The 113647-nt window shown below is 61.2% G+C and carries 110 protein-coding genes and 10 pseudogenes (2 of these 120 cut by a window edge); 55 read left to right on the top strand and 65 right to left on the bottom strand.

Annotation, left to right across the window (positions count from 1 at the left end; all coding sequences use genetic code 11):
* Both FJ964_RS19335 and FJ964_RS19340 read right to left on the bottom strand, forming a co-directional pair.
* Window positions 1-495, bottom strand: the start of a protein-coding gene (locus FJ964_RS19335) for an ABC transporter permease (protein WP_140551875.1). It extends 519 nt beyond the left edge of the window; only the first 495 of its 1014 coding nucleotides appear in the window; it begins with the start codon at window positions 493-495; its stop codon lies off the left edge, out of view.
* Window positions 496-568: 73 nt separating this feature from the next.
* A complete protein-coding gene (locus FJ964_RS19340; RefSeq protein WP_140551876.1) occupies window positions 569-2242 on the bottom strand; it encodes an ABC transporter substrate-binding protein in 1674 nt (557 codons plus the stop codon).
* A gap of 497 nt (window positions 2243-2739) precedes the next feature.
* Here FJ964_RS19340 and FJ964_RS19345 point away from each other — a divergent pair, with 497 nt between their 5' ends.
* From FJ964_RS19345 to hydA, 3 genes are all read left to right on the top strand, one after another.
* Window positions 2740-5160, top strand: a complete 2421-nt coding sequence (locus FJ964_RS19345; protein WP_140551877.1) for an FAD-dependent oxidoreductase — start codon at window positions 2740-2742, stop codon at window positions 5158-5160.
* Window positions 5161-5229: 69 nt separating this feature from the next.
* Window positions 5230-6900, top strand: coding sequence for an ABC transporter substrate-binding protein (locus FJ964_RS19350; protein ID WP_140551878.1), 1671 nt, complete (start codon window positions 5230-5232; stop codon window positions 6898-6900).
* A gap of 137 nt (window positions 6901-7037) precedes the next feature.
* Complete coding sequence (gene hydA / locus FJ964_RS19355) at window positions 7038-8399, top strand: dihydropyrimidinase (RefSeq protein WP_140551879.1); 1362 nt, start codon at window positions 7038-7040, stop codon at window positions 8397-8399.
* A 91-nt stretch (window positions 8400-8490) separates the two neighbouring features.
* Here hydA and FJ964_RS31685 read toward each other — a convergent pair whose 3' ends face one another.
* The 3 genes from FJ964_RS31685 to FJ964_RS19365 form a co-directional block, all read right to left on the bottom strand.
* The gene (locus FJ964_RS31685) at window positions 8491-8976 is read right to left on the bottom strand and encodes an IS5 family transposase (protein WP_281408265.1); all 486 of its coding nucleotides are present in this window, start codon (window positions 8974-8976) and stop codon (window positions 8491-8493) included.
* A 12-nt stretch (window positions 8977-8988) separates the two neighbouring features.
* Window positions 8989-9243, bottom strand: coding sequence for a transposase (locus FJ964_RS31690; protein ID WP_263493258.1), 255 nt, complete (start codon window positions 9241-9243; stop codon window positions 8989-8991).
* A gap of 81 nt (window positions 9244-9324) precedes the next feature.
* Window positions 9325-9852 carry an amino acid synthesis family protein gene (locus tag FJ964_RS19365; protein ID WP_140551880.1) on the bottom strand — a complete coding sequence of 176 codons (528 nt, stop codon included), beginning with the start codon at window positions 9850-9852 and terminating at the stop codon, window positions 9325-9327.
* 125 nt (window positions 9853-9977) lie between these two features.
* Here FJ964_RS19365 and FJ964_RS19370 point away from each other — a divergent pair, with 125 nt between their 5' ends.
* Complete coding sequence (locus FJ964_RS19370; RefSeq protein WP_140551881.1) at window positions 9978-10517, top strand: isochorismatase family cysteine hydrolase; 540 nt, start codon at window positions 9978-9980, stop codon at window positions 10515-10517.
* 462 nt (window positions 10518-10979) lie between these two features.
* On the opposite strand, the gene FJ964_RS19380 is transcribed toward FJ964_RS19370, so the two are convergent.
* The 9 genes and pseudogenes from FJ964_RS19380 to FJ964_RS31025 form a co-directional block, all read right to left on the bottom strand.
* Window positions 10980-11969: an acetamidase/formamidase family protein gene (locus tag FJ964_RS19380; protein ID WP_140551882.1), complete on the bottom strand. Its 990-nt coding sequence runs from the start codon at window positions 11967-11969 to the stop codon at window positions 10980-10982.
* Between the two features lie 24 nt (window positions 11970-11993).
* Entirely contained in the window at window positions 11994-12704 is a 711-nt protein-coding gene (gene urtE / locus FJ964_RS19385; RefSeq protein ID WP_140551883.1) for an urea ABC transporter ATP-binding subunit UrtE, read from the bottom strand.
* Entirely contained in the window at window positions 12697-13413 is a 717-nt protein-coding gene (locus FJ964_RS19390) for an ABC transporter ATP-binding protein (RefSeq protein ID WP_140551884.1), read from the bottom strand. Before FJ964_RS19390 ends, urtE begins: the two co-directional genes overlap by 8 nt.
* A 2-nt stretch (window positions 13414-13415) precedes the next feature.
* Window positions 13416-14474, bottom strand: a complete 1059-nt coding sequence (locus FJ964_RS19395; RefSeq protein WP_140551885.1) for a branched-chain amino acid ABC transporter permease — start codon at window positions 14472-14474, stop codon at window positions 13416-13418.
* Between the two features lie 5 nt (window positions 14475-14479).
* Window positions 14480-15343 carry a branched-chain amino acid ABC transporter permease gene (locus tag FJ964_RS19400; RefSeq protein ID WP_140551984.1) on the bottom strand — a complete coding sequence of 288 codons (864 nt, stop codon included), beginning with the start codon at window positions 15341-15343 and terminating at the stop codon, window positions 14480-14482.
* A gap of 80 nt (window positions 15344-15423) precedes the next feature.
* Window positions 15424-16653 (bottom strand): urea ABC transporter substrate-binding protein, encoded by a 1230-nt coding sequence (locus FJ964_RS19405; RefSeq protein WP_140551886.1) that lies wholly within the window; start codon window positions 16651-16653, stop codon window positions 15424-15426.
* A 17-nt stretch (window positions 16654-16670) separates the two neighbouring features.
* A complete protein-coding gene (locus tag FJ964_RS19410) occupies window positions 16671-17315 on the bottom strand; it encodes an ANTAR domain-containing protein (protein ID WP_140551887.1) in 645 nt (214 codons plus the stop codon).
* A complete protein-coding gene (locus FJ964_RS19415) occupies window positions 17312-18472 on the bottom strand; it encodes a transporter substrate-binding domain-containing protein (RefSeq protein WP_140551888.1) in 1161 nt (386 codons plus the stop codon). Before FJ964_RS19415 ends, FJ964_RS19410 begins: the two co-directional genes overlap by 4 nt.
* Before the next feature lie 238 nt (window positions 18473-18710).
* Window positions 18711-19250: pseudogene (locus tag FJ964_RS31025) on the bottom strand (ABC transporter ATP-binding protein); the annotation flags it as partial.
* A 30-nt stretch (window positions 19251-19280) separates the two neighbouring features.
* On the opposite strand from FJ964_RS31025, the pseudogene FJ964_RS31370 reads away from it, so the two are divergent.
* Window positions 19281-19391: pseudogene (locus FJ964_RS31370) on the top strand (tyrosine-type recombinase/integrase); the annotation flags it as partial.
* Between the two features lie 158 nt (window positions 19392-19549).
* Here the strand turns inward: FJ964_RS31370 and FJ964_RS31030 are convergent.
* Complete coding sequence (locus FJ964_RS31030) at window positions 19550-20233, bottom strand: hypothetical protein (protein ID WP_181172532.1); 684 nt, start codon at window positions 20231-20233, stop codon at window positions 19550-19552.
* Window positions 20234-20615: 382 nt separating this feature from the next.
* On the opposite strand from FJ964_RS31030, the gene FJ964_RS31785 reads away from it, so the two are divergent.
* A complete protein-coding gene (locus tag FJ964_RS31785) occupies window positions 20616-21263 on the top strand; it encodes an SMC-Scp complex subunit ScpB (protein WP_348642865.1) in 648 nt (215 codons plus the stop codon).
* Between the two features lie 37 nt (window positions 21264-21300).
* Here FJ964_RS31785 and FJ964_RS19450 read toward each other — a convergent pair whose 3' ends face one another.
* Both FJ964_RS19450 and FJ964_RS19455 read right to left on the bottom strand, forming a co-directional pair.
* Window positions 21301-21825, bottom strand: a complete 525-nt coding sequence (locus tag FJ964_RS19450; RefSeq protein ID WP_140551891.1) for an RES domain-containing protein — start codon at window positions 21823-21825, stop codon at window positions 21301-21303.
* Window positions 21822-22208, bottom strand: a complete 387-nt coding sequence (locus tag FJ964_RS19455) for a hypothetical protein (protein ID WP_095204923.1) — start codon at window positions 22206-22208, stop codon at window positions 21822-21824. Before FJ964_RS19455 ends, FJ964_RS19450 begins: the two co-directional genes overlap by 4 nt.
* A gap of 650 nt (window positions 22209-22858) precedes the next feature.
* Between FJ964_RS19455 and FJ964_RS19460 the strand changes: the two genes are divergently transcribed.
* Window positions 22859-26740: an autotransporter domain-containing protein gene (locus FJ964_RS19460; RefSeq protein WP_140551892.1), complete on the top strand. Its 3882-nt coding sequence runs from the start codon at window positions 22859-22861 to the stop codon at window positions 26738-26740.
* A 217-nt stretch (window positions 26741-26957) separates the two neighbouring features.
* Here the strand turns inward: FJ964_RS19460 and FJ964_RS19465 are convergent, their stop codons facing one another.
* A complete protein-coding gene (locus FJ964_RS19465) occupies window positions 26958-27437 on the bottom strand; it encodes a cupin domain-containing protein (protein WP_140551893.1) in 480 nt (159 codons plus the stop codon).
* Between the two features lie 66 nt (window positions 27438-27503).
* Here FJ964_RS19465 and FJ964_RS19470 point away from each other — a divergent pair, with 66 nt between their 5' ends.
* On the top strand, window positions 27504-27965 hold the full coding sequence (locus tag FJ964_RS19470; protein WP_224626897.1) for a MarR family winged helix-turn-helix transcriptional regulator: 462 nt from the start codon (window positions 27504-27506) through the stop codon (window positions 27963-27965).
* 410 nt (window positions 27966-28375) lie between these two features.
* Here the strand turns inward: FJ964_RS19470 and FJ964_RS19475 are convergent, their stop codons facing one another.
* The 4 genes from FJ964_RS19475 to FJ964_RS19490 all read right to left on the bottom strand — a co-directional run bounded on the left by FJ964_RS19475 (window position 28376) and on the right by FJ964_RS19490 (window position 30603).
* Complete coding sequence (locus tag FJ964_RS19475) at window positions 28376-28759, bottom strand: nuclear transport factor 2 family protein (RefSeq protein ID WP_140551894.1); 384 nt, start codon at window positions 28757-28759, stop codon at window positions 28376-28378.
* A gap of 10 nt (window positions 28760-28769) precedes the next feature.
* Window positions 28770-29990 carry an epoxide hydrolase gene (locus tag FJ964_RS19480; protein WP_224713249.1) on the bottom strand — a complete coding sequence of 407 codons (1221 nt, stop codon included), beginning with the start codon at window positions 29988-29990 and terminating at the stop codon, window positions 28770-28772.
* A gap of 124 nt (window positions 29991-30114) precedes the next feature.
* Window positions 30115-30372 carry an antibiotic biosynthesis monooxygenase gene (locus tag FJ964_RS19485; RefSeq protein WP_140551895.1) on the bottom strand — a complete coding sequence of 86 codons (258 nt, stop codon included), beginning with the start codon at window positions 30370-30372 and terminating at the stop codon, window positions 30115-30117.
* Between the two features lie 69 nt (window positions 30373-30441).
* Window positions 30442-30603 (bottom strand): SRPBCC domain-containing protein, encoded by a 162-nt coding sequence (locus tag FJ964_RS19490; RefSeq protein ID WP_140551896.1) that lies wholly within the window; start codon window positions 30601-30603, stop codon window positions 30442-30444.
* Between the two features lie 41 nt (window positions 30604-30644).
* On the opposite strand from FJ964_RS19490, the pseudogene FJ964_RS19495 reads away from it, so the two are divergent.
* The 6 genes and pseudogenes from FJ964_RS19495 to FJ964_RS19520 form a co-directional block, all read left to right on the top strand.
* Window positions 30645-30983: pseudogene (locus tag FJ964_RS19495) on the top strand (AraC family transcriptional regulator); the annotation flags it as partial.
* A 130-nt stretch (window positions 30984-31113) separates the two neighbouring features.
* Window positions 31114-31854 (top strand): nitroreductase family protein, encoded by a 741-nt coding sequence (locus FJ964_RS19500; RefSeq protein ID WP_224626915.1) that lies wholly within the window; start codon window positions 31114-31116, stop codon window positions 31852-31854.
* A gap of 34 nt (window positions 31855-31888) precedes the next feature.
* On the top strand, window positions 31889-32434 hold the full coding sequence (locus FJ964_RS19505; protein WP_140551897.1) for a peroxidase-related enzyme: 546 nt from the start codon (window positions 31889-31891) through the stop codon (window positions 32432-32434).
* Window positions 32435-32477: 43 nt separating this feature from the next.
* Window positions 32478-33188, top strand: coding sequence for an NAD(P)H-dependent oxidoreductase (locus FJ964_RS19510; RefSeq protein ID WP_140551898.1), 711 nt, complete (start codon window positions 32478-32480; stop codon window positions 33186-33188).
* A 71-nt stretch (window positions 33189-33259) separates the two neighbouring features.
* Window positions 33260-33727, top strand: a complete 468-nt coding sequence (locus FJ964_RS19515) for a DUF3788 domain-containing protein (RefSeq protein WP_140551899.1) — start codon at window positions 33260-33262, stop codon at window positions 33725-33727.
* 30 nt (window positions 33728-33757) lie between these two features.
* A pseudogene (locus FJ964_RS19520) lies at window positions 33758-34276 on the top strand (alcohol dehydrogenase catalytic domain-containing protein); the annotation flags it as partial.
* A 290-nt stretch (window positions 34277-34566) separates the two neighbouring features.
* On the opposite strand, the gene FJ964_RS19525 reads toward FJ964_RS19520, so the two are convergent.
* The 5 genes from FJ964_RS19525 to FJ964_RS19545 are packed head-to-tail and all read right to left on the bottom strand — an operon-like array spanning window position 34567 to window position 39279.
* Complete coding sequence (locus FJ964_RS19525; RefSeq protein WP_224626917.1) at window positions 34567-35517, bottom strand: DUF72 domain-containing protein; 951 nt, start codon at window positions 35515-35517, stop codon at window positions 34567-34569.
* Window positions 35518-35570: 53 nt separating this feature from the next.
* Window positions 35571-36575 carry an ATP-dependent DNA ligase gene (locus tag FJ964_RS19530; RefSeq protein ID WP_140551900.1) on the bottom strand — a complete coding sequence of 335 codons (1005 nt, stop codon included), beginning with the start codon at window positions 36573-36575 and terminating at the stop codon, window positions 35571-35573.
* 13 nt (window positions 36576-36588) lie between these two features.
* A complete protein-coding gene (locus FJ964_RS19535; protein WP_140551901.1) occupies window positions 36589-37194 on the bottom strand; it encodes a cupin in 606 nt (201 codons plus the stop codon).
* Window positions 37194-38747: an FAD-dependent oxidoreductase gene (locus tag FJ964_RS19540; protein ID WP_140551902.1), complete on the bottom strand. Its 1554-nt coding sequence runs from the start codon at window positions 38745-38747 to the stop codon at window positions 37194-37196. Before FJ964_RS19540 ends, FJ964_RS19535 begins: the two co-directional genes overlap by 1 nt.
* A 25-nt stretch (window positions 38748-38772) precedes the next feature.
* Window positions 38773-39279 (bottom strand): ferritin-like domain-containing protein, encoded by a 507-nt coding sequence (locus FJ964_RS19545; protein WP_140551903.1) that lies wholly within the window; start codon window positions 39277-39279, stop codon window positions 38773-38775.
* Between the two features lie 170 nt (window positions 39280-39449).
* On the opposite strand from FJ964_RS19545, the pseudogene FJ964_RS19550 reads away from it, so the two are divergent.
* From FJ964_RS19550 to FJ964_RS19560, 3 genes and pseudogenes are all read left to right on the top strand, one after another.
* A pseudogene (locus FJ964_RS19550) lies at window positions 39450-40231 on the top strand (SDR family oxidoreductase).
* A 24-nt stretch (window positions 40232-40255) separates the two neighbouring features.
* A complete protein-coding gene (locus FJ964_RS31695) occupies window positions 40256-40657 on the top strand; it encodes a tyrosine-type recombinase/integrase (RefSeq protein WP_140551904.1) in 402 nt (133 codons plus the stop codon).
* A gap of 13 nt (window positions 40658-40670) precedes the next feature.
* A pseudogene (locus FJ964_RS19560) lies at window positions 40671-41015 on the top strand (transposase zinc-binding domain-containing protein); the annotation flags it as partial.
* Between the two features lie 119 nt (window positions 41016-41134).
* On the opposite strand, the pseudogene FJ964_RS31380 reads toward FJ964_RS19560, so the two are convergent.
* Window positions 41135-41272: pseudogene (locus FJ964_RS31380) on the bottom strand (IS91 family transposase); the annotation flags it as partial.
* Between the two features lie 273 nt (window positions 41273-41545).
* Between FJ964_RS31380 and FJ964_RS19570 the strand changes: the two are divergent.
* The 6 genes from FJ964_RS19570 to FJ964_RS31035 all read left to right on the top strand — a co-directional run bounded on the left by FJ964_RS19570 (window position 41546) and on the right by FJ964_RS31035 (window position 45369).
* Window positions 41546-41755 (top strand): cold-shock protein, encoded by a 210-nt coding sequence (locus tag FJ964_RS19570; protein WP_027145347.1) that lies wholly within the window; start codon window positions 41546-41548, stop codon window positions 41753-41755.
* Between the two features lie 170 nt (window positions 41756-41925).
* Window positions 41926-42201 carry a hypothetical protein gene (locus FJ964_RS19575; RefSeq protein WP_140551905.1) on the top strand — a complete coding sequence of 92 codons (276 nt, stop codon included), beginning with the start codon at window positions 41926-41928 and terminating at the stop codon, window positions 42199-42201.
* Window positions 42202-42676: 475 nt separating this feature from the next.
* Entirely contained in the window at window positions 42677-43162 is a 486-nt protein-coding gene (locus FJ964_RS19580; protein WP_224626935.1) for a cold shock domain-containing protein, read from the top strand.
* A 119-nt stretch (window positions 43163-43281) separates the two neighbouring features.
* Entirely contained in the window at window positions 43282-43527 is a 246-nt protein-coding gene (locus tag FJ964_RS19585) for a hypothetical protein (RefSeq protein ID WP_140551907.1), read from the top strand.
* Between the two features lie 431 nt (window positions 43528-43958).
* On the top strand, window positions 43959-44843 hold the full coding sequence (locus FJ964_RS19590; RefSeq protein ID WP_140551908.1) for an HWE histidine kinase domain-containing protein: 885 nt from the start codon (window positions 43959-43961) through the stop codon (window positions 44841-44843).
* A gap of 190 nt (window positions 44844-45033) precedes the next feature.
* Window positions 45034-45369, top strand: a complete 336-nt coding sequence (locus FJ964_RS31035; protein ID WP_181172534.1) for a hypothetical protein — start codon at window positions 45034-45036, stop codon at window positions 45367-45369.
* A gap of 344 nt (window positions 45370-45713) precedes the next feature.
* On the opposite strand, the gene FJ964_RS19600 is transcribed toward FJ964_RS31035, so the two are convergent.
* The 4 genes from FJ964_RS19600 to FJ964_RS19615 form a co-directional block, all read right to left on the bottom strand.
* Window positions 45714-46550, bottom strand: a complete 837-nt coding sequence (locus FJ964_RS19600; RefSeq protein ID WP_140551909.1) for an N-acyl homoserine lactonase family protein — start codon at window positions 46548-46550, stop codon at window positions 45714-45716.
* A gap of 10 nt (window positions 46551-46560) precedes the next feature.
* Window positions 46561-47556: an ABC transporter permease gene (locus FJ964_RS19605; RefSeq protein ID WP_140551910.1), complete on the bottom strand. Its 996-nt coding sequence runs from the start codon at window positions 47554-47556 to the stop codon at window positions 46561-46563.
* Window positions 47553-49085, bottom strand: a complete 1533-nt coding sequence (locus FJ964_RS19610) for a sugar ABC transporter ATP-binding protein (protein ID WP_224626950.1) — start codon at window positions 49083-49085, stop codon at window positions 47553-47555. The genes FJ964_RS19605 and FJ964_RS19610 overlap by 4 nt, the downstream gene beginning before the upstream one ends.
* A gap of 61 nt (window positions 49086-49146) precedes the next feature.
* Window positions 49147-50088 (bottom strand): sugar ABC transporter substrate-binding protein, encoded by a 942-nt coding sequence (locus FJ964_RS19615; RefSeq protein ID WP_140551912.1) that lies wholly within the window; start codon window positions 50086-50088, stop codon window positions 49147-49149.
* 178 nt (window positions 50089-50266) lie between these two features.
* On the opposite strand from FJ964_RS19615, the gene FJ964_RS19620 reads away from it, so the two are divergent.
* Window positions 50267-51298: a LacI family DNA-binding transcriptional regulator gene (locus tag FJ964_RS19620; RefSeq protein WP_140551913.1), complete on the top strand. Its 1032-nt coding sequence runs from the start codon at window positions 50267-50269 to the stop codon at window positions 51296-51298.
* Window positions 51299-51598: 300 nt separating this feature from the next.
* Here the strand turns inward: FJ964_RS19620 and FJ964_RS19625 are convergent, their stop codons facing one another.
* The 6 genes from FJ964_RS19625 to FJ964_RS19650 all read right to left on the bottom strand — a co-directional run bounded on the left by FJ964_RS19625 (window position 51599) and on the right by FJ964_RS19650 (window position 56503).
* Window positions 51599-52549 (bottom strand): threonine/serine dehydratase, encoded by a 951-nt coding sequence (locus FJ964_RS19625; protein ID WP_140551914.1) that lies wholly within the window; start codon window positions 52547-52549, stop codon window positions 51599-51601.
* A complete protein-coding gene (locus FJ964_RS19630; RefSeq protein ID WP_140551915.1) occupies window positions 52546-53562 on the bottom strand; it encodes a succinylglutamate desuccinylase/aspartoacylase family protein in 1017 nt (338 codons plus the stop codon). Before FJ964_RS19630 ends, FJ964_RS19625 begins: the two co-directional genes overlap by 4 nt.
* Window positions 53563-53642: 80 nt before the next feature.
* Window positions 53643-54431 (bottom strand): transporter substrate-binding domain-containing protein, encoded by a 789-nt coding sequence (locus FJ964_RS19635; protein WP_140551916.1) that lies wholly within the window; start codon window positions 54429-54431, stop codon window positions 53643-53645.
* 35 nt (window positions 54432-54466) lie between these two features.
* Window positions 54467-55198, bottom strand: coding sequence for an amino acid ABC transporter ATP-binding protein (locus tag FJ964_RS19640; protein WP_140551917.1), 732 nt, complete (start codon window positions 55196-55198; stop codon window positions 54467-54469).
* Complete coding sequence (locus FJ964_RS19645; RefSeq protein ID WP_140551918.1) at window positions 55185-55835, bottom strand: amino acid ABC transporter permease; 651 nt, start codon at window positions 55833-55835, stop codon at window positions 55185-55187. Before FJ964_RS19645 ends, FJ964_RS19640 begins: the two co-directional genes overlap by 14 nt.
* Complete coding sequence (locus FJ964_RS19650; RefSeq protein ID WP_140551919.1) at window positions 55832-56503, bottom strand: amino acid ABC transporter permease; 672 nt, start codon at window positions 56501-56503, stop codon at window positions 55832-55834. Before FJ964_RS19650 ends, FJ964_RS19645 begins: the two co-directional genes overlap by 4 nt.
* A gap of 122 nt (window positions 56504-56625) precedes the next feature.
* Between FJ964_RS19650 and FJ964_RS19655 the strand changes: the two genes are divergently transcribed.
* A complete protein-coding gene (locus tag FJ964_RS19655; protein ID WP_181172535.1) occupies window positions 56626-57387 on the top strand; it encodes an IclR family transcriptional regulator in 762 nt (253 codons plus the stop codon).
* Between the two features lie 6 nt (window positions 57388-57393).
* Here FJ964_RS19655 and FJ964_RS19660 read toward each other — a convergent pair whose 3' ends face one another.
* Complete coding sequence (locus FJ964_RS19660) at window positions 57394-58551, bottom strand: Xaa-Pro peptidase family protein (protein ID WP_140551921.1); 1158 nt, start codon at window positions 58549-58551, stop codon at window positions 57394-57396.
* The gene (locus FJ964_RS19665) at window positions 58551-59750 is read right to left on the bottom strand and encodes a RidA family protein (RefSeq protein WP_224626952.1); all 1200 of its coding nucleotides are present in this window, start codon (window positions 59748-59750) and stop codon (window positions 58551-58553) included. Before FJ964_RS19665 ends, FJ964_RS19660 begins: the two co-directional genes overlap by 1 nt.
* 123 nt (window positions 59751-59873) lie before the next feature.
* Here FJ964_RS19665 and FJ964_RS19670 point away from each other — a divergent pair, with 123 nt between their 5' ends.
* The gene (locus tag FJ964_RS19670) at window positions 59874-60491 is read left to right on the top strand and encodes a TetR/AcrR family transcriptional regulator (RefSeq protein WP_140551923.1); all 618 of its coding nucleotides are present in this window, start codon (window positions 59874-59876) and stop codon (window positions 60489-60491) included.
* 590 nt (window positions 60492-61081) lie between these two features.
* Here the strand turns inward: FJ964_RS19670 and FJ964_RS19675 are convergent.
* The 6 genes from FJ964_RS19675 to FJ964_RS19700 form a co-directional block, all read right to left on the bottom strand.
* Window positions 61082-62026 carry a polysaccharide deacetylase family protein gene (locus FJ964_RS19675; RefSeq protein WP_140551924.1) on the bottom strand — a complete coding sequence of 315 codons (945 nt, stop codon included), beginning with the start codon at window positions 62024-62026 and terminating at the stop codon, window positions 61082-61084.
* 225 nt (window positions 62027-62251) lie between these two features.
* The gene (locus tag FJ964_RS19680; RefSeq protein WP_140551925.1) at window positions 62252-63010 is read right to left on the bottom strand and encodes an SDR family NAD(P)-dependent oxidoreductase; all 759 of its coding nucleotides are present in this window, start codon (window positions 63008-63010) and stop codon (window positions 62252-62254) included.
* A 52-nt stretch (window positions 63011-63062) separates the two neighbouring features.
* A complete protein-coding gene (locus FJ964_RS19685; protein ID WP_140551926.1) occupies window positions 63063-64037 on the bottom strand; it encodes an ABC transporter permease in 975 nt (324 codons plus the stop codon).
* A gap of 36 nt (window positions 64038-64073) precedes the next feature.
* A complete protein-coding gene (locus FJ964_RS19690; protein WP_181172536.1) occupies window positions 64074-65573 on the bottom strand; it encodes a sugar ABC transporter ATP-binding protein in 1500 nt (499 codons plus the stop codon).
* A 138-nt stretch (window positions 65574-65711) separates the two neighbouring features.
* The gene (locus FJ964_RS19695) at window positions 65712-66749 is read right to left on the bottom strand and encodes a substrate-binding domain-containing protein (RefSeq protein WP_140551928.1); all 1038 of its coding nucleotides are present in this window, start codon (window positions 66747-66749) and stop codon (window positions 65712-65714) included.
* A 182-nt stretch (window positions 66750-66931) separates the two neighbouring features.
* Window positions 66932-67846, bottom strand: a complete 915-nt coding sequence (locus tag FJ964_RS19700) for a LysR family transcriptional regulator (RefSeq protein ID WP_140551929.1) — start codon at window positions 67844-67846, stop codon at window positions 66932-66934.
* Between the two features lie 192 nt (window positions 67847-68038).
* On the opposite strand from FJ964_RS19700, the gene FJ964_RS19705 reads away from it, so the two are divergent.
* Window positions 68039-69121 carry a tartrate dehydrogenase gene (locus FJ964_RS19705; RefSeq protein WP_140551930.1) on the top strand — a complete coding sequence of 361 codons (1083 nt, stop codon included), beginning with the start codon at window positions 68039-68041 and terminating at the stop codon, window positions 69119-69121.
* A 32-nt stretch (window positions 69122-69153) separates the two neighbouring features.
* Here FJ964_RS19705 and FJ964_RS19710 read toward each other — a convergent pair whose 3' ends face one another.
* From FJ964_RS19710 to FJ964_RS19720, 3 genes are all read right to left on the bottom strand, one after another.
* Window positions 69154-70323, bottom strand: a complete 1170-nt coding sequence (locus FJ964_RS19710) for a mandelate racemase/muconate lactonizing enzyme family protein (protein ID WP_140551931.1) — start codon at window positions 70321-70323, stop codon at window positions 69154-69156.
* Window positions 70324-70331: 8 nt separating this feature from the next.
* Window positions 70332-71408 carry a tartrate dehydrogenase gene (locus FJ964_RS19715; protein WP_140551932.1) on the bottom strand — a complete coding sequence of 359 codons (1077 nt, stop codon included), beginning with the start codon at window positions 71406-71408 and terminating at the stop codon, window positions 70332-70334.
* 79 nt (window positions 71409-71487) lie between these two features.
* The gene (locus tag FJ964_RS19720) at window positions 71488-72465 is read right to left on the bottom strand and encodes an asparaginase (RefSeq protein WP_140551933.1); all 978 of its coding nucleotides are present in this window, start codon (window positions 72463-72465) and stop codon (window positions 71488-71490) included.
* 212 nt (window positions 72466-72677) lie between these two features.
* Here FJ964_RS19720 and FJ964_RS19725 point away from each other — a divergent pair, with 212 nt between their 5' ends.
* The 16 genes from FJ964_RS19725 (at window position 72678) to FJ964_RS31040 (ending at window position 88790) form a co-directional block, all read left to right on the top strand.
* Window positions 72678-74339, top strand: a complete 1662-nt coding sequence (locus FJ964_RS19725) for an ABC transporter substrate-binding protein (RefSeq protein WP_181172537.1) — start codon at window positions 72678-72680, stop codon at window positions 74337-74339.
* Between the two features lie 63 nt (window positions 74340-74402).
* Window positions 74403-75326 (top strand): ABC transporter permease, encoded by a 924-nt coding sequence (locus FJ964_RS19730; RefSeq protein WP_140551935.1) that lies wholly within the window; start codon window positions 74403-74405, stop codon window positions 75324-75326.
* Window positions 75326-76336, top strand: coding sequence for an ABC transporter permease (locus tag FJ964_RS19735; protein WP_210243375.1), 1011 nt, complete (start codon window positions 75326-75328; stop codon window positions 76334-76336). The genes FJ964_RS19730 and FJ964_RS19735 overlap by 1 nt, the downstream gene beginning before the upstream one ends.
* Window positions 76337-76349: 13 nt before the next feature.
* Window positions 76350-77369, top strand: a complete 1020-nt coding sequence (locus FJ964_RS19740; RefSeq protein ID WP_181172538.1) for an ABC transporter ATP-binding protein — start codon at window positions 76350-76352, stop codon at window positions 77367-77369.
* Window positions 77366-78421 carry an ABC transporter ATP-binding protein gene (locus FJ964_RS19745; protein WP_140551937.1) on the top strand — a complete coding sequence of 352 codons (1056 nt, stop codon included), beginning with the start codon at window positions 77366-77368 and terminating at the stop codon, window positions 78419-78421. The genes FJ964_RS19740 and FJ964_RS19745 overlap by 4 nt, the downstream gene beginning before the upstream one ends.
* A gap of 30 nt (window positions 78422-78451) precedes the next feature.
* Window positions 78452-79201, top strand: a complete 750-nt coding sequence (fabG, locus tag FJ964_RS19750; RefSeq protein ID WP_140551938.1) for a 3-oxoacyl-ACP reductase FabG — start codon at window positions 78452-78454, stop codon at window positions 79199-79201.
* Window positions 79202-79285: 84 nt separating this feature from the next.
* On the top strand, window positions 79286-80050 hold the full coding sequence (locus FJ964_RS19755; RefSeq protein WP_224626960.1) for a FadR/GntR family transcriptional regulator: 765 nt from the start codon (window positions 79286-79288) through the stop codon (window positions 80048-80050).
* Between the two features lie 41 nt (window positions 80051-80091).
* Window positions 80092-80991: a polysaccharide deacetylase gene (locus FJ964_RS19760; protein ID WP_140551939.1), complete on the top strand. Its 900-nt coding sequence runs from the start codon at window positions 80092-80094 to the stop codon at window positions 80989-80991.
* A 318-nt stretch (window positions 80992-81309) separates the two neighbouring features.
* Complete coding sequence (locus FJ964_RS19765) at window positions 81310-82845, top strand: sugar ABC transporter ATP-binding protein (RefSeq protein WP_140551940.1); 1536 nt, start codon at window positions 81310-81312, stop codon at window positions 82843-82845.
* 2 nt (window positions 82846-82847) lie between these two features.
* Window positions 82848-83822, top strand: a complete 975-nt coding sequence (locus tag FJ964_RS19770) for an ABC transporter permease (RefSeq protein WP_140551941.1) — start codon at window positions 82848-82850, stop codon at window positions 83820-83822.
* On the top strand, window positions 83822-84832 hold the full coding sequence (locus FJ964_RS19775; protein WP_140551942.1) for an ABC transporter permease: 1011 nt from the start codon (window positions 83822-83824) through the stop codon (window positions 84830-84832). Before FJ964_RS19770 ends, FJ964_RS19775 begins: the two co-directional genes overlap by 1 nt.
* A gap of 30 nt (window positions 84833-84862) precedes the next feature.
* On the top strand, window positions 84863-86077 hold the full coding sequence (locus FJ964_RS19780; RefSeq protein ID WP_140551943.1) for a sugar ABC transporter substrate-binding protein: 1215 nt from the start codon (window positions 84863-84865) through the stop codon (window positions 86075-86077).
* A gap of 175 nt (window positions 86078-86252) precedes the next feature.
* Complete coding sequence (locus FJ964_RS19785; RefSeq protein ID WP_140551944.1) at window positions 86253-86585, top strand: hypothetical protein; 333 nt, start codon at window positions 86253-86255, stop codon at window positions 86583-86585.
* A complete protein-coding gene (locus tag FJ964_RS19790; RefSeq protein WP_140551945.1) occupies window positions 86578-87618 on the top strand; it encodes a GTP-binding protein in 1041 nt (346 codons plus the stop codon). Before FJ964_RS19785 ends, FJ964_RS19790 begins: the two co-directional genes overlap by 8 nt.
* An 85-nt stretch (window positions 87619-87703) precedes the next feature.
* Window positions 87704-87964, top strand: a complete 261-nt coding sequence (locus tag FJ964_RS19795) for a hypothetical protein (protein WP_140551946.1) — start codon at window positions 87704-87706, stop codon at window positions 87962-87964.
* A gap of 505 nt (window positions 87965-88469) precedes the next feature.
* A complete protein-coding gene (locus FJ964_RS31040; protein WP_181172539.1) occupies window positions 88470-88790 on the top strand; it encodes a hypothetical protein in 321 nt (106 codons plus the stop codon).
* A 10-nt stretch (window positions 88791-88800) separates the two neighbouring features.
* On the opposite strand, the gene FJ964_RS19800 is transcribed toward FJ964_RS31040, so the two are convergent.
* The 3 genes and pseudogenes from FJ964_RS19800 to FJ964_RS19810 all read right to left on the bottom strand — a co-directional run.
* Window positions 88801-89388: an RES family NAD+ phosphorylase gene (locus FJ964_RS19800; protein ID WP_224626969.1), complete on the bottom strand. Its 588-nt coding sequence runs from the start codon at window positions 89386-89388 to the stop codon at window positions 88801-88803.
* 85 nt (window positions 89389-89473) lie between these two features.
* A complete protein-coding gene (locus FJ964_RS19805) occupies window positions 89474-90154 on the bottom strand; it encodes a hypothetical protein (protein WP_140551948.1) in 681 nt (226 codons plus the stop codon).
* A 202-nt stretch (window positions 90155-90356) separates the two neighbouring features.
* Window positions 90357-90668: pseudogene (locus FJ964_RS19810) on the bottom strand (YhjD/YihY/BrkB family envelope integrity protein); the annotation flags it as partial.
* A 730-nt stretch (window positions 90669-91398) separates the two neighbouring features.
* Here FJ964_RS19810 and FJ964_RS19815 point away from each other — a divergent pair.
* Both FJ964_RS19815 and FJ964_RS19820 read left to right on the top strand, forming a co-directional pair.
* Complete coding sequence (locus FJ964_RS19815; RefSeq protein ID WP_140551949.1) at window positions 91399-91977, top strand: DUF1003 domain-containing protein; 579 nt, start codon at window positions 91399-91401, stop codon at window positions 91975-91977.
* 349 nt (window positions 91978-92326) lie between these two features.
* Window positions 92327-93487 carry a histidine kinase dimerization/phosphoacceptor domain -containing protein gene (locus FJ964_RS19820; protein ID WP_224626972.1) on the top strand — a complete coding sequence of 387 codons (1161 nt, stop codon included), beginning with the start codon at window positions 92327-92329 and terminating at the stop codon, window positions 93485-93487.
* A gap of 321 nt (window positions 93488-93808) precedes the next feature.
* On the opposite strand, the gene FJ964_RS19830 is transcribed toward FJ964_RS19820, so the two are convergent.
* The 7 genes from FJ964_RS19830 to FJ964_RS19860 form a co-directional block, all read right to left on the bottom strand.
* Window positions 93809-94069, bottom strand: a complete 261-nt coding sequence (locus tag FJ964_RS19830) for a LysR substrate-binding domain-containing protein (RefSeq protein ID WP_140551951.1) — start codon at window positions 94067-94069, stop codon at window positions 93809-93811.
* 472 nt (window positions 94070-94541) lie between these two features.
* Window positions 94542-95495 (bottom strand): agmatinase, encoded by a 954-nt coding sequence (gene speB, locus FJ964_RS19835; RefSeq protein ID WP_140551952.1) that lies wholly within the window; start codon window positions 95493-95495, stop codon window positions 94542-94544.
* A gap of 49 nt (window positions 95496-95544) precedes the next feature.
* Window positions 95545-96564 (bottom strand): agmatinase family protein, encoded by a 1020-nt coding sequence (locus tag FJ964_RS19840; protein ID WP_140551953.1) that lies wholly within the window; start codon window positions 96562-96564, stop codon window positions 95545-95547.
* On the bottom strand, window positions 96561-97403 hold the full coding sequence (locus FJ964_RS19845) for an amino acid ABC transporter ATP-binding protein (protein WP_263493257.1): 843 nt from the start codon (window positions 97401-97403) through the stop codon (window positions 96561-96563). The genes FJ964_RS19840 and FJ964_RS19845 overlap by 4 nt, the downstream gene beginning before the upstream one ends.
* 42 nt (window positions 97404-97445) lie before the next feature.
* Window positions 97446-98096, bottom strand: a complete 651-nt coding sequence (locus FJ964_RS19850) for an amino acid ABC transporter permease (RefSeq protein WP_140551954.1) — start codon at window positions 98094-98096, stop codon at window positions 97446-97448.
* Between the two features lie 4 nt (window positions 98097-98100).
* The gene (locus tag FJ964_RS19855; RefSeq protein WP_224626976.1) at window positions 98101-98754 is read right to left on the bottom strand and encodes an amino acid ABC transporter permease; all 654 of its coding nucleotides are present in this window, start codon (window positions 98752-98754) and stop codon (window positions 98101-98103) included.
* 56 nt (window positions 98755-98810) lie between these two features.
* The gene (locus tag FJ964_RS19860; RefSeq protein ID WP_224626978.1) at window positions 98811-99698 is read right to left on the bottom strand and encodes a transporter substrate-binding domain-containing protein; all 888 of its coding nucleotides are present in this window, start codon (window positions 99696-99698) and stop codon (window positions 98811-98813) included.
* Window positions 99699-99926: 228 nt separating this feature from the next.
* Here FJ964_RS19860 and FJ964_RS19865 point away from each other — a divergent pair, with 228 nt between their 5' ends.
* Complete coding sequence (locus tag FJ964_RS19865; protein WP_140551955.1) at window positions 99927-100868, top strand: LysR family transcriptional regulator; 942 nt, start codon at window positions 99927-99929, stop codon at window positions 100866-100868.
* Here the strand turns inward: FJ964_RS19865 and FJ964_RS19870 are convergent.
* The 3 genes from FJ964_RS19870 to FJ964_RS19880 form a co-directional block, all read right to left on the bottom strand.
* Complete coding sequence (locus FJ964_RS19870; RefSeq protein WP_140551956.1) at window positions 100865-101512, bottom strand: urea carboxylase-associated family protein; 648 nt, start codon at window positions 101510-101512, stop codon at window positions 100865-100867. The two genes, FJ964_RS19865 and FJ964_RS19870, sit on opposite strands and share 4 nt — an antisense overlap.
* 15 nt (window positions 101513-101527) lie before the next feature.
* Window positions 101528-102496, bottom strand: coding sequence for an agmatinase (speB, locus tag FJ964_RS19875; protein WP_140551957.1), 969 nt, complete (start codon window positions 102494-102496; stop codon window positions 101528-101530).
* A gap of 401 nt (window positions 102497-102897) precedes the next feature.
* Window positions 102898-103788, bottom strand: a complete 891-nt coding sequence (locus FJ964_RS19880; RefSeq protein ID WP_140551958.1) for a LysR family transcriptional regulator — start codon at window positions 103786-103788, stop codon at window positions 102898-102900.
* 151 nt (window positions 103789-103939) lie between these two features.
* On the opposite strand from FJ964_RS19880, the gene FJ964_RS19885 reads away from it, so the two are divergent.
* The 3 genes and pseudogenes from FJ964_RS19885 to FJ964_RS19895 form a co-directional block, all read left to right on the top strand.
* Window positions 103940-104323, top strand: coding sequence for a DUF1330 domain-containing protein (locus FJ964_RS19885; RefSeq protein ID WP_140551959.1), 384 nt, complete (start codon window positions 103940-103942; stop codon window positions 104321-104323).
* A gap of 101 nt (window positions 104324-104424) precedes the next feature.
* A complete protein-coding gene (locus tag FJ964_RS19890) occupies window positions 104425-105267 on the top strand; it encodes an SDR family oxidoreductase (protein ID WP_140551995.1) in 843 nt (280 codons plus the stop codon).
* A gap of 151 nt (window positions 105268-105418) precedes the next feature.
* Window positions 105419-105661: pseudogene (locus tag FJ964_RS19895) on the top strand (IS5 family transposase); the annotation flags it as partial.
* 278 nt (window positions 105662-105939) lie between these two features.
* Here the strand turns inward: FJ964_RS19895 and FJ964_RS19900 are convergent.
* Entirely contained in the window at window positions 105940-106224 is a 285-nt protein-coding gene (locus FJ964_RS19900; RefSeq protein WP_140551960.1) for an SDR family NAD(P)-dependent oxidoreductase, read from the bottom strand.
* Between the two features lie 284 nt (window positions 106225-106508).
* Between FJ964_RS19900 and FJ964_RS19905 the strand changes: the two genes are divergently transcribed.
* Window positions 106509-106940 (top strand): hypothetical protein, encoded by a 432-nt coding sequence (locus tag FJ964_RS19905; protein ID WP_140551961.1) that lies wholly within the window; start codon window positions 106509-106511, stop codon window positions 106938-106940.
* Window positions 106941-107203: 263 nt separating this feature from the next.
* On the opposite strand, the gene FJ964_RS19910 is transcribed toward FJ964_RS19905, so the two are convergent.
* Window positions 107204-107677: a metallophosphoesterase family protein gene (locus FJ964_RS19910; protein ID WP_140551962.1), complete on the bottom strand. Its 474-nt coding sequence runs from the start codon at window positions 107675-107677 to the stop codon at window positions 107204-107206.
* Between the two features lie 1012 nt (window positions 107678-108689).
* Between FJ964_RS19910 and FJ964_RS19920 the strand changes: the two genes are divergently transcribed.
* From FJ964_RS19920 to FJ964_RS31385, 3 genes and pseudogenes are all read left to right on the top strand, one after another.
* Window positions 108690-108998, top strand: a complete 309-nt coding sequence (locus FJ964_RS19920) for a hypothetical protein (RefSeq protein ID WP_140551963.1) — start codon at window positions 108690-108692, stop codon at window positions 108996-108998.
* Between the two features lie 41 nt (window positions 108999-109039).
* The gene (locus tag FJ964_RS19925) at window positions 109040-109885 is read left to right on the top strand and encodes an SIR2 family protein (RefSeq protein WP_140551964.1); all 846 of its coding nucleotides are present in this window, start codon (window positions 109040-109042) and stop codon (window positions 109883-109885) included.
* Window positions 109886-109934: 49 nt separating this feature from the next.
* Window positions 109935-110093: pseudogene (locus FJ964_RS31385) on the top strand (NADH-quinone oxidoreductase subunit D); the annotation flags it as partial.
* Window positions 110094-110208: 115 nt separating this feature from the next.
* Here FJ964_RS31385 and FJ964_RS19930 read toward each other — a convergent pair.
* Window positions 110209-110718 carry a DUF892 family protein gene (locus FJ964_RS19930; RefSeq protein ID WP_140551965.1) on the bottom strand — a complete coding sequence of 170 codons (510 nt, stop codon included), beginning with the start codon at window positions 110716-110718 and terminating at the stop codon, window positions 110209-110211.
* Between the two features lie 1209 nt (window positions 110719-111927).
* On the opposite strand from FJ964_RS19930, the gene FJ964_RS19945 reads away from it, so the two are divergent.
* Together FJ964_RS19945 and FJ964_RS19950 are read left to right on the top strand one after the other, a co-directional pair.
* Window positions 111928-113325 (top strand): cytochrome B6, encoded by a 1398-nt coding sequence (locus tag FJ964_RS19945; protein WP_140551967.1) that lies wholly within the window; start codon window positions 111928-111930, stop codon window positions 113323-113325.
* A gap of 54 nt (window positions 113326-113379) precedes the next feature.
* Window positions 113380-113647: the beginning of a DUF4142 domain-containing protein gene (locus tag FJ964_RS19950; protein ID WP_140551968.1), read on the top strand. 335 nt of this gene lie beyond the right edge of the window; only the first 268 of its 603 coding nucleotides appear in the window; the start codon lies at window positions 113380-113382; the stop codon falls past the right edge of the window.

Here is a 113647-nt window from a genome sequence, read left to right on the forward strand (position 1 = left end):
CGAGGTGAAGGTGATGCATATGACCGACAATGCCCGGTCGAGCACGCCGCCTTCCTTGAGGCCCGACAGGATGCCGAAGACAATCGACAAGGGCACGATCAACAGGAAGGCCAGTCCGGCCAGGATCGCCGTATTGCCGAGCCGGTCCCAGATCACATCGTTGACGGGCAGCTTGTTGAGCGTCGAATAGCCGAAATTGCCGAAGTACTGGGCGCCTCGCGGGTCCGTGAAATTGAGCCCGGTGCTGGGGTCCTGAAGCGGGTCCGGAATGACGCCGAGCAGTATGCCCGCCCAGCGGCCGTAACGCACCAGCAGCGGATCATCCGCCTTCAGCTTCCTGGTGAGGAAATCGACCTGTTCCTGGGTCGCGAAAGGCCCGAGGGATTTGCGCGCGACGCTGCCCGGCGTGAATTCACAGACGGCAAAAACAAGAAACGAAGCCGCCACCATGGTGAGCAGCATCATCGCCAGTCGTCTCGCAACGAATCTCGCCATCGGCCGGAATGTCCGCTCCTGATGCAATCGGGGTTGAATGACCGGTCGCCTCGAAGGCGGCCGGGCAAATTGGTCAGGCGGCGACGACCGCGTAGTCCTTGGCGAAGATATACTGCGAAGGATGGAGTTCGAAACCCTGCACCTTCTTGTCCATCACGGTCGAGAAGATGCGCCAGAACGGCTGCACGATCGGCCCTTCGTCCTGCATGATCAGCTCGATCTTCTCCATCACCTTGGAACGCTCCTTCGGGTCGAGGATGCCTTCGGCCTGGGTGAGCAGCTTGTCGAACTCGGCATTGGAGAAATGCGACTCGTTCCACGCTCCATTGGTGCGGTAGGCTAGGCCGAGCGTCATGATGGCGAGCGGGCGATGCCCCCATGCCGTCAGGCTGAACGGCGCGCTGGTCCACACTTCCCAATACTGGGCGCTCGGCAGCGACTTGATGTTGGCTTTGATGCCGATGTCCTTCAACTGCTCGGCCATCGCCTGTGTCGTGTTCAGTTCCCAGATCGGATCGGGCCTTGTCACGACGTCGATCTCGAAGCCATCGCCCTGGCCGGCGTCGGCCATCAACTTCTTTGCCTTCTCGATGTCGCGCGGCCATTTCGGCAGCGCGGCGTACTCGGGATGCGACGGCGCCACGTGGTGGTCTTCCGCCGACGTGCCGGCGCCGAGCAGGACCGTCTGGATGATCTTGTCGCGATCGATCGCGTAGCGCATGGCCTGGCGCACGCGCTTGTCCTTGAATTGCTCGACGTCGGGATGCATGCGCATCACGATGGTCTGCGTGGTTTCGACCTTATGGATCGCGACGTGGGGGAAAGCCTTCATCGAATTGATCTGGACCGCGTCGGCTTCCGACAGTCCGTCAACCTGCTTGGAGGCCATTGCCGCGATGCCGGCGCCCGGATTGTCGCCGAGGTCGACGAACTCGAACGTGTCGAGATGCGGCGCGCCGCCCCAATAATCAGCTCGCGCCTTGTATTTCGCGCCCTTGCCGACCGTGTATTCGACGATCTCGAACGCTCCGGTGCCATTGGCGCTCGGACCGAAGGCGCCGTTGTCCTTCGGGTCGAGAATGAACATAGGATAGTGGAACAGGTGTTCGGCGACCGCGATCTGCGGCGACAACAGGTTGAGCCGCACCGTGCTGTCGTCGACCTTCTCGATCGCCTTGTCGGACCACAGCCGGCTCGATTTCTTGGGATTGCCCTTGTCGTCCTTTTCGCCGGTGTCGTATTCCTCGACCAGGTAGCCGGTGAACAGGCCGAGCACGGAGGACCCGACAGCCGGATCGCTGACCCGCTTCAGGTTCCAGACCACGTCGTCGGCGTTCAGCGCTCTGCCGTCGCGCCATTTCACGTCCTTGCGGATGTGCAGCGTCCAAGTCTTCAGGTCGTCGCTGACGTCCCACTTTTCGAGCAGATAGGGATGGGTGATGTTGTTGCGGTCGGTGAAGGTCAGATATTCGCAGACCTGGCGAATGATGTTCGACTTCTCGGCGAAGTCGGCCAGATGCGGGTCCTTGATCTCCATGCAGCGCATGCCGATGCGCAGGTTTCCGCCTTTCGGCAAATCCTGCGCGCGGGCCTGCGTCGACGGGTCGACGAGACCGGCCATGGCATAGGCCGCTCCGGCCGAAAGACCGAGCAGCGTCGACTTGCGCAGGAAGTCCCTGCGGCTGATCGCGCCATCGTTGAGCTGATCGACGAGTGTCGGGATATACGCGTGTGGAGCCTTATCCAAGATCTTGACCTCCGAGTTGTCACAATGCGCTGGTTGGATGGGCGTTTCGGCGCTGCCGTTCGGTCGGCAAGGAACCGAACTCGCTGGCGGACGCGCAACTCCAAGGCCCGTGGTGACAATGCGTGGTCGGCGAAAAGGCTTGCCGGAAAACCGGCCTGTCCCCATGCCGCGGATGCATGTCCATAGCGGTGACTCCCATTCGTGGCGCCGTTGATACAGCTGCTCATTTCCCCACTAGAAGCTACACCGGGCACCCCTGTCCACAAACGAAGATTAATGTGGCTATGACCTCGTTTTTTTTGGCCAAAATCATAGCCGAAACCGGGATTGGCGCCCAATGGCAGGCTTTACAGCCATTTGTCGGGCTTTCTACACTGCCGATACTCGAAAAAGTGAGGGCATGCCGGCGAGCGTAAGCCGAGCCCAGCCCTCAGTCACCATCATGCCAATTGCAAATCTGCCTGCCCTCGGACCTAGAGCCAAAAGGAACACGTGAAATGCGGACCCATGCCCAGGCTGTTGTGATCGGCGGCGGTCTGATCGGATGCTCCATCCTTTATCATCTCGCGAAACATGGCTGGACCGATGTCGTGCTATTCGAGCGCGATGAACTGACCTCGGGCTCGACTTGGCACGCGGCGGCCAACATCCACGGCCTGCACGACTCCACCAACATCAGCCGTCTGCAGCATTACACGATGGCGCTCTACAAGGAGCTGGAGAAGGAGACGGGGCAGGGCTGCGGCGTCTTCCAGCCGGGATCGCTCTACCTTGCCCAGACCGAGGCGCGGGAACATCAGCTCAGGCTGCAGGAGGCCAAGGCCCGCCGCTACAAGATGAATTTCTACCAGGTCGACCGGGCCGAGGCTGAGCGCCTGCACCCGCTGGTGGATTTCGATGGCATACGCTGCATCATGTACGAACCCGAGGGCGGCAACGTCGATCCTTCGGGCGTCACGATGGCCTATGCCGCCGGCGCGCGCCAGCGCGGCGCCGAGATCCACCGTTTTACCCCTGTGACAGGAACGGAGCAGCAGCCGGACGGCAGCTGGATCGTGCGCACCACCAAAGGCGACGTGCACGCGCAATGGGTGGTCAACGCCGCCGGCCTGTGGGGACGCGAGGTCGCCGCCATGGCCGGGCTGGAACTTCCGCTGATCCCCACCGAGCACCAGTATTTCGTGACCGAGACCATCCCGGAAATCGCCAATATGGGCAGGCGCCTGCCTTCGGTCGCCGACCGCGACGGCGAATACTACCTCCGCCAGGAGGGCCTTGGCCTGCTGATCGGCGCCTATGAGCGGGCGATGAAATTCTGGGCGGAGGACGGCACGCCGCTGGATTTCGGCCATGAGCTCTTCCCCGACGATCTGGAGCGCATCGAGGAAAACATGATGCGCGCCATCGCACGCGTGCCGGCGGTTGGCGCCGCGGGCATCAAGAAGGTCATCAACGGGCCGATGATCTGGTCGCCGGATAGCGCGGCGCTGTTCGGGCCCGTTCCGGAGTTGAGGAACTATTTCTGCTGCAACGGCCTCATCCCTGGATTCTCGCAATCCGGCGGACTCGGCAAACTCGCCGCAGAGTGGATGATCGAGGGCGAGCCGACGCTCGACATGTTCGGCTGGGATCTCGCCCGGTTCGGCCACTGGGCAAGCAAGGCCTTCGTCAAGGCGCGGGTGCAGGATCAGTACAGCCACCGTTTCAAGATCCATTTCCCGAATGAGGAGCGCGCGGCAGGGCGGCCGGTGCGGACGCGACCGGCCTATGCCATGCAGAAGGATAAGGGCGCGGTCTTCGGCCTGAATTTCGGCTGGGAGCATCCGCTGTGGTTCTCGACCGACGGCGAGCCTCGAGAAGAGACGATAGGGTTCACCAGGCAGAACTGGTGGCATCCCGTCGGCCGCGAGGCGCGCATGCTGCGCGACCACGTCGGCGTTATCGATGTTTCCAACTTCGCCAAATACGAGGTGAAGGGGCCGGGTGCCGAGGCTTGGCTGAACGCACTCTTCGCCAACAAGATCCCTGCCAAGGTCGGCAAATCCTGCCTGACGCCGCTGATCGGCAAGCGCGGCGGCATTGCCGGCGACTTCACGGTGACCAAGCTCGGCGAAGACGAATATCGCATTTTCGGCTCCGGCATGGCCGAACGCTACCATCAGCGCTTCTTCAAGATGGTGCCGTTGCCTCCAGACACCACGTTCCGCTCGCTGACCGAGGCGATGTGCGGCTTTAATGTTGCCGGACCGAAGTCGCGCGCGGTGCTGCAGCGACTTACCAATGACGATCTGACGACCGAATCCTTCCCCTTCATGGCATCGCGCCGCATCACCGTTGCACGCGTCGATGTCATCGCATTGCGCGTGTCCTTCACCGGAGACCTCGGCTGGGAACTCTACTGCGAAGAGAAGGACCAGACTGCTCTTTACAGCGCGTTGCTCGACGCCGCGCGGCAGGAAGGCGGCGGGCCGGTCGGCTCGCGCGCGCTGATGTCACTCAGGGTCGAGAAAGGCTACGGCAGTTGGGGTCGCGAATATTCACCCGAATACTGGCCGCAGGAGGTCAGGCTCGACCGGCTGGTCAAGATGGACAAGGGCGATTTCCTCAATCGGGGCGCCTATGCTGCGCTGGCGTCCAAGCCGGCGCGCGACGAGTTGATCATGATCTCGATCGAGGCGGAGGATGCCGATGCCACGGGCGGCGAGCCGATCTTCCTGCCGGACGGCACGCCGGTCGGCCAGGTCACGTCCGGCGCCTATGGCTACCATGTCGGCATGTCGCTGGCGCTTGGCTACGTGAAGGCGGGCTCCGTCAAGTCCGGCGAAGCGGTCACGGTCGCGATCCTCGGCCACCCGCATAAGGCCGTGTTGCTCGACCGGCCGCCTTTCGACCCCGATGGCAAGAGACTGCGGGCCTGATTATGAAAATCGTGGCGCGCCAAAGGGTTATCGCATGATCTAGACCTGCGGCAACTGGGAGGTAATACCGTGGAAAAAGCATCGCATCCCTATATTCCTACGCTTCTCGACCAGATGAAGGACGGCCGGATCGGCCGCCGCGACTTTCTCAGGAAGGCAACGCTGCTTGGGCTTTCGGCGACGGCCGCCTATGCCATGGCGGGGCTGCCCGAGCCTATGTCCCAGGCTCGCGCCGAGGATATGCCGAAAGGTGGAAATCTGCGGATCGGCATGCGTTGCCAGGAGATCAAGGATCCCCACACCATCGACTTCTACGAGAAGTCCAACGTCATCCGCCAAGTTTGCGAATTTCTGACCTTCACCGATCGCGATAACATCACCCGTCCTTACCTTCTGGAGAAATGGGATGTCAGCGACGACTTGAAAACCTGGACGCTGCATGTTCGCAAGGGCGTGAAATGGCACGACGGCAGGGACTTCACCGCCGACGACGTCGTATGGAACCTCAAGCGTGTCTGCGATCCCAAGGTCGGCTCTTCGATGCTGGGCCTGATGACGGGTTACCTCGTCGAACAGTACGATACCGGCGAGAAGGACCACAAGGCCAACGCAAAGATGTCGAGCCGCCTGTGGTCCGACAATGCCATCGAGAAGGTCGACGATCATACCGTCAGGCTGAATTGCAAGTCGCCCCAGGTGGCGGTGGCGGAACATTTCTTCCACTACGCGATGCCGATCATCGATCCCAACGACAATGGTGCGTTCGGCGTCGGCACGAACGGAACCGGGCCGTTCGAACTCATCGAATACAACATCGGAAAGAACGCCAAGTTCAAGGCCAGGACGGACTATTGGGGCGGAGGCCCGTACCTCGACACGTTCGCCTTCGTCGATCTTGGTGACGGCGCCGGGGCCGGCATCGCCGCCATGGCCTCGAAACAGGTCGATGGCCTGTCGACTGCGGATCGCGTCGAAATCAACTCGATGAAGAGTTTCCCGCATGTTGCCGTCTACAGCGTCCCGTCGGCCCAGACGACGGTCGCGCGCATGCACCCGGAAGGTCCGTTCGCCGACAAGCGCGTGCGCCAGGCGATGAGGCTCGCCGTGGATCGCAACAAGATCATTCAATTGGCCCTGCTCGGCGGTGGAGCGGAAGGGGAGGATCACCACGTCGCCCCGTCGCATCCGGAATATGCTCCTTTGCCCAAGATCGATCGAGACGTCGAGAAAGCGAAGAAGCTTCTGGCCGACGCCGGATTCCCGGATGGGTTCGAGCACGACATGATCACGCGCTCCGAACCGGCCTATGAGGTCGCCATGGCTCAGACGCTGGTCGAGCAGTTCAAGGACATCGGGGTGAAGATCAACATCAAGACCCTGCCGAATGCCCAATATTGGGACATATGGACCAAGGTTCCGTTCTCCATCACGGGATGGAGCCATCGGCCGCTCGGCATCATGACGCTGGGGTTGGCCTACCGCTCGAACGTGGCATGGAACGAGTCGCATTTCTCCAACGCCGAATTCGACAAACTGCTGACCCAGGCCGAGGGCATCCTCGATCCGAAGGAGCGCTCCAAGGTGATGGAGAAGATCGAGCTGATCCTGCAGGACGAAAGCCCGATCATCCAGCCTTACTGGCGCGACCAGCAGACCGTGATGGACAAGAAGGTGAAGGGCTTCGAGAAGCACCCGTCGGAGTTCATCTTCGCCAAGGATTACGCAGTCGTGAAGGCCTAGACAGCGCCGGCTCGCCGTCGACTGGAAGACGGTTCACGCCCTCCCGAAATCTGGGAGGGCAGGGACCTTGCCCCTATCGGCGTCGCATCACGCGGTGCGCCCCTCTGAATTCTCACCAAGCTGAAGGTGGAAACTCCATGAGCTACGATCTGGTTGTCAAAAACGGCACGGTGATCACCGCCAATGATACGTTTCTTGCCGATGTGGCCATAAACGGCGAACAGATCGCTGCCATTGGGCAGGGGTTGGTCGGGCAGAGGGAAATCGACGCGCGGGGTCGTTATGTGCTTCCCGGAGCCATCGATGCGCATGTGCATCTGACCGACCCGCGCTACGCCCCGCTCTATACGCCGGGTGCGGATTCGTTCGGGGTCGGCAGCAGGGCCGCTGCGATCGGCGGCGTGACGACATTCGTCGATTTCGCGTCGCCCTATTCCGGCGTCAATCTCGTCAAGGAATTGGATGTCCGGCAAAAGGAGGCCGAAGGCGAGGCGGTGATCGACTATGCGTTCAACCTCACGATACGCGACACCGACCCGTCGCGAATTGGAGAATTGCACGACATCTTCGATCGCGGGGTCACCTCCATCAAGATGTTCATGGCCTATGACGGCTACCGGCTGAACGACGCCACCATCTTCAGCGCGATGGAAGTCATCGCCGAACGCGACGGCCTCGCGGTGGTCCACGCCGAAAACGACGACATCATCAGGATGCTGAAGGCCCGTCTGGCGAAGGAAGGCAAGACCGGCACGGAGTGGTATCTGTCGGCACTTCCTTCCGCGACCGAAGGCGAGGCCGTCCATCGCGTGATAGCCTTCGCGGCGCACACCGGCGCCCGCCTGATCCTCTATCACCAGACCTGCGAGGAAGGCGTGCGCGAGATCAGGCACGCCAAAGCACGTGGTCAGAGCGTGTATGGCGAGGTCTGCGTGGCCTATCTGGTTTACACCAGCGACGACTATGAGCGAACCCTGGCCAACGGTTTCTCCATCCAGACCAGCCCGCCGATACGGGAGAAGCGCCATCAAGATGCGCTTTGGCAGGCTCTCGCGGATGGCACTCTCGACATCGTGTCCACCGACCATGGTCCGCGCAAGCGGCCCCCGGGCCAACCCGCCCATGGGATATCGGGTATCGAGGCCCGTCTGGCGCTGATTCATCATTTCGGCGTGAACGCAGGCAGGCTCAGCCGCAACAGGTGGGTCGAGGTGTGCTGCACCAACCCTGCGAAAATCTTCGGCCTCCCCAAAAAGGGTCAGCTCCTGCCCGGCTACGACGCGGATGTGGTGGTGTTCGATCCGAACAAGGAATTCACGTTCTCGGCCGAGACGCTCCATTCCGACATCGATTACAGCTCCTACGACGGCATATCGGTGCGTGGATATCCGCAAATGACGATCAGCCGCGGCGAGGTCCTCGCAGATGGCGGGTCGTTCCTGGGCAAGCCCGGGCGTGGCCGGTTCATCGAACGGGGAACAGGGAAGCGCTCCTCATAGAGGTTGCGCAAATACGCCAGGCTGTCTTCGCCGCGCCAAACGCGCGGCACGCCGCAGCGCGGCGCTTGCCAGAACTAGGCTGTATCGACATTCAGTGCATCCATAGCATGGCTGCGGCGAGGTGGATGAAAGCAAGGAAGTGCAGGACGCGACGATCGAAGCGCGTTGCGAAGCGTCTGAAGTGCTTGAGCTTGTTGAAGCAGCGTTCGATGCGGTTGCGGGTTTTGTAGAGGACGGCGTCGTGCGGGATCTGCACTTTGCGGGATCGCTTGGAGGGAATGATGGCGCGCATGCCGGCGTCGGCGATGATCTGGCGCAAGCCGTTGCTGTCGTAGGCTTTGTCGGCGACTACGGCAGTCCCCTGGATGCCTTCCAGAAGCATCGGGGCAGTGACGATGTCGTGCACCTGCCCGCCGGTGAGCATGAAGCGCAGCGGCCGGCCGAATGCATCGGCAAGCATGTGGATCTTGGTGGTCAGTCCTCCCTGGGAACGCCCCAGAGCCTGGTTCTCGTCCCCCCTTTTCCGCTCGCTGCCTGCTGGTGGGCACGAACCAGGGTGGTGTCGAGCATGAGATATTCGTTGTTGGGATCATCGACGAGGGCTTTGAAGACGCGCTCCCACACACCTTTCTTGGCCCAGCGAGAAGCGGGTGTGGACGCTCTTCCATTTGCCGTATCGCGCCGGCAGGTCGTGCCAGTGGGCGCCGGAGCGCAGCACCCACAGAACGCCGTCGACGAATAGGCGATTGTCGGCGGCGGTGCGGCCCGGATCGCCTGCTTTACCCGGCAACAGCGAGGCAATGTGCTCCCACTGCGCGTTCGTCAGTTCGTATCGCTTGGCCATTCATCGCGCTCCGAATCACAGACTTCGGAACGCCATGAATCAGCACAATGCCGCGTTGAGAATCCTGAATGTAGATTGGACCTAGTCGCTAAGCCTGGGTCTGGGGCGGCCGCCATCCGACAAGGCGACGACAACCACGATCTCGTCCGCCCGTGGCGCGCTGCGCACCGCCACCGTCATTGTGTCGATGTGGTCGAATGACCAGGCTTCGTCCTTGTGGCCGAGCGGCACGTCGATCGAACTTCCCGCCGTGGCGACCTTCTGTGTCGACGAGATCAGCGCCTTGCCGCCGCCAATGAACGCCCGGATAGGCTTGCCCATGCGCGGATGGAGGATCGCTGCGGCATGTTCGATGTCTCCGCCAGGACCGACAATAGCGGCCTTGCCATAGGAGACGACGGGTTTCGAAAGAAGCATCGCCGCCTCGCGCACGAGCAGGTCTCCGAGTTCGGCGCCATAGGAGACAAGCTCCAAAAGGTCTTCGGCAGCCTTGCCTGCCAGCGGGTTCTGGACAACGGCGCAGGCGGCGGCGCGCGTGACCGCGGAGATGCTCAGCATCATCGCCGGCGGAAGCCACTTGTCCTCGCTGGACAGCCCGAAACCGTTCAACGAGCTGCTGCTGAAGTTCCGGGGCGAAGCTTACCGCTGACCCGGGCCAGAAACTTCGGCTGCCTGACATCAGCCGCACCGAAAACAAGAGCCTTTCGCGCGCCGCCACGACCGGAGACATCGACATGCACAAGCGCCAGGAATCTCCATCGATAAGCAATCGGATATTGTCCCGCCGCGGCAAGTTCCGGGTTTTCGACAAGATCGATCCCCAACGAACCGCGCTGGTCTTCATCGACATGCAGAACGGATACATGGAGCCGGGCATGCCGGCCGAAATTCCCGTGGCCCGTGAAATCGCGCCGAACATCAATGCCTTGTCTCAGGCCTTCCGGGCCGCCGGCGCACCAGTCATCTTCACCTTGAATACGATCGATGCGCAGGCGCATGCCGAGTGGTCCAACTCGTCCGAGCTGCCGGATTTCCTGGCCGGGCGGGGGATCGACACCGTGGTGATCGTCGGCACCGCCACCAACATCTGTTGCGAGTGCAGCGCGCGCGACGCCATGATGCAGAACTACAAGGTGATCGTCGTTTCGGACGCCACCGCGACCTACACCGACGAGGAACACAACAGTTCGCTGGATTCCATGCGGCATCTCTTCGCCGACGTGGTGACGACCGACGAAATTCTGGCCGAGATCGGGACACGTGCCGAAAGCTGATCCCGAGTTGTCTACGCTGGGAAACGGTCGTCGCCGGAAGAGAGTCAGATGAAACAGAAAGCCTACTGGACTGCATCCGTGCATGTCGAGGACGCGGAAAAATACAAGCAGTATCTCGACTACGTCCTCGAGCCGTTCGGCAAGTATGGCGGCAGATATCTTGTAAGGGCAGGGCGTTCGAAGGTTGTGGAAGGCCAGGGCGGGACCGTAAGTTTCCGGACTACGACACCGCGCTCGCCTGCTACGAATCCCTGGAATACCGGAAGGCGATTGCCCTTCGGAAAGACGCGTCGATCAACGATATAATTGTTGTCGAGGGCGTGCTCTCGGATCCTTTGCAATGATGGTCGCAGACTGAACGCCGATAGCACTCTGTTGCCTTCGGCGCGCAGGACATGACCGACATTGGCGATGAACCGGCCGCGCCAGTTCAGCACCGAAGATCCGGCTTCGAAAAGATCGTCACGCCAGGTAGTGCTTCAGGATGGAGGCACCCAGCGTGTATTTCGGGTCCACCATGTTGCCCAGCCTGACCCGGCCTACCTGTGTCAGAAGCATATAGGCGTCGAGCTCGGTGAAGCCGTATTCGGCGGCCATCCAGCGGACCAGTTCGCGATAGGCGATGCGGACGGCGTCCTCCATCGGACGCCCGGAACCGATCGTCATGATCGACTTCTCGTTCTCGAGCCGGGCCCATTTGAAGTTCCAGCCCTTGATGAGGTCGATCTGCACGGTCGTCACGGTCGGGTGCTCGATGGCGACGCCGCAAAGCTCGCCGTCACCCTGGTTGGCGTGGCAGTCGCCGAGATAGAGCAGGCCGCCGGCCGCATTGACCGGCAGGTAGATGACGGCGCCGGGTGCGACATCCGGCAGATCCATGTTCCCGCCGTAATAGTCCGGCTGCAGAGAGGAGATCGCCTCGATCTCCGGGGAGGTGCCGATCGTGCCGATGAAGGGCTCGTAGGGGATCGTGATCTTGTCGTTCCAGACCACGCCCTTCTTGGCATCGACATGCAGCTTCTTGACCCGCTCGGGAAGGGGTGCGTTGAGCACGGCCGTATCGCCGGTGCCCACCAGCCCCCCGAATTCGGTAATCAGGCAGGTGGTGCCGCATGGCTGTTCCCCGCGGGGGCGGACCTCCTTAATGTAAACGGCCAGGCAGTCACCCTTTTCCGCGCCGTTGACGAAGATCGGTCCGTTCTGTGGATTGAGATAGGGGAAATTCAGAAGCTTGCTGGGTACGTCCGTTTCCTTCCTGATGACGCCCTCGAACGCGTCATGGGTCTCCACCGACACCTCGGCGCCGGGATCGACCCGCAGCACCGGCTCCACATACGGTCCGTAGACATAGTGGTACTTGCCCTGGTCGGCCTCCGTCATGTTGTGGACGGTCTTGACCTTTCCCTTGGCGACGCCCCGTCTAGCCATGATCGAGTTTTCAAGCCAGGACATTTGTCTCTCTCCTTATGATCCGGCCTAGACGGCCAGGTATTTCCTGATGGTGTCGCGGTCTTCGAGTTCGTGCGGCGTCACATGCGCGACGATCCTGCCCTTGTCGATCACGTAGCAGCGCTGGGCCAAGGCCTTGATCATGTCGAGGTTCTGCTCGACGAACATGATCGTCATGCCGCTGTCCCTGTTTAGTTGCTTGATGATGCGGCCCATGTCCTGCACGATCGACGGCTGGATGCCTTCGGACGGCTCGTCGAGCAGGAGAAGTCGCGGCGATCCGACGAGGACGCGTCCGATGGCGAGCTGCTGCTGCTGGCCGCCGGACATGGTGCCGGCTTGCTGTTTCGATCTTTCCTTCAGTATGGGGAAGAGCTGGTAGATGTGCTCGTAGATGTCGGGCGCGACGCGCCCCTTCATGGATTCCCCGACCTGGAGGTTTTCCCGAACCGACATGCGGGGGAAAACGTCTCGCCCTTGCGGGACGTAGCCTATCCCGAGCCGCGCCCTGCGGAATGGCGTCAGTCCCGTCAGCTCGGTCGAATCCAGCCGGATTGTCCCCGCCATGCTGTCGACCAGCCCGATCAGGGTCTTCATCAGGGTCGATTTGCCGACGCCGTTGCGGCCTATGACGGCCACGATCTCGCCCTTGGCGACCTCGAGGTCGATGCCCTGCAGGACCGGCTTGCCGCCATAGCCGGCGCGAAGGCCTTTGATCCGGAGCAGGGCCTCAGTCATGGTTCTGTCCCAGATAGATGGCCGCGACCCGATCGTCGGCGACGATCTCGTCGATCGTGCCTTCGGCGAACAGCCGCCCGAAATGAAGGACGGAGACCCGCTGGGCGACTTGGCGAACGAACGCCATGTCGTGCTCGACGGCAAGCACCGTCATGCCCTCGGCGTTGAGCTGCTTGACGATCTCGCCGGTCATGAAGGTTTCCTCGGGGGACATCCCCGCGGTTGGCTCGTCCAGAAGCAGCAGCTTGGGTTTGAGGCTGATGGCCATGCCGATCTCCAGCCACTGCTTGAAGCCATGGCTGAGGTTGCCCGCCAGCTGAAGCGCCACCGGCCGCAATTGCAGGAAATCGAGCAGCCGCTCAACTTCCTCGTCGAGCGTCGCTGGCCCGACACGGTGCTGCAGGGCGATTTCGAGGTTCTGGCGGGCGCTCAGCGCGCCGAAAATGCCCGGCACCTGGAATTTCACGCTCATGCCCCGGTTGATGCGCTGGAACGGCTTGAGGTGCGTGATGTCCTCGCCGTCGAACAGGATCGTCCCGCTCGAAGGCTGGTGCTCTCCCAGAAGGAGTTTGAAGAAGGTGCTCTTGCCGGCGCCGTTCGGCCCGATCAGGCAGTGGATCTTGCCGGCCTCCAGCGAGAAGCTGACGTCGGCGGTGACATGAAGGCCGCCGAAGCGTTTGTTGAGTTTTTCCGTCCTGAGCAGCGCCATCGTCACTTGCTCCCGCCCTTGCGCGAAAACAAGGAGGCCAGGAGCAGCCCTGCATTCGCGACAAGGCCCTTGGGGGCCAGCAGGACCGTGCAGACCAGCAACAGGCCCATCACCACCAGCGCGTACTGGCTGCCGTAGATCGTCAACGCCTGGAAGGCGGATAGGACGACGAGCGTGCCGATGAGCGTCGCCGTGAGGTCCGACCGGCCGCCAACCGCCACCCAGATGATCGGCAGCGCCGCCGAGGTGATGCCCATGGAGGAGGGCGTGATGTATTGGCCCCAACTGGTATAGAGCACGCCGCTCAGCCCGGCGAGGGCAGCGCCGAGGATGAAGGCCGCAAGCTGGTATCTGCGCACGTCGTAGCCCAGCATTTCGGCGCGTCCGGGATTTTCCCGGATGGCGACCAGCACGTTGCCGAACTTGGAATTGACCAGCACGCGCAGGCCGAGATAGACGGCGACGACCAGGCCTAGAACCACGTAGTAGAGGCCGATGTCGGGAAAGAGCACCAGTTCGCCGCCGAACCAGGGCAGGGTGAGCGGCGGCATGCCGCTCATGCCGTTGAAGCCGTTGAGCCGCGCCGATCCGACTTTCCATTCCGGACCGGCGGTCTGCGCCATGAAGCGCTCGAGCGCGAGCGTGACCGACAAGGTCACGATGCCGAGGAAGATGCCGCTGATGCGACCAAAGAACAGGAAGTAGCCCAGGATTGCCGCGAACAGCGCCGCGATCGCGACGGCGAGCAGGACAGAAACAAGGCCGAAACCGTAGGCGGTGCCGAAGTTGACCGTTAGGATGCCGTAGCTGTAGCCGGCGATGCCGAAGAACGCGGTCTGGCCGAAGGACAGCGAGCCGCCATATCCCCAGATGACGCTGAGGCCGAGCGCCATGAACGTCCAGTTCAGGAAGTAGATGTTGTTGCCGACATCGTAGCCGTCGGCGGACAGCGGATAGACGAGGGCGGCGACGAGAACCAGCCCGAACAGGCTCCAGAACACAGGCCCGCGGCCCATGGTCTGCGGCCCCTCGAAGCGTTTGAAAATCCGTGACAGCATCATCTTGCCTACGCTCGGTCCTTGAGGATCAAGCCGGTGATGCCCTTGGGCAGCAGGCGGATGACCAGGATGACCGCCAGCAGAAGGCCGATCTGCCCGGCCAATTGGCCTTGCCAGGACGTCAATGAGGCCTTCACGACCGCGAGTAGCGCCGCGGCCGGAGCGGTTCCGATGAAGATGTCGGCTCCGCCCACCACGACCGTCACGAAGGCCTCCATGATGAACGTCGTCCCCATCGTCGGCACCATCGTCATGGTGGGGGCGTAGATGCCTCCGGTCAGGCCGGCTAACGCCGCGCCGATGCCGAAGGTCAGGGCGTAGACGCGGTTCGTGTCGACGCCGAGCGCGCTGGCCATGTGCGGCGCCTGGATGGTCGCCCGCGCAAGCACGCCGAAGCGGGTCTTGTTGAATATGAAATAGAGCAGCAGCAAAACCGCCAGGGCGGTCGCGATAAGAACCAGCCGGTAGTAGGAGAAGGACAGGTTCCCCACCGTGAAGCTGCCGAGCGGCGTGCCGACGCCGCGCATGGTCGGACCGAACAGGATGAGCGTACCCTGCGAAGCGATCAGGCTCACGCCCCATGTGGCGAGGATGGAATCGAGCGGTCTGGCGTAAAGCCTGCGCACGATGAGCCGTTCTATGACGATGCCGACCAGACCCGCGAACAGGCTGCCGCAGATGATCGCAAGGGGCAGCGGTATGCCCCAGCGAACCGCGAAGACGGTCACATAGGCGCCGCACATGATGAATTCGCCATGGGCGAGATTGATGACGCCCATCATGCCGAAGATGACAGCGAGCCCGCAGGCCGACAAGACGAGGAAAGCGAAGGCGTCACCGAACTGGTAGGCCGACGATACGAGTGCTGTCATGAACTGCATGGGCGGCTCCGGTCGAACAGGCGGGCATGCCGCCGGGCGGGCACGACGATGCGCCCGCCCGGCAAGTCGGTCTACTGCTTGGGCGGAGGATTGGACGGCGTGTACTGTTCCATCGGGTCCGACTTCGTCAGGTCGCAGCCGGCTTGGCCCAGCCAGTATGGCTTGATGTCTTCCCAGACTTTCGGGAAGTCGATCGAGTGGTCCTTGTTGACATGGGCGAGAAAGATGGTGTGCGACATGTGCTGGCTCTTCGGATCGAGGCAGACCTTGCCGGACGGGCCGTCGAAACAGACGTCGCCCTGGGCGATCACCTTGCGCAGATCGTCACGCTTGGTCGAACCGTTCGCGCGCTCCACCATCTCCTTGTAGAGATTCATGGCGATGTAGGAGTTCGCGGCTTCCTGGTTCACGTATGGCTCGTTGGGGAACTTCGCATGGAACTTCTCCAGGAAAGCCTTGCTGGCCGGCGTGTCGACTTCCTCGATGTAGTTCGTCGTCACATACATGTTGGCGAGGCTCGGCGGGGTGAAGCGCTTGTGCTCGTAACCCTGGCCGACGTTGACCGATGACGCCATGGGCAGACCGAGATTGGCCGATGACGCCTGTTCGTAGTAGGACGCCTGCGCGGCTCCGACCAGCAGCGTCACGACGAAGGAAGGCTTCGCGTTCTGGATGTTCTGGATGGTCTGCGAGAACTGCGAGACGCCGAGCGGGATGAACTCCTCGCCGACCATCTCGCCACCATTCTCCTTGACGATGTTGCGGACCCATTCGGCAGAGATCTGGCCGAAATTGTAGTCGGCCGCGATCGTGTAGACGCGCTTGCCGTACTTCTCCATCATCCAGGGGATGAGAGTCGAGAACTGCTGTTCCGGCACGGCGCCGGTCACGATCATGTGCGAGTCGCACACGCCGCCTTCGTACTGGTTGTTGTAGAAGGCCAACCCGTCAAGCTGGTCGACGATCGGGCGGTAGGCTTCGCGCGAAGCCGAGGAGAAGCCCGCGAAGACGACATCGACCTTGTCGCGCTGCAGTACGCGGCGCATGAATTCCTGGTATCTGTTGTTGTCCGACTGGGTGTCGTAGATGACCAGCTCGATCTGGCGCCCGGCAATGCCACCCGCCTTGTTGATCTCGTCGGTCGCGAGCTGGATGGCGTGGACCTTGCCGATGGTCGCCGCGGCGAAGTCGCCCGACTGATCCTCGAGAACGCCGATCTTGATCGGGTCCGCGGCGTAGGCCGCTCCCGAGAGGGCAAAGGCGCATGCCAGCGTCCCGGCCCGTAACCACTTTGCAGTCATATCGATTTCTCCTCCGGTTACAGTTTTTTTGCGTAGGGTAAGCCTGTCCCGATGGGCGGCTCGGCTTCATCCAAGTCGGGACCATGTGCCTGGACGAACGATGCACAGAACTCCTCGATGCTTTGCCGCGAGCGCATGCTTTCACGACGTAGATGATCGTAGGCGGCAGCGTGGTCGCTGCCGGTGCGTTGCATGACGATCAACACCGCCCTGACCAGGCTCCTGCGCAGGAGCCGGCGCCGCTCGTATTCCTCGACACGATCGGCGAGATAGCGCCGGCGGCGGAACTCATTGATGCCGACGAACAGCGCCGAATAGACGGTCGCCCGATGGACCGGCTTGCGCAGGGTGGCCGTCGCGCCAAGTTGCATAAGCGAGCGCAGCCGGCTTGGCGCCTCGACGCCGATGATGCCGATGACGGGCAGGCAGCGGCTGGGCTCCGATGCTCCCGTCTCGACGGTGACGTTGAGATCGGAATCGATGAACAGCACGTCCTTGTCGCTGGGATCGATCTGGATCTTGCAGTCATTGATCTCGGCGGCGGCGGAAGAGATGCCAAGCTTCGCCAGCATATCCAGGAGCTGTTCAATGGCCGCGGGCTGCTCCGTGGCGATCGTGGCGCGATAGCCGATGAAATTCTGGATGACCCGCGGCTCGCTCATTTGATTGACCTCAGCTTCGGAACGCTGTTGCGGACCGCGTAGCGTGGGGTGGTCTGAACGAGATACGGATCGGGCTGGACGGGACGGTTTGCCTGCCAAAGGATTTCGAACTGGCCCGAGGCTTTGGATCGGCCGATGCGTGGTGTCAGAAAGGCGTGATTGGTGGGGCCGTCCACGCTGACCGTTCCCTGAGGAGCGTCTATCGAAAGAGTGGGAAGCGTGAGCCGCACGGCTTGGACGTCGTCCGACCCGGCCGCGGCGATAGCGGCTGCGAGCATCTTCACCGCGACATAGGAAGCCTCGGCATCCGCCGATGGCGCGGCATCCTGCCAGCGTCGACGATAGGCGCCGATGAAAAGGCGGTTGGCGGGCGTGTCTATGGAAGAAAAGTACACGCTCGAGCTGATGTGCCCATCCATCGCGCGGTCGCCGATCTCGCCAAGTTCGGGTTCGGAAAGGCTGCAGCCGACGGCAGGCATTTCGGCGGGCTGGTCGATGCCGCGCTCAATGCACGCGGCGCGGAAATCCTGGAAGAAGCGGTAGGCGCTGGTGCCGATCAGCGTGTTGAAGATGAAATCCGGCCTGGCGTCGAGGATCGAGGCGATGGTCTTGGAGAAATCTGTGTCGCCCACCGCGTGGTAGCGTTCGGCGAGGACGGTTCCACCGGCTACCGACAGCCCCTCGCGCAGGATGCGGTTGTTCTCCCAGGCCCAGATATAGTTGGAGCCGATGCAGTATGCCCGCCGGCCCATATGTGTAAGCAGGAACTCGATCAGCGGAATGATGTGCTGGTTGGGCGCCGCACCCGTGTAGACGACGTTGGACGAACTCTCGAACCCCTCGTAATGCGAGGGATACCAGAGCAGCGCGTCATATTTCTCGAAGAGGGGGATAACGTCCTTGCGGCTGGACGAGGTGTAGCAGCCGACGACATGGCGCACGCCGTTCCGGCCGAGAAGCTCTTGGCTCGAAACGGCGTACTGGCCGAAGGAACCTGCCGGATCGGCCACGATCGGCACCAGGTCGAAAGGAAAGTCGGGAGACGCCCTTATCTCATCGAAGGCGAGCATCGCGCCGTTGAACATGGAACGCGAAACCACGCCGTAAGGCCCGCTTTGCGAGAACAGGACGCCAATATGGTACTGCGTTCTTGCCATGACCCCCTCGACGCAAAAAGACGCCCAACAGTCGGCACTGTGGGCGTTCTTGCCATCAATATGTCACGCAATTTTCGCGCTGCATGGGCTCATTTGCCCTGCGCATTGTCATACTTCAATGAAACATTAGCCGTGTCAAGCATCGATGCGGCGGCCTCTGCAAACGCATCGCGGTCCGGCGATCGGGAGAATGCTCAGCCGCCGCCGATCAGCACCGCGTAGGCAGGTTCGACGACTACGGAAACCGCGCTGCCGTCGGCGATCGGCCTCGTCGTATCGGGCGATGACACAAACAGTTCCATGGCGGGATCAACGAGGCCGACGCGGTATTCCATATGGTTTCCGAGATAGGACGATTTCAGCACGGTGCCGGCAAGGCTGTCCGCCGCGGCGGCGAACTTTCAGCCGCGCCGGTCCCGCCTGGACCTCGACATGCTCGCCGTCCGTCGGCCACGGTCACCGGTATGAGGTTGGCATCGCCCATGAAGTCGGCGATGAAGCGGTTGTCCGGCTGGTTGTAGAGTTGGCGCGGCGTGCCGTCCTGCGCGATCTTGCCTGCATTCATGACGATGATGCGGTCGGAGACGGCCAGCGCGTCCTCCTGGTCGTGGGTGACGTAGGCCACGGTCAGCTTCAGCTCCTGCTGGAAATCGCGGATCTCTTCGCGCACGCGCCGGCGCAGCTTGGCGTCGAGGTTCGACAACGGCTCGTCGAACAGCAGGACTTGAGGTTCCAGAACGATGGTGCGGGCGACGGCGACGCGCTGCTGCTGGCCGCCTCCTGTCGGCGCCACGATCGTAGATGGCCCTCCTACGCCGCCGGCCTGCGTGCCTCGGAGACCGTCGGGCTGAAGGCCGGCGACATCGACAGCGGTCGCGGAGTGGTACGTGTCGAGCACGGCAAGGGCGGCAAGGACCGCATAAACGCGGCTATGCCGAGCCCGACAGTTTAATTTATCGGAAATCCCGCGGCTTCGGCATAGTCTTCGGCTTGGGATAAGACGCTTACGGGCACATCGATGAGATTAAGGTGAAGACGCGAGATTTCCGGCTCTCGACCTCATTGCGGCCTTTCTGCCTAATTTGCCGCAACCTGAAGCCCCCCATTCGAACGGTATTTTGCTTTCAGCTCGATGGGGCCGCCAGGGCTGCCACCGCCGGAGCCACCGTTGCCGCCATTGCCGCCCTTGCCTCCTGCTACGGTCCCGCTGCTGGTCAGCGACAGGCCGCTCCCGGTGACCACCGCTCCGTAGCCACCTGCACCGCCGCCACCGCCACCGCCAACGGGGCCGGACCCACCGGGGCCGGGCGGTCCATCTCCGCCGTTTCCGCCGTTTCCGCCGGTGCTGGAAAGCGCGCGGGAGGTCGAAACGACCACGCCATGGGCACCACCACCGCCGCCGCCGCCAGCGGTGCCTGGGTCGATGGCATTGCTGCCATCAACGCCATTGGCGCCCGCCGTGGTGCCACCGCCACCGCCGGCGACAACCGACCCAAAGAAGTATCCACCCCCACCGCTTCCTCCCATCATGCCGGCGCCGCCGCCGCCGCCGCCGGACGCTATGCCCACGTCGTTTATGCCGATGCTACCGTCGCCGCCGGCACCGGTCGCGCTATCCGCGCCACCGGACACGCCCGTTACCCCGCTGCCTCCGGTGCCGCCTCCCCTGCCGCCATCCGCGAACGCGGGCGCTATCAGCGCCAACGACAGAGCCAGCCCGACTGGCGTGGCTGGTGCCGCCGAGCGCGGATCGTGGGGCAAGAAGGCTCGCCTGCGAGCACAGTTTTCCGAGTTGGGCCGAAATGGATGATACTCGTCCTTGGGCCGGAGACCCACAATCAGCTGAATTCTGCAAACGCCCCATGAATTGCCCCCTCGCGGCCAATTCATATGGCCCGGATCGTCCGAAGCTGATTTGCCTGCTAGAAATCCCTAACGTGTCAACTGAGCACGTAAGATTTAAAAATATCAAATAAAAATCGCATCGCTCGACGCTAATCGTCCAAATCCACTCACGCCAGCGCAGTTCCGGCGGCAGGTGCTCAAGCTCGGTGTCGACCAGCATTCGCTGGCCATCACCCTTGCCTCGCGGGCGTTCGGATCGGGCCGCCTCGCTCATCGTTAGAGCCCAAGCAGCCGGAAGGTGGTGCGGCTAGAGAGCGCGCACGACATCGAGTTGCTGCAGCCGTTCGAACAGGCGCCGCGTCGCAAAGCGCGACAGGTTCTTTGTCACGAGCGATCCGGCGACGGCATCTTCATTCAGGAGCAAAAAATCACGTCACCGGCACCCTTGGCGCGCAGTTCGGCGTCACCGCCAAGAGTTTTTCGGCGCGCGCGACAGCTCGGTAGCCAGCCGGCATGCATCGGCCGCCGCTTCAACCAGCGCCAGGCAGACCGCGCGCTCAAAACCTTTTTCACCGGGCCGGATGCGCTTGCGCCGGCCCACTCGTGCTTCCAGCCGATCACCCGTGGCGAGCTATCGTCCTTCTTCGGCAAGGAGGTGTCGCGCGACCTGATCGGCGTGCTGCGGGGGCAGGGGCTGATTGCCTCGGGGCCGCGCTCGCCGCAGTCTGGCGCGCCGTACACCTATGTGACGACCAAAAACTTCCTGTCACAGTTCGGGCTCGACACGCTGCGCCAGCTGCCGGATTTCGAGGCGCTCGAGGACGCAGGGCTGCTGTCGAAGGAGAAGCTGCTGGCCGGGGATATACCGAACGGTCTTGGCCGGGGGGAGGGCGACGGCGAAGAGGGCGAGCCAACGACAGGCGTCGTTGAGGATGAGGCGCTCTGAACCAATCGGAAATCGGTTGCTTACGACAGCTAACAACTCAGGGCCACGATGACTGATCGTGCGGCAGCCGGTGATCGGGATCATGGACCGCGACCTTGTCGCCTTCGACAAGGTTGGCTGAAAAGATCACCAGATTGGTGCCACCGGCGTGGCGCAGCGACGGAAACAGGATACCCCGAAGCCCCGTCGTAATGACTACGTCCGCAAGCTTCCACGATGAAGGTATATTCCTGTCGATGCGAGCGATCTGGCGCCAGGCACAATCCCATTCCTTCCAGGCATTATCCCAGGCATTTGGGTCGAACCCCTGCGAAAGATCGGCGATCTCGGAAAGCGTGAGCTTGTAGGCGGCAAGGGTGGCGGGCGGGGTGATGCTAGCGCCCTGCTTGTATTCCTCCAACGCCGTCTGAGGCGCGCGGGACAGGTAAAGCGCTTCGACGCCGGGTCGATTGAAGCGCCCGCCGTCGATCGCTGCTCCTGCGCCACTCGTGGGCAGGAATGCCCATTTGGGTGTCAGATAGCGATGGAAGATCTCGTCTGGACCGACGCGGGTGATCCTCACCCACGCGCTCCATTCTCGAGATCCCGGATAAAGGCCAGAACCGCCTCGACCTGGCCGTCCGCGACGAGTTCGGCAGCCGTGCGATGGCCATAGTCGGCAATCGGTTCATTGCGGTACCAAAAGATCGCCTTCTTGACGTCGCCGGTGAGTTCCGTCGCGGCCGAAATCACCTTCACCATCTCGCGCATCCGACCCTGCAGTCGCTCCGATGACGGGTTACGGAGCGTGTTGCGGTGGACGCCGGTCAACTGCGCCAGGTTGGCCACCTTCACGCCCAGCGCCTGCGACAGGCGCTTCGGCGAGATATAAGGCGTGCGCGGCTCCTGCAGGCTGTCGACAAAACCTGAAACCACTTTCGATTGTGCGAGCTGTGCGTGGGTCATGACAAATCTCCGACCTCTCTTATACGCACATTATATGCACATTTCTAGGCATAGCAAGTGAACAGAGCGTCTGGCGCCATTCCAGCGCACTGCTTGTCCTTCCCCATCCTCGTAGCGGATGCGGCAGCAATGCGCCCTCAAATCGGTCATTCGGGTGACCCCTGCCGTTCTCCAGAAGCGGACATCACTGGTGTCAACGCCACGGGCGAGATTGCGCCAACCGCCCACATTTGCGCGGGACGCAGCGAGCGTCGCGATCCGCGGGGAAACTGTGCATCGGGTGTCTGTAATCTGTCGCGAAGAACAGCGGTAATAAATGTTCATCGGCCACCATTTCGTTCGCATCCCGCCCTGGCTCCTATCCCGTAGATTCGGGCCTGCAACGATACCCGCGCAGATTGTTGTATTATGGTAACAGGCGCCGAAAAAGCGGCATCATTGTCACGTCATAGACAGCTCATTCGCCACCTCTGCGGGACGACAGCCTTGGGTTGAGTTAACGTGCGCGAACGCGGGTGACGGGCTGGCGCGGGTGGCGACTTTTGGTCGCCTCCGCGCCTCCGCGCCTCCGCCGGGTCTTGGGGACGACAGGCTTTGGGGCCGCCTCATCGGGCTCGGGAATGCCGAAGCCGGCCATCATGGAGGGGCTCATGCCTCGGAACCTGTCCTGGCGCACCGCGCTTGTAAGCTCCACTGCGCTTGTTTGCTTGACCGCAACGCTGGTCGGCCCGCTGGCGTTTTCGGCTCCAGCGCTGGCACAAAGCGGCGGCACGGGTGGTGGCAACTTTAACAACGGGGACAGCGTGGGTGGACCTGGCGGTGCGAGCAATGCCACGACTGCCGGCGTGAATGGCGGGAACGGCCAAACGAACACGGGCGCCGGCGGTGGCGGTGGTGGTGGCACGACCGGCGGCACCGGTGGCACCAGCCAAAATGGCGCTTCTGGCGGCACCGGCGGCGTCTTGGGGATCAACAACGGCAACGGCGTGAGCGGCGCGAATGCCGACGCCTTTCTAACCGTTAACGGCGGCGGTGGTGGCGGTGGCGCGCACGGCCACATGGTGACGACGAATTCCAGCGTGTCCAGCCCAATCGCTGGTGGCAATGGCGGAAATGGCGGCAACGGGCTTGGTAGCGCAGGCGGAGGCGGCGGCGCCGGCGGCTATGGCGTGGTGGTCGAAAATGGCGCGTCTGTCAGCGTCGACGCCTCAATCACCGCTGGCCACGGTGGCAACGGGGGAATTTCTCAAAATCCGTTTGGCGCCAACGGCGGCGATGGAGGTATCGGACTTGCCACGGCGGGCGCCTCGACAATTACCAACGGCTCCACAATTTCCGGCGGCAACGGCGGCAACGGCGGAAACAACGTCGGCTGCTGCTCGACGCAAACGATCCCGGTGCTCGGCGGTCATGGCGGCAATGGAGGCGCCGGCGTTTCGCTTGTCTCCGGAGCCACATTCACCAACCTCGGGACGATCACCGGCGGCAATGGGGGCAGCGGTGGCAACGACAATGCGGTTCCCACCACGGGTGGCAATGGCGGCAATGGCGGGATAGGCGTCACCGGAAGTGGCGCAACAGTTAGCAACAGCGGAACAATCACGGGAGGTACTGGCGGCGTTGCCGGGACCGGAGGCACCAATGACGGTACGGCTGGGTCCGCCGGCTTCGGGGTGAGCGGCAGCGATCTCACGATTGTCAACAGGGGCTCGATCTCGGGCGCATCCGGGACCAACGCGATTGTCTTTACTGGCGGTGCCAACACACTGACCCTTGAAGCCGGCTCGATGATCACGGGCAACGTCGTCGCCTTCAGCAGCGCCGACACCTTGGCATTGGGCGGCAGCGCGAATGCCAGCTTCGACGTCTCACAGATCGGCGTGGGCGCTCAGTACCAGGGCTTCGGCGTGTTCTCGAAGACAGGCACCAGCATTTGGACGCTGACGGGAGTAACAGGCACGGTGACACCCTGGACCATCAACCGGGGCACGCTGTCGATCTCCTCCGATACCAATCTCGGCGCCCCATCGGGCGGGCTTACCTTCGACGGGGGTACGCTGCGGAACACGGCGGCCCTCACGACAGCGCGAAACATCACGCTGAACGCAGGCGGCGGCACCTTTTTGACTGGGGCCGACCTCACGGCCGCCGGCGTCATCGCAGGCGGCGGCTCCCTCATAAAGACCGGCGCCGGCACGCTGACGCTGTCCGGTGCCAACAGCTACACGGGTGGCACGTCCATCCTGAACGGCACACTGCAGGTTTCAGCCGACGCAAATCTCGGCGCCGCCTCGGGCGGGCTGGCCTTCGACGGTGGCACACTGCAGAATACGGCGGCGTTTGCAACGGGACGCAGCGTCACGCTTGAGGCTGGCGGCGGCATCTTCCAGACCGATTCGAATCTCGCCGTGACCGGTGCGATCTCCGGCTCCGGCAGCCTGACCAAGGATGGCGCGGGCACGCTGACGCTCACCGGCGCCAACAGCTACCAAGGGAACACGCTTATCGAGGCCGGTACACTTGTCGGCAATGCCGCATCGTTCCGCGGCAATATCGGCAATGACGGCGCGGTGGTGTTCGACCAGAATGGCAACGCGACTTTCGCCGGCGATATCGGCGGCTCGGGGAATATGGTGAAGGACGGCACTGGCACACTGGTTCTCGCCGGCCTGAGTACGCTCGACTGGTCCGTCGATGCCGGCGACCTCGTCAGCGCGGGCGAGCGTTTCGGCGGCGATGTCGCGATCGGCTCCGGCGCGTCGTTCACGTTTGAGCAAGGTGCGAATGCAACCTACGCCGGCAGCATCTCGGGCGCCGGCGACTTGCTGAAGACGGGTGCGGACCTTCTGGAAGTCACCGGCAATTCCGCTGCCTTCGCCGGCGCCACGACCGTCGATGCTGGTACGCTTACGGTCAACGGAACGCTCGGTGGCACGATCGATGTTCTGGCGAACGGCCGTTTGCAAGGTAACGGCACGGTTGGAACCACAACGGTGGCGGGCACCATCGCACCAGGCAGCTCCATTGGGACGCTTACGGTCGACGGCGACTACACCCAGCTTGCCGGGTCCACCTATGAAGCCGAAATCGACCCGGACGGCAGTTCCGACCTGATCGATGTGACCGGTGCTGCCGGGATCGAGGGCGGCACCGTCTTTGCCCTGAAGGCGCCAGGCGGCTACGACCCCGGCACCCGCTACACCATCCTGACCGCCGCTGGCGGCGTTACCGGCACCTATGGCACACTTGACCAGAACGCGCCTTTCGTCGACCTTTCGCTCGCCTACGATCCAACCGCCATCTATCTCGACGTTGCCCGCAACGACGCGTCGTTCTGCGATGTCGCAATCTCTGCGAACCAGTGTGCGGTCGGCAATGGCGCCGAGAGCCAGGGGCCTGGCAATCCGATCTATGACGCGATCGTCGGCTCGCCCGACGAGGAAACGGCCCGGGATGCCCTCGACCGGCTTTCTGGTGAGATACACGCTTCGATAAAGGGCGCCATGCTGGACGACAGCCGCTTCGTGCGTGAGGCGGCAACGAACAGGGTGCGGGCTGCCTTCGGGGATGGCGCAGGATCCTCCATGCCGGTGCTGGCGTATGGGCCGGATGGCTCCGCCCTGACGCCTGAGGAACAGGCGCTGGTGCGAGAAGGCAAGAGCGCGCGCTATAGTGCTCCAGGGGCAGCGCCCGCTGCGGCCGATACGGAGCGCTTTGCGGTGTGGGGGCAGGCCTTCGGTTCATGGGGGACATGGGACAGCGATGGCAACGCCGCTTCGCTTGACCGTTCGACCGGCGGCTTCCTTGTCGGCGCAGACGGAATGATCGCCGAAAACTGGCGGCTGGGCCTGCTTGCCGGTTACAGTCGCAGCTCGTTCGATGTCAATGATCGCGCGTCCTCCGGCGACAGCGACAATTACCATCTCGGTGTTTATGGTGGCGGCCAGTGGGGCGCGCTTGGCCTGCGGGCCGGTGCGGCCTACACATGGCACGCCATCGAGACGGCGCGCTCCGTCAATTTTCCCGGCTTCACCGACCGTCTCGCCGCCGACTACGACGCCGGCACGGCTCAGGTCTTCGGCGAGCTCGGCTATCGGATCGACCGCAGCTCCTTCGCCTTGGAGCCTTTTGGCAATCTCGCCTACGTCAACGTGCATAGCTACGGCTTTACCGAGGATGGCGGGGCGGCCGCGCTCACAAGTGCCAGCGGTAGCACCGACGCCACCTTCACCACGCTCGGCCTGCGTGCTTCGACCGAGTTCGGGCTTGGTGGGATGAAGGCCACGGCGCGCGGCATGCTCGGCTGGCGGCATGCCTTCGGCGACGTCACGCCGCTCGCCGATTTTGCCTTCACCGGCGGTGAGGCCTTCACCGTCGCCGGGACGCCGATCGCTGAGGACGCGCTCGCGCTCGAAGCCGGGCTTGATCTCGCCCTCTCGGAAAAGACCTCGCTCGGCGTCTCCTATTCCGGCCAGATCGGCCACGGCACCAGCGACCACGGGTTCAGGGCGGATCTTTCCGTGAAATTTTGATCGGCGGCGGAATCTGTGAAGGCTCCTATTGCCAGCGAAATTGCCATTCGCCGCGAACGCTTGGTCGTCAGGATCGGGTCAATTCGCCGTTATGGTCCCAGTAGACTTAATGTCGGCAATTTTCGTTGCGAAAGCCAGAAGCTGACGGTCAGCTCGCGGCCCCGTTTCCGCCAGAAGCGGCCCGGCAGAATTGCGCCTTCTCAGCAACCGCCAAACGCTATGTCGGCGGCGGCACTGCCGGGGTGAGGCCATGGCGGCGCATAATCTCGGACATCTTGGCCCGGTCGGGCGGACCACCGGCCGCAGCGTTAAGAAGCGCGAATGTCTCGCGGAAATATTCCGGACCGATTGCGGCCGGAGTAATCACGCAGAGCGCCTTCACGTCGCGGCTGCCGTTATTATCGAACCGATGAACGGCACCTCGCGGAATACATAGCGCCTGTCCGGGCCCGACCTCGATCGCCTTGCCGTCAACCGTCCAGGTCAACACCCCGTCGACGCCGTAGATCGTCTCTTCGTAACCGTCATGGCTGTGGGCTGGGGCTGGCAGCGGTTGCCCGCCCGGGACATCGAGTTCAAAAGCCGCGACGCTGCCATTCGAATTCTCTCCGGTCAGCAGAAAGCGAACCGCGAGTCCCTTGGTGGCGATGGTTTCATTAGCAGGATTGACGTGAGGGTCCATGGCGGCCTGTGGCATTGCACCTTCTCCTCGAGTAAACTAAGTTTACTGCTTTTAAGTAAACGAAATTTACCAGGAATGTCAATGATGCCGCCTTCGCAAAGTTTTCCTGTCAATGCGGAGAATATGCTGATCGGCGCTCTTCTGCGCGTTCCCGCCCAAGCGATCCATCGCCGGATCATTAAGGAGCTCAACGCCGCCGGCTTCGACGACCTGCACCTGCCACATATCTCGGTGCTGCAATTTCCCGGGCCGGACGGGGCTCGCCCGGCCATGCTCGCCGAGCGGGCGGGCATCAGCAAGCAAGCCATGAACCAATTGCTCGGGAGCCTTGAGGGTTTCGGCTATATTGTCCGTACCGACGCGCCAGGTGAAGGCGGCGCGCGCATTGTCCGCTTTACTCAACGAGGACACGCTGCCTACGCAAAGATCGTCGCCACACTGCGCGACATCGAGCGCGAGTGGAGCGGTGAACTCGGCCCCAAGCGTTTCACCCAGCTCAAGGCGTTGCTGACGCTTGTCTGGGAGAGTCCGCTGGTGCGCTAACCGAAGGCACCTGCTACCCCATCTCGTTTTCCGACTCGTAGATGGTGGCTCGGAAAATCGGACCTGTTCGGGTCCTTCACGAGATCACAGAAGGATGGCCGAGAGCAGGTCGGTTGCCGAATGGCGGCAATCCGTTGGGCACACACTGGGACCGGATAGTCCGCTGTCGGCCCCATTCGAACCGGAAGGAACGCGCCTCGAACCCGACGTATGTTTCCACGACTTCGTTGCGAACTTCTGGCGACAGATCGTGAGCACCCTCGCCTGCGGCGCGTGCTGCTCTACTCGGTGCTCTGGTTCATGGGCCGGACAATGGGGCCCAAAGCGCCCTCGGCAATTTCCAATCGCCGAGAAACACCGCCTGCGCATGGTGCCGCGCATCGCGTTTGCCGGCCATCTTCGCCTCCTGTTTAGGGGTGACCTTCGCCATTGTTCTCGATGAAGCCACCCAGCATTGCCTCATGCGGCACATTCCAGCCGAAGTAGACCTGAGTCTCGACGATCCTGCCGTTTTGCACGCGGTGCAGTTCCGCATTGCGGAAGGTCTTGCCAGCGGAACTACCCTCGTAAACGATGAAGGCCCAATTGTCCTGCTCGGCGCCCTGTACGAACTTCACCCCGGTGCAGGTCTCGCTGTTGGGCCAGCAGCGGGCGAAGTAGGTCTCGCGCCTCAGAGCATTATCGAGCGGACTGGTGAAGCTGTACGGATCGCCGATGACGGCCTCGATGGCTTCGCGATCTTTGTCTACATAGGCTTGCAGGGCTTTCTTCACGGCATCGAGCGGTCCGGACATGGCTGTCTCCTCATCTGACTTTACTGAAGCAGTTTCGTAGTTCGGCAACAAATAAGTCTGGCACTTCGAGTTGCGCGAAGTGACCGCCGCGGTCGACTTCGTTCCAGTAGAATAGGTTCGGGTAGACGAGCGGCGCCCAGCTTCTTGCCGGTGGCAAATCATGCGGGAAGACGCTCACTCCGACCGGCAGGTCGACGACGCCAGGATTGTTGCGGCCTTTCAGGATCGCAGCCTGCTCGCGGTAGAAGCGGGCGGACGATGCACTCGAATTGGTCAGCCAGTAGAGTGTGATCTCGTCGAGCATGTCGTCGACAGGGATCAAATCTTCCGGCCTGCCTGTTGCGCCGGTGCCGCCGTCGAAAATGTCGTAGAGCCAGGCGGCCTGCGCCACGGGCGAGTCGGCAAGCAGATAGCCGGCTAGTTGCGGCTTGGTCACTTGCAGCATGCCGTAGGCGAAGCCGCTCTCCCGGAATTTCGTGTATGCTTCGACCGCTTTTTTCTGGTCGGGCTCCAATTTCTCAGGGATCTTGTCCGGAATGGTCTGCGCGAAGTTTAGATGAATTGCTTCGAGGCCCTTCGGCTTCTGCTGCGCGAGCGCGGTGGTGACGAAAGCCCCCCAGTCACCACCCTGTGCGACATAGCGCTCATAGCCGAGGCGGCGCATCAGCTCAGCCCACGCCCGCGCTGTGCGTTCCGCGTTCCAGCCGGGCTCCGTCGGCTTGTCGGAGAAGCCGAAGCCGGGCAGCGACGTGACGACGACATGGAAGGCTTCCGCAGCGGTTCCGCCGTGCGCAGTGGGATTGGTCAGCGGTTCGATAACCTTCTGGAACAGGAGGATCGTACTCGGCCAGCCGTGGGTGAGGATCATCGGCAGCGCGTTCTCGTGCGGCGACCGCACATGCAGGACGTGGATGCCGAGCCCGTCGATCTCCGTCTTGAACTGCGGCCAGGCATTAAGGCGGCTCTCGGTTTTGCGCCAATCGTAGCGATCACGCCAATGGCGGATGAGGTTCTGCAGCTCCTTGAGAGATGGACCTTGGGCAAAACCGGGCTCGGTCGCGGCTTCGGGCCAGCGCACGGCGCCAAGCCGTCGCTTCAGGTCGGCGAGCGCCTCATCCGGTGCGCGATACCTGAAGGGCGTGAATGGATCGGTCTGCTGCGCCCGAGCGGGCAGCGCGCTAAAACGCGAGGGACGCCACCGCGCCCTTGAGCAGCGCACGGCGCGAGACAATGAGCGCCGCCATGATCAGCGACGCTCCAGCGTGCATTCATACCCAGAGGGTCCGTCCCCCTCTACGGGACATTGCCAGGCTGCCTCAAGCCTGTAGGGCGAATTGGGAACCTCCGCCGTCAGATCATTGTTGTTGTTGATCATTACAGTCTCCTCTCTGTTCGATCCCCGCCCAGGCTGGACCGCGATTTTTCACGGAGTGACGATCCACGTTTGCCTCCACGATCAGATCATTCATGCCGGAATCTGGCCTGTCGCCGCGGAAGGCGAGCATCGCCTTCACGGTTTCCCATACCTCGTCGACATTGACACGGTCGTCCTCGATCGGATCGGCGGCGACGATGAAGTCGCGGCAGCTCGCCGCCTTGCGGGCCACTTCCATTACTGCGTGTGACGCCTTCAAGAAGCTGGCGCTTACCTGACTTCACCCGCATGTGGCCAGACACGATGATCATTGCGGCTCACCGAGGATCGCACCGAGCTTGTCGAGCGCCTCACTCCAACCCTGCTTGTGGCTGTCGGCTTCCTCCTGATCAAGCAGGCCTTCCTTCGTGAAGGTCAGACGCGTTCCCGTGCCGTCGGCGGAAAATTCGTAGGTGATGCGTGAGGTCACGCCACCTGGGGGATATTCAGGCGGCCCTTCCGTCCACCGCGGCCTTGGCCGGCCATCCGCGTCTTGCTCCCGTCATTGCGGCAATGTTCGCTGATCCGGCACGGCCCTGGAAACTGCCCGATCTGGCCGATTTGTGCGGCATGTCACGCGCCACGTTCATGCGGCAGTTTCAGGACAAGTTAGGTCGCGCCGCCCTCGACTTCTTGACGGACCTTCGCATGAGCCTGGCCGCCAATGAGCTTAGGAAGCCAGCGATCAGCACCGAGGCCGTAGCCGAGGCCGTTGGGTATCAATCCGTATCGGCATTCCGGCATGTGTTCGCCGACAGGATGGGGATGACGCCGGGGGAGTGGCGGCGACTGGCGCACACGAGCGAGTAGGGCGTGTAGCCTGGGATCAGGCACATGCAACTTGATCCTTTCACGCATCATATTGAGCCGATCCAGTCTCGAAAATATCACCCTTACCCGTAAAGTGGCTTCCATAATCACTCGATGAGGAAGCCACCCAATGAACTGCATCAACCTCGCCGCTCACGAACCCGCTAGCGGCGCAATCGCCGAGATTTTTGCGCAGGCCCAGCAAAGCGGAACTCCCGCACCCCAATCGTCCCCTTCGTCCACGCGGCCGTTGCCAACCAACGCCGTCATCGAAACCATCCTGAGCCGCAGCGCCGCCAAGTACTACGACGCTACCGCCACCCTGAGCGATGATCAGATCCGCGCCCTGGTACGCATCGGCACATCTGCCCCGACCTCCTTCCACCTGCAGAACTGGCGCTTCATTGCCGTACGCTCGGCAGAAGCCAAGGCGCGGCTGCGTCCGATCGCCTGGAACCAGCCCGCGATCACCGAAGCGGCCGTGGCTTTCATCATCATCGGCAGGCTGGCCGATGCCAGCACGGTCCCCGACCGTCTGGCGCCCGTGGTGGAAGCCGGTATCATGCCGGCGCAGCTGGTGCCGGAATGGGAGATCCCCGCTCGCGGTCTGTATGACGATCAGCCGCAGCGCCAGCGCGACGAAGCCGTGCGCTCGGCGACCTTCGGCACCGCGGCGATCATCTACGCGGCCCGTTCGCTGGGCCTGGGTTCGACGCCGATGATCGGTTTCGACGCCGAGGCGGTGCACCGCGAGTTCGGCCTGGCCGAAGACGAAGTGCCGGTCATGCTGCTGACCGTAGGGCCGGAGCGAGCCGGCAACTGGCCGCAGAAGCCCCGCATGCCCGTGGCCGATGTCCTGGACTTTGCATAATTCAAAATCAATTTAAGACCTTATGGAGACTACAATGGCTAGAACTGTTGCTCTGAAGCAGGAACAAGTGCCGGCGGCATCGAAGCAGACGCTCGATGCTTTCACGAGGAACATCGGTTTCACCCCCAACATGATGGCGGCCTTCGCGCAGAGCCCTATCGCGTTCAACTCCTGGGCTACCCTGCTCGGTGCTTTAAGCAAGGCGCTGGATGTGAAGACACGCGACAGCATCGGCCTCGCCGTCTCCGAAGTGAATGGCTGCAACTACTGTCTGACGGTTCACAGCTTCACGGCCGAGCATATGGCCAAGCTGCCGGCCGATGACATCATCCTCGCCCGAAAGGGCCGGGCCAAAGACCCGAAGCGGGACGCCGCCGTCCAGTTTGCACGCCAAGTCATCGAGACCCGCGGCCACGTCAACGACGCCGATCTGAAAGCCGTCCGCGATGCCGGCTACACGGATGCGAACGTCATCGAGATCGTCGCGCTCGTGGCCATGTACTCGCTGACGAACTTCTTCAACAACGTGTTCGATCACGACAACGACTTTCCGGCCGTCGCGCCGGCCGGCTCGATCTGAGCTCGGTCCTCTCGCAACCTCACGAAGCCATTGGAACTATCAAATGAATATTCTCCATATTGATTCCAGTCCGCGATCAGAATCGCATAGCCGTCAGCTTTCGGCGGCGATCGTCGAAAGGCTTCTCGAGGTTGCACCGGGGGCGAGCATCAGTCGCCGTGATTTGGGCGTCAAACCCTTGCCCCACACCCTGGCCGAGTACGCGTTTGCACTGTCGACGCCGGCCACCTTGGCGTCTCCACCAAAGGGTTCCTTGGATATTTCCGAAGCGCTTATCGAGGAGGTCGAGGCCGCCGATGTGATCGTCATCGGAACGCCCATGCACAACTTCACCATTCCCTCGGCCCTCAAGGCGTGGATCGACCAGATCCTGCGCGTTGGCCGCACCATGAAGTCGACGCGCGCCGGAAAGGTGGGAATGCTTCGGGACTGTCCGGTGTTCATCGGCGTCGCTTCAGGGGGCGTCTTCTCCGGCCCGCGAGCAAACCAGCCCGATTTTCTCATGCCGTATCTGTCGCTGGTACTCAACTCCATCGGACTGAAAACCCTGCAGTTCCTCTCAGTAGAGGGAACCGGGTTCATGGACCGGGAGCAAGCCGCGCTGGCGAGGGAGAAGGCCCTCGCGGTCATCGACCTGACGGTCGTGCGAGAGCTTGGGGACGTCGATGCTTGGCGTGCAGTGCTGGCAAGTACCGGTCGATTACATTGCGAAGCGCATGCGGCCCCGGGAAGCGTCGCACCGACCGTATTCTGACGGCGCAGCAAGCTCTTGGCACGTCCGCATTCTAATCCGCCGCCCTTAGCCTGGCTTAACGAGGTCTTTCGATGGTTTTACCTAGTGCTACGCTTCCCCAGATCGGCGACAGGATCACCGACAAATCAACACCGCCCGATGACAGTGCCGTCCGCAAATGGATCGGACCCGGGACGTTCGAGCATTGGGCCGAGCTGCGGAACTGGATCGACGAATTCTACCCCGCAGTTTTTACGCCGGACTGGCTCTACGGCGGTAAGAAGCGCGGTTGGTCCTTGCGATACAAGAAGACCAAGGCGTTCACCACCCTGGTGCCGGAATACCGACGGCTTTCGGCCGTCGTGGTCATGGGCAGAGCGGAGCGAGAGAAGTTTGAGGAGCAACGCTATATCTGGCGTCCGCAACTGATCAACCTCTACGACGAAGCCAAGTCATACATCGACGGAAAATGGCTGACGATCGCCATATCGTCGGCAGACGATCTGCATGATGTAAAGGAGCTTCTTATAATGAAGCGCCCGCCAAAGCCGCGCGGCTGATGGTCACAAAAATCCGGATTTGGGGCGCAAATGGCTCCGACGACCAGAGCAGCAATTTACCCCGTAGTGACGGACCAGGCGGCAGGTACCGCCGGGATGAAGCTGGTGGAGCGGCCCGAGCCGCAGGCGGCGATAAACGATGTCGTCGTTCAGATTCATGCTTCGGGATTCGTCGGAACTGAGTTGGCGTGGCCCTCGACCTGGATCGATCGCAGCAACCGTGAACGAACACCGTCGATTCCGGGTCACGAGCTGGCTGGAGTGGTCATCGCTCTCGGCTACGGCACGACGGGGCTGTCGCTGGGGCAGCGGGTGTTCGGACTCGCCGACTATCACCGCGACGGCACGCTGGCAGAATATGTGGCCATGGAGGCTCGCAACCTCGCGCCACTGCCTGGCGATGTCGACTTCACGGTTGGCGCGAGCCTGCCGATCTCAGGTCTGACCGCGTGGCAGGGACGGTTCCAGCACGGCCGCCTTCAGGCAGGCCAGAGTGTGCTTGCGCACGGCGCGGCAGGCGCAGTCGGTTCTATGGTAACGCAGCTCGCATGAGAGGCTGGCGCCTATGTCATCGGCACACCAATCCCGTCGTATTCGACCTGCTGAAAGCCGCAGCGGACGAGGACGGAATCCTTTACCAGCTCCAGGCCTATGGGGACAAAGCCCGACCGACGCGCGTCTGGTCCATACCAATCGGGGCGGCGTGGCGACGGGGCTCCGCTCGGTGCCCCTGCGCTACATATGCACACGCGCTTCGAAGTAATTTAAATGGATGACGTGGAAGCGACCATCCGGCTGGTTTGTTAGTATTGTCGACGGGTCCGTCCGGATACTTGATTTCACACCGTGGTGACTGGGTTATCGGCGGACGCGATGTAGGAATCGGATCGCCCATTATCGAAGCCTGCCTGTCCGAGCAGTCGTCGCATGGTCAAAGCGTTCTTGGGTGCGAAGCCTTCGTAGTCGTTGTTGAAATAAACCCAGGCTCTCCGCGCCCCACTGTCGCGTATCCGCTCGGCCCACTCGATCAGCTCGCTGTCAGTGTAGTCGTGCCGGTACCAGCGCTCCGGGCCGTGCATTCGCACGTAGATATCGTCGGCTGTGCGAACCAGAACGTCCGGAAGTCGGGGAGCGCTGCAAGAGCAGAATATCGTGCCTTTCTCCCGGAAAGCGGAATAGACGGTCTCATTCCACCAGCTTTTATGACGAAACTCCACGACGTTGCGGCGTGTGTGATCGAGCTGGCCGAGAATAGCGATGAGCCTTTCCTCGGTGAAACGATAGCTCGGCGGGAGTTGGAATAGGAAACAGCCCATCCGTTCGCTAAGGATGTCAGCAATCAGTCCAAAGTCCTTGACCAGGATCTCGGTGTCCTCGAACTTCCTGATATGTGTGATCAACTCACAGACCTTTACGGTGTAGACGAACGTGCGCGATCCTGGTTGACGAAGCCAGCTTTTAACGTTCGCGACGGTCGGCCAGGAATAGAAGGATGCGTTTATCTCGACCGTTTCGAACTGCTGCGCATAATGATTGAACCATTCAGATGTCGACATCTCGGCCGCATAGAAATTCCCGCGCCATTTCCAGTAGAACCATCCGGAGCAGCCGACATAATACGAGTTCGCCAGTTGCGTAGGTGAGCTGCCCGGCTCTTTCGCCGCCAAGCGCGCGAGGTGCATTTTCTCCGCGCGCCCAATGTTGTCGGCGCGCTGCTTTTCACGGCGCAGCCGGCGGCGCTCGCGTCGCTCTTCGAGCCCAATTTCTCTCTTCGGGGCGCTGATGTCCATTGCATGACCTCTGCCCTCTCAACGGGGAATAGGGCCAATAGCTCCGAGTTGTCTTACCTCAACTGGTCGAACGTACACTGGCGAGGCGCCTTGTCCGGTCGCCACCGCAGCAGCTTTGTGCCATGCCGGAAACGGTTGCCTGTCACATGATCGAAACGGACCTCGACGACCAGTTCCGGCCGCAGCGGCTCCCAGTCGCCACTGCGCTGCGTGCTCCAGCGGCTCGGCCCGCCAGGCGCGTTGCCCGTGAAACCTGGCGATTCGCGCAATGCCTCCAGACGGCCGGTCAGCGCGGCCCGTTCGTCGTTGGAAATAGTGGAGGTGAAGCCGACGTGGTCGAGCTTGCCGTCCTCGTCATAGAGACCGAGCAGCAAGGATCCTACTTCGCGCCTCTCCGCAAGATAGCGGAAGCCGCCGACGACGCAGTCGGCCGTCCGCATCCGCTTAACCTTCACCATGGCTCGCTCGCCAGGCAGATACGGACCGTCGAGCTGCTTCGCGACCACACCGTCGGTCTTGCCGCCTGAGTCCCCCAGCCACTTTTGGGCCTGTTTAAAGTCCAAAGTCGCAGGAGAAAGTTCGATTCCCGCGTTTCCTATGGATTTGACCAACGCCTCCAGCGCGGCACGTCTCTCGGAGAGCGGCCGGTCGGTGAGAATCTGTCCGGTTTGATCAGCCAGCATATCGAACAGCATCAGCTTGGCGGGCGTCTCGACCGCAAGTTTGCGAATGCGGCTTTCGGCCGGATGAAGACGCATCTGTAAGGCGTCAAAGGAATACTCGCCGCAGCATTCGATCAGGATCTCGCCGTCGATGACGATTTGCGTCCCCGACAGGTCGCGTAAGAATTCGACAAGCTCAGGAAAATACCGTGCGAGCGGCTTTCCGGACTTGGCGCGGATGTCGACCGCATCGCCGGCCTTGAACGCCAGGCAGCGAAATCCGTCCCACTTGGGCTCGTATTGCCAGACACCCTGATCATCCGGGATGGCGTCAGCACGTTTCGCTTCCATGGGAGCTGTGTCGGTCGACAGGGGAAATGGGGCCGAGGTGCTCATCTGTCGTCCGCGCTCAGCGAGGTGCTTTCCAAAGGTCGATAAGCGGACCGTCGCCACCGTAGACGGGATCCTGTCGGGGTTTCGCGACTTTCGGAACGGTCTTGACCGCGCAGGCATGGTCTTCGCTGCTGCTGCATTCGTTGTAGGTCCCGTCCGGCGGATAGGCGCCGACGACCAAAAAGTCGTCGCTGGCGTCGAGACACTCGTGGCCCGTGCCCGCCGGCAAGATGGCGACGTCGCCTGCCTTGATTGTCAGAGAGCGCCCACGCTTGCCGCCGAACTGCACCTTCCCCGTTCCACGCGCGATCCCAAGGACCTCATGAATACGGGAATGGTAATGCACATAGTCGTAGATGCCGTTTCGCCAGGACCCTTGCCAGCCATTGCGTGCGAAGAGGTCCTCAAAGATTGCGGCCGGATCGAAATCGGCAGGCAACATCGCCACGCCGCGATAGACGATCAGCGGCCAGAACGGGTGGTTGGGAATGATGCCGTCATCCTCGAAACCGAAAGTGTTCGCCTTGCGCGAGCGGACCAACCGATCGAGATCGTCGCTCGAGGGCCGCTGCCAGCCCGTCATCTTCTCGACGATCTTCTTTGCGCTTTCGAGTATGGGCATCATGTCTCTCCGGCCGGCGCGTCGACTGGGTGCAGAGGGGCGACCGCAGGGCCGTTGAGTACGGTCCCATCGGAAGCAAAATGCGACCCGTGACAGGAGCAGTCCCAGCACTGCTCGGTGGAATTCCAGGCCACTTCGCATCCGGAATGCGTGCAGACGGCTGAATGAAGATGAAGCTTTCCGCCCATGTCGCGGCAGGCGGCGATTTTGTGGAGGCCCTGGCGAAGAATCCCCCCTTGTCCAGACGCCAGCTCGCCCGGTGACTTCAATTCGCCCGGCAGCAGATAGCCGCCGAAATTTTTGACTGCGGACAGGTTTTCCCGAACATAGTTGACTACGCCGGAGGGCGTTTTGCGGGATGGCGCATAAACCGACGTCCACGGGTTCTCGTTACCCAAGATTAGGTCCCTGACGAGCAGGCCGGAAAGCGCGCCATGCGTCATGCCCTGCCCGGAGTCGCCGGTGACAACATAGACCGACTTGCTGTCGGGATTGAGCCCGATGAAGGCGCAGTAGTCGATCGTGTCGAGGACCTGCCCCGACCAGCGGTTCACCTTTTTGCCGAGGGTCGGAACGATGGCACGGATCCATGCCTCGACCGCCTCGAAGCGTATGTCGCCATCGTCGGCTTCGCCCGATTTGTGATCGGCGCCACCGGCGATCAGATAATCGACTGAGCCCGGACCGGGATTGATCCGTACGTAGTGATAGGGGTCGCCGGTATCCCAGAACAGCGCATCGGGCAGATCGCCGCGCGGTAAGGTGAACGCCATCGCATAAGTGCGATATGGCGACATTTTGGTGTGCAGTTCGAAGCGATCGTTGATCGGCGAGTTTGTGGCGACAACGGTAGTCGCCGCTTCAATCACACCACCGTTTTCGGTCGAGACGCGCACGCCGCCCTCCGGCAATTCCTCAACGGAGATCACGGGGCTGTTGGCGAAGATGCGTCCGCCTTTGTCGCGGATTGCCGTGGACAAACCGCGGAGATATCGCAGCGGATGGAAGGTCGCCTGATTGGCGTAACGAAGCACAGGCGCCTTCTCGAAACCTTTGAGCGGCACGCCGGTGACCAGTTTAGCGGCCGCGCCAACCTTTTGTGCCGCCTCGAATTCCTCCTGTCGCTGATCGCGGGCCTCCTTGGGGTCCACCCCCATCGCCGGAAACAGGAAGGCGTCCAGCCTGCGGAAATTGCAATCTATCCCCAACTCGGCGACGTTCTGCTCGATGCGCGCAACCGCTGCCTCCTGGCTTTTCTGAAATAGTCTTGCCGTCTCTTCGCCGCGCAAGTTGATCAGCGCGCTCAGGCCGTCGTCGCAAATCGGCGCCAAGTGCGCCGTGGTCCGCGATGTCATGCCGCCGGCGATCGGGCCGCGATCGATGACGATCACCTTTTGACCGACGCTGGCAAGCTCGTAGGCCACTGACAGCCCGGCGATCCCGGACCCGATGATCACGGTGTCGCAGCTCTCCTTGCCGCTGAATCGCGGCGCGTCAGGATAGACGTCCACATTCATCCAGAGCGATCGGGTTTGTTCGTCAAGCGCGTTCATGCCGATACCTTCGGACCACTGCCGGTCAGCCGGATGCCTTCTGGTTGACCTTTCGTTCGGCGATCGTGGTCAGCTTCTTGTCGGCCGCCTTTTCCTCGTTGAGCGTTGTGGTGAGAAGGCGGGCGACAGCCGCATTGCCGCTCTCCTGCGCCCACGCGATCAAGGTTCCGTAGCGGGTGATCTCGTAGTGTTCGACTGCTTGCGCCGCAGTGATCAAGGCGGCGTCGAGCACCTTTTTCTCGGCAACGTTGCTGGCAATCTCGTTTGCTTCCTTGATGATGCCGTCTATCGCCGGGCAGGTCGTCCCCTTGGGCTTCTCGCCGATGAGCTCGAACGCTTGCTCGAGGCGTTGGACGTGTTTTTCCGTCTCATCAAGGTGCGCCTTGAAAGCCGCCGTCAGATCCCGGTTGGTTGTCTTTTCGACCATGTCGGGCAGGGCCTTCAGGATCTGCTTCTCCGCATAATAGATGTCCTGCAGTACATGGAGGAACAGATCGTCCATCGTCTTGATGTCTTTCGTAAACAGCCCCACGGCGCGCTCCTGGTTTCGCGTTTCTGGAAGATCTGTTGAGAACGCGCGGATCTACCAGCCGTTCCGGTCGCCGTGATCGATCGGCAATGTCACAAGAACGAATGCGTCCGTCCACCGTTGCGGCTTGTCGGGCAAACGAAAGCCCGGCCTCCCCAATGTTGGAAGACCCCATGACCGATCGCTGGTCCCTTCAAGATCCAGAAAGCTATACCCGGCGCCGCCTTTTCCCGAGCAACCGCAGGCCATGCCGGGCCTCGCCCGAAAAATGGATCCGGTACCCGACCATGGCGAGGAGAGCTATCGCGGCTCTGGTCGGCTGCAAGGGCGCAAGGCGCTGGTGACAGGCGGCGATTCAGGAATCGGCCTTGCCGCTGCGATCGCTTTTGCCCGAAGGCGCGGACGTCGCTATTTCCTATCTGCCGGAAGAAGAGGCGGACGCCAAGCGGGGGTCTGGACATTCTGGTCATCAACGCCGGCCGGCAGCAGTACCGGGAGAAGATTGAGGAACTGTCGACCGACGACTTCGACAAGACTATGAAGGCCAACCTCTATGCGCTGCATTGGATCGCGCAGGCGGCAGTTCCCCATCTACCGGCCGGCGCCTCTGTCATCACGACGGCTTCGATCCAGGCCTATCAGCCTTCACCGATCCTTTTGGACTATGCCACGACCAAAGGCTGGGATCGTCGCCTACACCAAAGCACTCGAAAAGCAGCTAATTGAGCGGGGTATTCGCGCGAATGTCGTGGCGCCCGGCCGGTGTGGACTGTATTGCAACCGAGCGGCGGACAGCCGGACGAAAAGGTCGAGAATTTCGGCAAGGGCAGCGACTTTGGCCGGCCAGGGCGGCCGGCGGAGCTGGCACCCGTCTTCGTGCTGCTTGCCTCGCAGGAGGCAAGCTTCAATCAATGGAGAGGTGTACGGTATTACCGGCGGCAAGGGAGTGGCTTGACGAGTTCATCGGGTTGCCCCCGGCATGTTCAACGGCCTCAAACTTCATCGATGTGGGCGGTGTTGGCGTCCGTCAGGGCGGTTCCGGTCGTCCTGTTCTGCAGCTGCTGCATGGCCATCAGCGCAGTTATGCAACTGGCACCGTGTCGCGCCATTGGTAGCCGCCAAATCGCACCATCGTGTGCCCCGATCTGCGCGGTCCGCCGGCATCCGCAAGCGCGTCAGCCCGCACACGCTGCGCCACAGCTTCGCCACCCACCTGCTCGAACAGGATGTCGATATCCGCGTCATCCAGGTGCTGCTTGGCCACAGCAAGCTCGATACCACCGCGCTCTACACCAAGGTCTCGACGCGGACGATCCATGCGGTCGCAGGACGGCTCGACCGGCTGATGGCGCTGATGGAAAGCAAGACGCCGCCCGCCTGAGCCGTGCGCCTCGATCGAGGTTGCCGACATCTTCCGTGCTGCCGGCCCCGCCTATCGGGCCGCCCATGCAGGCATCTGAGCCTCGCCCAGCTCAAAGTGATGTCGGCGATCGAGCATTGCCGCACCGCGGCGCTCGGCGGTCACGTCGAGCCCTGTGAGGACTGCGGCCAATGGCGGATCGCCTATAAACTCCTGCCGCAACCGGCACTGTCCCAGGTGCCAGGGCGCGGCCGTGCGTACATGGCTGGCCTAGCGCGAGGCCGACCTGCTGCCGGTCGGCTACTTCCATGTCGTGTTCACGCTGCCCGCCGAGGTCGCCGCCATTGCCTTCCACAACAAGGCGCTGGTCTACGACCTGTAGTTCAAGGCGGCATCGGAGGCGATGCTGACGATCGCGGCTGGACACCATGGGCGCGCGTGGGTCCATCGCCGCAGATTGAGCGCCTGCGGCTGGAGGCTGAATCAGGGCATGCCGGTTCATGGAGCGGTCTCCCGGATCGGTGCCGATGCGTTCGGAGGTCCCCGCGGCTGCCTCCTCCCCCGTTCGAAAACCTCGATGACGATCATTCGTCCGCCACAGCAGGGGCATGGCGGTCGGAAGTCCTCCGGTTCGTCTGCTTCTATCCCAGTCGCTTCCCTCTAGGGCGGGACCTCGATGGCATCTCCAGGTCGGCAACAAAAAGTTGAGGTAACGATTTCCAAAACCAAAAGTTGACGTCGCCTTTGAGGTAGCGTATGAATTTACGCGTCGATATTGCTTGCTGAGCTTTGGTTATCGCGCGTTTGGCACCGCGCCCTGAACGAACCTTCCCTTCAAAATCGTCATCATCACAAATCGGCAGCGCTCTCGCGTCGCCGTCGTACAATCTTGCTATGAAAGGGTTCATCATGACCACTGGCACAGTTAAATGGTTCAATTCCACCAAGGGCTTCGGCTTCATTCAGCCTGACAATGGCGGCGCAGACGCCTTCGTTCACATCTCTGCCGTCGAGCGCGCCGGAATGCGCGAAATCGTCGAAGGCCAGAAGATCGGCTACGAAATGGAGCGCGACAACAAGTCGGGCAAGATGTCTGCCTGCAACCTGCAGGCCGTTTGATTGGTTCAGCTTTCCTTTGACCACGGATGTACTGGCACTGATGAAAGCGTGAGACCAAGCGAGGTCAGGCTGAAATAGCCTGACCTTTTTTATTTCCGGCCCACCGACCGGCTAATTTTGGCGTGTATCGCCGCCTCTTGTCGATGGCTGTCAAGACCAAGGAGATCTGGATGTCCGAAAAATCCAGCGAGCTTCAGACGATTAATACCGCCTGGCAGATCGCCATCCAGGAGATCCTGCGAATGATTGTGCGGGATATTTACAGGACGGACGGTGAAGCTGCGTTCAAGTCACATATCAAGCGCATCGAAGAAGCTGCGGTCGACAGTATTTACACGGACCTGAGGCTTCGAGGGACCGACGAATGGACCGAGGTTCTTGTCAAGGAGAAGGCAAGCAACTTCGTCACCACGCTTCTGACATCCTTCACCTTCAATCGGGTCTGAGGCAAAGCCAGCCTTCGCGACAACGGCTTGTTGGCCTTTGCGCATTAACGCACGTTTGAAATTTAACCTTTCATGTAATTGTTGCGAAATCCGACGCTTATTTCCGGGCACATGCATCAGCCCGCCTGAAGTGCTTGCACACCTTTAGAGAAAGCATAATCCTCCACGCGGGTTTCAGCCATGCCCCAGATCCGGCTGATGCCCGACCGATCCATTGAACTGAGTTGCTCACCCACCTTCGACGGTGAAGTTTTCCAGTGCACCACCTCAGCAACCGGATTGATATTGCTCGCTGCTCACTCCCGGTGATAATGCAATCTTTTCCTCTAGGGCCGTTGCTGGAATGGGCAAATATCGGGAACACCGTCAGTCGCGAAGCCAGGGCTTCGAGCGCGATAGCCAGCATGAGAGTTCGGAACCGAGTTATTTCGACCGCAGGCCAGCACCAACCCGGCTTTCGTCAGGGACGACCTTCTTGCATGATGCTGAGGTACTCTGGTTAAACGCCGAGAAGGGTTTCGGCTTCTTGAGGCTCAGCGATGGTTCTGATGCCTTCATTCACCTCTCGAAGTTGCAGGCCGCGGGATATGACAGCGTTCCCGAGGGGGCACGCCTGAAGGTCCGAACCGAACCCGGCCAGAAAGGGGCCCAGGTTGTCGAAGTTGTCTCTGTAAGCGTAGGAGACGGTGCGTCCTCCCCGACGGTTGCGAAGCGATCCGCCGAAGCCGCAGGTCCTGCACTGGAACGCGAAGAGCAGGAAGCCGCTGGCGTCGTAAAGCGATACGATCTGAACAAGGGCTTCGGATTCATCGCGTTGGATGGCGGGGAGAAGGACGTGTTTGTCCATGCGACTACTTTGACCCGCAGCGGCGTGGCAAACCTGGAAGTCGGCCAGAAGGTGATCATCACTTACAGTCGAGGCCATAAGGGGCTTGAGGCGCGAACAATTCGGGCGTGCTGACCGATACGCTGCATCCAGGTACCTGCGTCTAGCAGGACAAGACTGCGGCGGCGTACCCAGGGAATCGGTATAAGATTTTTAAGATTTAATGAGTCGGTGTCGCTGACGGGGAGTGTCCGATGACAAATGTGGTGACGCTGCACGGCGACAAGCGGTGGAAAGCCGTGCTTGAATATCAGCACGAGAATGGGCCCATCAGCATCGAACATTTCCTCGAAGAGATTACCGAGCTGCACTTGATCATCGAGCACGGACCCGACTGGAACACGCTAATCCGCTGCACGGTCACGCTGAACCGGCCGGACGGTGGCGAAGAACAGAACAGTGTCGAAAAGGCCTGGCAAAACGAACGAGGATCAGGGTGACAGATCCGGCCACAAGGATTGAACGATACGCCAATGAATCGAGTGTCGGCTAGACGCTGGCAATTAAGCGAGATCGACGGCATCGCAATGTGGGTAAGTTGGCGCGGGACCGGGGTCGGCGCGCAAAGGTGGCCGGGAGCAGGCCGGTCGTTGGCCCTTCCCGTTGGTAGGCGTTAGCCGTTATCGTCCGCTTCAGAGGACATCTTAGCGCTGGTTTAGTATGATACCTGCGTCTCAAACCTATCGGTACATCAACGCGTACGCGCCAGCACATAGGACGATGCGCGCCTATGCAATCTCGCATACAGTGAGGAAGACCATGCCCTTTAGCGACGAGAATCATCCTCTTTGGCAGGTAAAAAACCTTGCGCGCTCTTCATGCGGCGGGGGTCGCCCTCTGGTCGTGGAGCGTAGAAACGGACGCCTTCGCGATGGACGAGCAGGGTTTCGCCCTTTGGGGATTGGCGCAGGCCAACAAGGTTACGTTCGAAGACCTCTCGTCTCGCATTCACCCTGCGGACCGGGACAGGGTGCGTGCTGCATTTACCGCAACGCGGGCTTTGGTGGGGGCGTATGAAATCGACTTCCGAATATTGTTAGGCGAGCACATCCGATGGATTTCCGCGCGCGGCCTGGGCAATGACGAGGGCCTCCACGAAGGTCAAATGTCGGGCGTCTTCCTGGACGTCACCGGCCGCAAGCAGGCGGAAGAGGGGCATGAACTCCTGGCTGGAGAGATGAGCCATCGCGTCAAGAACCTCCTCGCCATCGCTGCTAGTCTCACCACTCTGACTTCTCGATCCGTCTCTTCGGTGGAGGAAATGGCGAGGGAGCTTACACAGGGCCTCACAGCTCTCGGCCGAGCTCACGACGTTGTCCGTCCCCTCGCCAGGAACCAGGGGAAGGCGGCATTGCTGGGCGATCTCATAGCCGTGCTCCTGGCGCCCTATGACGATTCGGGCGCCTTCAGTGGGCGCGTTCGCGTCGCTGTTCCGCGTATGGGAATCGGAGAGCAGTCGGCAACAACCTTGGCCTTGGTGATTCATGAACTGGCGACGAATTCCCTAAAGTATGGCGCCCTCTCTGTTACATCGGGGACCCTCGATATCTCGGGCGAGTCCACGGAGACGGAGGTCTGTGTAGTATGGACGGAGCGAGGTGGTCCGTCGGTCGCCCATGCCGGGCCCGAAGGCTATGGAAGCAAGCTGCTCCAACGAAGCGTGACGGGCCAACTTGGAGGTTCCATCGTGACTGATTGGTCGGACGACGGCATTATCGTGAGGGTCACAATGAACGCAGCCAAACTGGCAACATGATGGGAGGGCCTTGAGTGGAATGATCCCGGTTGGTCTCAGTCGGACCGATGGGCCCTTTGGGAGCTTGCCTGCCACTGAGAATTTCCTCCATCTGAGATTAGAGTCCGGGCCTTCATCGAAGGACGGACTGATGAAGCGAAAGCGGTTTACGCAGCCAGACTCTTCCGGTTCAATGTCTTGAAATGCCGATTTGGAACCGAATCTCGTTCAGGGTATTGAATCGAGCCACGTATTCGAGTTCCGCATGCCGGTCGTAGAGGTCGTCCTCCAGCAAAAAGGCCCACGGCGTCGGGACTCAGAATCTACCCCTACATATTCGCTGCCAGCATTTCGCCCGTTCCAGCTCTGCACCCTGACTGACGGCATTCCGGTGGGAACGAACTGGCTCTTCGAGATGAAGTTCGACGGCTATCGGGCGCAGCTCGCCCTCTCCGGTGAAAACGTCGCAATCGATAGCCAGGGCCGCACGAGTGATCACAAGGTCGGCACCCTTCACGGCGGAAGTAATCCACGGGATCCCTTTTGATTTGCACGGGCGTCCCTTTGAAACGCCCGAGGATCCGCTCATGGGCGTCCGGCAGATCGTATTGAGCCCCTTGTTCCACGAGGAGTCCGAGACTGTAGCGAAAATGGTGCAGGAGATGATGGTGACGAAGCTCAACCCCCGCGGACGTGCCCGACCGGCTTGTCGGCCATGTCGTTGACGACCTTCGCCTTGATCATCTGTGAGTTCGACGCTGCTCACCACCTATCGAAAGCGAAGAGCCTTCATTCCGCTTAGGTCCACGAGCAGACTGGCAGCTTTCGGAACGTCTGGGTCTTTGGAAAATGCGGCAATGTAAAATGGGACTTTCACACTATGAGATATGATCATGCCGCCTTGACGATCCGGAACCCCTCAACCTCCTTGACCACCGGAAGGCCTTTCCAGCGATCGGAATCATGCAGGATAATCAGCCGGTCGAGGTTGCCTCCTATCTCGGTGTTGATGCGGTCGATGGTCTTGAGCTGATCCCAAACGCTGCCGACGGCATTGTTGAGCGGCTGGTAGATACCGTCGTGCTTGTGGCCAGTGATCTGCCGAGATGAGTAGACACAATCGCCCGAAAGGACGATGCGACCTCGCGAAGTCTCAACGATTACGAACTGCTGACCCATCGTGTGGCCCTGTCCCAGCCGAACGTGGATGCCTGGCAGGAGATCGTCCCGGTCACCATCGACCAGTGTGAGGCGGTGTTCCACGGAGGCATCGAAGGCGGCGCGCAGATCGTCCGGATCGATGATGGCGGTCAGGTAGCCGTATTGCGGCGGCAGCGCCATCGCCTCGTGCCAGGACAGCAACTCCTGCTTCTGAAGATAGAGGCGGGCCTTGGGAAACTGATCAATCGAGCCCATGTGATCGAAATGCGCATGGCTGACAATAATGTCGGTGATGTCGTCCGGCGCCAGCCCCAGTTCGGCAAGCATGCGAACCGGGGAAATCCACCAAGGTATGCCGAATTTATCGGAGAAGTTGGGGCCGGTTTCGTCCTTCATGAAGCCGGTGTCCACAAGCACGTTGCGGTCGCCGCACCGCGCCAGAATAAAGGAAAAGGGCAGGTCCGTGGGGCCGTCGTCGTACATCCCGTTGACCAGATCTACCCATGGCTGGTCCTTCGACCGCGCGAACTCGATGACATAGATCTCCCAATGCTCAGCCTGTGCCATGTGATCCTCTTCAGCTTTCCGCTAGTGAGCGGCCAAGGCTGGAAAGCCCGACCGCGATGATCAGGATGGCGCCCTGAAACACGTATTGGGAAAAGGTCGGGGCGCCGAAAATGTTGAGGCCGTTGAAGCCGAAAGCAATGATCAGGGCGCCGACCAAAGTTCCCAGGACATGGAACTCGCCGTCGCGCAAGGTTGCCGAGCCGAGAAATACCGCTGCGAACGCCGTCAGCAGGTAGGAATCCGCCGCGCTGGTCGTGCCGCTGCCCAGCCGCGACGCCAGGAGAATGCCGGTGAGGGACGCGCACATCCCGGAAATCACGAAGCCAAGCGTCTTGATACGATCGACGTTGATGCCGGCCAGCCGTGCCGCGGCAGGGTTGCCGCCGACTGCCTGAATCTCCTGGCCGATGGAGGTGCGCTCGACCAGCACCCACAGGATGCCCAGTACGAAAATCATGACGACGATGTTGTTGGGGATGCCGAAGAGCCAGCGGCCGAGCGAAAGCTGAAGGAAGGCCTCCGGTACGCCGGCAACGATGGGTACCCCCGCGGAGTAGGCGAAGGCGATGCCCGTGATGATGGTACCGACGCCCAGCGTGGCGATCACCGAATTGACTTTCATTTTGGTGACGATGAAACCGTTGACGAGGCCGATCAGCGCGCCAAGGGCAAGCACGATAAAAATCGCCAGAGGGATCGGCAGCTTGTCATGGACGATGAAGCCGGTGACGAGAATGCCGTGCAGACTGGCGGCAAAGCCGATCGACAGGTCAAGCTCGCCGACAACGACCGCCAATGTCAGGCCGCCTGCGATGATCATCGCAAGCGAGGCCTGGTTGAGGACGTTGGTGAAGTTGCCCAAAGTCGAGAAGGCCCTCGGCGACAGGATGGAAAAGGCGACGATCATCGCCAGCAGCCCGAGGATGGTCGCGTAGCGCGCGAACATTCCGAGCGCAGCCTTGCTGCGTGGGGTGAGGCGCCTGTTGTACCTCGAGACATCGCTCATGTGATCATCCCCTCGGTAGAGGGCTCCCGCCCACCGTAGCTTGCCTCGATAATAGCCGAGCGCGACATCGATGCGCCGCTCAGTTCGCGAACGACAAGGCCTTCCGCCATCACCAGCACGCGATCGCAAAGCTCCGGCAGCTCATCGGGTTCGGAGGAGACGACGAGAACCGCCATGCCGGCCGCGGCGAGCTCGCGGATTTGGCGGTGGATCTCCGCGCGCGCGCCGATATCGACCCCGCGGGTCGGTTCATCGAGAATGAGGATGTGCGGCGCGCGCCGCAACCAGCGGCCGATGACCACCTTCTGCTGGTTGCCGCCGCTTAGCCGGCCAACGGGGGTGTCCATGCTTGCCGTCTTGATCGATAGCAGCTTCATCGTCTCGCGAGCGAGCGAGGACTGCGATTTTCGGCTGAGAAGCGGTACCCCGCGACCGAGCACAAGCTTGTCCAAATTGACCAGGCCAAGATTGAAGGCGACGCTCTTCGACAGGAAAAGCCCTTCCGTACGCCGTTCCTCCGGAACTAGGCCGAGCCCGGCGGCAACTGCGGCTTCCGGCGATTTCGGCGCGTAGGGCTTGCCTCTGAGCGTCATGCTGCCCGAGTCGGCGCGATCGGCACCATAGATCAGCCGCACCAGTTCGCTGCGTCCGGCGCCGACCAGACCGCCGATGCCCAGGACTTCGCCCTGGCGAAGTTCGAAACTTACGCCTCGCACCTTGGGCAGGCGTGCAAGGTTCTGGACGCGCAGAACGATGTCATGGTTTTGCGGCGAATATCCAGGCCCGCTGTCGCTGCTGGCATGGTCTGCACCGACGATCGCCTCGACCAACGTTCTCCTGTCCAATCCGGCACGGGTGAATTCGGCGACGGAATCGCCGTCGCGCAGTACCGACACCCGATCGCAGAGTTTCAGGATCTCATCCAGGCGGTGCGAGACGTAAAGCACAGCTACGCCCGAGGCCGAGAGGTCCTTGATGATAAGAAAGAGCTTCTCGCTCTCGGCGGCGGAGAGCGAGGCGGTCGGCTCGTCCATCACGATAAGCCGCGATTTGCGGACCAGCGCGCGGCAGATGTTGATCAACCAGTTTTCAGCGGTCGACAGCCCTTTCACATTTGCGTTGAGCGGGGCGGTGATGCCGACGCGTCTCGCAATGGGCTCGACATCGCGGGCGACGGCTGCCCAATCGGTCAAGCCGAAGCGCGACCGTTTTGGCACGCCGAGCATAATGTTCTGGAGGACAGTCATGCCCGGAACGAAAGCCAGTTCCTGGTGAATGAAGCTCATGCCAAATTCCGTCGCGCGGTGCGCCGTCTCGATGCCGACGGTTTGCCCATCGATCTCGATCGAACCCTTATCGGGATGGTTGAGGCCGGCAAGGATCCTGATCATCGTCGACTTGCCCGCGCCATTGGCGCCGACCAGCCCGTGAACCTCCCCCGCGACAACGTCGAGGGAAGCGCCTCGCAGCGCTTGCGCGCCGCCGAAGGCCTTGCTGATGTTGCGCACGACAAGAAATGGAGGCGCCATGGGTACCCCCGCCTCCATTGCCGTATCTCCTGCCACCCTATCGGTCAAAAGCTGGCTGCACCTATTGTATCGCGTCGGGATGCTTGGCCAGAAAATCCGCCGCCGTATCCTTGGTCACCAGCACGGCCGGCACTTCGGCGGCCTTGGGCGTCCAGCTCTTCCCGGCGGCGGTGATCTCTTCAATCATCTTTGCCATGTTATAGCCCTCGGTATAGCTGTCTTGCCATGCCGTTGCGGTCATGAAGCCGTTTTTGATATTTTCAAGGGCTTGGGCATTTCCGTTGATGCCATATACCATCACATCGGTGCGGTTCTGGGCACGCAGTGAGCCGATCGCGCCGATCGCCGGATCGTCCCAGCAGCCCCAGATCGCCAGGTTCTCGGCGCCCGCCGGATGCGAGGCGAGCCATGCATTGGCGTACTGCGCGCCATCTTCAAAGTAGCCGGGAATGCGCACCTCGTTTTTGGTCACTTTGATATCAGGGTATTTGGCGACCATTTCATCCATGACCTGCTCGCGATTCCGGCAAACTTCACCGGTGTGATAGGTGAGCGCTAGGATGGAACCCTTGCCGTTCATGTTCTTGAGCATCAGGTCCACCACCGGGATGGCCATCGGGCCGCCCGAGCCGTTGGTGGCGGCAACGGTGCCGCCTAGGCCGCCGCCCCAGGTGACGACCGGAATGCCTGTGGAACCCGCAGCGTCGAGCCCTGCGCCGATCGACGAGAACGGGAACACCATGTCGACAATGGCGTGCGCGCCCAACTGAGCGAAATTCTGAATGGCTGCGTTGGCCTGGTCTGCATTGCCCGCCGCGTCTACGACGGTGACTGTCCAGCCGAGTTCGTCGGCCGCTTTGGTTGCGCCCTGGATGTAGCGGACATTGTTGGCTTCCGTGGCGCTGATCGACACGATGCCGAGCAGCGGCTTGTCGGCCGCGCTGGCCCGCGCGCCGGACAATGCCAGGGCTGCGGCGAAAATGCCGAACGTCAGGTTTTTCATGGTTCTCTCTCCCTGTGAGGTTGGACGCGCACCTTCAAATTCAATGCCGATGACCGCCTAACCGTTTCGGCAGATTTTCCGATCTTAGGCGGCTTCGCAAGAAAATTCGTGCAAAGAGGCATAAAATAGGCAAAGGATTCGCGTCAAGGGTCAGCTAAACGATTAGCTAAGAGGGCAGATGGCCACCATAAAAGACGTCGCAAGGGCCGCCGGTGTGTCGACGGCGACGGTTTCCGCCGTCGTCAACGACACGGCCTATGTAAGTCCGGAATTGCGTGGCCGCGTGCTCGCCGCAGTGCGCGATCTTCGCTATGCACCTTCCTTGGTGGCGCGGAATCTGCGCAGCGGCCGCAGCCAGCTGATCGCGCTTGCCGTGGCGGACCTGGCAAACCCGTTTTATGCCCGCATTGTCACGGCGGCGGAGTCGGCGGTCGCCGCCTGGGGCTACTCGCTTGTGCTGTTCAATAGCGACGAGAAGCCCGACATCGAAAGACGCATTCTTTCGCGCATTCGAACACTAGGGTGCGATGGGTCGGTGGTCGTTCCAGTGCGCGCCGAAAGCCACTACCAGCGACGGGATTTCGAGGGCGGCATGCCGGTTGTTCTGCTCGGCCGTTCGATCGGTGGCGCCGGCGTGGACACCGTCACGATCGACAATCTGTCTGCCGGCAAGCAGGCGACCAATTACCTGCTGGATCTTGGCCACCGCGACATTGGCTCGATCACCGGGCCCATGCATTTGACGACGGGCAGCGGCCGGCTGCAAGGGATGCTCGAAGCGATGGCGGCACGGGGACTCGCCCCGAAAAACGGGCATGTCCGTTCCGGCGAATTCCGCGAAGACACCGCCTATTCGGTCGCGCGCGATCTGCTGGGACAACCGGACCGACCAACGGCGCTTTACGTTGCCAATGGCGTAATGGCAATCGGCGTGATGCGCGCCATTGCCGATCTCGGACTCCGTTGTCCCGAGGACATCTCCATCGCCTCAACTGATACGGTCGCGGGAGCAGGGGGGTTGAAGCCGCGCTTGACCCGAACAGAGCATCCGGTCACTGACATGACAAATGAGGCACTCCGCATGCTAATCGACCGTATCGAAGGAAAGGTCGCCTTGCCTGGACGCAACGTGGTCTTCCAGCCAGCGCTCGTTGTGGGGGAAAGTTGTTCGCCAATCAGACCAAATTTGCTCGCAGGCAGCGAACTCTGACGCAACGAATGAGATCATGCAGCCTAAGCAAGGGCGGATGGGGAGTAAGATACCGGCGCGGTGGCAGGCGATGAGATTGACCATAGTTTGGAAGACCAAATTTCACGCTGAGAGCCATCACGTAGTCCATAATCCGACCGCTGAATAAACGGGGAACGCGCTCAAGCTTCTACACGATCGCCGAAACGACTTCGCACACGACGTCAGCGGCCCCACTTAATTCCGGACGACGACAGATAATTGCGGACATCACAGTGCCGCCAATTGGCGTGTTTGTGACTTTCAGTCCACAGGCTTAGTCTAGCTGACCTGTATAATAGCGTCCGGGCCGGCACCGCAGACGATCACGCAGATACGCTCGCCTTGGTTCAGGCGCACCCGGTGTTCGGCAAGCGCCGCCATCGCGGCGGCGCCGCTGAGGTCGGCCGCAAGGCCCATTTCGAACCACAGGTTTTTTGCGGCGCGCAGCATCTCGTCGTCGTCGACCAGCACAATCTCATCGACCTTGTCGCGGACAATGTCGAAGATGCGGTCGTCGGTCTTGGCACAGGCCATCGTCGCCACAGAGGTCGTCACTTTGTCCAGCGCCATATTGCGGCCGGCTTCGAGTGCGCGCAGCAGCACCGGCGAGCCCGTCGCCTCGATGCCGACGATGCGCACATGCGGCGCCAGCGCCTTGATCGCGGTCGCCACGCCGCTGACCAGCCCGCCGCCGCCCATGGCGACGAGCACCGTCGTAACATCGGGCATCTGGTCGAGGATTTCGAGGCCCACCGTGCCTTGCCCGGCGACCACCGCCGGGTCGGCGAAGGGATGGAAGTAGACGGCACCGGTTTCGCTGACAAAAGCCTGCGCCGCTTCGTTGGATTCGTGCCATGCCGATCCAACGATACGGGTGGCCGCACCCCAGGCCCGCAGTTTCTCGATCTTGGCGGGCGAGGCGTTGGTCGGCAGGAAGATGGTTGTCGGCACACCGGCCATGAAGCCCGCACGGGCGGTAGCTATGCCATGGTTGCCACCCGACGCGGTGACGATGCCATGTTCCAGCCCGGCGGGGTCGAGCGAGAGCAGCCTGTTGGTAGCGCCGCGCGCCTTGAACGATCCGGTGACCTGCAGCAGTTCCAGCTTCAGCATCAGATTGACGCCGCCGGCAAGCGGCGTCTTGAGGTTGCCGGCGGCGATCATCGGCGTGTGCCTGACATTGCCCTCGATGCGGGCGGCGGCGGCGCGAATGTCCTCGAGCGAGATCACGCCAGCTCTCCTTCATAGCGGGTGGCGACGGTGACGCAGCAATTGCCGACAGCGACGCGGCCAGGCTGGCGGCGGCCATAGACAATGCCGTCGGACAGATAGCGCACAGTTTCCGGCGTTCGGCCGGGATCGGCTAGATTGTGGATGCGGCCGGCTTCCTCGCCGGCGTTCACTTTCGTCCCCAGCGCATGGAACGGCTCGAACACGCCGTTGACGGTTGCCAGCACATAGCCGTCATGGCCGGGGATGCGCAGGATGTTTTCGGGCCTCGCGGCAGGCGGCTTGCCGGTCGGCGGCAGCACGCCGAGGTGGCTCAGCACATTGCGCACGCCCTTGCGACAGATGCCGAGCGCATCGAGTGAAACCGTGCCCGCGCCGGCCATCTCGGTGCCGACGGTGGTCAGTCCGGCCCGCACCGACGTGGCCGTGGAGGTGCGCGGCTCGCCGAGATTGTCGATGACGACGGTGAGCGGAGCATCGAAGGCGAGCACCGCTTCCATGTTGCGCTTGCGGTGGGCGGCGTCGGGCGCCGGCTCGATGATGGCGCTGGGCAGGATGTTGAGCGAGGAACCGCCGGAGTGAAGATCCACATAGGCATGCCCAAGCGGCATGACGACGTCACTGACATAGGCCGAGATCTGCTGGGTAATAGTGCCGGTCGGATCGCCCGGGAACGTGCGGTTGAGGTTCAGCCCATCGACAGGCGAGGTACGGCGGCCGGCCAGCACGGCCGGCAGGTTGATCGCCGGCAGGAAGATGATACGGCCGCTGACCATGCCCGGGTCGAGATCGCGGATGAGTTCGCCGAGCGTGATCGGCCCCTCATACTCGTCGCCATGGTTGCCGGCCTGCAGGATGACGGTCGGGCCGTTGCCGTTCTGGATCACCGCGAGCGGAATGCGGGTCGCGCCCCAGGCGTCGTCATGCGGCGAATGCGGAATGTCGACGAAGCCGATCTGCTTGCCGGAACGGTCGAAATCGATGGTGGTGCGGGCGGTGGACATGCGGGCCATGTTCTCTCTTTGAAACTCTGCGGGGTTGGGAGCGGGCGAGGGAGAGGCGGCGGGAGCGGAAGGCCCCCGCCGCCGAAAGCTCAGATCGGCGGCAGGGTCGGCAGGGTGGTGCCGATCCACTTCTGCGACAGCGCCGAGAGCGAGCCGTCGAGCATGCCGAGATGGATGTAGGTGTCGAGCCAGCGCAGCAGCTCGGGGCTGCCCTGCTGGATGCCGATGTAGCAGGGCGAGAATTGCAGGATGAATTTGGGCTTCAGCTGTACCTTGGCGTCCTTGTCCATCAAATCCTTGGCCACGACATCGGCGGTGGCCAGCAGTTGCGCCTGGCCGGAGGTGAAAGCTGCCGCGGCGGTGGCGTCGTCGTCGAAGCGCACGATCTTGGCGTTGGGCGCGGCCTTGGTCAGTTCGAGATCCTGCGTCGTGCCGCGCGCAACGGCTATGGTCTCGTCCTTGAGTTCGGCCGGGCTCTTCACCGTGATGCTGTCGGGGCCGAAGACGCCGATCGATAGCGCCGCATAGGGCGAGGTGAAGGCGATCTGCAGCGCGCGTTCCGGCGTCGCGCCCATGGCGGCGATGACGATGTCGAGGCGGTCGGTGACCAGATAGGGCACGCGGTTGGCCCCGGTGATCTGCTGCAGTTCGAGCTTGACGCCCAGCGCCTCGGCGATCTTTTTGGCCATGTCGACATCGAGACCGACCGGCTCGTTCTTGGCGTCGACCGAACCGAAGGGCGGCACGTCGATCGGCACGCCAATGCGCACCGTGCCGGCGGTCAGGATTTTCTGCAGGTCGGCCGCTCGCGCCGGCATTGCCGAGACGGCGCCGGCCAGGAGCACGGCTGTGACGATCCTGGTGAGATGCTTGAACATGGAATTTCCCCTTTTTCTGGTTGGACTTTCTTTTCTTAGTGAAGGACGGCGCTCAGGAAGCTCCTGAGTTCGGCCGTACGAGGCTCGAGCAAGGTCTCACGCGCTGGCCCATCCTCGTGGATGCGGCCCTCGTGCATGAAGATCACGCGGTCGGCGACGTTCTTGGCAAAGTTCATCTCATGGGTGACGAGCATCATGGTCATGCCTTCGCTGGCGACGCTTTCGAGCACGCGCAGCACTTCGCCGACCAGTTCCGGGTCGAGGGCGGAGGTGATCTCGTCGAACAGCATCAGGGTCGGCTGCATGGCCAGCGAGCGCGCGATGGCGACGCGCTGCTGCTGGCCGCCGGACAATTCGTCGGGATAGGCAAGCAGCTTGTCGGCGAGGCCGACCTTGGCGACCACGGCGCGGGCGACTTCGCGGGCGGCCAGTGTGTCGAGCTTGCGCACCAGCTTCAGCGCCAGCGTGACATTGCGCTCGACATTGAGGTGCGGGAACAGATTGTAGCTCTGGAACACCATGCCGGCGCGCTGGCGCAGAAGGTTGAGGTCGGCCCTCGGGGCGGTGACGTCGATCCCATCGACGACGATACGACCGGCCTGCACCTTCTCCAATCCGTTGATGCAGCGAAGCATGGTCGACTTGCCCGAGCCCGAGCGGCCGATGATTGCTACGATCTCCCCTTTTTCCACGTTGAGCGAGATGCCCTTCAGCACCTCGAGCGCGCCGAAGCGCTTGCGGATATCGGCGATTTCAACGAGCGACATGAAGTCTCCTTTCCAGCATGCGGGCGAGCTGGGAGAGGGAAAAGCAGATGACGAAATAGATGGCGGCGGCGGTGAGGTAGACCGGCAGCGGGGCAAAGGTCGCGCCGCTGATGATCTGGCTGGCGCGGGTCAGTTCGACGAAGCCGATCAGCGCGGTGAGCGAGGTGTTCTTCACCAGTTGGACGAGGAAGCCGACGGTCGGCGCGACGGAGATGCGGATCGCCTGCGGCAGCACGACATGGCCGAGGCGCTGTGCATAGGTGAGGCCCAGCGCGGCGCCTGCCTCCCATTGCCGCTGCGACACCGATTGCAGGCTACCGCGCCAGATCTCGCCGAAGAAGGCTGAAGCGTAGATCGATAGCGAGAGTGCCGCCGCCGTCCAGGCGTCGACCGAGAGGCCGACCAGCGGCAGGCCGAAGAAGAAGACGAAGAGCTGGCCGAGCAGCGGCGTGCCCTGGATCAGGTTGATCCAGGCGACCGCCAACCAGTTGAGCGGCCTGAACGGGATGACGCGCATGACGGCGACGACGATGCCAAGCAGCCCGCCGCCCACGGTGGCGGTGAGCGCCAGCAGCAGCGTCCAGCGCGCGGCCTCGATCAGGTAGACGATATCGGTGCCGCCAAATTCGCGGATCATCGGCGCGGCCTCCTGACGAAGACCATCCAGTAGACGCCGGCGAAGAAGGCCCGGAAGCCCAGCGTCAGCACGAGATAGGAAACGGTGATCAGCGTGTAGGTCTCGAAGGAGCGGTAGGTGCGCGAGTCGATAAAGGCGGCCTGGTGGAACAGCTCGGTGGCGCCGATGGAGGAGACGACGCTGGTGGTCAGCATGATCAGCACGAACTGGCTGGCCAGCGCCGGGTAGATGGTCTTGACCGCCTGGAACAGCACGACATGGCGGAAGGTCTGGCCGGCGGTGAGGCCAAGCGAGCGGCCGGCCTCGACCTGGCTCTGGCGCACCGACTGGAAGCCGGCGCGCAGGATTTCCGCGCCATAGGCACCCATGTTGATCGACAGCGCGATCAGCGCGGCGGTGTTGGCGCCAAGCTTGATGCCGATCGAAGGCAGGCCGAAGAAGACGATGAACAGCTGCACCAGCAGCGGCGTGTTGCGCAGCGCCTCGACATAGACGCGGGCGCAGGCGCGCAGCAGCATCAACGGGCTGATCGAGGCCATGGCGACGATCAAACCGATGGCAAGGCCGCAGAGCATGGTAACGACCGAGAACTGCAAGGTCAGCAGCACGCCTTGCACGATCTCGGGGATATAGCGCAGCAGGACATCAAATTTGAAATTATAGCTCATGGATGCAGAGCGTCCCCTTATGCAACTCCAGGCAGACCGCTATTTTCCACTCGGATTTGCTGGACACCACGCTATCGTCGCTTCATATGTGACGTCAAGCGTCATCTATGAAGCGGGTGCAAATGACGGACGACAAGCTCAATTACAGCGCGCCGGCCCTCGAAAAGGGGCTGGATATCCTCGAATTGCTGGCCAATGCCGGCCAGCCCATGGGCACGCGCCAGATCGCCGAAGAACTGGGGCGATCGAAGAACGAGATCTTCCGCATGGTCCATGTGCTGCTTGCGCGCGGCTACATCCAGCGCGTTGAGGGCGGCGAGGGGCTAATGCTGTCGAACAAGCTGTTCGGGCTCGGCATGCAGACGGCGCGCGCCCGCGACCTGGTCAGCACGGCTGCACCCATCGTCGAGCGCTTCGCCGAGGAGGTGCACCAGGCAGCGCACCTCGTCGTTGCGCATCGCGGCGAAACGGTCATCATCGCCGCGGCATCTGGTGGCGCGGACATGAACTTCTCGCTCAAGCTCGGTTATCGCCGGCCACTGGCGGATGCCCATTCCGGCCTGGTGCTGATGGCGTTCCAGCCCAAGCCCGTGCGTGACCGGATGATCGCCGAATGTCTGATGCTGATGCGCGAGCCGCCGGACCCGACGACGCTCGCCGCCGAACTCGACGCCGTGCGCGAGCGTGGTGCCATCATCCACGAGAGCCGCGACATCATCGGCGTGACCGACGTCGTCTGTCCGATCATCGCCGGCGACGGACGCGCTGTGGCCTGCGTGACGGTGGCGGCGGTCAGCCGACGCAGTGCCGCGCCCAATTTCGAGGCCATGCTGGCGCGGCTGAAGCTCGCCTGCGCCGAGATCGCGCATGAGCTTGGAGGGTAGGGACGCTCAGCCCGCGATGATGATGTCGCGCGGCGTGCGGGACAGCACCTCCGCACCGGTCGTGGTGACAAGCACATTGTCGATGATGCGGGCGCCAAGGCCTTCGGCGCCGATATAGACCGGCGGCTCTATGGTGACCACCATGCCGGTCTTCAGAATATGCGGGCTGTCGCCGATCATGTGCAGCGGCTCGGCCCAACTCGGCGGAAAGCCCGGCCCCAGCGCATAGCCGGATGTGTGGACACGGCAGGTTTCGAGCCCGGCCTCGCCGATGACGGCGCGGGCCGCCTGGTGCGGCACGGATGCCGGCACGCCGTCGCGAATGGCCGCGATCATGGCGTCGCCGGCGCGCAGCACGATGTCGTGCAATTCGGCCATGCGCGGCGTCGGCTTGCCCAGTGCGAAATTGCGGCCGATGGTGGCTGTGTAGCGGTTGAAGGTGGCGCCGAATTCGATGTTGCCGAAATCGCCATGTTCAAGCCGGCGCGCGGTCGGCGCGCCGTGGCTGTAGGCGGAGCGCGGGCCGGAGACGAGGTTGATCGGGCTGGCGGCGATGCCGCTGCCATTGCGCAGCAAGGTCTCCTGGATGCCGCCGGCCAGCGTCAGTTCCGACAGGCCCGCCGCGAGCTCGCCGGCAAAGCGCTCCATGCCAAGGTCGGCAAGGGCCGCCGCGCGCCTGATATAGTCGATCTCGGCCAGCGACTTCACCAGCTTCATGCCGGCGATCAGCTCGGTCGCCTCGGTGACCAGGGCGTCGCCGATGACGGCGCGAAGGCCGAGATAGTGATGCGGGTGAAGATAGTAGGCCGGCACTTCGAGGCCGACGCGCCTGCCGAGCACGCCGTGGCGTCGCGCCATCCCGGCGAAGGCCGCGACCGGATCCTCGTTCTCGCCGCCGCCATAGCCTTGTACCTCGCCGGCAAGGGCGTCCGTCTCGAATTCATGCACCTCGCCCTGGCGTGTCAGCACGACCAGCGGCTCGTCACGCGCGCCGACCAGCAGGCATTGGAATTCCTGGTAGCTCTTGGCGTCGCTGCCGGTCAGCCAATGGATGGAGGCGGGGTGGACGGCAACCAGCCAATCGAGGTCGCGTGCGGCCATGGCGGCGCAGACACGCGCCAGCCGATCGGCGAACTCGGCGGCGGTGAAATCGTGTTTCGACATCAGCCTCGCGTCACCGCCATCGCCTCGATCTCGACCAGCAGGTTCTCGAAGGCAAAGCCGGCGACGCGGATCGCGGTCACCGCCGGACCGGGCTCGGGGTAGAATTCGCGCTGCACACGGGCAATCACCGCGCGCGTCGCCTCGATCCCGGCCCAGCTGCCTTCGGCATGATAGTAGATATAGAGCTTGGCGACGTCGCTTTCGTCGAGCCCGCCTTCGGCCAGCGTGCGGCGGATGAACTCGAAGACGTTGCGGGCCTGCGTCTCCATGTCTTCGCCGACGGCCTGCGCCTTGTCGTCGGCCGAGATCTGGCCGCCGATGAAGGCGAGCCCGGCGATCTTCCAACCTTGCGTGAACTGGGTGTTGGGGATGCTCCAGTCCCAATGGTTGGCCGGCTGCAGGCGCTGCTTGTCGTCGCCGAGCATGCCGATGCCCTCGACCTGGATCAGTTCGTCGGCATTGCCCATGCCCTGAATGCGCAGTCCGGCTCCGGCCGCCGAAGGCACCGACATGTAGCGGCGGCGCACACTGGTCATCTTCTCCCAGTAGTCGGTGACCTCGCGGCCTTCGCCAAAGAAGCGGAAATAGGTGTTCTGGCGCATCAGGCTGTGGCGATCGCCGCCACCCTGCCGCAGCATGGTGTCGAGGTTGCGGAAGGCCTCCTCGGTCTGCACCTCGATATCGCCGAGCCCGAGCACCTTGCCGTCGGCATCGAGCGAGCGCTGGCCGCCGATGAACAGCATGTCGCCGACCTTCCAGCCATGGACGAAGGGCAGCTCCCTGCGCCAGCGCCAGTGACCCGGCGGGTCGAGCAGTTCGCGCTTGCCGCCGACCACCACCCAGGCGTCGACCATCAGCAGCGCGCCCTCGCGGTCGAGGCCGCAGCGGATTTCGGTGGTGGTCGGGCCGGGGGCGGTGAAATAGCCGGCGCGCACGGCATCGAGTTCGTCGAGGAAGGCGCAGACGGCATTGGCGTCACAACTGAAATAGATATTGTGCTTGACCACATCGGCCATTGTGGCGCCGGCCTGGGCGAGAAGTGCCGCCAGCCGCTCGAAGATGACGCGCGCTTGGCCGGCAATGTCGGCGGCGACAATGTCGCCGTTCGCGTCCGTCGCCATCAGCCCGCCGATGAAGACCAGGTCACCGGCGCGGACGGCCTGCGGCGCCGATCCTTCGATATCGCTGAATGTCTGCATCCGCACCACGTACCCTCCCCCTGATCTTTTACTTACTTACCTGCAAGTCAGTATTCCGTCAAATGCTGGGGATGCCGCAAAGCTTCGGCGTCCAAGGCCAACGCATTTGGCTATGATGGAAGCATGGACGAGACCGACACCAGACAGGCGATCAAGGATACGGCGCTGGAGCTTCTGGTGCGCCATGGCTATCGTGGCACCAGCTTCGGCGATATTTCGGCGGCGCTTGGAACGACGCGCGCCAACATTCACTACCATTTCGGCAACAAGCAGGCCTTGGTCGACGAGGTGCTGGGCGACTACATGCAGGAGACGCTGAGCGCCTTGCGGGCAGTGTGGTCGCATGAGGGGTCGAGCCTCGCCGAGCAGGTCGAGGCGATGATCGCCTACAGCCGCGCCCGCTTCCGGCACTTCAACCCAGCCGGTACAGAAGGACACAACTGGAGCCTGATTTCGAGATTGCGGCAGGATGCCGACCTCCTTGATGTCGAGGGCCAGAAGATGTTGGGCCATTTCAGCGCGGAACTCTCGGCGTTGTTTGCCGATGCATTATCGGCTGCGGGCCGGCGCGGCGAGTTGGCGCTGAATATCGTGCCCGGCGATGCAGCCCTGCTGCTTGCGGCGATCGCCGACAACGCCGCGCCAATCACGCTGGGCGAAGGCGGCTTTGATGCGCTGGAGAAAACCTATCGCAGCCTGATACGGATGATCAAATCTGACTCATGCCAAAGACAATGTTAACCTCATATCATAGTAATGAGGCTTCGCTTCATCTGACATTCTGTCCGAGAATTAGTCGTCTGCTTCGGTTACTTTTCATTCTCGGTTTCTGACCCAATCATCCTTAGCTACGATTTTGGCCAAGTTGGGGAACGTTTTACGGACATCTTACTTGGTCTTGGCTTCTCTTGGCGCTTCCTTCGTTGTTCGTGCACCCCCGAGGAGCACAAGAACCAGGATGGGCACATAGACGTCATGGGAGCGAATAAGGTTGCCCGAGCCCAACACACGATCAAGGTCCTAGCTTCCAACGATATGGCCGATCGGGAACTCTGCAAGAGCGCCGGCACGACCTCCGGAGCCCGGTTTAATTCCAGACGGCGACGGATAATTCTGAATGGCAAAGAGGAACGGGCTTGGTCTAAAATCGGCGTTATGGCCACCTTGGTGCCTTGTGGTCCGATAGCGGAATTCCGCGGATAATTCTTCGGCCACATCATAGTTCGGCGCACACGGATATCGGCGGAGAGTTCGATTCAAATCCCATGTAGCGATCCGGTATTGGTCTCGCGTTCCTCGTACGCTTTCCAGTTCCGTTCGCCTTTCGGTTACTATGTCGTTTTCGGCTGCATGTCGCCCATCGAGATACCTATCGTGCCAGAAATCTCTACCGACCCTGCAGCGAGCTGCGCGGAAGTGTACCAATTATAGATCTGCTCGCCCGTCCAGAATGCCACGTCGCTATGCGATGAGATATAATCCAGCAATTGCTCCAGATAGCCGATTCTATGCGGAACACCGCTGAGATAAGGATGGACGCTGATGGACATGATCCGTGGCGAGGTCGCGCTCTCCTGATACAGCCGGTCGAACTGGCGCTTGCCACGTTCGAGCAGCTCCGCCGACGAGTGCTGCGCTACAGCCATTATGGCGACATCGTTGATCTCTACCGTGTAAGGGAGTGTCACCAGCGGGCCGGCCGTCGTCTTCAGTTCGCAAGGCAGGTCGTCCATCACCCAATCGGCGACATATCGAATGCCTTCTTCAGCGAGGATGTCGGCCGTGTCTGACGTCTCCGTAAGTCCTGGGCTTTCCCATCCTACCGGCGGCTTGCCCGAAATCTTGCACAGCGCGTCGATAGTGCGCCGAATAGCAATGCGCTGGTCTTCGAGATTGTGCATCGGCCCTTGCAGCCAACCGTGACCCATCAGTTCCCATCCGGCGCCGTGCGCGGCATGCACGATCCGAGGATAGACCTCGCACACTGATCCATTGAGGGCCAACGTCGGAATAATTGTTCGGGATGTCAGGCTCTCGTGGATACGCCAGAAGCCCACCCGCATGCCGTATTCGTGCCACGACCAGTTCGGAATATCGGGTAGCAGCGGCATGCCCATCGGCGGCGGCAGGACGGTGCGCGGCATCGGCCGCCTCGCATCCCAATGTTCGACATTGACGATGAGCCACACCGGCATCCTGACGCCGCCTGGCAATTTCAGCGGCTGCCTATCGATGATCGCCTGATAGTCTATTCGTTCGCGAGGGCTCAGCGGCATGGGACGGTCCTACGGGCTTGGAGTGCGATTCGGCGGATCGGCTTCTCAGGGCGAACTCGCCGTCAAGCAGGTCGCGCAACCAGTCGGTCGAGACGTATAGGCCTTCACCACGGCGCCGCCAAGCGGACGCAACTCGTCTTTGTGCATGCGCATCTCGTGGGACGCCTGGCTTTGGGCACAGAGGTCGACCTATTGCCCGAGCAAGCAGGCAGAAGATCGTGGTGTCTAGCCCTGTTTGATCGTCAGCCCGCCGTCTACCAGCAAGGTCTGGCCGGTTACGTATCGCGCTGCGCCGGAAGCCAGAAACAGGATTACATCCGCCACATCGTCGGGTTCGCCGATGCGACGCAATGGAATGGAAGGAGCCTGAGCCACCAGCCGCGCTTCACCCATCGAGTGCTCCTCGGAGAGGGATTGTGCCGTGCGGATGTAGCCCGGCGCGACGCCGTTGACGCGGATCCCGTCGCCGCCGAGCTCGGCGGCCAAGCCTCGCACCAAACCCAGAACGCCGGCCTTGGCGGCGGAATAATGGACATGCTCGGCCCAGCCATAGCTCATGCCCGAAATCGACGACACGGCCACGATGGCGCCTTTGCGACGCTCACGCATGCGCGGGGTGGCAGCGCGTGCCATCCGGAACACGCCCTTCAGGTCGATGTCGAATGTGATGTCCCACTTGGCATCGCTCATCTGCGCCAGCGGCACCTTGTGGGCGATGCCGGCATTGGCCACCACGACGTCCACGCCGCCATACTGCTTGTCGATTTCTCCCACGACGTCGTCGACCTGATCCGATTTGGTCACGTCGAGTTTGCGGAAATAAGCGTCGCCGCCGCCCGCCTTGATCTCTTCGGCCACCTGCTTGCCTTCTGCCTCGAGAATGTCGGTCACGCAGACTCTGTAGCCACCCCTGGCGAAAGCGAAGGCCGTGGCGCGGCCGATGCCGATGCCGGCTCCGCTGATGATTACGGTAGGCTTGGTCATGACGATCTCCCGGATGCTGCGCGGTTCGATGCGATTGTGGGCATGAGGCGCATCATTTGATGACACCGATCTTGCCGCGTTCCAGTGAAAGAAACACCGCAAGGATGAGGATTAGGCCGGTGATGATCTTCTGCGTCTCGGACGAGATGCCAAGAATGATCAGGCCATTGCCCAGCATAGCGATGATGAGGGCGCCGATGACCGTGTTCTGGATAGCGCCGACGCCGCCGGTCAGCGGCGTTCCGCCAAGCACGACGGCCGAAATCACACTGAGTTCGAAGGATGTTCCGGCTGTCGGCGTCGCCGCTCCCAGTCTTGCGGCCATGACGATGCCACCTAGACCTGCCAGCAGCCCCGAGACAATGAAAACAGAGACTTTGACGGTGTTGACCGGCAGGCCCGAGATATCGGAAACGCGTTCGTCGCCACCTATCGCGGTACAGTAGCGCCCGAAGGTGGTGTAGTTGTAAAGGATAAAGCAGATGACGAAGATTGCCGCGGCCACATAGACGATGTTGGGGAACACGCCTAGCGACATGATGACGTCCCCCACCGGAATGGGGTTCGAGCGCGAATAAACGATCGTCAGTCCCTGCACTGCCAGCAGTGTGCCCAGCGACACCATGAAGGACGGCACTTTCATATAGGTGAAGACAAGACCGTTGAAGAGGCCAATCACGGCCCCCACCGCGAGTGCCGCCGCGATGCCCCACAGGCCCCAGGACACTGAAACGGCGGCACCGATCAGTCCAGCCAGACTAAGCGTCGAGCCGACCGAAAGATCGATGCTGCCAGCGGTGATGACGAAATGCATGCCGAAGGCGACGACGGCCAGCACAGTCGCCTGCTGCAGAATGGTGCTGAAGTTGCGAAATGTGTCGAAGCGCTCGAAAGCGGTGACCGAAAAGAAAGCGAAGATCAGGATGAACGCGACATAAGGCACCAACGCCCGCATGCTTGGCATGGAAAAGCCGGGCGATCCATCGCCGGTGGCGGAACGAATCGGCTCCTGGGGATTTGCACTCATTCTCGTCTCGCTTCCACTCGGGTCTTTTCGACCGGCTCAGATCATGTAGCGGATCAGATCGCTTTCCTGCGGGTTGTCCTGCCTCTTGAACGTCCTGGAGACCTTGCCGTCGCGGATCAGGACAATGTCGTCGCTCATCTGCAGCAGTTCCTGCAACTCGTCGCTGACCAGCACGATGCCACTGCCCTTGGCGGTGAGGTCGTTCATCAGCCGGTAGATCTCGGCGCGCGCCCCGATGTCGATGCCGCGCGTCGGGTTGTCGAGCAGGAAGATATCCCCCGCGGTCGCAAGCAGTTTCGCCAGCACCACCTTTTGCCGATTGCCGCCGCTCAGGTTGCGGCAGCTTTCCTCGACCGTGCGGCATTTGATATTCAGGCGCTGCTTCAGCGCTTTCGACACGCCGGTTTCAGCCCGCCTGCTGGCGATTCCCAATTTGGACAGCCGGCTTAGTATGGAGAGAACGGCGTTCTCACGGACCTTCTGCTGCATGATCAGCCCCTCTCGGTCGCGGTTCTTGGGACTGTAGAGCATGCCGCGGCGTATCGAGCGGCGCGGCGAACGACCCTGGTAGGCAGCGCCCTTGACGAGGACGGTGCCGGCCGATGCCCTGTCGATCCCGTAAAGGGCGCGCAGGATGCGCTCCTGTCCCGCACCCGCAAGACCGCCGATCCCTATGATTCTGCCGCGGTCGAGGCGCAGCGAGAAGTCGCTGACGCCGCCATCGACCGTGAGGCCACACACATCCAGCAGCATTTCATGCCGCCCGTCGGCGGCAGCCGGCATGCCTCCACGCAGATTGAGATTCACCTCGCGCCCGACCATCAAGTTGGAAAGCTCGTCCGGCACGGTTTTCTGCGTGTCCCTGACCGCCACAAACCGCCCGTCCTTAAGCACGAGCAGCTTGTCAGTGACCTCGAATATTTCTTCTGTACGGTGAGTGACGACGATGACGGCGGTGTCGGGTTTCAGACGCCGTATGAGGTCGAGAAGCAGGCGCGTGTTGCGGCTCGACATGGCGGCGGTGGTTTCATCAAAGATGATGCAACGGGGCTTGGTCGAAACCGCGCGCGCCGTCTCGACCAGTTTCTGGTCTTCGAGCGCCAGATCACGTGCCGCCGCCTTGGGATCGACATGCGGGCAGATGTCGGCGAGCATCCGGCGGGCCTCGCGGTTCATCAACCCGTTGCGGTGCAAGCCGAACCGCGTGAATTCCGCCTCGCGTCCAAGGAGCAGGTTTTCTGCGACTGTCAGGGACGGGACGAGAGCGGGTTCCTGGAAAACGAGTTGAACACCGGCCGCTCGCGCTTCCAGGACGGACGAAGGTGCATAGGCTTGCCCGCAAAGTGTTATCGTGCCTGCATCAGCTGCGATCACGCCTGATAGAATTGCTGCCAGCGTCGATTTGCCGGCGCCGTTTTCACCGGCGAACGCCCAGACCTGCCCGCTTTCGATGATGCACCCTTCGCCCTCATCCCATTGCAAGGCGCGAACCGCACCGAAGGATTTTCGTATCGCCGAGATCCGGAAGACTTCCATGATGTCCGAGACAGCTCCACGCCAAGCGTGTGGTTGGATATTCTGCGCGGCTGGCATCGGGGAGGTCTCGACGCCAGCCGCGCGTTGCGGTCAAATGATCGTACCGCGCCGGTTCCAGGCCGACGCGGCGGGAGGCTTTCATTTCACCGCGATGACAAAGTCGGTCGTCTTGGCACTCGGATTGTGAACCTGCGACAGGGATTTCCAGTCGTACGTCGGGGTCGCATCGATGAACTGCTTGGCGTAGGCATCGACATTGTCCTTTGTCACGCCGGGGATCGAAAGTTGGTTCACCGGCGGATTGTTGGTCTTGCCGTTGAGCGCATCGTAGCACATCACCGCTGCCTCGCCGCTTTCAGCCCATTGGCCGCCGGTCGAATAGAGCGCTTCGCCCGCCTTGATGGCTTCGACAGCCTCGGGGATCAGGTCCATGGAGGCGACCTTGATCTCGTCGATCACCTTGGCGTCGTTGAACGCCTTGATAGCACCCAGCGCCGTATCGTCATTGTAGGTCCACAGGCCCTGGAAACCGGGGCCGGGCATGGCGGAAAGGAAGTTCTGCGCGTCGGTGTAGCCATCCTGGCGCAACTCGCCGTTGCGCAGTTCCTGCAGCAGCTTCATGTCCTTGTGCTCGTCGAGGAACTGGTGCAGGCCCGCGCTTCTTTCGTCGGCGACCGCGCCGCCCGGAGCGCCGCCGATGGCAACCACTTCACGCACGCCCCCGTCATAGAGCGACTTCGCGATATTGTATCCGGCGAGCTTATTGTCGACGCCGACGAAGCCGGCATAGCTCTTGCCGTCGTAGTCTTGTGGGCCAAACCCAGGATAGCGCTCCGCGAACACGACCGGTATCTGGGCCGCCTCCGCCTTGTTCAGCAGCGCCTTGGCGATGGCCGATGTGTTGGGCGTGATGATGAGGCAGCCGACGCCCTGGGCGACCAGACCCTCGATGTCGGCAAGCTGCTTGGCGTCGCTCTGATTGGCGTCGACGACGACGGTTTCCGCGCCGAGCGCCTTGGCCGCGTCGGTACCGAAGTCGGCGAACGAGCGCCAGAACGGGTTCTGCAGCGCCGGCACGCTCATGCCGATGATGGCTTTCTTGTCTTGCGTCGACGCTGGCAATGCGGACAGAACGATGGCGGTGCAACTGAGAGCGGTTGTGACGAGCCTGCGCATTGTTTTCCCCTTAGAGTTTGGGTTGGCCCCAAGCCAACCGTGGAAAACGGATGTTGATCGCAGCGGAGAAGAGCGTCAATTATATTAAAATTTGCAATAATCGCAAAATGCAGCGCCGCTGTGGGTGCGGCGAGGATCGGCAGCAGCCTGGAAAGAGCCTGATTTAGCCAGCAACAAGCTGTTCATGCGTCTTTTGAATAGACATCGATCCTGCTGCGCAGCAGCTCGACCAGCATGTCTCGCACGGGATCGCGAGTGCTCCCGGTCCAGGCAACGGCCAACGGCAGCTTCTTCAATCCGTCTGCCCCTGGCGAGTCGAGCGCGACGTAGGTCACGCCCTCGACCTGCATCCGGGAAGCCCAGCGCGGTACGATGGCGATACCCATTCCGGCCGCCACGAGGTTCACGATGGTCTGCTTCTCGTCGGCCAGATGCACGACCTTGGCAGAGAGGCCGTTTTCGCTGAAAAGCCTCATCGTCAGGTCGTGACTGTGCGGTCGCGACCGCCGCTCCGGCACGATCAGGGTCTGGTCGACCAGGTCGAGCACCGACACGCTTGTCCGATGCGCCAGCTCATGGCTGGAGGGTACCGCCACGACGGCCGTTTCATAGAGCAGGAAGAGCAGTTCCAGACGACGGCTCGGTGCGCCGGACGGCCGGATCAAGGCGAGGTCGAGCCGCCCTGAAAGCACGCGCGGCAACAGGCGGTTTGTCTTGTCCTCCATGACTTGCACGGTGACATCAGAGGCAATCTCCTTGAAGTCGTGCAGGAGGCGCGGCACCAGTCCGACCGCCGCGCTGTCGATCACGCCCAGCCGCAGTACTGCCGCACGGTCTCGGCCTTTCTCGCGGATGCTGCTCTCCAGATCGCCCGCATGGGCAAGCAGCGCCCTTGCCTGTTCCAGCAGGAAGGATCCATGCTCGGTCAGCACTGCATTGCGCGTGGTGCGCATCATCAGCCGCACGCCGAGATCCTCCTCCAACATGCGGATGTGCCGGCTGAGAGACGACGGCAGCATGTCCAGGCGCTGCGCCGCCCGGCCGAAATGCAGCTCGTCGGCTGCCATGACAAAGCATCTCAATTGGTGCAAGTCCAATCGCCAACTCCTGTACGAGGCCCGGATTAAATCACATTTTTATATAATCGGAAGCGCATTGAACCAGACACAACTCGGCCTCTAAACCCAAGGCCGGCGGAACCGGACGGCCCAAGGGACTGTCCGCCCGGCTTGGGTAGGCCGCCTCAAATCTGGCGCGTCCCCGCGCCGGGTATGGTAGGGAGACTGACAGTGCGCGAATATTCGATCGCCGCGATTCCTGCTGACGGAATCGGGCCTGAGGTCATTGACGCCGGCATCGCCGTACTCAGCATGCTGGCCGAACAGCGCGGTGACCTGAGGCTGAATTTCAACGTCTTCGACTGGGGTTCGGATTACTACAAGCGCAATGGCGCGATGATGCCGGCCGACGGGCTGGAACAGCTCAAGAAGTTCGACGCGATCTACTTCGGCGCGGTCGGCGCGGTCGACATTCCCGATCATGTGACCTTGTGGGGGTTGCGCCTGCAGATTTGCCAGGGGTTCGACCAGTACGCCAACGTCCGACCGACCAAAATCCTGCCCGGCATCGCGTCTCCTCTGCGCGGCATCGAGGTTGGAAACCTGGATTGGGTGATCGTGCGAGAGAATTCGGAGGGTGAATATTCCGGTGCCGGCGGGCGCGTCCATCAGGGACTGCCAGAAGAAGTCGGCATGGAAGTATCCGTTTTCACACGCGTCGGCGTCGAGCGCATCATGCGTTACGCCTTTGGGTTGGCGCAGTCGCGGCCGCGCAAGTTCCTGACGGTCGTCACAAAATCGAATGCGCAGCGTCACGGCATGGTGTTGTGGGATGAGATCGCTGAAAAGGTGTCGCGCGAGTTCTCGGACGTGACCTGGGACAAGATGCTGGTCGACGCCATGACGGTGCGCATGGTGCTGAAGCCGCAGAGCCTCGACACGATCGTGGCCACCAATCTCCACGCGGACGTGCTGTCTGATCTCGCAGGCGCGCTGGCCGGCAGCATCGGCGTGGCGCCGACGGCCAATATTGACCCGGAGCGGCGTTTTCCCTCTATGTTCGAGCCCATCCACGGCTCGGCATTCGACATTGCCGGAAAGGGCATCGCCAACCCAATCGCCGCCTTCTGGACGGCGGTCCAGATGCTCGGCCATCTGGGCGAGCAGGCGGCGGCGGATCAACTCATGCACGCCATCGAGCGTGTCTGTGAAGCCGGCATCATGACGCCGGATGTCGGCGGCAAGGCGACGACGCGCGAAGTCGCCGAAGCGGTCTGCAACGCCATAGGCAGGCGAAACGTCCTGACGAACTGAAAACCGCCGTTTCGGTACGGCCGGCGTCTCGCTCAAGGCTGGTGCAATTGTCGGAACAGCTTGAACAGTTCGGTTTTCTTCTCAAAGCCGACACCGGGAATATCCGGCAGCCCGACATAGCCATCTTCGACGGCGATGTTGTCGGCGAAGCCGCCAAAGGGCCGGAAAACGTCGGGATAGGATTCGTTGCCGCCCAGCTGCAGCCCTGCGGCAATGTTGAGCGACATCTGGTGGCCGCCATGCGGCACCACGCGCCGTGACGACCAGCCAAGCGCCTTCATCACCTCCAGCGTGCGCAGGTATTCCACCAGGCCATAGGAAAGGGCACAGTCGAACTGAAGATAGTCGCGGTCGGACCGCATGCCGCCATAGCGCAGGAGGTTGCGCGCATCCTGGTGCGAGAACAGGTTCTCGCCCGTCGCCATCGGCCCACCGTAGTGGTTCGCCAGTTCCGCCTGCAACGCATAGTCCAGCGGATCGCCGGCCTCCTCGTACCAGAACAGGCCGTATGGCTGCATCGCCTTGGCATAGGCGACGGCGGTCTTCAGGTCGAAGCGTCCGTTGGCATCGACAGCCAGATACTGGCCCTCACCAACCACCTCCAGCACGGCCTCGATGCGGCGCAGATCCTCATCCAGAGGCACCGCGCCAATCTTCATTTTCACGACCTTGTAGCCGCGGTCGAGATAGCTGCGCATCTCCGCCTGCAGCTTCGAGTGATCCTTGCCGGGATAATAGTAGCCGCCCGCCGCGTAGACCCAAACCTTCTCGTCCGCCACGCCCGCCCGGTAACGGTCCGCCAGCAGGCGCCACAGCGGGACGCCGGCGATCTTGGCGACGGCGTCCCAGATGGCCATGTCGATGGTGCCCACCGCCACGGACCGTTCGCCGTGGCCTCCGGGCTTCTCATTGGTCATCAGCGTCTTCCAGATGGCGAACGGGTCAAGGTTGTCGTTCTCATGGTCGATCAGCGTTTCGGGATCGGCCTCAAGGACGCGCGCGAGGAACCGGTCGCGCATCAGCGCGCCCTGTCCGTACCGGCCGTTCGAGTTGAAGCCGTAGCCGACCACCGGCTTGCCGTCACGCACGACGTCGGTGATCACGGCGACGGCCGAGCAAGTCATCTTCGAAAAGTCGATATAGGCGTTGGCGATGGGGGAGGCGATCGAGACCGTCTTTTCCCTGATGTCGACGATGCGCATGCCTGGTCCTATCCTTCGAGTGCCTCTGCCACCGCCTTGCCGCAGGTGACGGTATTGGCCTTGCCTCCCAGATCGCCGGTGCGGGTGGCTTCGTTCTCCAGCGTGGCCTCGATAGCTTCCACGATCGCGCAACCAGCCTCTTCGTAACCAAGATGGTCGAGCATCATGGCGGCCGTCCAGATCTGTCCGATCGGATTGGCGATGCCCTTTCCGGCGATGTCCGGAGCCGAACCGTGTACCGGCTCGAACAAGGACGGAAAACGGCCTTCCGGATTGATGTTGGCCGACGGGGCGATGCCGATCGTGCCGGTGCAGGCGGGTCCGAGATCCGAGAGAATATCGCCGAACAGGTTCGAGGCCGCCACGACGTCGAAACGGTTCGGATTGAGCACGAAATGGGCTGCCAGAATGTCGATATGGTACTTGTCCCAAGAAACGTCAGGGTATTGGGCGGCCATCGCTTCGACGCGCTCGTCCCAGTACGGCATGGTGATCGAGATGCCGTTGGACTTGGTGGCCGACGTGAGGTGCTTGCGCGGACGCTTTTGCGCCAGATCGAATGCATAACGTAGGATCCGGTCGACGCCGACGCGCGACATCACGGTTTCCTGGATGACGATCTCGCGCTCCGTGCCCGGATACATCCTGCCGCCGATAGATGAATATTCGCCCTCGGTGTTCTCGCGCACGACGTAGAAATCAATGTCGCCGGGCTTGCGGTTGGCGAGCGGCGACGGCACGCCCGGCATCAGCCGGACAGGGCGCAGGTTGACGTACTGGTCGAACTCGCGGCGAAACTGCAGCAGCGATCCCCAAAGCGAGATATGATCGGGAACCATGGCCGGCCAGCCCACAGCGCCGAAGAAGATGGCATCATGGCTTCCGATCCTGGACTTCCAGTCCTCCGGCATCATGCGGCCGTGCCTGGCATGGTAGTCGCATGACGCAAAGTCGAAATGGTCGAACAGCAGGTCGATGCCGAAGCGCCTTGCCGCCACTTCCAGTACGCGAAGTCCCTCGGGGACGACCTCCTTGCCGATCCCGTCGCCGGGAATGACCGCGATCCTGTGCTTCTTTGCTGACATGATGGTTCCTCGGCTGCAGGAGTAGGATGGCTGCGATGGATGGCCGCCTTAAAGAAATCAGGCGATGGAAGAGCGTGCATCAGCCGCCGAAATATTCGATCTCCTGGCGCAGGCGTTCGCCCTTGATGCCCATACCGAGCAGAACGGCCACGAGCACTCGTGCTTTCTGGCCGCTCAAGTCGCCGGCAAAGATCACGCCCCCATCGGAGAGTGTCTTGCCGCCGCCATTGCCATAGATCGGCTTGACCCGGCCGCGCTGGCAACGGCTGGTCATGACAACGGGAGTGCCGTTGGCGACAATCGACGTCGCGGCGGCAGTGACGGCGGGCGTCGCGTTACCCCGCCCGAAACCCTCGAGAATGATGGCCTTGGCACCATCCTGGGCGGCGAAGCGGATGTAGCGGTCGCCCATCCCCATGACCAGCTTGATGAGATCGACATCAGCGACAATATCTTTTGCGTCGTAGGTGCGGCGCAGAACCGGCTTGCGGTGCAATATGATGCGGTCGCCGTCCACTTCTCCGAGCTTGCCGTGCTCGTAGGAGATGAAGGTATCGGTGCGCGAACTGTGCGACTTGCTCACGTCACGTGCAGCATGGAATTCCTGCTCGAAGCAGATCATCGCGCCCAGGCCCCGCGCGGTTTCGGACGCGGCCAGCCGGATCGCATCCGTGAGGTTGCGTGGGCCGTCGGGGTTCGCCTCATCGGCCGCGTGCTGTGCGCCGGTGAAGACTATCGGCTTGTCCGTCGTGACCAGGAGATCAGCCAGAAAGGCGCTTTCCTCCATCGTATCGGTCCCGTGGGTCACCACCACTCCATCGAAGTCACCTTGAAGGTGGTGTGAAATCCGCTGGGCCAGTGCAAAGCCGAGTGGGAGGTCGATGGCATAGCTGCCGACATTGCAGAACTCGTCGATGGCGATGTCAATGCCATCGAGCGGATCGTGCAGCATGGCGCGCAACTCCGATCCTGTGACGCTGGCGGTGACATGTCCGCTCTTGGGTTCCAGCTTGGATGCGATCGTCCCTCCTGTTGTCATCAGACAGATTTTTCGCATTTCGGTCCCTCGTCGCGTACCCGAAGTTGAATAATTTGGTCAGACCGAGAAATCAAGAAGCTATTTTTTGTGCACGAAATGCACGAATTTTTCGCATTTTTTTGTGATTGACGGTCAGGCCAAATTGTCCATTAATGTTCATTGCGCTCTTTGGTCTGTCCAAAAGCGGAAAGAGAACGAAGCGTTCTCGCGCAACCAATGGGGAACGAGATATGGGTGATGATTTTACCAGAATTCGATTGGCGCCCACGCGCCGTCAGTTCCTGAAGACGACTGCCGCAATGGGTGGCGCCGTGCTTGCCGCATCGACCGGCCGTTTCGGTGAAGCCTTCGCGCAGGACGCAAACACTACGCTGGTGATCGCGGCGCCCGCGACGCCCCAGGGCCTCGACATCGAGTTCGACGTGAGCCTGGGCTCCATCGATTCCCTCGGTGCGCTCTACGAGTACATGCTTGGCTATGAAAAGATGGATGATCCCAATGCGCCCGGCGTGCTGCGGGAGGATACCGGCGTCCATACCGATAAGCCGAACAACCTCGCGCTGCGCGGACGGCTGGCCGAAAGCTGGGAAGTGGCTCCCGATGGCCGCAAGGCGACCTTCAAGCTACGGGAGGGTGTCGTCTCCAACTGGGGTAACAAGTTCACGTCCAAGGACGTGAAATGGACTTGGGACCGCAAGTTCAATCTCAAAGGGCAAGGCCTGTTCCAGACTGCGGTGCTCGGTCTCAAGACGCCTGACCAGATCAAGGTGGAAGGCGATCATGCGGTCTCTTTCAATCTTGAGCAGCCCAATCCGTTGCTTCTCAAGCAGCAGTGTAACCTCGCCAACCCGATCTACGACGCCACCAAATGCGCCGAAGCCGGTGGCTCCGACGACCCGTGGGCGGTCAATTTCCTCAAGAACGATAGTGCAGGCTTTGGTCCCTATCGCCTTGCTCAGCTCGTGCGCGGTCAACAAGCCGTATTCGAGGCGCGCGAAGACTACTGGGATGAAAAGCCCTTCATGAAGCGTGTCATCATGCGCGAAGTGCCGCAGTCAGCCAGTCGTTTCTCGCTGCTGCAGGGCGGGGCGGTCGATATCGCACAGTTCCTGCAGCCGCGCGAGTTGGAGGCGCTGAAGAAGCAGCAGAACGTGGCCGTGGATGCCGTCAATTCGTCCTACATGATCTGGCTGGAGCTCAACTCCAAGATCGCTCCATTCGATAATGTCGATGTGCGCCGCGCCATCAACCTCGCTATCCCCCGCGACGAGATCATCCGCACGATCTACTACGGCTATGCCGACGAGCAGAAAGCGCCGATGCCCTATATCTACCCGATGGCAGACGAAAGCTTCTTCACCTATGCCTATGATCTTGCCAAGGCCAAGGAGCTTCTTGACAAGGCTGGCGCCAAGAACCTGGCGACAACCTTGTCCTACAACGCCGGCGACCCGACGCAGGAGCCGATCGCATTGCTGATCCAGACCGCGCTGAAGCAGATCGGCGTGGAGCTGACGCTGGAGAAGCTGCCGGCTGGCGTGTTTTACGAGAACGTCACCAAGCGCGCCAAGCCGATGATCTTCTATCTGGACTCTCCGTGGACGCCGGATCCGGGCTACTCGACCTACCTCTACTTCAACTCCGAAAGCTATGTGAACTATTCCAACTACGACAACAAGAACGTCGATCAGATGATCAAGGACGGTCTTGCTACGCTCGATGACAATGTACGCAAGCAAAAATATTCGCAGGTCCAGAAGACGTTGATGGACGAAGCGCCCTGGGGCTTCATTGCCTACCCGAAATACACGCTGGCACGTAAGGCGAACCTCAAGGGTTATACCTACTACACGTCCAATAACCTTCGGTTCCAGGATTTCAGCCGCGGCTGATGAGGTCTTGTCCCCGGAGGCGGCCGCCTCCGGGGACAAGTTAGAGTATCGGAAAGATCTTAGATGTCATCGAAGCTTAGCCTTCTCCTGAGGCTGGCGGTCATCCGGCCGAGATTTGCGATCGGCTATCTGATCGTCATCGCGATCACTCTGTTGGCGATCTTCGCGCCGGCCATCGCACCCTATTCGCCGACCGAGGCGGATTCGGCCAGCTTCCTGCAGCCGCCGGATACCGCCCATCTCTTTGGCACCGATAATGTCGGCATGGATATTTTCAGTCGTTCCATATACGCGCCGCGCATTGACCTGACGATCGCCATACTGGGCACGCTCCTGTCGGCGCTAATCGGCGGCTCGATTGGTGCTGTTGTTGGCTTCTACAGCAGCGGGCGCGGCATTCGCGTATGGCTGTCCTTCGCTGTCATGCGCGCGGCCGACGTATTGCAGGCATTTCCCATTTTCGTTTTCGCTATCGCCCTGGTTGCCAGCCTCGGTCAAAGCATCCAGACGGTGGTTCTGGCCATCGCCTTCGTCAATGCGCCGATCTATTTGCGTCTCATGCGCTCGCAGGTGCTGAGCATCCGTTCCATGCGCTATGTCGAGGCTTCGCAGGTAAACGGCCTGTCGGACATGCAGACCATTCGGCGCCACATCATCCCCAATGCGATGGCACCGGTGCTGGCGCAGCTGTCGGTCAATGTCGGCTGGGGCATCCTGCTGACCTCGGCGCTGTCCTTCGTTGGTGCCGGCGTGCGTGCGCCGACACCTGAATGGGGCAGCATGATCGCCATGGGCTTTCAGAACGTGGTGACCGGCCAGTGGTGGCCGTCCATGTTCCCCGGCGCGATGCTCGCGATCACCGTATTCGGCTTCTCGCTGGTCGGCGCGTCCATCGAGGTCCTGGCCGATCCGTCCAAGCGCCGGCAGCTGCTGAGCGATGCACGCGAGCATCGCCGTCGCGCCGACCTGCCGGCGGAGGGCGCCTGATGCGCATCCTGGCTTATCTCGCCAAGCGCCTGATTTTCGTGATCCCGCAATTGCTGGGCATCGTGCTCGTGAGCTTCCTGCTGGTGAAGAGCATTCCGGGTGACCCCGCTGTGCTGATGCTTGGCCCCACAGCTACGCCTTCGGCCATCGCCTCACTGCGCCAGCAGCTCGGGCTCGACCAGCCTCTCTACATGCAGTTCCTGATCTATGTGCGCAATCTCCTGCATGGCGACCTGGGAACCTCCTGGCAGACGACGCGGCCGGTGCTTGAGGATCTGCTTCAGCGCTTCCCGGCGACCCTCGAACTCGTCACGCTTTCGCTCCTCCTGGCCATCATCGTTGGGGTAACGCTGGGCGTCTATGCAGCGCGTAAGCCAAATGGCTGGATCGCGCGCCTGTCCGATCTCTATGGCTTGAGTGCCGGTGCGCTACCAGACTTCTGGTTCGCCCTCGTGCTGATCTTCATCTTCTATACCGTGCTCGGCTGGGCGCCTGCGCCGCTCGGCCGTATCGACATGATCGTCATACCGCCGGCGCCGGTCACCGGAGCCCTCACCATCGACGCGCTTCTCGCCGGCGACCTGCAGGCCTTCTGGTCTGCCTGCGCGCATCTTGTGCTGCCTGTGCTGACGCTCGGGCTCCTGAATGCCGGTCCCATACTGAAGATGACGCAGGCCACGATGGAGAAGATGCTGGAATCTGATTTCAGCCGCTTTGAAGTTTTGTGTGGGGTGCCGCAGAACCTTGTCGTGCGCCATGCGCTGCGCAATGCATTGCCATCAATCGTCACCATCATCAGCGTGCTCTACGGCTTCCTGATCGGCGGCGCGGTGCTCGTCGAGATCGTGTTCTCGTGGGGAGGGGCGGGGCAATACGCGGTGCAAGGTGTGCTGAATTCGGACATCTATCCGGTTCTGGGCTTTGTACTCTTCTCCGCCATCTTCTCCCTCATCGTCTACATCGCGGTCGACCTCATCTATTTCCTGCTCGACCCGCGGATCAGCAATTAACGTGAGAATGTCATTGGGCGCAGCAGAAATCATAAGCAAAACGCGCAACGCCTACGGCGGCAACAAGCCGCCGTTGATCGACATCAGGAACTTGCGCGTGACGTTCCCGTCGGGAAGCGCCGAACCTAAGACGGTGCTCAAGTGCATTGACCTTGCAGTACAGCCGGGCGAGATCGTTGGCCTGGTCGGCGAGAGTGGCGCGGGCAAGACGACGCTCGCCCGCTCCATCCTCGGGCTGCCGCCATCGCCGGGCCGCATCGCCGGCGGCGAAGTCCACTTCGAGGGCCGCCAGATTCTCAGCCTGTCCGAATCCGAACTCCGCCGTCTTCGCGGCCGCCGTCTCTCGGTCGTGGTGCCTAATCCCCGCGCCGAGCTCAATCCGCTGCTCAAGGTCGGTGATCAGATCGCCGCGATGGCGAAGATCCATCTCGGCGTCGGCGGCAAGGAGGCGCGGCGCATGGCGCTGAAGATCCTGTACGACGTGCAGATACCGGACCCGGAACGGCGCATGGATGCCTACCCTCACGAACTGTCCGGCGGCATGGCGCAACGCGTCGTCATCGCCATGGCGCTGATCTGCAGCCCGGCCTTTATCATCTCGGATGACGCCACCAGCGGACTTGACGTCACAGTGCAGGCGCAAATCCTGGCCCTGCTGACCAAGCTTGCCGCGGAGCATGGCAGCGCCATGCTGTTCATCACCCGCGACGTCGGCATCACCGCGCATTTCTGCAATCGCATCGCTGTGCTGTTCTCGGGCGAAATCGTCGAAATCGCGCCGCGCGAGGCGCTCTTCCTCGCGCCGGCGCATCCCTACACGCTGATGCTGCTTGCAGCCTTCTCCCATAGCCCCAGGCTGCGCGACAGCTGGAGCGTGCCGGACACTGGCCGGCGGCTCGAACCGACCACCGGCTGCCAGTATGCCGACCGTTGTCCCCTCTCTCAGCCGGTTTGCCGCGCACAGCGGCCACCTTTCGCCGAGATCAGCCCAGGACATTTCGTCCGCTGCCATTTCCCCGTGAGGCACGCATGAACGCCGTCCTGACGATCGACAACCTCTACAAGCGCTTCCCCATTGCCGGCTCCAAGCAGGTGGTGCAGGCGATCAACGGCGTTAGCCTGACCATCGAGCCGGGTGAGACACTGGGGCTCGTGGGCGAGAGCGGCTCAGGCAAGACCACGGTCGGCCGCTGCATCGTCGGCCTGATCGAGCCGACCGCCGGAAACATCCACTTCCGCGGCACCGACCTAGCCCAGCGCCACCAACACAAGAGCATGCTGGCTGGTAAGATTCAGCTCGTATTCCAGGAGCCGAACGAGTCGCTCGACCCGCGCATGAAGATCGGCGACACGATCAGCGAGCCGCTCCTGCCGCTCAAGCTCGACCGCGAAACGAGGCGCCGCCGCACCGCCGACGCCTTGCGTCTGGTACGGCTGGATACCGATTTGCTCGACGCCTATCCTTCCGAGCTGCCTTCCGGGCAACAGCAGCGCGTCGGCATCGCGCGCGCCATGGTCACGGAGCCCGAACTCGTCGTCCTCGACGAACCGACCTCGGCGCTCGACCCGACTGCCCGCGCCGAGATCATCGATTTGCTGCGGCGTATCCAGAGTGAACGTAACACCGCCTATCTGTTCATCTCCCACGACCTTTCCACAGTGCGCTTCATCAGCCACCGCGTCGCGGTGATGTATCTCGGCATGATCGTTGAGCAGGGCAGCGCCGAAACGGTCTTCAACCGCCCGCAACATCCCTATTCCAGTGGCTTGCTGTCGTCGGTCATGCTGCCGCATCCGCATCTTAAGATCGAAAGCAGCGTCAGCCTCAAGGGCGAGATCCCGAGCCCGATCAATCTGCCCCAGGGCTGCTTCCTGGCATCGCGCTGCCCGTTCGTCATCGATCGCTGCCGCCGTGAGATGCCGCCGGCCGAGGCGGTCGGCGAGCGGCACACGGTCCATTGCTTCCGCCACAAGGACGTCGCCGCTTCGGTGCCGGCTTCCGACACCTTCAACGTGTTCATGAAGGAGGCCGAGCGCATCCTCGGCCGGCCGGCGCCCGGTGATCTCGCGTCTTCGCTTCAATAGTCAAGTCAACCACGAAATGGAAAACCAAGCATGTCAGGACGTCTCGCGGGGAAGAAAGCACTGGTCACAGGAGGCGCACGCGGCATCGGTGGCGCGATTGCCACGGCGTTCGCGCGCGAGGGCGCCGACGTGGCCGTTCTCGACCTGAAACTCGAGGCCGCCGAGGCGCGCACCTCCGCCCTTGCTGATTTCGGTGTGAAGACCTTTGCCGTCGCGGCCGATGTCAGCGACGAGGCGCAGGTCGAAGCAGCCGTCAAGAAGGTGGAGGCGGCGCTCGGCCAGATCGACATCCTGGTCAACAACGCCGGCATCGACACGACGTCCGTTGTCGCCGAAATGAGCACCGGCATGTGGGACCAGATGATGGCCGTGAACCTGCGCAGCGTCTTTCTTTGCACGCGCGCTGTGCTGAAGCCGATGATTTCCCGCAAGTTCGGCCGCATCATCAATATCGCCTCGCAACTCGGTCACAAGGGCGCGCCGGAAATGGCGCACTATGCGGCCGCCAAGGCCGGCGTCATCGGCTTCACCCGCTCGCTCGCCTACGAGGTGGCACGCGACGGCATAACTGTGAATGCCATCTGTCCCGGCCCCATCGAGACGGAGTTGTTCAGGGCGCTGCCGGAGGAATGGAAGAAGCGCAAGCTCGGCGAATTGCCGATCGGCCGCGCCGGCCATGTCGACGAAATCGCTCCCACCGCCGTGTTGCTGGCGTCGGAGGAGGGCGCTTACTACATCGGCGCAACCATGAATCCGAACGGCGGCGATGTCATGCTCTGATCAACCGCGGGCTGAATGGTTCCATCCAAATGTATCTTGTTCTAGCTATGTGGCGACAATTCTTGCTCACGCTGGGGCCTAGCCATGATGAAACTCAATCTCAATGATGACGGAAAGACGGCGGCTTCACAGCCGCCCGACCTGCGGCGCGAGCGCCGGGAACCCAGCGGCGGTGTGGCCCAGGCAACGGTGGCCGCCCTGCAGTCGATGATCCGGGACGGCAGGTTGCAACCAGGCGATACATTGCCGCCGCAGCGCGACCTGGCACGCGACCTCAATGTGAGCCGCGCCACCCTGCGCGAGGCTCTGTCGATCCTCGCCACCATCGGGGAGATTGTTGCGCGCGAGGGAGGGCGCGGCTTCGTTTGTGCCGACCCTTCCGGCGCACCGGCAACTCCGTCCTGGCGCTTCGCGGCGCGCTATTCGCTGAGCGAGGTCTTTCAGTTCCGCTACATCGTCGAATCCTACGCGGCCGAGCTCGCGGCGCTGACCCATACCGATCAGGAGATCGCCGACCTGAAGGGATGCACGACCGCCTTTCGCAACGCGGCGCGCGAGAAGGACCTTAATGCCTACGCGCAAGCGGACTTCGATTTCCACAACCTCATCATGCGCATCTCGCGCAACAAACTCCTGGTGGACATGCACCAGACATTCGCGAGCGTGCTGTTGGAAAGCCAGCGCCTGCCCACCGAGCGGCGGGGCAATCTGCTGTTCGCAGTGCAGGAGCATGACCGCATCCTGGAGGCGGTTGCCATGGGCGATCCCGATGGCGCCAACTACTACATGCGCAAACATATCAGCATGGCGGGAAGCCGGGCCGGTCTTCCACCCTCGCAACTACCATAGACGCCCTTCGGCCGGGGACATGAACAACGAAAGGAAGAGAGATGCCGAAAGAAATGTTTGTATCCTACGGAGTGGACGTTGACGCTGTCGCCGGCTGGTTGGGTTCTTACGGCGGTGAGGACAGCCCTTGCGACATCTCTCGCGGCGCCTTCGCAGGCAAGGTCGGCAGCCTCCGGCTGCTTCGCATGTTCGAAAAATGGGGGATCAAGACCACATGGTTCATCCCCGGTCATTCCATCGAGAGCTTTTGGGACGAAATGAAGGAAGTGGCCGACGCTGGCCACGAGATCGGCATGCATGGCTACAGCCACGAGAACCCGATCGCCATGTCGCCCGAGCAGGAAGAGGCCATCTTCAACAAGTGCGTCGACCTGATCACCAAGCTTTGCGGCAAGGCGCCTCGCGGCTATGTCGCTCCCTGGTGGGAGTTCGGCTCGAAAACAAATGAGCTGTTGAAGCAGAAGGGGCTGCTCTACGACCACTCCCTGATGCACAACGACCATCACCCCTACTATGTGACGGTCGGCGACCAGTGGACGAAGATCGACTATTCCAAGCATCCATCCAACTGGATGAAGCCGTATTCGCAAGGCGAAGAGACCGATCTCATCGAGATACCGGCATCCTGGTATCTCGACGACCTGCCGCCGATGATGTTCATCAAGGCCTCGCCCAACAGCCACGGCTTCGTCAACCCGCGCGATATCGAGCAGATGTGGCGCGACCAGTTCGACTGGGTCTACGAGAACTACGACTATGCCGTGTTCCCGCTGACGATCCATCCCGACGTGTCGGGCAAGCCGCATGTGCTGAAGATGCACGAACGGCTCCATGACTACATGAAGGGCTTCGAGGGCGTGAAGTTCGTCAAGATGGAAGAGATCGCGGCCGATTTCGGCAAGCGCTTCCCGCGCAGCGGCAAGGCACGTCCGAAATCCTGAAGCGGCTTCGGCGCACTATGCCGGGACCGCCGCACGGTCTCGGCCTGGTTCGCTTGAGTGGTCAGACCGGATAGATCGGATTGATTATACTTTCTGTGTCATCTCGCCGATGGCAGCGCCCATCAATTCTGCTGGAAACAGCAGAATTTATGGCGGATTTGGTGCCTTCGCACCACTTTTCGACCATTCATTTCCGGTCAGACCAAGTGTGCTGAAAATTCAAGCTTTCTTGCAGGCTTTCTTAATTGTCATGGCGGGTAAGGCGTGCTAGCTCCAATCTTGGTCTGACCAAATAGGGAAGACTGGGGAAGAGGTGGAATGAAGGATAGAACGCACAACGTCCTTGATTTCCGATCCGTGTCCAAGCGCTACGGTGCCACGATTGCGCTTGAGGACATTTCGTTTGAAATGCGCTCCGGCGAAGTGTGCGGTCTGCTCGGCGAAAATGGCGCCGGCAAATCGACACTCGTAAAGATACTGAGTGGCGTCGTCACACCTGATACCGGCTCCATCGAATTGCGCGGCGCTCCTTTCAAGCCGCAGGGCATTGTGGACGCCCGCTCGGCCGGCATAGCAACCGCCTTCCAGGAACTCAGCCTGATCCCGACATTGTCGGTGGCAGCGAACCTGTTCCTGCCGCGCCCGGCACTCAACCGCCTTGGTCTGGTCTCGGCGCGCAACATCGAGCGCGAGGCGGGTGAGATTCTTCAAGCCCATGACGTGACGGATATCGCGCCCCGGCGGCTGGTCGAGGATCTGCCGCTCGGCATGCGCCAGAAGGTCGAGATCGTGCGTGCGCTGCGGCACCGCCCGGCGGTGCTGGTGCTCGACGAAGCGACCGCCGCGCTCTCCGACCGTGAATGGCTTTTCAAACTGGTCGATGCCGCTGTTCGTGGCGGCACGTCAGTGCTCTACATAAGCCACAAGCTCGACGAGATCCGCCGCCTGTGCCAGCGCTGCGTTATCCTGCGTAACGGCCGCAAGGTGCTGGAAAGCGATGTCGAATCCATGAGCGACGAAGCGATATTCAGCAGTATGGCCGGTCGCTCCGTGGTTGAAGCCGCGGAGAAGGCGCCGTCGGCGGTTCGCGTCGGGGCCACGCCGGCGTTGGAGGTCGGTCACCTGGTCGGCCCTGGCGTCAATGATATCAGCTTCTCGCTGGCTCCCGGCGAGATTCTTGGTGTGGCGGGTCTGGAGGGTCACGGGCAGTCCAGTCTCTTCAAGTCGCTGGTGGGCCTGTCGACGCTGCGGCAGGGCACGATCTCGGTCGGAGGCAAGGCGACATCGGTCGGCTCGCCTCGCGCGGCGCGCAGGCTCGGCATGGTGCTGGTGCCGGAGGAACGAAAGTCCGAAGGACTGTTCCACGATCTCACCACGCAGGCGAATATCTCGTTGCCGATGATAGACAAGGTGAGCCCATTCAGGCTTGTAAACAGATCTTCCGAGTTGCGGCTGGTCGAGCAGGTAACCCCGGCAGTGAACCTTTCGAAGCGGCTCCTGCCCCTCAACATCGGCGCGCTTTCGGGCGGCAACCAGCAGAAGGCGGTGCTGGCGCGGGCGCTGATAACGGGCGCGCGGTGCCTGCTGTTGTTCGATCCCACGCGCGGTGTCGATGTCGGCGCCAAGCGCAACATATACGCCATGATGCGCGCGTTCGTGCGCGATGGCGGCTCGATCCTGTTCTATTCGACTGAACTGGACGAACTCGTTCAGCTCTGTGATCGCTGCCTCGTTCTCTACCGCAATTCGATTGCCGGCGAGCTCGGTCACGACCATCTCTCACAGGACCGTATGCTGTCGCTGGCATCCGGTTATCGCGACGGGTCGCGGCAGCCTGCCGCGCCAGGGGCGTAACGATGGCATCCGATACGCTTCGCGACCGCTTGGCAATTCTGGGCAACGGAGCGGTCGCCGCCATCGGCCTGCTTGCCGTCATGTTCGCCGTCTATGCCGCGCACGAGCCTTCGGCACTCTCGCTATTCGGCATCGGCAACCTCCTCAACAACGCCATCGTACTCGCCCTCGCCGCCACGGGACTGACGCTCGTCGTGTTATGCGGCGAGCTGGACCTTTCGGGTCCCGGCGTGATCGCCATCGCGAATGTGGTGGTGGCGACGGTGAGTGGCGGCGATGCGGGCGCCCTTGGCAGCTTCGGCCTGGTTCTGTTGGTGGGCCTCATGGTCGGTGGTCTCAACGGCATACTGGTCGCCTATTTTGGACTGCAGTCGCTCGCCGTCACGCTCGGTTCGCTGATCGCATGCCAGGGCATCGCGCTCCTCATCCTTCCGGCTCCTGGCGGCGAGGTGGTGGAATCCATCGCCTATGGCATCACCGGCGACATTCTGCGCATTCCCGTGCCGGCGATCCTGTTGGTGCTGGTGCTCGTCTTTTGGTTTCTGCTCAAGCATTCGCGCATGGGCATCGCAATGTACGCGGTCGGCACGGATCAGGCGGCCGCGCGGCTCTCCGGGCTCAACATCCGCGCCACCAGGCTATTGGCTTTCGTGGCCGCCGGCCTGTTCTATGCCATAGCCGGCTTCGTTTTCAGCGCCGAGATCGGTTCGGGCGATCCACGCATCAGCGATTCCTTCTTGCTGTTCATGTTCGCGGCGGTCGCGATCGGCGGCACGTCCCTGTTCGGCGGGCGCGGCGGGGTGGTCGGCACGCTGGCCGGTGCAGGTATTTTGACGGTGCTGCAAAAAATGCTGTTCGCGCTCGGCGTGGCTGACTTTTACACCAACATCTTCAACGGACTTATCATGATCTTGGCAATCCTTTTCGGCCAAGCCTCCGCCTATTTGGCGCGCCGTTCCGCGAGAAGGGAAGCCTGATGACCGACAAGGACATTACGACCCCGGCACAGACGTCCGAGCACGGAGCGCAGAGCGCGCGCCGCGCACTTGTCTCATCGGACCTTGTGCCGGCGATCGCCGTGTTCGCCGCCACGGCGCTGCTGGTCATCGGCACGAAGATCGTCAGTCCCAATTTCGGTTCGTTCGACCAGCTCACCGCCATACTGGTTACCGCCATCTTCCTGGTGGTCGCTTCGTTCGGGCAGGGGCTGGTGATCCTTCTGGGCGGCATCGACTTGTCACTGGGCGTGGTCATCGGTGTCGGCGGCATGATGATCGCGGAACTTACGCGCGGCAGCAACGACGCGCTGCTGTACGCCATTCCGCTTACCCTCTTGTGCTGTCTTGGCATCGGTCTCATCAACGGCATCGGTGTGGCGATTGCCAAAATCCCCCCCTTCATCGTGACGCTGGCGTCCGGCATCACATTCTTCGGGGTGGCGCTGGGTTTCACCGCGGGCAATTCGCAACAATCGGTCGCTCCGGCGGTCCAACAGTTCATGAGCTCCCGCTGGCTCGGTGTACCCTATCCCGTCTATTTCATAATCGTCTTTGCGGTGTTCGCCTGGCTCTTCCAGAACAAGAGCGCGGAAGGCCGCAAGCTCTACGCCATTGGCAGCAGCCCTGGCGCGGCCAACGTGCTGGGCCTGCCGATCGCCGCGCTCACCGTCGCAGTTTATGCCATCAGCGGCCTTTGTGCCGGAATGACCGGCATCCTCTTGGCCGGCTATTCCTCGAGCGCGACGCTTGACATGGGCGATGCGCTGCTGATGCCCTCCATCGCCGCCGTCGTCATCGGCGGCGCACGGGTCACCGGTGGCTCCGGCATCTATCTCGGAACTCTTGCCGGCGCGCTCTTCCTCAGCACGTTGTCCACCGTCATCACCACGCTCAGCCTCTCGCAGGGATTCCGCGATCTCGTGCAGGGCGGGATCATCATCATCGCTTTGCTGCTCCAGCGTGGGCGGCTCAATCTGCGAAGCCGTTAGTCGGCGGTCGCTTCAAATGGGAGAAAGAACATGAAGAACGCTTCGCGTAGACTGACTTACGGCTGGGCAGCCGTGGCCGCGACGTTGCTTGGTCTGGGGACATCCAGCGCGAATGCCCAGGATACCTACAAGGTGTTCCTGAATATGAGCTACAGCGGCAACACCTGGCAGGCGAGCGCCGCCAATGGCATCAAGGCACTGGCTTCGACCCCGCCTTACGACAAGCAGGTAGAGTTCAAGACCATTATCTCCGGCACCGACGTGCAGAAGCAGATATCCGACCTCCAGAGCATGATCGCGGCAGGCGCCAACGCCATTCTTCTGTATCCGCTCTCGCCGACTGCGCTCAACCGCACCATCAAGCAGGCCTGCGATCAAGGCGTCGTGGTGTTCACCTACGACAGTACGGTTACGGAGTCCTGCGCGCACAACGTCTCCAACATCACCGCCCGCTACGGCGCCAACACGGCACAGTGGATGGTGAATCAGATGGGCGGCAAGGGAGAGCTGATCTTCAACCACGGCGTCGCCGGCACGACCGTGACCAAGACCTATGACGAACAGGCCTATGGCGTGTTCAAGAAATATCCCGACATCAAGATCGTCGGCGATTTCTATGGCAACTGGAACGACGCGACCTCGCAGGAGGAGGTTGCCAAGATCCTGGCCGCGCACCCCAACGTCGACGGCATCTGGACGGTCGACGGCACCTTTGGCTCTTTGCAGGCTGTCATCAACAGTCGTCCCGACAAGCTGGTCGTGATTGCCGGCCAGTCCAACAACGGCTATCGCCTGGCGATGGCGGATCCGGCCATGCAGGCCAAGGGCCTGAAAGGCGTCTCCTCGAGCGCGGGTCCGGCGGTTGGCGGCTACGCCTTCAAGCTCATGATGGAAGTCGTGACCGGCAAGAAGAAGCTAACCGCCAACAACATCGAATATCCGCTGCCATGGGTTGAGCCGCAGGACGTGAAGCTCTGCCAGGGCGAGACCTTCGTTGACGGCTGCAACACTTTCCCTGCCGACAAGGTGCCACCGCTCTTCATCGACACCTCCCTGAACGGCGATCTGCTGCCCGAACTCAGCTTGAAGTCGGTGCAAGATGGTACGCCCACGCCGGGCGCAACCATCAAGGATCTGCCTGACGTGATCTACGCCGACAATTTACCCGGCATCAACTGCGGCAAATGTGAGCCAACCAAGGACTGGCTGGAGCCAAACAAGGTTAAGCCGATTCCTGCCCCTTGAGTTCCTCGACAGAAGAACGCGGCATTTCCGGGGCCGCGTTCTTCTTCTGGTCGAAGCCTGCGTTAGACCAGGCAGGGGGACTTGGCATTGCCAGGCAGGGCAACCACCTACAGAGGAACTATAATGCCTGTCGGGGTCAAACGGTCTCCGAAGACGGTCATCCAAGGAGCAGATCATGTGCTCGCTATGCGGCGTTCTAGGCAGCAACGAACATTGGACCGATGCCGTGGCCCGGCCCGGCGTTTACACGCGCAACGTCGAAAACGTTGACCGGCGCCGTGAGCGCGCCAATCGCGTCAGGATTGCTAACCTCATCCTAGCCTACTTCGGCATGCGGCTGGCGGACTGGCAAGGCACGTCCTTTGTCATTTCAACGCGAACGGGCAAGACCGAGATCATCAACGATCTCGGACACCTATGGCAGGCTGCGGAGCGTCTTTCGGGCAGGACTTGCGATCCGTTGGAGGCCGATGTCATCGCAAGCTTCGAAGCCGGTCGCGATGGCTGAACTACCGCCGTTCACGCCAGTCCACCTGCTGACAGGTTTTCTCGGCTCGGGCAAAACCACGCTTCTGAAGCGGCTGCTGGATGACCCCGATCTGTCGGACGCGGCCGTGCTCATCAATGAGTTCGGCCAAGTCGGGCTCGACCACCACCTGGTGGAGCGAATTGACGAAACGATGGTGCTGCTTCAGTCCGGCTGCGTGTGCTGCACAGTGCGCGGTGAACTGGCCGACGCGATCTGCGATCTATATTCGAAGCGGGAGCGCGGCCAGATATCCCCGTTCCGGCAGGTGGTGGTCGAGAGTACGGGGCTGGCTGACCCATTTCCGGTCCTTTCGACGCTGAAATCCCATCCGATGCTGAAGCACCATTTCACCGCAGGAAACGTGGTGACCACCGTCGACGTGATGAACGGGATTGGCAACCTCGACCGATACATCGAATCCAATCGCCAGGTGGCCATTGCCGACAGGCTGGTCATGACCAAGACCGATCTCGCCGACGGCGCCGAAATCGGGCGACTTGCCGACCGGCTGAGGCGTATCAATCCGGATGCCGCGATGCTGGATGTTCGGTGCGGGTTTCGTGCGCAAGATTTGTTCGAGCAGGACACTGTGGCCCGTGCAAGCCAATTGCAGTCGCAGTCGGGTTTCTTCTGTGAGGAGGCCGCCGTATTGGCGACCGCCGACGGACAAGCGCATCAGGCGGCGATCGTATCCTGCGTCCTGATCTGGGACGAGCAAGTCGACTGGACTGCGTTCGGCCTATGGCTCACCATGCTGCTCAACAGACATGGAGAGCGCGTCCTTCGAGTAAAGGGCATCCTGAACATCGCAGGTGAAGACCGTCCGGTCGCGATCCACGGTGTGCAGCATCTCGTTCATCCTCCTGTACATATGAAGGCGTGGCCGAGCGAAGACCGCAGATCGCAGCTGGTCATCATTGCCGACGGACTCGATTTGGAACGGGTGCAGCGCTCATTCGCTGCATTCGCCTTGGCCAGCAAGCCCAAAGTCATGGCGATTGCCGGCGCGTAGTCGAAGTCAATGTCCTCCGCTTCCCGTGCCAAGTTCTTCGGCAAGGGAATTCTCGCCGGCCAGGGACTCCCCTTGGAACAAGGCCGTGGCACGCAGCTGTCACAGGCGATGCGGCCCATCGATCTATGGTGCGCCGACTACAAGGGCGAGTTTCTATGGCGAGGGGCGCAAGTATCGGGATTTCGTCTATATCTATTTTGGCGTTGGTGTCGGGGGCAGTATCATGAATGCCGGGGCGGACGGCCGCTATGCCGTCTTCAGCGAGGCGATGGCACGGACCAGCCTGGATGAATTCGGCGACAGCAACACCGTAGGCGCCAAGCTCGGCGTCAGCATGAAATGGTAGTCAACGGATAGCGGGAGATCGAGCGCGGCTTGCCTGAAACGCAAAAAGCCCCGCCGGCCGGAGCCAGCAGGGCGATCATATTGCTGAAGCCAGAAAAGGTCTAACATTGCAGCGAAGTTCTCTGCAATGTTAGGCCGCCTAGCTACTGGAGGGGAGCTTGCTCCAGATCTTCAGCGTCATCGGTGGCACCGCGGCATGCGCGAGTATATTGGTTTTGGCCTTGGCGTTGATCCCTGGCCACAGCGGCGGCAGCACCATGATTTTGATCGCGGTAATTGGGCGGCGTTAGCGGCAGTTGCGTTCCTCGTGCCTAAGGTTTTTGAACCGATCTCCCGGTAACGAACCTTCACTCGTTGGGAGATTGCAGCTGCAAAAGACGGTGAAGCCGCCGGCGCCGAACATCAAGGCATAGCCTGAAACGCCTCGAATGTTCTCAGCTTCGTTAGGGTTTACCCGATGGCATCCAGGTACTGCGTCAGGCAGGAGATCGATTGAACTGTGGACGGTGTTCGACGTGTTCACCGGCTTGCCAGCTGAAATTGAAGGACATCCATATGTCGTTCTCGAAATGGACTATGCCCACGAGATAGCCGGCATCCTCAACGCTGCCGCCCGAACGGGTGCCGGGCAAAATGCAAACTCTTCGGAAATCCAGACTGTTGATCCAGTTCGCCCGTGCATTGGCAACCGCAGGCTCAAGACCCTCAAAGGCTCACGCCTACGAGTTCATCTGCAAGGCGTGGGCGTCACAACATCACTCTATAGTATTTTGTTAGGTGAGCAGCTTTGCGAGTGCTGGCCTCGTCCGGCGACAATCGCAGCATAGGGGAGACGATTTAAACGACGTTGACGCCGATGCGATTGGCCAGGATCAGCAGGTCGGAAACGAGCTCGTTATCATTGAGGATGCTTCGGGCGGCGTCCGCAAGCAGGTCGTTCGCAGGAATGCGGTCGCCGAACAGGAGGACCGCCCGCGCTCGGTCGTCTTGGCGCGAAACCCAGCACAAGCCTTTAACCGCCGGGCACTGCTTGTGGATGGCCTCCGCCCATCTCCGCGTGCCAGGATACTGGTCCTTCTCCGTGTCGATAAGATCCATCCGACGCAATCCGAGCGACCGCAGTGCGGTCGAGCTGAGGTCGGCCAGTACCAAGTCCCGTCGGGGCGTCACCGTCGAATAGACTTGACCGGCAAATTTCGCTTGATCGAAGGTCTTCAGCCCCGGTGCGATTGGCACGTCGTGAAATACCGTCTCCATTGCGGCGCAGTCAAAGCTCGTTCCACCATACAGCGTCGGGATACTGCTACCGACCGAGTTCCCAATTGGGCTGAAGCGGGCGTTTCCCCTCACCCCCGGATTGAAGACATTGCCGCCATAGAGGTTCAGGTGGATGCGGTGAATGACTCGACCCGCCGACCAGGTCATGGTCTGGATCCGTGTGCTGAGGTCCTTCCAGGGCTCGGGCACGCTTGTGCCGACGACTAGCGGCCTCTTCGCGCGCGACCTTCTGTCAGCCATGGAGGACGCCAGCAACCTCGTCTTTGGCAGCGGCAATGACACGATCGGGCTCGCTGATGAGAAGGTCTTGCGGCCTCTTGCCTCCGAGAAAGCTGTTGACCGAGGCAAACCAGTAGGCGAGACCCCAGTCGTCCTTCTTTCCTCGGAAGGTGCTGAGCACCTTTGCCAAAGCCTTCACTGGCCGAAAGTCGGTCGAGGGCTCAAGGGCGTACCCCGGAAAGTAGTCGACGCCTCGATGCCGCACGGCAAAGACCTGCCCCTCCTTTTTCCATTTATTTGGCTGGGCGCTGGGATTGCTGGCGCTGAAACCGGCTACTTTGGCCACTTCGGCGGCCGTTAGCCAGTCACCGCTTTCCAGCACCGCCTTGCGCGCATCCCCCACCATGCGCGCTTCGAGGAGCATGTGATGTGGAGGAGGGACCACCGGTACCAAGGCTTCAACGATGGAATTGAAGGTCTCATCCTGGCGACGCTTGAGAATTGCACTGACAAAGGGAGCGAGCCCCGCGACCGTCTCAGCGAAGGCCTTGGCGGCGGACGCGCTGCCGTGCTCGATGGTCAGGGCAACAACCTGCTCGGCCTTAAGATGGTTAAGCCCCCTCCGGACCTGCTCTGGTGTTCCCGTAAGCGTGCCAACGCGGGAAAACTCGTCGGTCTTACTGGCAGCGACCATGTGGCCCGACTCCGTTCGGTTATCTTGGTTATCAATGTAGCACCGTAATCAAAATCATCAAGGGACGGCAACCCAGGGGCGTTCCGGCTCGTGTTGCGAAGCCCACACGCGAGGTGCGAGGTATAGACACGCATTAAAAATAAAATAGGAGGCGAGCGAAAAGGCGCGGCACTGATTGCAACGAAACGCAGGGAAGGATGAGTTAGCCACCATCAGGGCGGAGCCGCGTGTCCATCTCGGCGTCGCTTAACGCCACTACTGGCGCAAGGTCTGGCCGGCTTCCACGCCTGACCGAGTAAGCGCGCGTAATTTCTGCACCGAAGAGGAAGATCTGCGCTGAATAATAGACCCAAAGCAGCACCACCATCAGCGCGCCTGCCGCTCCGTAGGAAGTCGCTATCGCGCTGGTGCCGATATACCAGCCGATCAGCGACTTGCCGATGGTGAACAGCAACGCAGTGACCACCGACCCGACGGCAACATCGCGCCATTTGAGCGTGCGATCCGGCAAGATCACCAGAGTGCGGGCTCAGACACACGTCGCTCCTGGGGTTTAACGTATGCCAAGCCGAAACACAGACGACAAGCATCATACCCAAGGGTTACGTCCGGATTGCGATCTCTACAGGAAGCGGCGATCGGTGATTGCGCAGCGAAGCTGAAGCCCGCTCCGCAGGATGCCGGAAGGCGCGCCGATAGCGTCCGCCTTGATCCTGCACCGCCGCAAAGGCGCCCCTTGGGGTTCCTTTGCCGGCCGGCGAGCATCGCAAGGTTAGGAGTATGCGGTCGGGTCTTGAATGCCATGGCTTTAACTCAACACGAGCCCTGCCAGCAGCACGGCGATTGCGAGTGAAAAAGGGACGGCCAAAAGCCAGCGAGCTTCCAATACACTAAAGTCACGGTTCACGATGATGCTCCTTCCAGTCCCTTCAACATGAAAAGCGTCAAGGCACCTGATCGGTTCCGTTTTGATTGATTGGACACCGGATCAAGGTGGTGGCGGTTAGCACGAATCTAAGGGTAGGCGGCTGTTTAACCTCCCGTTACGCGACCGGCACTGACGAGGAACAAGCCGCACCGCTCCAAGTTTGAATCGCGTTCCATTGGAGACATCGGCTGATGCAAACCTGTAGGCTCGAAGAGATGGTTGGCGACATGGTGGTCTCCCCTCGATTCGATTAGCCAACTTCAGGGAGCATGCAGTGCCGAATTTGAGTTGGGGCTGACTGCGAACGGAGAACCCTATGAACCTCAGCGACTCGGATGCGGATAGGAATAGCATCACCCCAACCAGGCCATCTGCCGAGGGACTCGCTCCGGCACTGGCCCGGAACATTGAAGCAATTGTCGAACGAAGGAAGCAGGAGGCAAAGCAAGCCTCGATCGAGGAACGGGCGGCAGCGGCGCTTAGCGGATTCGCCGGCAGCATGATGTTCGTCTACCTTCATCTCGTCTTTTTTGGCGTGTGGATCTTCCTCAACGTTGCACCTGTTGGCCTAATTGAGCCTTGGGATCCGTCCTTGGTAATTCTGGCGATGTTCGCATCGGTGGAGGCAATCTTCCTCTCCACTTTCGTGCTGATAAACCAGAACCGGATGGCGGCTCAGGATGATGCCCGGGCAGACTTAGACCTTCAGGTGAGCCTGCTGAACGAACACGAGACCACGAAGCTGATCAAGATGGTCGAGGAAATAGCCAGACACTTGCATGTCCGCAGAGAAACAGACGACGAGTTGGCGGAGTTGAAGCGCGACGTGGCGCCTGAAGTTGTCCTCGATAAGATCGCGGAGGCAAGGGACGAGGCAAGTTCAGCTCGATCATAACCTCAGATTTCCCCAGCTCTCTCCACGATGCACTCTGGGTCGATCCAATGTTGCCACCGGCCCCTCGGGAGCCAGCCAAACCTGACCAGCTTTTCGTGCAACAGGACGCTTTCCGTCCCGGCGAGCAGCCGCAAAGAGTGACGGCGCCGCCCATCAAGTCCTGACGTTTTGACCGCGCAGCAGCAACCGGACGACTGATAGGCGCAGCCTAACATCCCGCGACCTTGCGAGGCTTCTTTGCAGGCGATTTGCGGCCAAGCCGGCTTGAATGCCGGGCACCTGATACGACGGCGGAGCAATTTCAAGGCGCGCGCGTTTACTGCGCACGTTGATCTGGAAAGGATCGCACGTGGACCGTACCGACCACCTTGCCAAGTTGCGCCGACATGTTCGCATTCTTGTGGACCTCGGCCGCCTGGCCGGTGAAGAAACGCCGGTCAGTCGCTTCCTGGATCAAGCCTGTGTGCAGGTCGCCCGAGCTGTAGAGATCAACCACGTGAAGGTGCTGCGCTACCGCCGTCGTACGGCTGACCTGTTCATGGAAGCAGGTTTCGGATGGAAGGTCGGCGTGGTCCGCATGGCGACCTTTTCTGCGGATCTGCGGTCGCCGCCTGGACGAACCTACCAGACCGGCGAGCCCTTGGCGATCTTGGACGGGGCCGCTGCGCAGCGAGATGGCGACTATGCTTTTTCCGATGTGCTCAAAGACCACGGTATCAGATCACTCGCCAACGTGCCCATCCTCATCAAGGGCGCCGCCTGGGGAGTTCTGGAGGTCGATTCAGCAACCACGCGGGATTTCGGCGAGGATACTATCGAATTCATGACGGCTGCTGCGGCCGTCATCGCTTCTACGGTGCAAAGGCCAACCCTTGATGCCAGCGATGCGCAAGCGACGGCGGCAGCTATCGTCCAAGCGCAGGAACGCGAGGTGCTGCTGCGAGAAATGCAGCACCGCGTAAAGAACAACTTCCAACTCATCCTGTCATCGATAGCCATCCAGAAACGACGGTTTGAAAGCGCCGAAGTGCACCGCGTCCTGGAACATGTCGCGAACCGCGTTAATGCCATCTCGCTTGCTCATGATCAGCTCTCACCCGGTCAAGGATTGCGAGCTGTCGATGTAGCGCGTTACCTGCGAGCACTGTGCGCATCGCTTCAGGCTCAGATGGAAAATGCCACGATCGAGATCGAGGCCGACGAGATCGAACTCGCGATTGAACGTGCGGTGCCGCTCGGTCTCATTATGAACGAGGCTGTAATGAACTCGGTCAAGCATGCCTTTGGCCCGGGCGGAGGGCATATCAATGTGAAACTCGAATCCGGCATTGGTTATGGCGAGGCGCGACTTATAGTGGCAGATGACGGGCACGGCATTCAAAGTCCCCGGCCTGGTGGGTCGGGACAAAAGCTGATCCAGGCACTAACCGGCCAGATCGGCGGCAAAGTTCAGCAGGATAGCTCTGCCAACGGCACCATCACAAAGATAGTCTTTCCTGTAATCGCCTAGGTGAGCAGGTGACGGATTGTCTGTAGGAATTGCGCTACGCGGCCGAGCAACGAGGTAGTAGTTGGGCATCCAATACCCTAGAGGCCCGACACCATGTAGCCATTGACGTCACCGGCCCTTCAGCGCCTTAGCCTCCAGCTCCAGAGTTGTGCGGTCATTGCCGTGCCTGTCGAGTAGCTCTTTCACCTGCTGCGGGTGATCCTTCTGGGCGCATCGAGAACTGTTTGGGCCTAGCATAAAATCCGGCGCGGAAGGGCCTCATCTCACATTTTCGCTGCTGCGTTTGCCTTCGCTACCTGCCGGAACTGACAGCCGAGCGGCCTACTCCCGTACTGCCGCGCGTCGTTCGCCAACTCGCAAGCAAACAAAATGGACCGCAGGATTGTCCTCCGAACGAGGACTGAGATAAGCTATTCTACCCGCCGTCAAATCCGCTCGTGCTAACGGTTCACGCAACAGTGCGATACCAAGTCCAGCCTTCGCCGCCGCCAATATAGTATCATAGTCTTCAAAACGTCGGTCGTGCCAACGGGGTCGGTAAGAAAGACGCGCCTGGCGCCATAAGTTCATGCCCGATAGCATCGTATTAGGCTCGATCCTATCATCGGGCCGCGACCATGCCACGGCGGCTCGCGGGTGCCTTCGAGCTCGTGCCAAAGCCAAACGCAAGGAAACCACGCCAAGGGACGTCGTCGGAGAGAAATGAGACGTCGTGCAAACCGTCGTACTGGATCTTAATTTGTCAGTAACATTATCACCGCGACGATGAAGGTAACGTTTGCGACAACCAAACCCAAAAAGAGCAGGACCATACTTACTTCGGTATCATCTGGCTTTTTTGATAACCGGTTCTGCTCGCAAACCACATATCCAATTCCGCGTTCAATCATCAGAGTCTCCAAATTGAGCGACTTCGAATGGTCTTGCTGCAGAAACGCTCTCCAGGAGTAACTATGGTAGTGCTTCGACCGAGAGCCGGTGTCCGCAGCGGCCAGTTGACCTGCAATAGCGGCCGTTCACGAGCCGCTACCGTTCCAAAGCTTGACCCCGCTCCCTATCTGGCGTGCTTCGGCTTGCTCGCGCTCGCCATTACGCACAACAGCTCGAAGAGGAGCGTTGCACCTGTCAACGCCGTGACGCCCGAAGGATCGAGCGGCGGCGAGACCTCGACCAGATCGGCGCCAATGATGTCGAGGCCGGCGAGGCCGCGCACCATGGCCTGGGCCTCGCGCGTCGTGATGCCGCCGATCTCGGGAGTGCCCGTGCCGGGGGCAAAGGACGGATCGAGCGCGTCGATATCGAACGAGACGTAGACGGGGGCTGCGCCGACGACGGAGCGTGCCTCGGCAATCACCGCCTCTACGCCGCGCGCCATTAATTCTTCGATGAAGATGATGCGGACGCCCGCCTGCGTGGCGAAATCATAGTTTCCAGCATCCGAGATTGACCCCCTGATGCCGATCTGGACCATTCGTTTCGGGTCGAGAAGACCTTCCTCGACCGCACGGCGAAACGGCGTGCCGTGATTGTAACGGTTGCCGAAGAACTCGTCGTAGGTATCCGAATGGGCGTCGAAATGGACAAGGCCCAGCGGCTCGTTAGCTACGGCGCGCAGAATGGGCAGACTGATTAAATGATCGCCGCCCACCGCCAGCGGCCGAGCGCCGGCGTCGCGAACTTTCGTGAAGAACTCCGTGATTGTGTCCAGCGCGTCGTGAAGATCAAGCGGGCTTACCGGTACGTCGCCGCAGTCACCGGCGCGCAATTGATCGAACGGAGAAAGTCCGGTGACGTGATGGACACGCCGCACCAAGCTGGACTGATTGCGGATCTCGCGCGGACCGTGCCGAGCGCCCGAGCGGTTGGTGGTGCCGCCGTCGAAGGGGATGCCCACAAGTGCTATGTCGACCTGGTCGGGACGGGCCATGGGAAGGCGCATGAATGTCGAGAGGCCGGCGAAGCGCGGAACCTTGCCGGAATCGAGGGGTTGGAACTCCGTATCGCTCATGATCGTGCCTTCCTTTCCGCGCATGCAGCCGTCGCATTCTGTGCGCAGCTTAAATGCCGCTGTAATTCATCCGTTCTGTCGCATGAGCATGGCGCCAAGCGTCCTGCTTCCCGCCCTTATTTGCGGCGAGGCAGAACAGCGCCTCTGCGAGCAGGCGTGCTGCGAGAATGCAGGTCGTCCCGCTGGCGGAATCGAAATCCGGCGACACTTCGACGAGATCAAAGCCAGAAAATCCGTCACGGGCCGCGATGCGGACCCCGCGAATGATCTCGCGTGAAGTCAGACCGCCGGATTCGGGGCTGTTGGTGGCCGGTGCGTAGGCCGGATCGACGCCATCTATGTCGAGGCTGATGTAGAGGCGTGCGCCGTCCGCGATCGCGATCTTCCGCGCACGTTCGGCAACAACATCAATGCCAAGGCGTTCCACTTCAGCCATCGAGAACACCGTGATTCCGAGCTGCCGATAGAGCGGCGTCCACTCCGGGAGGTTGCGCGGTCCGCGCGCCCCGATCACCACGATGCGCCGCGGATCGACCTTATCCAGTTCCGCGATGCGCAGCAGTGGGGATGCGCGCGTCAGGCGATCGCCGGCGAAGGATTCACTGAGATCGAGATGGGTGTCGAAGACGATTAACCCGACTGGCGCGTCGCCGGCCTCGGCCACGGCGCGTACAGCCGGATAGCTGATGCCGTGGTCCCCGCCGATCGTCACCGGGATCGCCCCCGTGGACTGAATCGCGCCAAGCCGGGCTCCGAGACGAGCATAGCTTTCGGCGTTGTCCCCCGGCACCACATCGATATCACCGGCGTCGGCCACAGCGATATGGCTTGAAAGGTCCATGTCCCAATCGAAAGAGTAGGTGCCATACAGGAGGGAGTACTTGCGGATTTCCTGGGGCGCGCGCCGCGTCGCGCCGCCGCGGAAGGTGGCAAGCCCGTCATAGGGCATGCCGACCACAACGGCATCGGCGACGAAAGAAGCCAGGTCGCGGACATGAGGAAAGGCCATGAACGGCGGAACGTCGCCATAGATGCGCGGAACGCCGAGTGGGCTGAGGGCTTCGCTCATGGCCGTGCTCCTTCTGCACTTGTCCCGGTTCCCGGCCCATCGTTCTGGAAGAGCATGTTGCGAGACCTCCAGGTATCGAGGAATTCCCGCAGGCGCGGACTCTGCGGCGCACTGAAAAGTCTTGCAGGCGGCCCCTGCTCGACCACTTTGCCCTGGTCCATGAACACGACGCGATCGGCCACCTGGGCTGCAAAACCCATTTCATGGGTAACGACGACCATGGTGATGCCTTCCTGGGCCAATTGCTTCATGGTGTCGAGGACCTCGCCGACAAGTTGCGGATCGAGCGCCGATGTCGGCTCATCGAAAAGGATGACATGCGGTTCCATGGCGAGCGCGCGCGCGATACCGACGCGCTGTTGCTGACCGCCGGAGAGTTGGGAAGGATACCGCTCCGCAAAGCTCCTCAGGCCCACTTTGGCGAGCGCATGCAGGCCCTGTTCCCGAGCCTTGGCTGCGCGAATGCGCTTGGTCAGGCGTGGCCCGAGTGTGACATTGTCCAGCACCGTCATGTGCGGCCACAGGTTGAAATGCTGGAACACCATACCGACGTTGCGGCGCACCGCGGCGATATTCTGTTCGCTTTCACGCACCAGCGCAGTCCCGGTACGACGGTAGCCGAGCAGGCGTCCTTCGATCTCGACCTCGCCACTGGTGTAATCCTCCAAGAAGGAAGTACAGCGCAGCAGCGTACTCTTGCCGGAGCCGGACGGTCCGATGATGCAGACGACCTCCGAGGGGTTGATGTCCAGCGAGATGCCCGACAACGCCTGGAACTTGCCGAAATCCTTCGTCAGGTCCCGGATCCCGATAATCGGTTGAGGGGATAGGGTGGCCATCGCGTCTGTCCGATCGTTCGTTGAGTTGCCAGGCTGGGATCGTTAGAACTTCACGCGCCGCTCGACGAGCTTGCCGAGCTGGGCGACGGCTTCAACCAGCAGCCAATACAACACCGCGGCTGCGACATAGGGCTGGATGACCGCATAGGTCTCATTGACGAACTGGGTCGTATTCTTCGTCAATTCCGCCACAGTGATAATCGACAGCACCGCCGATTCCTTTATGAGGATGATGATCTGGTTCACGATAGCCGGCGTGATCAGCACTAACATCTGCGGCAACTTGATATGGCGGATGATCTGCGTGCCAGTGAGGCCGGCGATGCGGGCCGCCTCGATCTGACCCTTGGGGATCGACTGGAAACCGGATCGGAAAATTTCAGCGAAATATGCGCCGCCATAGAAGCCGAGTCCGAGCACACCGACCGTCTGCGCTCCCAGTCTGAGACCGATGCTCGGTCCGCCGTAGTAGAGCACGAACAGAAGGATCAGGATCGGCAGGCCGCGCATAAACTCGACATAAACGCGAACCGCCCAGCGCAGCGGCTCGAACGCTATGCCGTCGAGACAGGCAAGGACAAGACCGACCACAATCCCGAGTACCGTCGCCAGCGCACAAATCCAGGCTGTGGTGACCAGTCCGGCCAACATCAAAGGTGCATATTGGACCCAAAGATCGAGGAACTGTGTCATGGGCTCAGCCTCCCCGCGCCAGTCGCCGCTCTGCCGAGCGACCAGCAAGCGAAAGGAGGAAATTAATAACGATATAGATGATCCCGGCGGTGATGTAGGTTTCAAACGGCCGATAGGTCGTCGCCACGATCTGCTGGCTTACCCGCATCAACTCGGTCACCGCGATGACCGAAACCAGCGACGAGTTCTTCAGGATGCTGACAGTCTCATTGACGAGCGAAGGGATGACCAGCCTGAGCATCTGCGGCACCAGGATGGTACGGCGCGCGGCCCATTTTCGGATCCCGACCATGCGGGCGGCTTCCATCTGTCCCGGCGGAATGGCCAGGAGCCCGCCGCGGAATATCTCGGCCTGGAAGGCGATGGTGTTCAGCGTCAGGGCGACGATGGCGGCCAGGATGGGCGGCACGTTGATGCCGACCAGCGGGAGCAGGTAATAGATGATCAGCAACTGCACGAGGATCGGCGTGCCGCGCCAGACGCTTTGATAGGCGCGTGAGAACCGGCTCACCCATCTGTTGGACGACGACACACCGAAGCAAAGGACCAGTCCCAACGGCATGCCGAGGATGATGGCGATCCCGGAGACCAGGACGGTCATGCCGGCGCCCCACAGCATCACGCGCAGGTTGTCTTGGATAAGGGCAAGCGTGGTCAACGGCTTCACCTAGAGACGTACCAGAGAGCTGGACGGGATGTGGGGGAGACGCCTCCTCAATCCTTCGGTACAGGCAAGGCGTCGGTCGGCAGCTTCATGGTGAAGCCGAACCATTTCTCCTGCAGCTTGGCCATCGTTCCGTCGGCGGCCAGCTTTCGGAACTGGTCGTCGAAGAAGTCGGCCAGCGACTTGCTGTCGTCGTCCTTCCGGAAGGCCCAGCTGAAGTAGGTCGGCGCTCCGAATGTCGTCTTCACGGTCTCGAACGCGTCGCCACGCTGCGTTTGCAGATAGAGCAAGTTCGGCAGCGAATTGACCACCGCGTCGGTGCGTCCGGCTGCCAGATCGGCATAGGCCTCGTTGAAGTCCACATAGGTCTGGATGTTCGTGATCGGCGCCAAGCCCTTTGACTTGAGCTGTTCGGATAAGGCCTCGGTGGCTTTCAGCTGGGCGGAGCCGGCTTGGGTACCGACGCTTTTTCCGCTGAGGTCGTCGGGTGTCTTGAGCGAGGAATCGCCTTTGCGTTTGACGTAAGTGAAGGATGCATCGGCGATCGGCAGGGACAGGCGGTAGGTATCGTACCGCTGCTTGTTGACGGTCACCGACGTTATGATGGCGTCGAACTTCTCAGTCTGAAGCCCCGGCAACAGACCTTGGAACGGCAGGTCAAGCCGGTCTATCTTGACACCGGGAAGGGCTTTCATGACCTCGTTGAACAGGTCCACGCCGTAGCCGACAATGCTGCCGTTCTCGACGTATTCGAACGGCGGATACCTGGCTTCGGAAGCGATCACGATCTGCCCCTTCTCCTTGATCCGGTCAAGAAGGTCGGCCGCCGGGGCCCCGCTAGCCGCCACAAGCGACAGCGAAGCAACAAGCAATGCAGGCAAGTACGATTTCAAAACAGACCGCATGAATTCCTCCCGTTCCTGCGTCGCGACATGCAATGGAACCACAGCCCTGCCGCTTCCCGATCACAGGGCCCTTTTCCCCCACGGTCATGGGCCAAAAAGGATTACTCCGTCGGCAGCTTGTGGCCAATTTGGCGCCGCTACGCCTAGCCCAGCATGTCAGGATTGACTCTCTAATAAATATGGAAGGAATAGACTATACATCGAGATTCACGATATGAACTCTGTTAGCCGAGTGGCATGGCGATTTAGAGGATTTTCCAGATGCGCATGTCCGCCTCCGATATTAGGGCAGTGCGGGTTTTCCGGTCGGTCGTTGAGCACGGCGGTTTCAGCGGAGCGCAGCTTGCGCTGGCAATGAGCCAGTCGACCATCAGTTTCCAGATTACCGCGCTGGAGCAGCGGCTGGGCTTTTCCCTGTGCCAACGCGGCCGTCGCGGCTTCGAACTGACCGACAGAGGCCGGGCCGTTTACGATTACTCCCATTCACTGACATCGGCCCTTTCCTCGTTCGAGCAGCAATTGGGCGAGCTTCGCCTGCGCGCAACCGGCACCCTGCGCATTGGCATCGTCGATTCGACCGTTACAGATTCGGTGCTTGGCATCGACGACGTGATCGATCAGTTCGTCAGGAAAGCCAGCGAGGTCGATCTGCGCGTCACGATCGGCTCACCTGAGCAGCTCATCGCCGACATTGCCAAGGATGGCATCGATTGCGCGATTTCTCCGCGCATCAAACTGCTGCCGGGTTATTCGCAAACCGAATTCCATCATGAGATGAACTCGTTATATTGCAGCGAACGACATCCGCTGTTCCCGAAGAAAATCGTGACGAAAGCGGACGTCGAGGCCGCCGTTGTCGTGGTGCGACCCTACGCGAACAAAACAGAACTGCAGCACATTCCGAACGCCAAGGTGGGAGCCTACGCCTCGAACATCGAAGCGCAGGCCATGTATATCCTGAGTGGCCATTATATCGGCTACCTGCCTGATCACATGGCGTCCATCTTCAGGGAGAAGAATCGACTGAAGGCGCTGCTGATCCCCGAAGCGCAGATACGGTCGCCATTCGTCATTATCTCGCCGAAACACAAGAAAGCTTCGCTGTCTCAACGCATCTTCCTGCAGGAACTGCGCAAGAGGATAGCGGCCGGGGAATCCACCCAAGCGAAACCCGCAGTGGCGTCAAAGAAGGATAAGACTTAATGGCCGGATGCCTGGCTATGGCCGGCCGGCCCGTCTATGCGAAAATGCGTGTCTGTGGGCACACAGGCCGCCCCGTTCACCGGAACGAGGTCCTGGGGGCAGGCCGAGAACGCGATCACGAGGTCCATTTCCGCACGCAGGCTGACGTAGGAGCCGGGCGTGGAGACTGGCGTGTCGAAGGAGATCGAACCTTTGCCGTCGATCGGAATGTTCATAAACAGGTTGAGCGGTGACGGCGTTTTCGAATGCGCAAGCCCGAGTGCCGCAAGAGCCCCGGCTAGGTTGTCCGTGCAGTTGTCGTGGTGGCCAACGTGTCCGAGCTGCTCATAGCGATAGCGGTCGCAGGCAGCGATCAGCGTATCGTGTACGCCGCCTGAGGTGTCCTCCAGGATGGTTAGCATCGGACGCCGCTTGTTGCTGAGCAGCGTGTCGCCCGCACGGGGATTAACCTTTAGCATCGCGCCGCGGCTATGCTCCATCGACATGAATTCCGCCATGTCGTCGGCGCGAAAGGCCCAGGTGTCCACCACTTGGCTGCCGTGGGTGTTGATGACGGTTACGACCTGCCCCTGCATGACGCCTGCCGCAACGCCCTTGCGTGCGGGAATCAAATGAGTTCGGCCCCTATGGTCCCTGCTTTGCATCTGCCGCCCTTTCTTTCAGCGCCTCGGGGCTTCGCGTTCCGCGAATATATAGCCAAGGAAGTTCAACAGAACCTGTGCCGCCAGGAAGCCGGTGATCCCAGAGGGATCATAGGCCGGGGCGACCTCAACCAGATCGATGCCGACGACATCGCCTTGTTTCACCAAGCCTTGGAGAATCTCCATGACTTCATAGTACAGGAAACCTCCGTGGCTGGGAGTTCCTGTGCCGGGTGCGATGGATGGATCGAAGCCGTCGATGTCGATCGTCACATAATAGCGGACTCCCGCGGGAATGGTCGCTAGCACGCCCTCGGCGCCGAGCCTGCGCGCCTGACGGACGGAAAGGATGGTTGAGCCGCGTTTCCGCGCGTCCTCATAGCCCTCCCGTGCCGTCGAGGAGACGTTGCGGATGCCGATCTGGCTGAGGCCGCTGACATATGGCTGCTCCGATGCGCGACGCATGGGATTGCCGTGCCCTTCGCGCACCCCATGGCGCACGTCGACAAAATCGAGATGCGCGTCGATCTGCACGATGTGGATCGGACCATGATCGCTGAATGCCCTGATGCATGGAATGTTGATGGCGTGGTCACCACCCAGCACGACCGGCAGGGCGCCTCTCTCGAGTATCTTGCGGACTGCCTTTTCCGCATTCGCGTGACTGGCTGCGGTATCGGTGTGCACCATGTCAGCATCGCCAACGTCGACTATTCGGACCTTGTCGAGCGCTAGGTAGATCTTGTCGTCCTCATGATCGTAAGCGCCGCCATGACCGAAGGAAAAAAGCGTCGAGGCCTCGCGGATCGCTCGCGGCCCAAAACGCGCGCCGGAGCGGTATTGGGTGCCCATGTCGAATGGGACGCCCAGGATCGCGACATCTGCGTCGATCTCATCCCAATCGAGGCAGACGGGTCGCTTGCCAAACGTGCTTAGCCCTACGAAGGGAAGGTCGAGCCGTCCGCTATTATAACCGTGGTCAGACATTAAAACTCTCCGGACCTATATGGAGCCGTCACGACAAGGATGGGAGCGCGACAGCTAGCCATCTGCCGATGCGTGGCTAGCACGCGCGAGCTACTTCTTTCCATCACGAGTGTTGGGCGTTCATATCGCTTTATTCGAAGATTGAGCGATGGAAGGTTCCCGTGTGTCGGGGCCGACAACGCGCCCATTCTGATGGAGCGCATGCTCAAGGGCAGGATCGAGCCGGGGGTAAGGTCTTTTGATCTCAAGCCGCCGCTGGCCGAGCTTGCGGAAGGCTAGGCCGTGAACTCATAAATTGGGGAGACCGGGATCGGTGGGAAACGGACGCCGACTCCTGTACTGAGCGGCTTGGACAGGCGCCAATGGTCGCCAAGGTCTGACGATCCTTATTTCAACCGCACTCAGTCGCGGTAGCGCAGCGTTTCCAGTACGAGTGCGAAAGCCGGCGAGAGTTGGCGCCGGCTTGGATAATACAGGTGATATCCCGGCCGGACGGGGCACCAGTCCTCAAGAACACGCACTAGGCGACCCTCTTCAAGAGGGTAGGCCACCAGATCCTCGGGCAGATAGGCGAGCCCGAATCCCTCAAGGCTGGCCTGACGGATCATCGCGAGGGTGTTGAACGCGGCGTGTCCTTGAACGCGCACCTTCAACTCCCGCCCCTGCTTGCGAAACTCCCACGGTGCAAAGCCGCCTGTGGGCAGTCGCAGGGGTATGCACGCGTGATCGGCAAGGTCTTCAGGAGTGACCGGACGGGAGCGGCTTACGAAGTATGAAGGCGCTACAACAACCCCCATGCGGAAGTCTGGCCCAATCCGCGCCGAGATCATGTCCTTGTCCACCTGTTCGCCAAGCCGTACACCCGCGTCGAAGCGATCGGCCGCAATGTCTGCTAAGCCGTAGTCATGGATAATCTCGACCCTGATGTCGGGATAGTCGCGCATGAGCCCGACCATGGCAGGCCAGATGATGGTCTCGCCGGCATGCTCCACGGTGGTGATCCGGACTGTGCCGGCCGGCTTGTCGCGCAGGGCGCTGAGGGCGGCAATCTCGCTTGCAATCTCATCGAAGTTGGGAGCGATGCTTCGAAACAGGCGATCCCCCGCTTCGGTGAGCGAAACGCTGCGGGTCGTGCGGGTCAGCAGCCTAACGCCGAGGCGCTCTTCCATCGTGCGGATCGAATAGCTCAGAGCCGACTGCGACAGGCCGAGCTTGGCGGCCGCCTTGGTGAAGCTGCGCTCGCGGGCGACGGCGATGAAGGTCAGGAAGTCATCCAGACTGTCGCGACGCATTCATCAATCCCATTTCTAAGCCCATGCAGATTATACCATCTAATTGCATGCCGCTAAAGGAGCTAACTTCCTGACTCAAGGCCAGACGGTCCACCGGAGCAACTCTCCGCCCAATGCCTACCGTCCAACTGGCCCACTGAAGGAGAACAAAATGAAGAAGGTAATCGTCGGCGCGCTCGCCGCCCTCACCATGGTCGTGAGCCCGGCCGCCTTTGCTCAGGAACCGACGGGCGCCGCCCCCCGCGCCTACATGATCGGCAGCTATGACATCAAGGATCAGGCGGTGTTTCAGCAGTACATCGAAGCCGCCTCGCCGCTCGTCACCAAGTATGGCGGCCGCGTGATCGTCTACAATCCCAATGTCACTGCCATCGAAGGAAGCTCGAGATCGGTGATCGCCGTCGCCGAGTTCCCGAGCCTTGCTGACGCCCAGCGCTACTACGACTCGCCGGAATACACGGCGGCCCGGCAGTTTTTCACCAAGTCGACCGAAGGATTTCGCATCATCACCGAAGGCGCCGGCCTTCCGCAGTGACGCAGTCCGCTGGCGGATGGATACCAGCATGGCGTCAGTCCCTGCTGGCCATCGCGTCCGAATTCGAGGCCGAGCTGCGGCCTAGAGAACAGGAGCCCAATATGAGTGTTTGGTTCATCACCGGCGCAGGCCGGGGCCTCGGTGTGGATATCGCCAAGGCCGCATTGGCGGCGGGCCACAAGGTGGTGGCAACCGGCCGCAACACGGAAAAGGTCGCAAGGGCCGTGGGAAAGTCCGAGAACCTCCTTATTGTCAAGCTGGACGTGACGAGCGCGGCCGACGCCGAAGCCGCTGCCCATGCCACGCTTGACCGGTTTGGCCGCATCGACGTGCTGGTCAACAATGCGGCGAGTTTCTTTGCCGGGTACTTCGAAGAGTTGACCGCCGAACAGATGCAACTGCAGCTCAGCACCAGCCTCGTCGGTCCCATGAACGTGACGCGGGCCTTTCTGCCAGCGATGCGCAAGCAGCGGTCGGGCAGGGTCATTTCGATCTCCTCGACGGCCGGGCTAATGGGTTTCGAGTTCTGCACGGCCTATTCAGCCTCGAAGTTCGGCCTCGACGGCTGGATGGAGGCGCTGCAGACCGAAGTCGTGCCGTTCGGCATCGAGACGATGATCGTGAACCCGGGCTTCTTCCGCACCGAGCTTCTCACGGAAGAGTCGACCAACTATGCCGCGCCCTCCGTTGAGGACTACCATGAGCGGCGGACGGCGCAGATCGCCTTCTGGCGTTCTCAGAACGGCAAGCAGGGGGGTGATCCCGCCAAGCTTGCGCGCGCCCTAATCACGCTCACGGCTGAGGACGTGCTGCCCCAGCGTTTCCTTGCCGGTGCCGACGCCATTGCCACGGCAGAGCAGAAGATTGCCATTCTGCAGCAGCAGATCGATGCCTATCGCGAGCTCTCGAGTTCCCTTGCCATCGACGAGGGTGCTGGCGGCTGAAACCCAATGGCACTGCAATTCCGAGGTGAAGACTTCGTGGCTGCGGCACTCCCAAAACGGCCACCTGTGAATTGATCAAATACGTCCGCTAAGAGGTCGATTGTCGACTGGCGGCTTTCCTATTGCAGCGGAATCTGTTTCCAGACTCTGCATGAGCCGATATGACCTGACCGACTTCGAATGGCACGTGATCGAACCACTTTTGCCCAAAAGGCCACGAGGGGTGCCGCGTGTCGATGATCGGCGCGTGCTAAACGGCATCTTCTGGCTGCTGCGATCCGGTGCGCCTTGGCGGGATCTACCAGAGCGGTACGGTCCACGCACCACCTGTTACAATCGCTTCGTCCGATGGCGGAAAGCAGGTGTGTGGGACCGCCTCGTGGACGCTATCACCAAAGGCCATGGGCGAAGCTGCCCTGGGTCATGAACTTGACTTGGATTTCCGGTCGTTGCCGCCAGCAACTGGCCGATCGAATTGCCGGGAGCGATCTTGTACAGCCCTTGAGACCAAGGGTTTGAGAAACAGGCCAGAAAGGGCTGGCGGACCGGCGATGGTGCCGCGCATCTTCCCGTGCGCGGTCTGCTGCCGGCTCTGCCTGTCGTCCGCGGCCAAGAGGGTTACGGAACCGGCCCAATGATGGATGGGGCAGATAAGTTAGTAATATCAGACAGTTACGGGAGAACCTGTGCAAGAATGGCACACGAAAGTTCTGCTTCTCTTCTTTTTTCGTTCCCACGACGGAGCCGCCGAAGCCCTATTCGGTCGCTCTTTTTGCCGACGATACTGTCCGTCCTATTGCGGACGTTCGCTGCAATATCCGTGCCCCGGTCCCTCAGCGCGGCCGTCCAGGTTCGCGCAAAGGAGCGGACCGCAGCCTTGGTCGCGCTGTAGGTCGTGTAGCCGGGGAAGCTCATGAACGCGGGGATAGAGCTGACCAATAATGATGGATCCGGCATTCGTCATTTAGCGGCAACGCCTTGTGGCAGGCGTTCAGCAGGCCGCGTACGTTGATAGCTCTCGGCATTGACCGGGCCAAACATTCAATCTCGACGACGCCCGCGGACGCCACGAGAATGTCAAGCCGGCGCTTGCTGCCTTGAACGGCGGTTGCGTTGCGGCCGATAAGCGCCGCATTACAGTGGCCTCCATGTCGGGCAAGTGGCCGCCTTACCGGCTCTTGTTAGCGCGTAGGCGCGCGATAGTTTTTGTGGGGAAGGGACTTCGATCAAAGGAGCCGACGATGGAACACCAAACTCTAAGCCAACTGCAGACAATTGCAGAAGTAGAACCCCTGTCGACATACCCGATCATGACCCGGCAACAGCGCATTGAGCGCTGGGCAGAGTTGCTGGAACAACATCCCGAGCGACGCCTGAGAGCCCTTGCCGGCACTGAGTATCTGAAGCGGGAAGCCCGCGACGCAGCACGCGGTGAGGGCTCGCCAATTACAGTGGCCTTCGAGGACCCGCTACTGCGTGCGTTAGGCCTGAAGGATGACACCTATGGGGAAGCAAAGCGCTTCTTCGAACTGTCTGACGGTGAGTTGCATGACATCGTCTGCAGTTGCCACGTCGGAACCACGTTCAGAGGGCAGTGGGCTGCCGCTAGAGTCCGCCGGTCGATCGGAGGGAACAGGTTTCTTAAGTGGCTTAGAGGGAGAATGTGGCACTGAGGTCGCCAAGGACGGCGATTGAAGCTCGTTTCAAGCGAGGTGGCCGTGGTGACGACGGGGGTCGGCGCCTGTCCCAAAGGTTGTGACGGCGGCAGACGGGTGGGACGCTCCTCGGTCCCGGTTCACTCGAGGTGCGTTCCAGGCAAGGCTGCAATACCCCAGGGGCAGGATTTCTGGATTCCTATTTGCGGCTAGCATCACCACGTAAAGACGTCGATCGTTCGATCATCTGATGCGCTAACCTCGGCGGCGCCGCCTGGCCTCTATGGCAACAAAAGTGACTGGCGAAAATCCCAGGCGTCCACGCCGACGTCGTGCTGGCGCGTCATTGGCTTCAGCCGGCCATCAGAATGGCCGTGCAGGTTTATCGATTTCTTGCCGATCTGGTTCCAGGTGCGGAACGGGTAGTGGCAAAGAACCAAGAAACGGCCCTCGACAGTTAGCTCCTTGTAGTGTTGCACGCTAGCCCAAGCCGAAGCGCGGAGCGTTACCACGCCGTCGTTGTTGCCGATGATCAGGTGCTTGGTGCCGTGGAGGCACGACACCAGCGAAGACACTGTCTCGGCCGATCCCTTGGCGAAGTCGCCGAGGTGCCAAACCTCGTCATTTGGAGCAACAGTCTCGTTCCAAAGTTCAGTCAGTGCCTGGTCATGTGCCGCCAATGAACCGAAGGGGCGAGGGTCGAGCCGCAGAATGCGGGGATCGTTGAAATGCGTGTCGGAGGTGAAGAAGATCATGCGCCGCCGCTGGCTGAGCCGAGCGCTCGACGATCGCTTCTAAGTTCGGTGGCCGGAGCGCCTTTGGGTCCATCATCGATCGATCCTGATTTAGGCTTCCCTGAACATCTTGAGTGCCTCTTCTTTGGTGAGGCCGCACTTGCGCGCAAAGTAGAGGCTTCGATCGCTTTTTCATGATCCGCCGTGGCTTCTGTGTGCCGTTTGGGCTTTTTACCTGTTTTTCTCTGTCACCTTTGATGCCACCGAACCATCACCGTGCCGGGTTGTTCCCATCCATCGGATCTGCTGACCTGCCAAGCGCGGCAGCCTAATGTCGCCGACAAAACGAGATCCCGAGACCTGTAGCAGGCATCAGGTTGGTCGTTTCTATATGGCCCATCTAGGAGGCACAGTTGGAGCTCTAAAGTTGCCGAACGCGTTGCAGACGGTTGCTTTTGGCTACGAGCGGGACGCGGCCTGGATCTTCTGCCGAAAGGCGGCTCGCGCTCGCGGAGAACCATGTAACGCGCTTGTTGAATCGTAGTCTGAAGACCAAACCTCGATCACCTCGTGCGCCCGACGGTAGTAGGACAGCGAGGTTTCGTAGGTGATCAGCCAGCCCGAATTGCACACCCATTCGCGCTTCCGGAAGTCAGCGCTATCGAACGGCACCCAGTGGCCCCTGCGCGTGGTTACGGTGAACGCTACTTCAACAGCCCTGAGTTCCGATATGGTATTCCGGTTCCATCCGCGAGATTTCCCGCCCATGGCTGGCCGGCAGACACGCTGGGTGGCTCCCGCTGAAGCCTTGCCTCTATCTTGCAGCCATGGCGATCCGGAACCTCGATCCATGTGGAGAGTTGTCCAGCAGCCCAGCGGAGATCCAAGCCATGGCGCCACCAGAGGCCAATCGCGGCGCCGCCGCGCAGCCGAAACGCTTTGGCAAGCGGCAACCCCATCACCGGCACGGCACAAGGCCTCCGGAGCAGGATTATCTATCGACGGGCTTCCAACGATATGAAGGACGTGGCCCATGAACGTCGCCAACCTGCAATTGGAAGGTTTGCTTATGGCGGTCGCGGCCGTCAATAACGCCTTGGTCCGCAGAGGCCTTCTCTCTGTCGATGATATCGGCACGGCGTTGAAAAACGCGGAAGCCTCGTTCACGGTTGAGGAGCGCCTCTTCGAGGACATGTCGCCGGCTAACCGCGACGCAGTGTGTTTCCATTTGCGTCTTTTGCGGCTGGCTAACACCAAGCAGTTCGAAGCGAGTGTGCCACCGTTTTCCGAGCTGGCCAGGCAGGTGGGGATCACCAAGCAGCCTAACAACGACCAGATGTGAGGGAGGAAGGTCGACCTGCGCGGCTGGCCTCGAAAGACTTGATGAACGATGACCCTGTAGATTCGCTCGCCAACGCAATTCGCCATCGCAGCGCAATTCTGTTTGTTGGGGCAGGGGTGTCGATCAGTGTTGGACTACCCTCCTGGGAGAAGCTGATAGAGCGAATGGCAAAGGAGCTCGGCGTCGACGACGAATTTTCCACGCGGCGCGATCGTTTTCAAACCTTGGCCGAGTACTATCGGATCAAGCATGGCAGCATCGGGCCACTTCGCAGTTGGATGGACAGAAACTGGTCCGTCCCCAAGGACCGGATCGAGAAATCCGAGTTGCATCGTCTCATCGTGAGGCTCGACTTCCCTGTCATCTACACAACTAATTATGACCGGAACCTAGAACTGGCTTATGAGATATACGGCCGGGACTACGTGAAAGTGGCCAATGCACGCGATGTAGCGCAGGCCCGCCGAGGCGTTACCCACATCGTCAAGTTCCATGGTGATTTCGACGAGGATTCGTCCCTCGTCCTCACCGAAACGGACTACCTCGATCGCCTGTCCTTCAATTCTCCGCTGGACGTGCGTTTTCGCTCGGATGCACTCGGCAGCACGATCCTCTTCATTGGCTATAGCCTTTCCGACCCAAACATTCGGTTGCTGTTGCACCGTCTCTGGCAGACGTGGCATCGGTCCGGCTATGAGAAAGATCGCCCGCCCTCGTTCATCCTCATGACCAGCCGAAACCCTGTGGAGGAGGCCGTTCTTGGGCGTTGGGGCATTTCGGTCGTCGGCGGCGAAATCGACGAGCCGCAAGCTGCTTTGATGGACTTCCTCAGCCGGCTGGCGGAGATGGTTGGGGATGGGGAACTGTCGCAAAACAGCGAGCAATAGGAACAATCGAAGTAAACGGCAGTTCGGCGGGCTCTCAAGGAACGGTCCCATGGCAGAGAATTCCGTCCGGAATTTCAATGTTCAATTCCGGCCCTCAACATCTTGCCGCACATGACGTGCTTCGCCTGGCTCTTGAGCTAGATGGAGATGTCCTTGGCTCGACCTGCATGTCGGGATGATGAATCGCGGCACGGAGAAACTGACGAAAACTGCCTTTACTTCGAAGTGCCTTTGACACCGGTAACGCCTCGACCTCAATGCGCGTTGTGCCGAGCTCGGCGCAACGCGCGATCTCTTATTCGACAAATGACTCTACCGACCGATCAACGCTTGGCGTTCTCACTCTCGGAGTCGGTCCGCGCGAGGAATTGTTCGGTTGTCGCTGGAATATGGCTTTTCAGCCAGTCCGCCATCGCGACTTCCTCACGCAGGTTCTCGTCGCAGACCTGGGCGACCTCTGCTTCACCTAGCGATTTAGCAGCGGCGATAAGGATTGTGTAGGAGGCGATTTCCATGTGCTCGAACGTGTAGCTTGCAAGCGATCCTTTCATCACTTCGTCACCGGCGAAGACCCCACTGAGCGACTGCGCCATTGCCGTCAGCTTGCCGCCGGCATCCTTCAATGTGGAAGATCCTTGTCCGATGCGGTCGAGACAAGTTTCCAGCCGAGCAGCCTGCTGCCTGGTCTCCTGGACGTGCTGGCGAATCCGGTCGCTGAGCTCAGGATAGTTCTCAATTCGGTTCAGCTGCCCATTCAACATGGTCTCGGCCTGCTCCTCCATAGCGTGAGCATCCCTAAGCCATTGCACAAGCCATTCGCGCGATTCTGACATTTTTCATTCTCCTTCACGGGTCGGCCAGAACTTTCAAAGGGAGATATTGTTCCTCATCGGTTGAGCTGCGGACTCGGCCTGTATCGCCAGCCTTTTGCTGGTCGCGCTGGATTCAGGCTCCTGGACCTCGGGCGATGGGCCATTGCCGCGGCGCTGAAACGGTTCTGCGGAATGACCGAAGCTGCTGCCGTCACCGCGTTCGGCGATGGGTATCTCTACGAGTTTCGTGTCGGCTCGTATTCTGCTGCCACGCTGCCATGTCTCAGGCTAAGCTCTGTTTGCCCGAGCTGTCTGGCATTTACCGTTGTCTTGCGAAAACAGCCCGTTGGCTCAGCGAGGCCCCAGGTTCACCAGCGGAGATCTTGTTTGCACGCACGAGTTGCAATGGAACGTCACGGCGTTTGTCAGGTTGGTAATGGAATTCGCTGCCAAGGAAACGAGCCATGACTTCTTCAGACAACTCTTCAGTTGGCATATCACCCCGCCCCCGCCAAAGCAGGCGACACCTTCACCGGCCGCAGAGAACACCTCTGGAGCAGGTCCTGCGGTCGCCGAGCGTTCGAAAGACGCCAAGGCGCCCAGGGGCGGTCGTCAGCCTGGGGCTTATGTCAAGGATTAGACGGCCGTGCGTTTAGTTTCGGCTGGCCGCTACAGTCGAAGCGACGAGGAGGTTCTTATGCAGATGATGGAAATTGTCGTCAGCCGAGACCGGGCTCCGGTCGTGGAATTCCGCAGGGAGGGCGAGTGTGTTACAGCACCCTGCAGGCCGGGCATAGTCTTCCCGACGACGAACTCATCGCAAACGCCAAGGCTATGATGATTCAGGTCGCTCAGTTCGGGATGGACCAGATCAAAAGCGCAGTCACTTCTGATGGGTCGCCAACCGATGAGGTTATACAAGCCGAACTGTCGGGATAGAATAGCTTCGCAGGGTTACAAGGCACCAGTCGATCGGCGGACGTGCAGTCATCAGCCAGAAAAAGGCGAGAACGGATCGCGGGCAATAGTTCGAGCAGCACAATCGTGGTCCGCGTTCAGGCACGCAGATCGACGCACCCTCCAAAACAGCGACACCGGTGATCCCGAGAAGCCGAGCGTGGGACGATCATGCGCTGCGTTGTCCGGGCGGCTGATCGGCTTTTTCTAAAGCTCGGGAACAAAGCTGGCGCACACTGGTTGGGGCCAAATTCAACGCTGTGGGGAGGAGATATGTCGCGTATCTTCAATCTTGGTTTGTCAGTCCTGCTTGGGGCTGCGACGTTCGCGCTCAATGTTGCTTCGGACCCGCTGCCGCCGGATTTGACGTATCGTCCATTGCCAAGCTTGCCTTTTTCCGCGGTCAAGGAGACTGACGAAGCGCAAAAACCGGCAGTGACACAACGGCAACGCGGCCTGCTTGAGAGACGTTACGATCTGGCTGACCGGCCGATGCGGGGCGTCATGATGTCGGGTGGGCGCAAAGCTGTACAAGAAGGCTCGCGAGTGAAACTGCCGGCAGGCGAAACCTGGAGCAACCTGGCAGCGAAAACTCCTCAGGAAATTCGTGATCGTGGTCTGTTGCCGCAAGGTTTCCTGCCGTTGCCGCACGTCAAGCAGGCCACTGGAGGTCAGGTCTTTCCTGAAAGTCAGATTAGAGAGATCGGCGCTGATGAAGGACGGGATTTGCGTCGCTTCGATGTCGATTTCGACCTGCCGGATTATCTTACGCCGGAATTTCCACCTCCAATATTTCTCACCACGCACCCGGAGCTAGGCGATGTGTCGCGAGGTGATCTGCTCACGATACGCAACTTCTACGAATACATGAACGGCATCATCACGCCCGTGCAGATGGAAGGGCTTCGTCTGCTGCTGACGCCATTTCCGCAGGAGGAATTCAATCAGACCGAGGACAGGAAGGTAGCGATGCAAAGCACGGGTGTGGCGTGCCTCGATTGCCATTCCAATTTCCACACCAACGCGGCGTTTCACCTCACCCCGGACGTGCGGCCGCAAGCCGAGCGCTTCCGGCTCGACACAACCAGTCTGCGTGGCTTGTTCAACCAGCAGATCCACGGATCCAAACGCTCGCTGCGTTCCGTGGAGGACTTTACGGAGTTCGAACAGCGCACCGCCTATTTCAACGGCGATCACGTGAGCGCCACCCGCAAAGGGGTGAATCTGCCGGATCGGCCCAACCAGGTTGCGATGATGGCGCAAATGCAGAACATCGTCGATTTTCCGCCGGCACCGAAGCTCGACGCGTTCGGACGGCTTGACCCGGCTGCCGCCAATGCGCTGGAGATCAAGGGCGAGCAGGTGTTCATGGGAAAGGGCCGCTGCGGCGAATGTCATGTTCCAGGTCTGTCCTTCATGGACAACAACATGCACGATCTGAAGCTTGAGCGATTCTACAAAGTTGGCCAGACGTTCAACGATCAGGTTGCCATACCAGATGGACCGATCAAGACCTTCACGTTGCGCGGGATCAAGGATTCTCCGCCCTATCTTCATGACGGCCGCCTAATGACGCTGGGCGATACCGTAGAGTTCTTCAACCTGGTGCTCGGAACGAAGCTCGACCAAGCGGAAAAGGATGCATTGGTGGCCTATCTGCTCACGCTCTAGAACACCGGGGAAACCGCGGCCGAAGGGTTAATTCGGTACTGAATGGAGGACATCATGCGTGCCGCCGTAATGACAGTAGCCCTGGCATTGTCGCCCTGCTGTGCGCTGGCGCAAATCGGCAATCCAGCCGGCCTTGCTCCCGATACGAGCATGCAGAAGCCTGGAGTTCCAGCACCGCAACAGACGAATTATCAGGATCGGCTTTTCGCCCAGCTGATTACGGTAGGCGGCAGGTCCGAGATAGAGCTAGGTCGGCTCGCGGCTGGAAAGACAAGTCACGATGACGTCCGGGAATTTGCAAATCGGATGGTCGATGATCATG

The organism is Mesorhizobium sp. B2-3-2, assembly GCF_006442295.1.
Taxonomy (GTDB): Bacteria; Pseudomonadota; Alphaproteobacteria; order Rhizobiales; family Rhizobiaceae; genus Mesorhizobium.

Coding starts and splice junctions, on each gene's coding strand:
- speB (WP_140551952.1), bottom strand. CDS start 95,495: ATGAGCGATACGGAGTTCCAACCCCTCGATTCCGGCAAGGTTCCGCGC.
- FJ964_RS19685 (WP_140551926.1), bottom strand. CDS start 64,037: ATGAGTGCAAATCCCCAGGAGCCGATTCGTTCCGCCACCGGCGATGGA.
- FJ964_RS19665 (WP_224626952.1), bottom strand. CDS start 59,750: ATGCAGACATTCAGCGATATCGAAGGATCGGCGCCGCAGGCCGTCCGC.
- FJ964_RS19900 (WP_140551960.1), bottom strand. CDS start 106,224: ATGCCGGATCCATCATTATTGGTCAGCTCTATCCCCGCGTTCATGAGC.
- FJ964_RS19470 (WP_224626897.1), top strand. CDS start 27,504: ATGATGCCGCCTTCGCAAAGTTTTCCTGTCAATGCGGAGAATATGCTG.
- FJ964_RS19725 (WP_181172537.1), top strand. CDS start 72,678: ATGGGTGATGATTTTACCAGAATTCGATTGGCGCCCACGCGCCGTCAG.
- FJ964_RS19405 (WP_140551886.1), bottom strand. CDS start 16,653: ATGACTGCAAAGTGGTTACGGGCCGGGACGCTGGCATGCGCCTTTGCC.
- FJ964_RS19675 (WP_140551924.1), bottom strand. CDS start 62,026: ATGCCGCTGAGCCCTCGCGAACGAATAGACTATCAGGCGATCATCGAT.
- FJ964_RS19605 (WP_140551910.1), bottom strand. CDS start 47,556: ATGAGCGATGTCTCGAGGTACAACAGGCGCCTCACCCCACGCAGCAAG.
- FJ964_RS19530 (WP_140551900.1), bottom strand. CDS start 36,575: ATGAGCACCTCGGCCCCATTTCCCCTGTCGACCGACACAGCTCCCATG.
- FJ964_RS19395 (WP_140551885.1), bottom strand. CDS start 14,474: ATGATGCTGTCACGGATTTTCAAACGCTTCGAGGGGCCGCAGACCATG.
- FJ964_RS19635 (WP_140551916.1), bottom strand. CDS start 54,431: ATGTTCAAGCATCTCACCAGGATCGTCACAGCCGTGCTCCTGGCCGGC.
- FJ964_RS19770 (WP_140551941.1), top strand. CDS start 82,848: ATGGCATCCGATACGCTTCGCGACCGCTTGGCAATTCTGGGCAACGGA.
- FJ964_RS19640 (WP_140551917.1), bottom strand. CDS start 55,198: ATGTCGCTCGTTGAAATCGCCGATATCCGCAAGCGCTTCGGCGCGCTC.
- FJ964_RS19570 (WP_027145347.1), top strand. CDS start 41,546: ATGACCACTGGCACAGTTAAATGGTTCAATTCCACCAAGGGCTTCGGC.
- FJ964_RS19830 (WP_140551951.1), bottom strand. CDS start 94,069: ATGCTATCGGGCATGAACTTATGGCGCCAGGCGCGTCTTTCTTACCGA.
- FJ964_RS19880 (WP_140551958.1), bottom strand. CDS start 103,788: ATGCGTCGCGACAGTCTGGATGACTTCCTGACCTTCATCGCCGTCGCC.
- FJ964_RS19345 (WP_140551877.1), top strand. CDS start 2,740: ATGCGGACCCATGCCCAGGCTGTTGTGATCGGCGGCGGTCTGATCGGA.
- fabG (WP_140551938.1), top strand. CDS start 78,452: ATGTCAGGACGTCTCGCGGGGAAGAAAGCACTGGTCACAGGAGGCGCA.
- FJ964_RS19650 (WP_140551919.1), bottom strand. CDS start 56,503: ATGAGCTATAATTTCAAATTTGATGTCCTGCTGCGCTATATCCCCGAG.
- FJ964_RS19850 (WP_140551954.1), bottom strand. CDS start 98,096: ATGACACAGTTCCTCGATCTTTGGGTCCAATATGCACCTTTGATGTTG.
- FJ964_RS19400 (WP_140551984.1), bottom strand. CDS start 15,343: ATGACAGCACTCGTATCGTCGGCCTACCAGTTCGGTGACGCCTTCGCT.
- FJ964_RS19695 (WP_140551928.1), bottom strand. CDS start 66,749: ATGCGCAGGCTCGTCACAACCGCTCTCAGTTGCACCGCCATCGTTCTG.
- FJ964_RS19585 (WP_140551907.1), top strand. CDS start 43,282: ATGACAAATGTGGTGACGCTGCACGGCGACAAGCGGTGGAAAGCCGTG.
- FJ964_RS19905 (WP_140551961.1), top strand. CDS start 106,509: ATGGAACACCAAACTCTAAGCCAACTGCAGACAATTGCAGAAGTAGAA.
- FJ964_RS19380 (WP_140551882.1), bottom strand. CDS start 11,969: ATGTCCTGGCTTGAAAACTCGATCATGGCTAGACGGGGCGTCGCCAAG.
- FJ964_RS31695 (WP_140551904.1), top strand. CDS start 40,256: ATGTTCAACGGCCTCAAACTTCATCGATGTGGGCGGTGTTGGCGTCCG.
- FJ964_RS19590 (WP_140551908.1), top strand. CDS start 43,959: ATGGACGAGCAGGGTTTCGCCCTTTGGGGATTGGCGCAGGCCAACAAG.
- FJ964_RS19525 (WP_224626917.1), bottom strand. CDS start 35,517: ATGGACATCAGCGCCCCGAAGAGAGAAATTGGGCTCGAAGAGCGACGC.
- FJ964_RS19865 (WP_140551955.1), top strand. CDS start 99,927: ATGCGCATGTCCGCCTCCGATATTAGGGCAGTGCGGGTTTTCCGGTCG.
- FJ964_RS19845 (WP_263493257.1), bottom strand. CDS start 97,403: ATGGCCACCCTATCCCCTCAACCGATTATCGGGATCCGGGACCTGACG.
- FJ964_RS19710 (WP_140551931.1), bottom strand. CDS start 70,323: ATGCGCATCGTCGACATCAGGGAAAAGACGGTCTCGATCGCCTCCCCC.
- FJ964_RS19615 (WP_140551912.1), bottom strand. CDS start 50,088: ATGAAAAACCTGACGTTCGGCATTTTCGCCGCAGCCCTGGCATTGTCC.
- FJ964_RS19745 (WP_140551937.1), top strand. CDS start 77,366: ATGAACGCCGTCCTGACGATCGACAACCTCTACAAGCGCTTCCCCATT.
- FJ964_RS19600 (WP_140551909.1), bottom strand. CDS start 46,550: ATGGCACAGGCTGAGCATTGGGAGATCTATGTCATCGAGTTCGCGCGG.
- FJ964_RS19655 (WP_181172535.1), top strand. CDS start 56,626: ATGACGGACGACAAGCTCAATTACAGCGCGCCGGCCCTCGAAAAGGGG.
- FJ964_RS19630 (WP_140551915.1), bottom strand. CDS start 53,562: ATGGCCCGCATGTCCACCGCCCGCACCACCATCGATTTCGACCGTTCC.
- FJ964_RS19885 (WP_140551959.1), top strand. CDS start 103,940: ATGAAGAAGGTAATCGTCGGCGCGCTCGCCGCCCTCACCATGGTCGTG.
- FJ964_RS19755 (WP_224626960.1), top strand. CDS start 79,286: ATGATGAAACTCAATCTCAATGATGACGGAAAGACGGCGGCTTCACAG.
- FJ964_RS19540 (WP_140551902.1), bottom strand. CDS start 38,747: ATGAACGCGCTTGACGAACAAACCCGATCGCTCTGGATGAATGTGGAC.
- FJ964_RS19410 (WP_140551887.1), bottom strand. CDS start 17,315: ATGAGCGAGCCGCGGGTCATCCAGAATTTCATCGGCTATCGCGCCACG.
- FJ964_RS19945 (WP_140551967.1), top strand. CDS start 111,928: ATGTCGCGTATCTTCAATCTTGGTTTGTCAGTCCTGCTTGGGGCTGCG.
- FJ964_RS19775 (WP_140551942.1), top strand. CDS start 83,822: ATGACCGACAAGGACATTACGACCCCGGCACAGACGTCCGAGCACGGA.
- FJ964_RS19715 (WP_140551932.1), bottom strand. CDS start 71,408: ATGTCAGCAAAGAAGCACAGGATCGCGGTCATTCCCGGCGACGGGATC.
- FJ964_RS19690 (WP_181172536.1), bottom strand. CDS start 65,573: ATGGAAGTCTTCCGGATCTCGGCGATACGAAAATCCTTCGGTGCGGTT.
- FJ964_RS19575 (WP_140551905.1), top strand. CDS start 41,926: ATGTCCGAAAAATCCAGCGAGCTTCAGACGATTAATACCGCCTGGCAG.
- FJ964_RS19765 (WP_140551940.1), top strand. CDS start 81,310: ATGAAGGATAGAACGCACAACGTCCTTGATTTCCGATCCGTGTCCAAG.
- FJ964_RS19670 (WP_140551923.1), top strand. CDS start 59,874: ATGGACGAGACCGACACCAGACAGGCGATCAAGGATACGGCGCTGGAG.
- FJ964_RS19500 (WP_224626915.1), top strand. CDS start 31,114: ATGAACTGCATCAACCTCGCCGCTCACGAACCCGCTAGCGGCGCAATC.
- FJ964_RS19760 (WP_140551939.1), top strand. CDS start 80,092: ATGCCGAAAGAAATGTTTGTATCCTACGGAGTGGACGTTGACGCTGTC.
- FJ964_RS19840 (WP_140551953.1), bottom strand. CDS start 96,564: ATGAGCGAAGCCCTCAGCCCACTCGGCGTTCCGCGCATCTATGGCGAC.
- FJ964_RS19785 (WP_140551944.1), top strand. CDS start 86,253: ATGTGCTCGCTATGCGGCGTTCTAGGCAGCAACGAACATTGGACCGAT.
- FJ964_RS19660 (WP_140551921.1), bottom strand. CDS start 58,551: ATGTCGAAACACGATTTCACCGCCGCCGAGTTCGCCGATCGGCTGGCG.
- FJ964_RS19780 (WP_140551943.1), top strand. CDS start 84,863: ATGAAGAACGCTTCGCGTAGACTGACTTACGGCTGGGCAGCCGTGGCC.
- FJ964_RS19515 (WP_140551899.1), top strand. CDS start 33,260: ATGGTTTTACCTAGTGCTACGCTTCCCCAGATCGGCGACAGGATCACC.
- FJ964_RS31690 (WP_263493258.1), bottom strand. CDS start 9,243: ATGGCCAAGCGATACGAACTGACGAACGCGCAGTGGGAGCACATTGCC.
- hydA (WP_140551879.1), top strand. CDS start 7,038: ATGAGCTACGATCTGGTTGTCAAAAACGGCACGGTGATCACCGCCAAT.
- FJ964_RS19790 (WP_140551945.1), top strand. CDS start 86,578: ATGGCTGAACTACCGCCGTTCACGCCAGTCCACCTGCTGACAGGTTTT.
- FJ964_RS19465 (WP_140551893.1), bottom strand. CDS start 27,437: ATGCCACAGGCCGCCATGGACCCTCACGTCAATCCTGCTAATGAAACC.
- FJ964_RS19680 (WP_140551925.1), bottom strand. CDS start 63,010: ATGACCAAGCCTACCGTAATCATCAGCGGAGCCGGCATCGGCATCGGC.
- FJ964_RS19505 (WP_140551897.1), top strand. CDS start 31,889: ATGGCTAGAACTGTTGCTCTGAAGCAGGAACAAGTGCCGGCGGCATCG.
- FJ964_RS19535 (WP_140551901.1), bottom strand. CDS start 37,194: ATGCCCATACTCGAAAGCGCAAAGAAGATCGTCGAGAAGATGACGGGC.
- FJ964_RS19870 (WP_140551956.1), bottom strand. CDS start 101,512: ATGCAAAGCAGGGACCATAGGGGCCGAACTCATTTGATTCCCGCACGC.
- FJ964_RS19815 (WP_140551949.1), top strand. CDS start 91,399: ATGAACCTCAGCGACTCGGATGCGGATAGGAATAGCATCACCCCAACC.
- FJ964_RS19455 (WP_095204923.1), bottom strand. CDS start 22,208: ATGACCCACGCACAGCTCGCACAATCGAAAGTGGTTTCAGGTTTTGTC.
- FJ964_RS19370 (WP_140551881.1), top strand. CDS start 9,978: ATGCACAAGCGCCAGGAATCTCCATCGATAAGCAATCGGATATTGTCC.
- FJ964_RS19510 (WP_140551898.1), top strand. CDS start 32,478: ATGAATATTCTCCATATTGATTCCAGTCCGCGATCAGAATCGCATAGC.
- FJ964_RS19890 (WP_140551995.1), top strand. CDS start 104,425: ATGAGTGTTTGGTTCATCACCGGCGCAGGCCGGGGCCTCGGTGTGGAT.
- FJ964_RS19620 (WP_140551913.1), top strand. CDS start 50,267: ATGGCCACCATAAAAGACGTCGCAAGGGCCGCCGGTGTGTCGACGGCG.
- FJ964_RS19390 (WP_140551884.1), bottom strand. CDS start 13,413: ATGGCGCTGCTCAGGACGGAAAAACTCAACAAACGCTTCGGCGGCCTT.
- FJ964_RS19415 (WP_140551888.1), bottom strand. CDS start 18,472: ATGGCAAGAACGCAGTACCATATTGGCGTCCTGTTCTCGCAAAGCGGG.
- FJ964_RS19645 (WP_140551918.1), bottom strand. CDS start 55,835: ATGATCCGCGAATTTGGCGGCACCGATATCGTCTACCTGATCGAGGCC.
- FJ964_RS19910 (WP_140551962.1), bottom strand. CDS start 107,677: ATGATCTTCTTCACCTCCGACACGCATTTCAACGATCCCCGCATTCTG.
- FJ964_RS19730 (WP_140551935.1), top strand. CDS start 74,403: ATGTCATCGAAGCTTAGCCTTCTCCTGAGGCTGGCGGTCATCCGGCCG.
- FJ964_RS19930 (WP_140551965.1), bottom strand. CDS start 110,718: ATGTCAGAATCGCGCGAATGGCTTGTGCAATGGCTTAGGGATGCTCAC.
- urtE (WP_140551883.1), bottom strand. CDS start 12,704: ATGACTGAGGCCCTGCTCCGGATCAAAGGCCTTCGCGCCGGCTATGGC.
- FJ964_RS19805 (WP_140551948.1), bottom strand. CDS start 90,154: ATGGTCGCTGCCAGTAAGACCGACGAGTTTTCCCGCGTTGGCACGCTT.
- FJ964_RS19720 (WP_140551933.1), bottom strand. CDS start 72,465: ATGCGAAAAATCTGTCTGATGACAACAGGAGGGACGATCGCATCCAAG.
- FJ964_RS19920 (WP_140551963.1), top strand. CDS start 108,690: ATGAACGTCGCCAACCTGCAATTGGAAGGTTTGCTTATGGCGGTCGCG.
- FJ964_RS19485 (WP_140551895.1), bottom strand. CDS start 30,372: ATGGAAGTGGCCCGCAAGGCGGCGAGCTGCCGCGACTTCATCGTCGCC.
- FJ964_RS19475 (WP_140551894.1), bottom strand. CDS start 28,759: ATGTCCGGACCGCTCGATGCCGTGAAGAAAGCCCTGCAAGCCTATGTA.
- FJ964_RS19800 (WP_224626969.1), bottom strand. CDS start 89,388: ATGACCTGGTCGGCGGGTCGAGTCATTCACCGCATCCACCTGAACCTC.
- FJ964_RS19460 (WP_140551892.1), top strand. CDS start 22,859: ATGCCTCGGAACCTGTCCTGGCGCACCGCGCTTGTAAGCTCCACTGCG.
- speB (WP_140551957.1), bottom strand. CDS start 102,496: ATGTCTGACCACGGTTATAATAGCGGACGGCTCGACCTTCCCTTCGTA.
- FJ964_RS19925 (WP_140551964.1), top strand. CDS start 109,040: ATGAACGATGACCCTGTAGATTCGCTCGCCAACGCAATTCGCCATCGC.
- FJ964_RS19735 (WP_210243375.1), top strand. CDS start 75,326: ATGCGCATCCTGGCTTATCTCGCCAAGCGCCTGATTTTCGTGATCCCG.
- FJ964_RS19610 (WP_224626950.1), bottom strand. CDS start 49,085: ATGGCGCCTCCATTTCTTGTCGTGCGCAACATCAGCAAGGCCTTCGGC.